Origin of the sequence: Pseudoalteromonas sp. NZS100 (assembly GCF_015864815.1) — a bacterium.
Taxonomy (GTDB): Bacteria; Pseudomonadota; Gammaproteobacteria; order Enterobacterales; family Alteromonadaceae; genus Pseudoalteromonas; species Pseudoalteromonas distincta.
On sequence record NZ_JADYWM010000011.1, the window covers coordinates 1 to 115343 of the forward strand.

Annotated in this window: 94 protein-coding genes (1 of these 94 running past the window's edge); 37 read left to right on the forward strand and 57 right to left on the reverse strand. The window is 40.3% G+C overall.

Going from position 1 to position 115343, the window contains the following annotated elements; genetic code table 11:
- Positions 1–964: 964 nt before the first annotated feature.
- Complete coding sequence (locus tag I6E69_RS12385; protein WP_002961723.1) at positions 965–1822, reverse strand: tetratricopeptide repeat protein; 858 nt, start codon at positions 1820–1822, stop codon at positions 965–967.
- A 111-nt stretch (positions 1823–1933) separates the two neighbouring features.
- Here I6E69_RS12385 and I6E69_RS12390 point away from each other — a divergent pair, with 111 nt between their 5' ends.
- Positions 1934–3244 carry a M20 family metallopeptidase gene (locus I6E69_RS12390; protein ID WP_197121353.1) on the forward strand — a complete coding sequence of 437 codons (1311 nt, stop codon included), beginning with the start codon at positions 1934–1936 and terminating at the stop codon, positions 3242–3244.
- Positions 3245–3311: 67 nt separating this feature from the next.
- Here the strand turns inward: I6E69_RS12390 and I6E69_RS12395 are convergent, their stop codons facing one another.
- From I6E69_RS12395 to pomA, 4 genes are all read right to left on the reverse strand, one after another.
- On the reverse strand, positions 3312–5252 hold the full coding sequence (locus I6E69_RS12395) for a DNA topoisomerase III (protein ID WP_197121354.1): 1941 nt from the start codon (positions 5250–5252) through the stop codon (positions 3312–3314).
- Between the two features lie 42 nt (positions 5253–5294).
- A complete protein-coding gene (locus tag I6E69_RS12400) occupies positions 5295–5810 on the reverse strand; it encodes a hypothetical protein (RefSeq protein WP_197121355.1) in 516 nt (171 codons plus the stop codon).
- A gap of 204 nt (positions 5811–6014) precedes the next feature.
- On the reverse strand, positions 6015–6935 hold the full coding sequence (locus tag I6E69_RS12405; protein ID WP_024597196.1) for a flagellar motor protein MotB: 921 nt from the start codon (positions 6933–6935) through the stop codon (positions 6015–6017).
- A 2-nt stretch (positions 6936–6937) separates the two neighbouring features.
- On the reverse strand, positions 6938–7705 hold the full coding sequence (gene pomA, locus I6E69_RS12410; protein ID WP_024597197.1) for a flagellar motor protein PomA: 768 nt from the start codon (positions 7703–7705) through the stop codon (positions 6938–6940).
- A gap of 321 nt (positions 7706–8026) precedes the next feature.
- Here pomA and I6E69_RS12415 point away from each other — a divergent pair, with 321 nt between their 5' ends.
- From I6E69_RS12415 to dxs, 3 genes are all read left to right on the forward strand, one after another.
- A complete protein-coding gene (locus I6E69_RS12415) occupies positions 8027–8269 on the forward strand; it encodes an exodeoxyribonuclease VII small subunit (RefSeq protein ID WP_002961738.1) in 243 nt (80 codons plus the stop codon).
- Between the two features lie 2 nt (positions 8270–8271).
- Positions 8272–9159: a (2E,6E)-farnesyl diphosphate synthase gene (gene ispA / locus I6E69_RS12420; RefSeq protein WP_039490432.1), complete on the forward strand. Its 888-nt coding sequence runs from the start codon at positions 8272–8274 to the stop codon at positions 9157–9159.
- Between the two features lie 105 nt (positions 9160–9264).
- Complete coding sequence (gene dxs / locus I6E69_RS12425; RefSeq protein WP_197121356.1) at positions 9265–11127, forward strand: 1-deoxy-D-xylulose-5-phosphate synthase; 1863 nt, start codon at positions 9265–9267, stop codon at positions 11125–11127.
- 73 nt (positions 11128–11200) lie between these two features.
- Here dxs and I6E69_RS12430 read toward each other — a convergent pair whose 3' ends face one another.
- From I6E69_RS12430 to I6E69_RS12495, 14 genes are all read right to left on the reverse strand, one after another.
- Positions 11201–14287, reverse strand: coding sequence for a ligand-binding sensor domain-containing diguanylate cyclase (locus I6E69_RS12430; RefSeq protein WP_002961745.1), 3087 nt, complete (start codon positions 14285–14287; stop codon positions 11201–11203).
- Between the two features lie 37 nt (positions 14288–14324).
- Complete coding sequence (locus I6E69_RS12435; protein WP_182196916.1) at positions 14325–14810, reverse strand: phosphatidylglycerophosphatase A; 486 nt, start codon at positions 14808–14810, stop codon at positions 14325–14327.
- The gene (gene thiL, locus I6E69_RS12440) at positions 14807–15781 is read right to left on the reverse strand and encodes a thiamine-phosphate kinase (RefSeq protein ID WP_197121357.1); all 975 of its coding nucleotides are present in this window, start codon (positions 15779–15781) and stop codon (positions 14807–14809) included. Before thiL ends, I6E69_RS12435 begins: the two co-directional genes overlap by 4 nt.
- Positions 15782–15827: 46 nt before the next feature.
- A complete protein-coding gene (gene nusB / locus I6E69_RS12445; protein ID WP_002961751.1) occupies positions 15828–16238 on the reverse strand; it encodes a transcription antitermination factor NusB in 411 nt (136 codons plus the stop codon).
- Between the two features lie 15 nt (positions 16239–16253).
- Positions 16254–16718: a 6,7-dimethyl-8-ribityllumazine synthase gene (ribE, locus tag I6E69_RS12450; protein WP_197121358.1), complete on the reverse strand. Its 465-nt coding sequence runs from the start codon at positions 16716–16718 to the stop codon at positions 16254–16256.
- 100 nt (positions 16719–16818) lie between these two features.
- Positions 16819–17931: a bifunctional 3,4-dihydroxy-2-butanone-4-phosphate synthase/GTP cyclohydrolase II gene (gene ribBA / locus I6E69_RS12455; protein ID WP_197121359.1), complete on the reverse strand. Its 1113-nt coding sequence runs from the start codon at positions 17929–17931 to the stop codon at positions 16819–16821.
- A 29-nt stretch (positions 17932–17960) separates the two neighbouring features.
- The gene (locus I6E69_RS12460) at positions 17961–18614 is read right to left on the reverse strand and encodes a riboflavin synthase (protein ID WP_002961757.1); all 654 of its coding nucleotides are present in this window, start codon (positions 18612–18614) and stop codon (positions 17961–17963) included.
- A gap of 16 nt (positions 18615–18630) precedes the next feature.
- Positions 18631–19764, reverse strand: coding sequence for a bifunctional diaminohydroxyphosphoribosylaminopyrimidine deaminase/5-amino-6-(5-phosphoribosylamino)uracil reductase RibD (gene ribD, locus I6E69_RS12465; protein WP_197121360.1), 1134 nt, complete (start codon positions 19762–19764; stop codon positions 18631–18633).
- Between the two features lie 166 nt (positions 19765–19930).
- Positions 19931–20380 (reverse strand): transcriptional regulator NrdR, encoded by a 450-nt coding sequence (nrdR, locus tag I6E69_RS12470; protein WP_002961761.1) that lies wholly within the window; start codon positions 20378–20380, stop codon positions 19931–19933.
- Between the two features lie 415 nt (positions 20381–20795).
- A complete protein-coding gene (gene glyA / locus I6E69_RS12475; protein WP_002961763.1) occupies positions 20796–22052 on the reverse strand; it encodes a serine hydroxymethyltransferase in 1257 nt (418 codons plus the stop codon).
- Between the two features lie 269 nt (positions 22053–22321).
- Positions 22322–23605: a threonine synthase gene (thrC, locus tag I6E69_RS12480; RefSeq protein ID WP_197121361.1), complete on the reverse strand. Its 1284-nt coding sequence runs from the start codon at positions 23603–23605 to the stop codon at positions 22322–22324.
- 11 nt (positions 23606–23616) lie between these two features.
- A complete protein-coding gene (gene thrB / locus I6E69_RS12485; RefSeq protein WP_138489566.1) occupies positions 23617–24552 on the reverse strand; it encodes a homoserine kinase in 936 nt (311 codons plus the stop codon).
- A gap of 9 nt (positions 24553–24561) precedes the next feature.
- A complete protein-coding gene (gene thrA / locus I6E69_RS12490; protein ID WP_182715566.1) occupies positions 24562–26979 on the reverse strand; it encodes a bifunctional aspartate kinase/homoserine dehydrogenase I in 2418 nt (805 codons plus the stop codon).
- A gap of 228 nt (positions 26980–27207) precedes the next feature.
- Positions 27208–27576 (reverse strand): response regulator, encoded by a 369-nt coding sequence (locus I6E69_RS12495; protein ID WP_024596295.1) that lies wholly within the window; start codon positions 27574–27576, stop codon positions 27208–27210.
- A gap of 355 nt (positions 27577–27931) precedes the next feature.
- Here I6E69_RS12495 and I6E69_RS12500 point away from each other — a divergent pair, with 355 nt between their 5' ends.
- Together I6E69_RS12500 and rdgC are read left to right on the forward strand one after the other, a co-directional pair.
- Positions 27932–29701: a sensor histidine kinase gene (locus tag I6E69_RS12500; protein WP_197121362.1), complete on the forward strand. Its 1770-nt coding sequence runs from the start codon at positions 27932–27934 to the stop codon at positions 29699–29701.
- Positions 29702–30164: 463 nt separating this feature from the next.
- The gene (gene rdgC, locus I6E69_RS12505; protein WP_197121363.1) at positions 30165–31082 is read left to right on the forward strand and encodes a recombination-associated protein RdgC; all 918 of its coding nucleotides are present in this window, start codon (positions 30165–30167) and stop codon (positions 31080–31082) included.
- Positions 31083–31438: 356 nt separating this feature from the next.
- On the opposite strand, the gene I6E69_RS12510 is transcribed toward rdgC, so the two are convergent.
- Positions 31439–31675 carry a YgjV family protein gene (locus I6E69_RS12510; protein ID WP_002962663.1) on the reverse strand — a complete coding sequence of 79 codons (237 nt, stop codon included), beginning with the start codon at positions 31673–31675 and terminating at the stop codon, positions 31439–31441.
- Positions 31676–31962: 287 nt separating this feature from the next.
- Between I6E69_RS12510 and I6E69_RS12515 the strand changes: the two genes are divergently transcribed.
- Positions 31963–32619 (forward strand): Crp/Fnr family transcriptional regulator, encoded by a 657-nt coding sequence (locus I6E69_RS12515; RefSeq protein WP_002962665.1) that lies wholly within the window; start codon positions 31963–31965, stop codon positions 32617–32619.
- A 65-nt stretch (positions 32620–32684) separates the two neighbouring features.
- Here I6E69_RS12515 and I6E69_RS12520 read toward each other — a convergent pair whose 3' ends face one another.
- Both I6E69_RS12520 and pepB read right to left on the reverse strand, forming a co-directional pair.
- Entirely contained in the window at positions 32685–33251 is a 567-nt protein-coding gene (locus I6E69_RS12520) for a phosphoribosyltransferase (RefSeq protein WP_002962666.1), read from the reverse strand.
- A 183-nt stretch (positions 33252–33434) separates the two neighbouring features.
- The gene (gene pepB, locus I6E69_RS12525) at positions 33435–34730 is read right to left on the reverse strand and encodes an aminopeptidase PepB (protein WP_002962668.1); all 1296 of its coding nucleotides are present in this window, start codon (positions 34728–34730) and stop codon (positions 33435–33437) included.
- A gap of 123 nt (positions 34731–34853) precedes the next feature.
- On the opposite strand from pepB, the gene sfsA reads away from it, so the two are divergent.
- From sfsA to I6E69_RS12565, 8 genes are all read left to right on the forward strand, one after another.
- Entirely contained in the window at positions 34854–35573 is a 720-nt protein-coding gene (gene sfsA / locus I6E69_RS12530) for a DNA/RNA nuclease SfsA (protein ID WP_002962670.1), read from the forward strand.
- 307 nt (positions 35574–35880) lie between these two features.
- A complete protein-coding gene (gene dksA, locus I6E69_RS12535) occupies positions 35881–36324 on the forward strand; it encodes an RNA polymerase-binding protein DksA (RefSeq protein ID WP_002962671.1) in 444 nt (147 codons plus the stop codon).
- 20 nt (positions 36325–36344) lie between these two features.
- Positions 36345–37289, forward strand: coding sequence for a tRNA glutamyl-Q(34) synthetase GluQRS (gene gluQRS, locus I6E69_RS12540; RefSeq protein WP_138489569.1), 945 nt, complete (start codon positions 36345–36347; stop codon positions 37287–37289).
- A gap of 78 nt (positions 37290–37367) precedes the next feature.
- Positions 37368–38849: a polynucleotide adenylyltransferase PcnB gene (gene pcnB / locus I6E69_RS12545; protein WP_002962675.1), complete on the forward strand. Its 1482-nt coding sequence runs from the start codon at positions 37368–37370 to the stop codon at positions 38847–38849.
- 4 nt (positions 38850–38853) lie between these two features.
- Positions 38854–39339, forward strand: coding sequence for a 2-amino-4-hydroxy-6-hydroxymethyldihydropteridine diphosphokinase (gene folK, locus I6E69_RS12550; protein WP_002962677.1), 486 nt, complete (start codon positions 38854–38856; stop codon positions 39337–39339).
- A gap of 30 nt (positions 39340–39369) precedes the next feature.
- Positions 39370–40164, forward strand: a complete 795-nt coding sequence (gene panB / locus I6E69_RS12555; protein WP_002962679.1) for a 3-methyl-2-oxobutanoate hydroxymethyltransferase — start codon at positions 39370–39372, stop codon at positions 40162–40164.
- A complete protein-coding gene (panC, locus tag I6E69_RS12560; protein ID WP_138489570.1) occupies positions 40164–41012 on the forward strand; it encodes a pantoate--beta-alanine ligase in 849 nt (282 codons plus the stop codon). Before panB ends, panC begins: the two co-directional genes overlap by 1 nt.
- Positions 41013–41045: 33 nt before the next feature.
- On the forward strand, positions 41046–41282 hold the full coding sequence (locus tag I6E69_RS12565; protein ID WP_002962684.1) for a hypothetical protein: 237 nt from the start codon (positions 41046–41048) through the stop codon (positions 41280–41282).
- A gap of 70 nt (positions 41283–41352) precedes the next feature.
- Here the strand turns inward: I6E69_RS12565 and I6E69_RS12570 are convergent, their stop codons facing one another.
- The 12 genes from I6E69_RS12570 to I6E69_RS12625 form a co-directional block, all read right to left on the reverse strand.
- Positions 41353–42321, reverse strand: a complete 969-nt coding sequence (locus I6E69_RS12570) for a PstS family phosphate ABC transporter substrate-binding protein (RefSeq protein ID WP_002962686.1) — start codon at positions 42319–42321, stop codon at positions 41353–41355.
- A 115-nt stretch (positions 42322–42436) separates the two neighbouring features.
- Positions 42437–43744: a phosphate regulon sensor histidine kinase PhoR gene (gene phoR / locus I6E69_RS12575; RefSeq protein WP_002962688.1), complete on the reverse strand. Its 1308-nt coding sequence runs from the start codon at positions 43742–43744 to the stop codon at positions 42437–42439.
- A gap of 65 nt (positions 43745–43809) precedes the next feature.
- On the reverse strand, positions 43810–44499 hold the full coding sequence (gene phoB, locus I6E69_RS12580; protein ID WP_006791869.1) for a phosphate regulon transcriptional regulator PhoB: 690 nt from the start codon (positions 44497–44499) through the stop codon (positions 43810–43812).
- A 729-nt stretch (positions 44500–45228) separates the two neighbouring features.
- The gene (fba, locus tag I6E69_RS12585) at positions 45229–46293 is read right to left on the reverse strand and encodes a class II fructose-bisphosphate aldolase (protein WP_002961523.1); all 1065 of its coding nucleotides are present in this window, start codon (positions 46291–46293) and stop codon (positions 45229–45231) included.
- 201 nt (positions 46294–46494) lie between these two features.
- Complete coding sequence (locus I6E69_RS12590) at positions 46495–47670, reverse strand: phosphoglycerate kinase (RefSeq protein ID WP_002961525.1); 1176 nt, start codon at positions 47668–47670, stop codon at positions 46495–46497.
- 64 nt (positions 47671–47734) lie between these two features.
- The gene (gene epd, locus I6E69_RS12595) at positions 47735–48751 is read right to left on the reverse strand and encodes an erythrose-4-phosphate dehydrogenase (RefSeq protein WP_007587176.1); all 1017 of its coding nucleotides are present in this window, start codon (positions 48749–48751) and stop codon (positions 47735–47737) included.
- Positions 48752–48929: 178 nt separating this feature from the next.
- Positions 48930–49592, reverse strand: a complete 663-nt coding sequence (locus I6E69_RS12600; protein ID WP_197121364.1) for a peroxiredoxin-like family protein — start codon at positions 49590–49592, stop codon at positions 48930–48932.
- Between the two features lie 79 nt (positions 49593–49671).
- A complete protein-coding gene (locus I6E69_RS12605; RefSeq protein WP_197121365.1) occupies positions 49672–50400 on the reverse strand; it encodes an SIMPL domain-containing protein in 729 nt (242 codons plus the stop codon).
- 127 nt (positions 50401–50527) lie between these two features.
- Complete coding sequence (locus tag I6E69_RS12610) at positions 50528–51151, reverse strand: 3'-5' exonuclease (protein WP_197121366.1); 624 nt, start codon at positions 51149–51151, stop codon at positions 50528–50530.
- 15 nt (positions 51152–51166) lie between these two features.
- Positions 51167–53005 (reverse strand): DUF294 nucleotidyltransferase-like domain-containing protein, encoded by a 1839-nt coding sequence (locus I6E69_RS12615; protein WP_197121367.1) that lies wholly within the window; start codon positions 53003–53005, stop codon positions 51167–51169.
- A 123-nt stretch (positions 53006–53128) separates the two neighbouring features.
- Positions 53129–54853 carry a sodium:solute symporter family protein gene (locus tag I6E69_RS12620; RefSeq protein WP_002961534.1) on the reverse strand — a complete coding sequence of 575 codons (1725 nt, stop codon included), beginning with the start codon at positions 54851–54853 and terminating at the stop codon, positions 53129–53131.
- Positions 54854–54863: 10 nt separating this feature from the next.
- Complete coding sequence (locus tag I6E69_RS12625; RefSeq protein WP_002961535.1) at positions 54864–55127, reverse strand: DUF4212 domain-containing protein; 264 nt, start codon at positions 55125–55127, stop codon at positions 54864–54866.
- A gap of 414 nt (positions 55128–55541) precedes the next feature.
- Between I6E69_RS12625 and I6E69_RS12630 the strand changes: the two genes are divergently transcribed.
- The gene (locus I6E69_RS12630; protein WP_197121368.1) at positions 55542–58982 is read left to right on the forward strand and encodes a PAS-domain containing protein; all 3441 of its coding nucleotides are present in this window, start codon (positions 55542–55544) and stop codon (positions 58980–58982) included.
- Between the two features lie 117 nt (positions 58983–59099).
- Here I6E69_RS12630 and I6E69_RS12635 read toward each other — a convergent pair whose 3' ends face one another.
- From I6E69_RS12635 to I6E69_RS12650, 4 genes are all read right to left on the reverse strand, one after another.
- Positions 59100–61745: a DUF2339 domain-containing protein gene (locus I6E69_RS12635; protein ID WP_197121369.1), complete on the reverse strand. Its 2646-nt coding sequence runs from the start codon at positions 61743–61745 to the stop codon at positions 59100–59102.
- Positions 61746–61870: 125 nt separating this feature from the next.
- A complete protein-coding gene (locus I6E69_RS12640; protein WP_182737247.1) occupies positions 61871–63232 on the reverse strand; it encodes a hypothetical protein in 1362 nt (453 codons plus the stop codon).
- A 163-nt stretch (positions 63233–63395) separates the two neighbouring features.
- Complete coding sequence (locus I6E69_RS12645) at positions 63396–64004, reverse strand: GGDEF domain-containing protein (RefSeq protein ID WP_331459128.1); 609 nt, start codon at positions 64002–64004, stop codon at positions 63396–63398.
- Between the two features lie 393 nt (positions 64005–64397).
- The gene (locus I6E69_RS12650) at positions 64398–64982 is read right to left on the reverse strand and encodes a YqaA family protein (protein WP_149594045.1); all 585 of its coding nucleotides are present in this window, start codon (positions 64980–64982) and stop codon (positions 64398–64400) included.
- Positions 64983–65176: 194 nt separating this feature from the next.
- On the opposite strand from I6E69_RS12650, the gene I6E69_RS12655 reads away from it, so the two are divergent.
- Complete coding sequence (locus tag I6E69_RS12655) at positions 65177–66412, forward strand: TMEM143 family protein (protein WP_002961546.1); 1236 nt, start codon at positions 65177–65179, stop codon at positions 66410–66412.
- A gap of 77 nt (positions 66413–66489) precedes the next feature.
- Here I6E69_RS12655 and I6E69_RS12660 read toward each other — a convergent pair whose 3' ends face one another.
- From I6E69_RS12660 to I6E69_RS12680, 5 genes are all read right to left on the reverse strand, one after another.
- Positions 66490–69627, reverse strand: coding sequence for an efflux RND transporter permease subunit (locus tag I6E69_RS12660; RefSeq protein WP_197121370.1), 3138 nt, complete (start codon positions 69625–69627; stop codon positions 66490–66492).
- Positions 69628–69635: 8 nt separating this feature from the next.
- The gene (locus I6E69_RS12665) at positions 69636–70871 is read right to left on the reverse strand and encodes an efflux RND transporter periplasmic adaptor subunit (RefSeq protein WP_197121371.1); all 1236 of its coding nucleotides are present in this window, start codon (positions 70869–70871) and stop codon (positions 69636–69638) included.
- Positions 70868–72130 (reverse strand): TolC family protein, encoded by a 1263-nt coding sequence (locus I6E69_RS12670; RefSeq protein ID WP_197121372.1) that lies wholly within the window; start codon positions 72128–72130, stop codon positions 70868–70870. The genes I6E69_RS12665 and I6E69_RS12670 overlap by 4 nt, the downstream gene beginning before the upstream one ends.
- A 150-nt stretch (positions 72131–72280) precedes the next feature.
- The gene (locus tag I6E69_RS12675; RefSeq protein WP_039490315.1) at positions 72281–72589 is read right to left on the reverse strand and encodes a hypothetical protein; all 309 of its coding nucleotides are present in this window, start codon (positions 72587–72589) and stop codon (positions 72281–72283) included.
- Positions 72590–72670: 81 nt separating this feature from the next.
- Complete coding sequence (locus tag I6E69_RS12680) at positions 72671–73489, reverse strand: AraC family transcriptional regulator (RefSeq protein WP_197121373.1); 819 nt, start codon at positions 73487–73489, stop codon at positions 72671–72673.
- Positions 73490–73601: 112 nt separating this feature from the next.
- Between I6E69_RS12680 and I6E69_RS12685 the strand changes: the two genes are divergently transcribed.
- Complete coding sequence (locus I6E69_RS12685) at positions 73602–76688, forward strand: beta-galactosidase (protein WP_197121374.1); 3087 nt, start codon at positions 73602–73604, stop codon at positions 76686–76688.
- Between the two features lie 51 nt (positions 76689–76739).
- On the opposite strand, the gene I6E69_RS12690 is transcribed toward I6E69_RS12685, so the two are convergent.
- A complete protein-coding gene (locus tag I6E69_RS12690) occupies positions 76740–77186 on the reverse strand; it encodes a DoxX family protein (protein ID WP_039490309.1) in 447 nt (148 codons plus the stop codon).
- A gap of 217 nt (positions 77187–77403) precedes the next feature.
- Positions 77404–78549: an iron-containing alcohol dehydrogenase gene (locus I6E69_RS12695; RefSeq protein ID WP_197121375.1), complete on the reverse strand. Its 1146-nt coding sequence runs from the start codon at positions 78547–78549 to the stop codon at positions 77404–77406.
- Positions 78550–78734: 185 nt separating this feature from the next.
- On the opposite strand from I6E69_RS12695, the gene I6E69_RS12700 reads away from it, so the two are divergent.
- Positions 78735–79631: an AraC family transcriptional regulator gene (locus tag I6E69_RS12700; RefSeq protein WP_149603158.1), complete on the forward strand. Its 897-nt coding sequence runs from the start codon at positions 78735–78737 to the stop codon at positions 79629–79631.
- Positions 79632–79681: 50 nt separating this feature from the next.
- Here the strand turns inward: I6E69_RS12700 and I6E69_RS12705 are convergent, their stop codons facing one another.
- The gene (locus tag I6E69_RS12705; RefSeq protein ID WP_197121376.1) at positions 79682–80101 is read right to left on the reverse strand and encodes a VOC family protein; all 420 of its coding nucleotides are present in this window, start codon (positions 80099–80101) and stop codon (positions 79682–79684) included.
- A gap of 273 nt (positions 80102–80374) precedes the next feature.
- Here I6E69_RS12705 and I6E69_RS12710 point away from each other — a divergent pair, with 273 nt between their 5' ends.
- Complete coding sequence (locus tag I6E69_RS12710) at positions 80375–80680, forward strand: hypothetical protein (RefSeq protein WP_002962854.1); 306 nt, start codon at positions 80375–80377, stop codon at positions 80678–80680.
- Complete coding sequence (locus I6E69_RS12715; protein WP_197121377.1) at positions 80677–81057, forward strand: hypothetical protein; 381 nt, start codon at positions 80677–80679, stop codon at positions 81055–81057. Before I6E69_RS12710 ends, I6E69_RS12715 begins: the two co-directional genes overlap by 4 nt.
- Before the next feature lies 1 nt (position 81058).
- Here the strand turns inward: I6E69_RS12715 and I6E69_RS12720 are convergent, their stop codons facing one another.
- A complete protein-coding gene (locus I6E69_RS12720) occupies positions 81059–81880 on the reverse strand; it encodes a sterol desaturase family protein (RefSeq protein ID WP_197121378.1) in 822 nt (273 codons plus the stop codon).
- Positions 81877–82323, reverse strand: coding sequence for an SRPBCC family protein (locus tag I6E69_RS12725; RefSeq protein ID WP_197121379.1), 447 nt, complete (start codon positions 82321–82323; stop codon positions 81877–81879). Before I6E69_RS12725 ends, I6E69_RS12720 begins: the two co-directional genes overlap by 4 nt.
- Positions 82324–82420: 97 nt before the next feature.
- Here I6E69_RS12725 and I6E69_RS12730 point away from each other — a divergent pair, with 97 nt between their 5' ends.
- From I6E69_RS12730 to I6E69_RS12740, 3 genes are all read left to right on the forward strand, one after another.
- A complete protein-coding gene (locus I6E69_RS12730) occupies positions 82421–83434 on the forward strand; it encodes an AraC family transcriptional regulator (RefSeq protein WP_193225927.1) in 1014 nt (337 codons plus the stop codon).
- A gap of 92 nt (positions 83435–83526) precedes the next feature.
- Positions 83527–84300, forward strand: coding sequence for an ABC transporter substrate-binding protein (locus tag I6E69_RS12735; RefSeq protein WP_197121380.1), 774 nt, complete (start codon positions 83527–83529; stop codon positions 84298–84300).
- Positions 84301–84656: 356 nt separating this feature from the next.
- A complete protein-coding gene (locus tag I6E69_RS12740) occupies positions 84657–85754 on the forward strand; it encodes a polysaccharide lyase family 7 protein (protein WP_197121381.1) in 1098 nt (365 codons plus the stop codon).
- On the opposite strand, the gene I6E69_RS12745 is transcribed toward I6E69_RS12740, so the two are convergent.
- Entirely contained in the window at positions 85755–86156 is a 402-nt protein-coding gene (locus I6E69_RS12745) for an NUDIX hydrolase (protein ID WP_024589726.1), read from the reverse strand. It abuts the gene before it with no gap.
- A 186-nt stretch (positions 86157–86342) separates the two neighbouring features.
- Between I6E69_RS12745 and I6E69_RS12750 the strand changes: the two genes are divergently transcribed.
- The 3 genes from I6E69_RS12750 (at position 86343) to I6E69_RS12760 (ending at position 90321) form a co-directional block, all read left to right on the forward strand.
- The gene (locus I6E69_RS12750; protein WP_197121382.1) at positions 86343–88226 is read left to right on the forward strand and encodes a propionyl-CoA synthetase; all 1884 of its coding nucleotides are present in this window, start codon (positions 86343–86345) and stop codon (positions 88224–88226) included.
- Between the two features lie 182 nt (positions 88227–88408).
- Entirely contained in the window at positions 88409–89266 is an 858-nt protein-coding gene (locus I6E69_RS12755; protein ID WP_002962866.1) for an MBL fold metallo-hydrolase, read from the forward strand.
- 107 nt (positions 89267–89373) lie between these two features.
- The gene (locus tag I6E69_RS12760; protein ID WP_197121383.1) at positions 89374–90321 is read left to right on the forward strand and encodes an alpha/beta hydrolase; all 948 of its coding nucleotides are present in this window, start codon (positions 89374–89376) and stop codon (positions 90319–90321) included.
- Between the two features lie 254 nt (positions 90322–90575).
- Here the strand turns inward: I6E69_RS12760 and I6E69_RS12765 are convergent, their stop codons facing one another.
- The 5 genes from I6E69_RS12765 to I6E69_RS12785 form a co-directional block, all read right to left on the reverse strand.
- Positions 90576–90788: a hypothetical protein gene (locus I6E69_RS12765; RefSeq protein WP_197121384.1), complete on the reverse strand. Its 213-nt coding sequence runs from the start codon at positions 90786–90788 to the stop codon at positions 90576–90578.
- A gap of 160 nt (positions 90789–90948) precedes the next feature.
- A complete protein-coding gene (locus tag I6E69_RS12770; protein ID WP_024596691.1) occupies positions 90949–91632 on the reverse strand; it encodes a response regulator transcription factor in 684 nt (227 codons plus the stop codon).
- The gene (locus I6E69_RS12775) at positions 91632–94820 is read right to left on the reverse strand and encodes an efflux RND transporter permease subunit (RefSeq protein WP_197121385.1); all 3189 of its coding nucleotides are present in this window, start codon (positions 94818–94820) and stop codon (positions 91632–91634) included. The genes I6E69_RS12770 and I6E69_RS12775 overlap by 1 nt, the downstream gene beginning before the upstream one ends.
- Positions 94820–95965 (reverse strand): efflux RND transporter periplasmic adaptor subunit, encoded by a 1146-nt coding sequence (locus I6E69_RS12780; protein ID WP_197121386.1) that lies wholly within the window; start codon positions 95963–95965, stop codon positions 94820–94822. Before I6E69_RS12780 ends, I6E69_RS12775 begins: the two co-directional genes overlap by 1 nt.
- Entirely contained in the window at positions 95962–97323 is a 1362-nt protein-coding gene (locus I6E69_RS12785; protein ID WP_197121387.1) for a TolC family protein, read from the reverse strand. The genes I6E69_RS12780 and I6E69_RS12785 overlap by 4 nt, the downstream gene beginning before the upstream one ends.
- Positions 97324–97476: 153 nt before the next feature.
- On the opposite strand from I6E69_RS12785, the gene I6E69_RS12790 reads away from it, so the two are divergent.
- The 4 genes from I6E69_RS12790 to I6E69_RS12805 all read left to right on the forward strand — a co-directional run bounded on the left by I6E69_RS12790 (position 97477) and on the right by I6E69_RS12805 (position 104863).
- Positions 97477–98169, forward strand: a complete 693-nt coding sequence (locus I6E69_RS12790; RefSeq protein ID WP_231619784.1) for a hypothetical protein — start codon at positions 97477–97479, stop codon at positions 98167–98169.
- A 194-nt stretch (positions 98170–98363) separates the two neighbouring features.
- The gene (locus I6E69_RS12795) at positions 98364–101108 is read left to right on the forward strand and encodes an Ig-like domain-containing protein (RefSeq protein WP_197121388.1); all 2745 of its coding nucleotides are present in this window, start codon (positions 98364–98366) and stop codon (positions 101106–101108) included.
- 16 nt (positions 101109–101124) lie between these two features.
- Positions 101125–103803, forward strand: a complete 2679-nt coding sequence (locus I6E69_RS12800; protein ID WP_033021759.1) for a TonB-dependent receptor — start codon at positions 101125–101127, stop codon at positions 103801–103803.
- On the forward strand, positions 103796–104863 hold the full coding sequence (locus tag I6E69_RS12805; protein WP_197121389.1) for a cytochrome-c peroxidase: 1068 nt from the start codon (positions 103796–103798) through the stop codon (positions 104861–104863). The genes I6E69_RS12800 and I6E69_RS12805 overlap by 8 nt, the downstream gene beginning before the upstream one ends.
- On the opposite strand, the gene I6E69_RS12810 is transcribed toward I6E69_RS12805, so the two are convergent.
- Entirely contained in the window at positions 104858–105775 is a 918-nt protein-coding gene (locus I6E69_RS12810) for a LysR family transcriptional regulator (RefSeq protein ID WP_008135084.1), read from the reverse strand. The two genes, I6E69_RS12805 and I6E69_RS12810, sit on opposite strands and share 6 nt — an antisense overlap.
- An 80-nt stretch (positions 105776–105855) precedes the next feature.
- On the opposite strand from I6E69_RS12810, the gene I6E69_RS12815 reads away from it, so the two are divergent.
- The 3 genes from I6E69_RS12815 (at position 105856) to I6E69_RS12825 (ending at position 108676) form a co-directional block, all read left to right on the forward strand.
- Positions 105856–106995, forward strand: a complete 1140-nt coding sequence (locus I6E69_RS12815) for an alkene reductase (protein WP_197121390.1) — start codon at positions 105856–105858, stop codon at positions 106993–106995.
- Positions 106996–107240: 245 nt separating this feature from the next.
- The gene (locus tag I6E69_RS12820) at positions 107241–108005 is read left to right on the forward strand and encodes a DUF6515 family protein (protein WP_197121391.1); all 765 of its coding nucleotides are present in this window, start codon (positions 107241–107243) and stop codon (positions 108003–108005) included.
- A 170-nt stretch (positions 108006–108175) separates the two neighbouring features.
- The gene (locus tag I6E69_RS12825; RefSeq protein ID WP_149603171.1) at positions 108176–108676 is read left to right on the forward strand and encodes an RDD family protein; all 501 of its coding nucleotides are present in this window, start codon (positions 108176–108178) and stop codon (positions 108674–108676) included.
- A gap of 80 nt (positions 108677–108756) precedes the next feature.
- On the opposite strand, the gene lptG is transcribed toward I6E69_RS12825, so the two are convergent.
- Together lptG and lptF are read right to left on the reverse strand one after the other, a co-directional pair.
- Positions 108757–109824, reverse strand: coding sequence for an LPS export ABC transporter permease LptG (gene lptG / locus I6E69_RS12830; RefSeq protein WP_024603537.1), 1068 nt, complete (start codon positions 109822–109824; stop codon positions 108757–108759).
- Entirely contained in the window at positions 109821–110933 is a 1113-nt protein-coding gene (gene lptF, locus I6E69_RS12835; protein WP_002962016.1) for an LPS export ABC transporter permease LptF, read from the reverse strand. Before lptF ends, lptG begins: the two co-directional genes overlap by 4 nt.
- A 309-nt stretch (positions 110934–111242) precedes the next feature.
- Here lptF and pepA point away from each other — a divergent pair, with 309 nt between their 5' ends.
- From pepA to I6E69_RS12850, 3 genes are all read left to right on the forward strand, one after another.
- Complete coding sequence (gene pepA / locus I6E69_RS12840) at positions 111243–112754, forward strand: leucyl aminopeptidase (RefSeq protein WP_039490278.1); 1512 nt, start codon at positions 111243–111245, stop codon at positions 112752–112754.
- A 149-nt stretch (positions 112755–112903) separates the two neighbouring features.
- On the forward strand, positions 112904–113350 hold the full coding sequence (locus I6E69_RS12845) for a DNA polymerase III subunit chi (RefSeq protein ID WP_002962020.1): 447 nt from the start codon (positions 112904–112906) through the stop codon (positions 113348–113350).
- Between the two features lie 53 nt (positions 113351–113403).
- Positions 113404–115343 carry the 5' portion of a valine--tRNA ligase gene (locus tag I6E69_RS12850; protein ID WP_002962022.1) on the forward strand. Its footprint extends 916 nt past the window's final position, so only the first 1940 of its 2856 coding nucleotides appear in the window; it begins with the start codon at positions 113404–113406; its stop codon lies beyond the right edge, outside the window.

A 115343-nucleotide genomic window follows, 5' to 3' on the forward strand; every position in this document is an offset into this window, starting at 1 on the left:
TTCAATCTGAGCCATGATCAAACTCTTCAATTAAAAAGTTTTTTGTCTTTCGACAGCTCAATGAATTCTGAATTTTTTAATATCTTTCGATATTGAATTGACTGTGCCGAATAATTACCGAAATAACTACTCTGTTGGTCACTCAGTTTTCAATTGAGACTCTAATTTGTTTGCCTCGCTACCTAAGTAGCTTGGCTGTTAGAACTCAATCTGTACGAGTGCCCACACAGATGATTGCTTTATATTGTTAAAGAACGTTTTGAGTCGCTTTAGCGTCTCAAGGGATGCGAATAATACACCCTTTATTTTTCGAGTCAATACTTTGTTTTAAACTTTCTTTTGGAAGATTTAAAACCGAAGTTTTATTTAACTCTCTGAGTAGTTCGTGCCTCGCTATGCGTTGGCGTTTCCCGTCTCAGTGGGGTCGCATTATAGGGAGCGGCGGATTTTACGCAAGCGTTATTTGCATAAAATAGTAATTAAAATTAAGCCCCAAGCAAGCACACATGATAAGCACAAGTTACCCACAAAATCCTGTTGATAACTCTTGTTTTTACATAGCTAAACCATACTAAAGCTATTAATTAAAACCTTAAAAATGCAAAAAGCACCTTATGTAGGTGCTTCTCAAAAGTAATAGTTATTAGAATCTAGGGTCTGTTTATCTTTCAAGGTTAAATTTGCAGCAGCCTGTTTGGTATTCAGGCAAGGCAGAGCCTATGTTGTGTGGTTACTCCCCATAAATAGGCGATAACGTAGCATTAATGCCAAACAGGCGCTGCCCAAAGGGTTCTTCCTAGGGGCTATTTACTCTTTGTTACTCGGTTTAGACTTATTCTTACATGGATGTAAGCCAGTGGGGTAACGCAGGAGCAGTTACCGAGCCCACTAGGTTACAAATCTCGCGCCGCGATTAACCCCCCCCTAGTTTGAACAAATTTTAATCCGCAAAGAGCAACAGACCCTAGTATAAAATACTATATAATTTGCGACGATACTTAGCTGCGAGTGCGTCGCCATCAGGTAAAGAGGCAATAATGGCTAAAAAGCTTGGTTTTGCTTCGTTGAAGTTCAGATCTTTTTGTAGAACTGTAAACAGTACATCCAATGCTTCTTCTTTTCTGCCTGCTTCATTAAGTAAAATACTGAGCTCTTCTTTTAATTCTAAGTCATTTGGATACTTTTCTACTTGTTGTTGCTTTTCTTTAATCTCTGGTGAGTCTTTTGCTTCAAGCGCGGCTTCGCATTTTGCTTTAATATTATTAAAGTAAGCATCTTGCTCTTGTGCATCTATTGTATTTATAAGTGCTTGCGCTTCATCTACCTTGTGAATTTGAATACATATGTCTGCTAGCACTAACTTGATACGTGCATTACCGCTGTCTATTTCATAAGCTTGCTTTGCATAATTAAATGCAGCATTTAAATCTGACTTTAATAACGCTTGCTTTGCTTGTTCTAACAGTAAGTCTTGTTGCGCAGGTAAATGCTTTGCTAGGGCTTCGCGTATTTGCGCTTCGCTTTGAACACCTGCAAGTAAATCTACTGGTGCGGAGTCTTTTAATAATACAAGCGTAGGCAGTGTTTGCAGACCAACTTGTTGCGCAAGTTGAGAAGCGAGTGCTTGTTCTGTATCGCAATCTAGGTTTGCTACTACTATATAGCTTGCATATTCTGCTGCTACTTTATCTAAAATTGCAGCCTGTCCGATGCAGTCAGGACTTTGAGGAGAGAAAAAGTTAAGCAACACCAATTTTTGTTGTGATGTTTCACCGAGTACTTGTTGAAGGTTTTGCGCATTAATACTAACTATGTTGCTCATTGAATTGATTGCCATATTCGTCTATTTAGGTTTTTATATGGTGGTGAACATAATAATTACAAGTCATATACCTAAATCACTCGGTATACATATTCAACAATAAGGGAAAATATGAAATTAACTTACCTAAGTGCAATACTTTTATTAGCAAGCCCATTAGTACAAGCAAATGGACTCGATTTGAATTTAAGCAAAGCCATGCCAGCTATTGAAAAGTTTTACCTCGACTTACACCAATCCCCAGAGCTCTCTTATCACGAACAAAAAACAGGTAAAAAGATAGCAGATAGATTAACTCAGCTGGGTTTTAAAGTAACAAGTAATGTAGGTGGCTTTGGTGTAGTTGGTATTTATAAAAATGGTGAGGGGCCGACAGTAATGATCCGCACTGATACTGATGGCTTACCTATTATTGAGCAAACAGGAAAATCCTATGCCTCAAAAGTCAAAGTAATAGATGAGCGCGGTGCAAAAGTAGGTGTAATGCACGGCTGTGGCCACGATATCCACATGAGCTCTTTTATTGGAACTGCAGAGCAGTTAATTGCTCATAAAAAACAGTGGCAAGGTACATTAATGATGGTTGCACAGCCTGCAGAAGAAGTAGGTGGGGGTGCTAAAGCGATGTTAAGCGAAGGACTATTTAGTAAATATGCAAAACCTGATCATATAATTGCTTTACATGTAAGCGCTAGCGTCCCCGCTGGTAAGGTATCAATGAAAAATGAATACACGATGGCAAGTGTAGATTCTGTCGATATTACAATTAAAGGTAAAGGTGGTCATGGTGCTTATCCGCATACAACTATAGACCCAGTGGTTATAGCTGCACGCACTGTACTTGCTTTGCAAACAATCACAAGCCGAGAGCTTTCACCGCTTGAGCCTTCTGTTATTACAGTGGGGTCTATTCATGGTGGTTCAAAACATAATGTGATTTCGGATGAAGTAAAACTACAACTCACTCTTAGAAGCTATAACCCCGATGTAAGAAGCGCTCAAATAGCAGCAATAAAACGAATCACCGCAGGTATTGCACAAAGTGCTGGCTTAAATGAATCTAACTACCCTGTAATATATGTACATGAAGATGAATCTATTCCATCTACTTATAATAACCCTGCACAAACAGACATTGTTAGAAACTCTATAGCCAGCGCAATTGGCGATACTAATGTACTTGAAACACAAGCTGTAATGGCGGGTGAAGATTTTGGCCTATACGGACGCACCGATGAAAATATCCCTATTACCCTCTTTTGGCTAGGAGGCGTAAACCAAGCACAATATGCAGATTCAATAAAAACAGGTGAGGTACTCCCTTCTCTACACTCTAGTAAATTTGCGCCAGATTATAAAGTTGCTATTCCTACTGGAATAAAAGCAATGAGTAACGCTGCTGTTGCCTTATTTAATAAGTAACCTGAGTTTAGGTTAAGTAATACCAATTCAACATTAAGCAACATGGTTTAATAAAATAGCTCTGTTGCTAACTAGCAACAGAGCTTTTTTTATAACTCGACTTTTTAAAGGTCGCTTTTCCACCTCGTTTAGCAAAACGTTTTTTAGGTGAGGTTTTTGGTAACTTCGCAAATGCATTGCTATCGCAGTTTGCTGCTAATTGAACAAACCCATTTAGGTCAGCAAGTAAAGGCTGTAAAAATTGCTGATAACTCATTGCCTGCTGTGCAATATCACCTAAGCTCGACTCCCACTTTGCGGTTAAATCAGGACTCGCTAAACCTTGTGGTAATACGCTAATAAGAGCAAGTCCCGTTTCGGTCGCTCTAATTGACTTACCTTCACGTTTTAAAAAACGCCGCTTAAATAGCAACTCGATTATTCCCGCACGTGTTGCCTCCGTACCTAAACCATCAGTGTCTTTTAATACTTTTTTAATTTGTGGATCTTTAACATAACGGCTAATGCCCGTCATCGCAGCCAATAATGTAGCATCGGTAAAATAAGCAGGAGGTGATGTATGCTTTTCGACCACTTCGCCTTGCTCACAAAAAAGAGGCATACCTTTAGTTAAAGGAGGTAGCGAGGCTTCATCTTTTAATTCAGACTTACCCATTAATACCTTAAAGCCCAGGCTTACATCCTGTTTTGCATTTGCTTTAAAAAGCCCACCAGCAATAATTACCTCAGCTTTAGTTTCGTTATATATATAGTCGGGATAAAACTGAATTAAGTAATGACGGCTTATTAATTGATATACCTTTGCTTCGTCACCGCTCAAACTCGCTGACTTTAACTGCTTAGCCGTAGGCACAATGGCATGATGGGCAGCTACTTTTGAATCGTTAAAACATTTACTACGCTTTTTTACATCAGCCCCGTTTACTAATTCACTGCCTTGCCCCCCATTTGCACTTATTGCCTTTAAAATAGCAGATGCTTCTTGATGGTGATCTTTGGGTAAATAACGATTATCTGAGCGTGGGTAAGTAATTAGTTTATGACGTTCGTAAAGTATTTGGCAAATATCCAATACTTTTTGAGCTGGCATACCAAATGCTTTAGCGGCATCTATTTGCAGAGCAGATAAATTATAAGGTAATGGAGCACTTTGCTTTTTTTGTTTTTGGTCGAGTGAAGTAAGCTCAGCACTTTGCCTTGTAATACGTGAAGCAACATTTTCTGCAAGAGCTTTGTTAAGTATTCGCCCTTCTTCATCTTGATGTGGCTCACATGCTTTGCTTGGAACCCACTTAGCTATGAATGGCTGGTTATCTGGAGTAAGTAAATGCGCCAGTACATCGTAAAAAGGCTTAGATACAAAGTGTGCTATTTCGTTATCTCTATTAACAACAAGACCTAAAATAGGGGTTTGTACTCGCCCTACCGAAAGCACATTACCAAACCCTGCTTTTTGCCCAGCTAGTGTGTATGCACGTGTTAAATTCATACCAAATAGCCAATCAGCACGAGAGCGCGCTAAAGCAGATACACTTAGCGGAATAAAATCTCGATTAGAACGCATTGTGCCCAATGATTTCTTTACCGCCGATAAGTTTAAATCACTAATGAGTAAACGTTGCGTACTTTGCTTTTTAGCCTGACTTATTTTAGCTTCTTCTATTACTTGGTCGACCAGAAGCTGGCCTTCACGGTCTGGATCGCCAGCGTGAATAAGTTGCGAGGCTTGTTTAATTAATTTTTTTAAAACAGTGAGCTGTTTGCGAGTTTTGGTTTTGGCTTTTAACTTCCACTGCTCAGGTATTATAGGCAAGTGATCAAACTGCCACTTTTTAAAGCGCTCATCGTAATCATCGGGCTCTGCTTGTTCTAGTAAATGCCCTATACACCACGAGACACAATCTCCGTTGGCGACTTCTATATAGCCATCGTGTTTTTTATGTGGTTTTGGTAACGCATCAGCAATAGCGCGTCCAAGTGAAGGTTTTTCTGCAATGTAGAGTTTCATAGCTTGCTCAGCACTGTTTATATAAACAGTAGTTTAGCACAGCTATTTTAAAGGAGGGGCTTTTTTATGATTATTACCAGTTACTGTCTTATTATTTTTAATTACAATATAAATTAGCGGAAGATAACACACCACTACGGTGAGCGTATTAATTAAAGGTAAAAGCGTTTTATACATTAGCGTGCTATAAGATAAATCCCAAAGGTGGCGATCAAGAACGCGAAGAAGTTGTAAAATTGGTGCCATTATAACAACCAACTGACCTAACACACATTGCCATAAATAAACTTTATCTTTTATCCCAAGATAGGCAATTAAAGCCATCCAAGCTATGTCATTAAACGCCCAGACAAGATATCTATATATATAAATATCTTTATCAAACTCTTTTAAAGAATCGTATATAAGTGCACCAAATAAGAAAAATACACCTGTGACACATACAAATCGTAATGCTAAAAAATCTTTACGCAAATAGAAAACAACAATAGCTGGGATTAAAAATAAAACCCAGCTAAGTTCAAGAAATGTAATTACCTTATCAACCCATAAAGGCATTGTTATTCTTTCGTCTTATCGTCATCTCCGCCAGTACCATTTCCAGGCATATCGCTATACTTATATTTTTTATTCACGGGCATTCCATTACATATGTTAAGGAAATGTACAGTAAGCTAAAATGATGAAATTGCCAAGATGCTTAGGCAATTAAGTACCCTAAATTAAAACAAAAAGTAGTGAGATATAATACCAAGCAATAGCTTAACGTACATCAATAGGCGCTGACTCTTTTGCTTTACCTTGTAATATAGATATTTCTACTCGGCGATTCCTGCGGCGATCTTCATTTGAATCGTTTGGAACAAGTGGACGGGTATCAGCCCGCCCCACTACCATCATGCGGTTTTTATCAAACCCTTGCACCGTTTGCAGCTCGCTTGCTACTGCTACAGCACGCTTTGACGATAAGTCCCAGTTGTTAATATATAACTCATTCGATACCTGAAAATCGTCGGTATGGCCAGATACAGTAATTTCGCCAGGTACATCTTTTAACAGCACACCAATATCTTGAATTATGGGTTTAAACTTAGGTTGTAAAAATGCACTACCCGAAGGAAATGAACCATTCTCTCTAATACGAATAATTATTTGCTGCCCTAAAGATTCAAGCTCAATTGCGCCATCTATTATTTGCTTTTCAAGCTGCTGCGCGATTTTTTTAACGAGCTCGTTAGTTTGTTCCTGATCGGCCGCTGAAGTTGCTTGCTCTGACGATTGCTCTTGAGAAGTACTACGAGATTCGCCACCACGTTTGTCCCCGCGTTGTTCTTGCCTGCCGCCAGCTGAGCTTTCATCTCCAGCCTGAAACTCTAACATTTGTTGAGTCATTTCTACTGTTTGTTGTTGAATAGTTTCTATTGGAGTGGGTTCTGGTTTGCCTGGGGTAAACTCCATAGCAATAACAGAGGTACCTTTAGGGATATCTTTTACTTCAATTTTATTCTGCACACCAAAAGCAAACTTCATAGAGCCCGCAATTTGTTTAAACTTAAGTACATCCATTTCTGAAAACGCAAGCAAGAGTACAAAAAAGCACATTAACAGTGACATTAAATCGGCAAACGTTCCCATCCATGCTGGTAGGCCTGGTGGTGGGCATTTGCACTCTTGATCAGACATAATTACTCCTCGGTATCTACTTTGCGTTTAGATTCAGCTAAGTAATTTTTCAAAATACCTTCGATTACTTTTGGATTTTGGCCATCTTGTATACCTAAAATAGCATCTAAAATTAAACGCTGATTCATAGCCTCTTCGTCTTTACGCAGTTCAAGTTTTACCTGAATAGGAATTGCTACAACATTGGCTAAAAACGCACCATATAAAGTTGTTAAAAGCGCTACCGCCATTGCCGGGCCAATTGCTTTTGGGTCATCCATGTTAGATAACATTGCAACTAAGCCAATTAGAGTACCAATCATTCCCATTGCTGGTGCAATATCGGCTAATGACTTAAATAAGCCTGCGCCCATTTCATGTCGAGTAGTGGTTAAAGAGATGTCTTTTTGAAGTGTGGCGCGAACAACATCTGCGTCATGGCCATCAACAAGCATGTCGACGCCTTTGCGCATAAATGGATTTGGGATTTCAGCTTCTTCGAGTGCTAAAAAGCCCCCTTTACGAGCTGAATCAGCAAGTTCTACTGCTTTTTCAATAAGTTCTTCTGGCGTTTCAATTTTAAACATAAACGCTTTAGCAACAACTTTACCTATCCCCAAAAACTGCGACATGGTGAAATTTGATAAAACAATGAAAAGTGAACCACCAAATACAATTACACTAGAAGGAGCATCGGCAAACATAGCCATTTCACCGCTACTACTCATAAACATAGACATGACAATTAAGCCAATTGCGCCTAGGATCCCGATTATGGTTGCTAAATCCACATTTCCTCCAGAAGTTTCATGCTTAATGGCCTTATCATAAACTTTTATTATTAACTGCTTATCGGCAACATATTGAATTGCTTAAGCCATTTTTATAAATAAACATAAAAAGCAGCCTTTAGCACTATTTTAGATCAAGTTATAAGGGCTACCTAATTATCAATTGATTTATTAAACTAACAGACCGCTATTAAGGCTTTATTAATACACTTGAAATATAATTTAACGTTATAAAGGTAAAAAACCAATATCATCCTTTGACCTAGTTTAGCATTCCCCCTAAAATTGACCCCTAAATTTATTATGTAAGCTGAAATAAAGATGGCGACTAAAAAACCTGAAAACTTAAGTTTCGAACAAGCACTAGAAGAATTATCTACAATCGTTAGTGACATGGAACAAGGTGACTTATCGCTTGAGCAATCGTTAAAGCAATTTGAGCGTGGAATTGCATTAGCAAGTGCTTCATCAGGTAAATTACAGCAAGCAGAACAAAAAGTATCAATTTTGATGGGGAATGGCGAAAAGTCAGTTCTTACGAATTTTGATAATGATATGGAATAGCTGTGAGCATAAATAATTATATCGAACGTGCTCAAAAAGATGTAGTAGCGACCTTACAGCAGCATTTTAAACAGCCTCTCGATACTGAAGAAACGGTAAAGAACGCCACCCAGTATGGATTATTTAATGGCGGTAAAAGATTACGTCCATTTTTAGTTTATGCCACAGGTAAAATGCTCGGTGCAAACCAGCAAGACTTACATGTACTTGCTGCTGCAATTGAGTGTATCCATAGCTATTCGCTAGTTCATGATGATTTGCCTGCTATGGACGATGACGACTTACGCCGTGGCCGCCCTACTTGCCATATAGAATTTGGCGAGGCAAATGCAATTTTAGCTGGTGATGCCCTACAAACACTCGCCTTTGAGCTTATTGCGAATCACAAATTTACATGCTCGTCGCAAACACAAGTAAAAATGATTGCTACGCTTGCCCACGCATCAGGCCTTGAGGGCATGGTAGGCGGACAAGGTCTTGATATAGCAGCAACAGATAAAGTAATTACCGTACAAGAGCTTGAGCGAATACATAAGCTAAAAACCGGAGCTTTAATTAATTGTGCAATTACACTTGGTGCACTGTGCAGTGAAAAGGCAGATCAACAAACCTTAGAAAATTTAAGCATTTTTGGGTATGCTATAGGGCTGGCGTTTCAAGTACACGACGACATTTTAGATGTTGAAGGCGATACGGTTACTTTAGGTAAACCACAAGGCTCCGATATTGCCGCGAATAAAGCGACATATCCGGCGTTATTAGGTATGCTAGGCGCTAAAGAAAAGGCGCAAAATTTAATACAACAAGCCCATGAAGCGTTGGCAAATATAGATGCTGACACAACACTTCTTGCGTCGCTAGCAAATTACCTAATTGAGCGTGACCACTAATTTTTGCTCATACGTATTGCAATTAGCACTGACATTATTACTCAACATTAATTATTCGTAAAAGCTTTGAATGAATTAATGTTAGCGAAGGATATATATAAAACCATGACACTTGATAGTAGCAAGTATCCATTACTTAATTTGGTTGACGAGCCAGCCCAATTGCGTGACTTAGCGCAAGACAAACTCCCTGCATTTAGCAATGAGCTGCGCGATTATTTACTCAACTCAGTATCGCAAAGTAGCGGTCATCTAGCGTCTGGTTTAGGGACGGTTGAACTAACCGTTGCGCTACATTATGTTTATAACACTCCAGACGATCGCCTAGTTTGGGATGTGGGTCACCAAGCTTATCCACATAAAATCCTTACAGGTCGTCGCGACCAAATGCACACTATTCGCCAAAAAGACGGTTTGCACCCTTTTCCTTTTCGCGATGAAAGCCAATACGATACGTTTAGCGTAGGCCATTCAAGCACCTCTATTTCAGCTGCCTTAGGTATGTCTATTGCCGCCCAAAAAGAAGGCAAAGGTCGAAAATCTGTAGCCATTATTGGTGACGGAGCTATCACCGCAGGCATGGCATTTGAAGCGATGAATCATTTAGGTGATGTAAAATCAGACATGCTTATTATTTTAAATGATAACGAAATGTCGATTTCTGAAAATGTTGGCGCATTAACAAATCACTTTGCCCGAATTCTATCAGGTAGCTTTTATACTAACATTCGTGAAGGCAGTAAAAAGTTACTCTCAGGTGTGCCTCCGGTAAAACAACTTGCCAGTAAAATGGAAGAGCACATTAAGGGCATGATGATCCCGGGAACCTTCTTTGAAGAATTAGGCCTAAATTACATAGGCCCAATTGATGGTCACGATGTAAACATGCTTGTAGATACATTACGTAATATGCGTAATTTAAAAGGCCCACAGCTTTTACATATAAAAACGCAAAAAGGTAAGGGCTACAAACCGGCTGAAGCCGATCCTATTGGCTACCATGGTGTACCAAAATTCGATCCAAGCACAACTAGCCTGCCTAAATCTAAACCTAGCGCTGCTACTTTTTCAAAAGTTTTTGGCGATTGGTTATGCGACATGGCAAAGCAAGACAGCAAGTTAATGGCTATTACGCCAGCAATGCGTGAAGGCTCTGGCATGGTACGTTTTTCTAAAGAGTTTCCAGATCAATACTTTGATGTGGCCATTGCAGAGCAGCATGCTGTTACTTTAGCGGCTGGTTTTGCCTGTGAAGGTTTAAAACCTGTTGTTGCTATTTACTCGAGCTTTTTACAACGTGCGTATGACCAATTAATACATGATGTTGCACTGCAAAACTTACCTGTATTATTTGCCATTGACCGCGCTGGTATTGTTGGAGCCGATGGTGAAACTCACCAAGGTGCGTACGATTTAAGCTTTATGCGCTGTATTCCAAATATGGTAATTATGGCACCAAGCGACACCAACGAATGCCGCCAAATGCTATACACCGGTTATAAAGCAAACTGCCCTGTTGCAGTTCGTTACCCTCGAGGTAGCGCAGGTACTGCAGACATTGAAAGCACTATGCAACTGCTTGAAATAGGTAAAGCAGATACAATTAAGAAAGGCAGTAAAATTGCCATTTTATCGTTCGGTACATTACTTGAAAACGCACAGCTTGCAGCTAACGAATTAGATGCAACGCTTGTTAATATGCGTTTTATTAAACCACTTGATACTGCACTTTTAAATGAGCTTGCTACTAGCCACGATACCTTTGTTACGCTTGAAGATAACGCGATTGCTGGCGGTGCCGGCTCTGCAGTTAACGAATACTTGGCAACGCAAAAAGCTGATATTAATATCCTTAACTTAGGTATTCCTGATGAGTTTATTAAACACGGCACGCAAGATGAAATGCACGATGAAATGGGATTAGGCGAGCAAGGAATTTTAAACGCTATTAAGGCGTTTATTAATTAACTTCCTATACATCTAAAGTTGAGCATATTAAAAAAGGAGCCTAGGCTCCTTTTTTAATATCAAATATTGCTCATCAGCGCATCCACACTTTAATATCAGCTAGGCCATTACTTTGTAAAATACCTAACTGTTGATCAACATTAGAGTTTTGTTCAAACTCAAATGCATCGAGCTGATCATCAAACGTAATATTAGCCACGCCATCACCACCGCGTTTTTTAACTTGATGCAGTGCTATATCGGCCAAGTTAATAGAGGTTTCCCAGCTAATTACCTGTCCGCCTAATAAAGGTAATGGATAAAATGACCAACCAATTGATGCCGTGATATTAGTTGTTTTTCCATTTGGTAATTGGAACGAATTAGCCGCTATTACTTTGCAAAGTTCTGAAGCGTAGCTGTCTATTTTATTGCATTTAAAGTCACGTAATAATAATAAAAACTCATCACCACTCCAACGTGCCACATAGTCAGAACCCTGCGTACGCGAATTTAACAATGCAGCCATTTGCTGTAAGCAGCTATCACCTGCAATTGGGCCATACGCATCGTTAATACGGCTGAAGTTATCAAAGTTAATAATTACCAGCACCAGTGACTTACCTTGTGCCTGCAGCGACTGTGAATTACGTTGAAAGTGCTCAATATCTTTAGGGAGTTGATCAAACAAAAAGCGGCGACTACGTAGCCCTGTTAGCTCATCTGAGTGACTCACTAATTTAAGCTGTGAATTCACTTGGCCTAATTTATCATTAGCTTGGCGAAGCTCTAAGGTACGCTCAGTGATTAAGCCCTCTAATGCTTCTTGTTTTCTGCGTTCTTGTGCTCTAAACACCCAAAAAATGAGATAAAAAAGCAAAATAAAACCACTGGTAATTAAAAGCCTAAAGTAAATTGTTTCGTCAAAGCGCTCAGGCACTACAAAACCGTACTCTACATCTTGCGCTTTAGCCCAGTCTTCACCTTGGCGCTTAGCTTCTAATTGAAACAAAAACGAGCCAGGAGGCAAGTTAGTATAAATAGCTTCACGTCGCGTATTTGCATAGCGCCAGTCACTATCTAAGCCACTTAGTTTATATCTAAATTCAATGCTGTTTGGTGCATAGTAATCAATAGCTGTGTAAGTTAGCGTTATATCACGCTCGTCTGTTTCTAATGATGGTTTTTTACCAAGCGCAGCGGTAGTTAAATGACGAAGTGGCGTTGTTATTGTCTCTATTGTTGGCTTTAATGCAAGCACACCAAATAGCTCTACATTTTTAGGTATTTCAACAACACCTTGTAAGCTTGGGTACCAAATAGAATTTCCGGTGTCTGCTACCGCATCATGCCCAAGTCCGCTACAACATTGATTCGCTTTACCATCGAGTTGACGGTCAAAAGATGAAATTACTTCTTCAACTTTTAGGCTTTTTATTTCTGTTTTAAATTGCTCTACAGGCATTCTGTAAACACCTTTCATGGTGCTTACCCAAACATGCTTTAACTTTTCATCATATTCTAGGCTAAATATAGAACCATACGGTAAACCATTAGCTGCATCGAGCTGACGCCATTGCCCTTGCGTACTTCTGTAAAAAAGCCCGTCGTTAAGAGAGCCGATTAAAATACCCACGCCATCTATATGTAGCACGCTAGTAACGTATGCGCTTTCAAGTGTTGTTTGGTCGCCAATTTTTTCAATGCCACGGTCTGTAAAGTAATATGCGCCCTTACTAGTACCAATCACACCAAAGTTTGTTTTATCTAATACGTAGGTAATAAACTTACTACCTAAAAAAGCGTTATAGGCAAAAGGCGTTAAACCAGCATAATTTAATCGATATAAACCGCGTCCGGTACCAATCCAAAAGCCGCCTTTACTAGAGCGACTTATTGCAAATACCGGATTATCGCGAAGTGCTCGACCAGGGACGGTGTAAAGTGTCTTGTTTTCAAAAACAAATAAGCCGCGCCCTGTGGCTATATATAATCGCTCACCATCAAATTGTAGATCATGTACTGACGCGTACCCATATTTACTACTTGGGACTAAATTAATAAAACTTTTATCTAAATCGAAATAACCAATGCCGCTTTTATTCGCAACCCACAGTTTACCATCGGGTGCTTGGCTAATAGCCATAACAGATTCGGTCATGTTTGAAACTGCTGAATGCCTTTCGACTCGCCCTTCATGAGCAAGCCACAAGCCTTCACTAAAGCTTGCTAACCAAACGTTATTTTTATCATCTCTAAAAATATCAGCAAACCATATACTTTGATCAAGTTGGCTAGGCTCTACCCATTGCCACTCACCGGTTTTATCTCTGAACAATAAACGCCCATAGGTCGAAACCCACAAGCCACCATCGGTATCACTCATAAACTTATAAACGGCTGAGTTATTTGCATTAGGTAAAGGAAAAGGTCTTAGCTCGTCATCTAAATCTAAAAAGTATGCACCTAGCTCAGAAGCTATATACAGATTACCATTTAAAAATGATAAATCGTGCACTATGGTTTGCGCTAAGCGCTCTGGTAAAGATATTTTTGCGGTAAGCTCTAAACGTAGTTTAGAAAAATCTGATGAGTTTTTTGTAAGGCGTAATAAATGACGATCATTAACCAGCCAAATGCCTTCAGGAGAGAGTGCCATTTGGCTAACAGAGCCAACTATTTGTGTGATCACAGTAGCATTAACAATAGGTAGAGGACCATTTACTTCAGTGCGTAAATCAACTTGCCCCCTATCTACATAGTATAAGCCGTTGGCCGCAATCCATATGCTACCTTTAGAGTCCTCAAGAATATCTCTCACTGGACCTTTAATATTAAATTCTTGTGCTGCAAATGTGGCTGGGTTAATAACTACCAAGCCACTTTTAGTGCCTACCCATAACAAACCACTAGAATCGACTAAAAGCTTATTAACACCATTACTAGGCAAGAATGGACTATTTTGCGTGTTGTAATTTGTAAATGTTGTACCATCAAAACGGCTTAAACCAAATTGCGTACCAAGCCACATATAGCCTTGCTGATCTTGCACAACACTTTTAAGTGATTGCGACGGTAGGCCATCTTTTATATTCCATTGCTTAACTACGTAATCAGTAATTGAAGCCCAACTTGGCGTCGCGCACAACATAAGTACACAAACCAGTAAAAATCGCATCATATTGCTGCCACCTAGTTAAACAAATCAAATATAAAAATTAAAAGGGCAGTAAACCCACTTTTATTAACGCTTGTAAACATATAAGCGAAAAAATACCCGCAAGTATATCGTCGGCCATTATACCTAAACCGCCATGTACTCGTTTGTCTAGCATACGGATTGGGCCGGGTTTTGCTATATCAAAAAAGCGAAATAACAAAAAACCTACGAGTAATGTTTGCCAGTTAAGTGCTGCGCCAATCATAGTGATGTAATAACCCGCCACTTCATCCCATACAATAGCAGGATGATCGTGCACGCCTAAATCATCAGCCGTTTTACCGCACGCCCATATACCAAATATACTGATCACAACGGCAAATACAATTTGCAGCCATAACGGATAGTACATGGTCATAAAAATGAATGGCAAGGCAGCAAACGTACCAAATGTACCGGGCGCTTTAGGGGCAAGCCCTGTCCCAAAGCCCAGACCAAAAAACTGATGTGGACGCTTTAAATTAAACTTGCGGTTATTGTTCAAACCAGCTCCTTTGCAAAGTGCTCAAAACCCTGCGGTTCAAAATCAAACTTTTCACCGTTGTGTAAAAGCTCAATTTGGCCATCGCCACTTTTAACTTGGCCAATGCATGTTGCATCTACACCATACTGGCGTAGCTTTATTTCTAACATACTTTTATTGCTATCAGGGACCGTAAAAATTAATTCGTAATCATCACCGTAACTGAGAATAAATGGCAGCTGCTGATTAAAATCAAGGCTTGCTTGCATCGCATCTGAAGTTGGAATACTTTCAACATTCACCACTGCACTTACTTGTGACATATCTAGTATATGACTTAAATCAGCGATTAAGCCGTCCGACACATCAATAGCCGATGATGCTAGGCCTCGTAATACCTGCCCTGCAGCAACACGTGGGGTTGGAAAGTCAAAGCGTTTATTTACGTACTTTAAATGTTCTGGATCAATACTTATACCTTGTTTGCGAGACTCAATTGCAAGTCCAGCGTCACCTAGCGGACCCGTAACATAAATCCAATCACCCACTTTTGCGCCACTACGACGAAGTGCAGTACCTTCGGGTACAGTCCCTTTCGCACAAATAGTGATGGTTAATGGGCCCTGAGTTGTATCGCCACCTATAATCTGCACATTAAAATATTCAGCAATTTCATGCATGCCATCAGTAAACTCTTCAATCCACTGTGGGTCAATACTTGGCAAAGTTAACGCAACTGAAACCCAAGTTGGCTCAGCGCCCATGGCCGCTAAATCACTTAAATTAACAGCAAGCGCTCTGTGACCTAATGCACGAGGGGAAATATCATCAAAAAAGTGTACGCCAGCAACAAGAGTGTCTGTTGTAACGGCAAGTTGGCAGTTTTGTGGAACGGTTACTAAAGCGCAATCATCCCCTATACCTAGGTTTACATCACGACGGGTGATACCGCGACCTTTAAAGTAGCGGTTAATTAATTCAAATTCCTTCATACACAAAAAAGCCGGCCTATGCCGGCTCCCCTCTTTAACGGTTTACTTACTTGCGTAAATGCTTAACAGCTTTATCAAGTACACCGTTTACAAATTTATGGCTGTCTTCAGCGCCAAAAATTTTGGCCAGCTCAATACCTTCGTTAATAGCAACTTTATAAGGTACGTCTTCACGGAACTTAAGCTCATAGCTGCTTAAACGTAAAATTGCACGCTCAACCATATCTAAGTCATCAAACGGACGTGTTAAATGTGGTGATACAGCTTCGTCTAGTTGCTTGTAATTTACAGCAACACCCGTCGCTAGATCTTTAAAGTATTCAACATCAATTTTAGTAACGTCTGTTTCGATCAACATTTGTTGTTCGATATCGGCAATTAAATTGCCACTTATTTGCCAAGAATAAACGGCTTGGAGTGCTAAGATACGTGCTTTACGTCTTGCTGCTGGTTTCACAAAAATTCCTTAAACTTAAATTTTATCTAACACATTAACCATTTCAAGCGCGCCTAAAGCAGCTTCGCCGCCTTTATTGCCCATTTTGGTGCCAGCACGCTCAATTGCTTGTTCAATGCTTTCTGTGGTTAATACGCCAAATGCAACCGGGATATCATACTCAAGTGATACTTGCGCAAGACCTTTGTTTGATTCGCCAGCAACTAGGTCAAAGTGTGGTGTACCACCTCTGATCACTACGCCTAATGCGATGATTGCATCATACTCTTTTTTTGCCGCAACGCGTTTAGCCGCTAAAGGTAATTCTACCGCGCCTGGCACATAAATAACGGTAATGTCGTCATCTGATACGCCACCTGTGCGTTTTAGCTCATCAACAGCACCTGCAAAGAGGCTGCTACCAATAAAGTCATTAAAACGAGAAATGACAATGGCAAATTTTTTGCCTGGAGCGTACTTATTACCTTCAATAATTTTCATTTGATAACCCTAAAAATAAGTTCAAGCGGTTGCGATTGCGCAAAAATTGCTGCGCATCATACCATAAAAATAAAATAATAGCCTAGTTTAAGCGTGATGCTTATTGTGGCTCAACGTAATCAACAACTTCTAAATGAAAGCCCGAAAGTGCATGGTACTTTTTAGGGCGACTCATTAATCGCATTTGTTTAATTCCAAGATCGGCAAGTATTTGCGAACCTACGCCAACAGTACGAGATGTACCTTTGAATTTACGTGGCGTAACGCTTTCGCCGGCATCAGCTGCTGCAAATGCTTTCACAGTTGCCTCTAGCTCTTCAGTGCTTTCTTGCTTACCTAAAATAACTAAAGCACCTTCATTTTTAGCAATGTAGGCCATTGCTTCAGAAAGACCCCAGCTACGGTCAGCACTTCTGTCTGAAAGTAGAATATCGTTAAAGGTACTTTGCAAATGTACACGTACATTTGTCGGCTCTTGATCTTTTATATCGCCTTTGAGCAATACGTAATGTAACTGGCCGTCAATTGTGTCTTTGTAAGTAACTAAATCAAATTCACCATGAACAGTTGGTAACTTACATTTTGCTACTCGCTCAATTGTTGTTTCGTTTAAGTTGCGGTATTCGATTAAATCAGCAATGGTGCCAATTTTAATATCGTGCTCTTTCGCAAAAACTTCTAAATCAGGGCGACGTGCCATAGTGCCGTCAGCATTAAGTATTTCAACAATAACAGATGATGCTTCAAGTCCAGCTAAACGCGCTAAATCACAGCCAGCTTCAGTGTGTCCTGCGCGAGTTAATACGCCACCAGGTTGCGCCATAATAGGAAAAATATGTCCAGGCTGAACAATATCACTTGGGACTGCGCCTTTAGCTATAGCCGCTTGCACTGTACGCGCTCTATCTGCTGCTGAAATACCGGTTGTAACACCTTTTGATGCTTCTATCGACATTGTAAAGTTAGTCGAAAATGCTGCACCATTGTTTTTAACCATTAACGGTAAATCAAGTTGCTCGCAACGCTCTTGCGTCATGGTTAAACAAATTAAACCACGGCCATGGGTAGCCATGAAATTAATCGCTTCTGCGCTAATATGCTCAGCAGCTATTATTAAATCGCCTTCATTTTCTCTATCTTCATCATCCATTAAAATAACCATTTTACCGGCTTTAATATCGTCGATGATTTCTTGCGCACTGTGTAAATTCATAAATTTGCTCGTGTAAGTTGTCAGTTTCGTTATTTAATAAAACCCGCTTTAGCGAGTAAGCTCATCGAAATATCAGAGCCCGTTGGTTGCTCTGCACCCTTTATAAGGCGCTCTAAATAACGTGCAATTTGATCGACTTCTAAATTAACTTGGGTACCTACTTTAAAATGAGCAATTGTGGTTTGCTCACTCGTGTGTGGGACAATTGTTAATTTGAATTTATTGCCCTCTACAGCGTTTACTGTCAGGCTTATACCATCAATACATACCGAACCTTTGTACGGAATGTATTTCATTAAATTTTCGTCTGTTGTAAGCCAATATTCTGTTGCTCTGGCGTTTGCTGTAATACTTGTAATTGTTGCGATACCATCAACATGGCCAGACACTAAATGACCGCCTAAACGAGAAACAGGTTGCATGGCTTTTTCAAGATTCACCGTTTGTCCTAAAGCATAGTGAGCAAAACCGGTCAAACTAATCGTCTCATTAGATAAATCCGCACTAAAACCATCAATATGTTTATCAACTACAGTTAAGCAAACACCATTAGTTGCAATGCTGTCACCTAACTTTACGTCTGTCATATCAAGATCAGCACTTTGGATACGAATGGCTAAGTCGCCTTGTTTTTTTTGTAATAAAGCAATTTTGCCTGTGGCTTCTATTATCCCAGTAAACATAGCACTACTCTTTTTATTAAGTGATTTTAATGAGTTTTGACGCGGTGATACGTAAATCGTCACCAATGCGCGCACATTCATTAAATGTTAAATCAACGGTGTTTTGCATACTCGTCAATTCAGGAAAATTAACTAAACTTTTTGCATCATGGCCCATTAGTTTAGGCGCTAAATAAAAAACAAACTCGTCAACTAAATTAAGCTCTGTCATTTTACCAGCAAGTGTTGCGCCAGCTTCAAGCCAAACATTATTAAACTGCAGTTGCCCAAGTTTTTCTAAAACGGCTTGTAAATCAACTTTACCGTTACTTTCACTGACTTCAATATGCTTTACAAAATGCGGCCATTGCAATGATTTATCAACCTTAGTCGTAAATATTATTACATCACTTTGGATTTCAAATAAAGCAAGGTCAGGTGTTAAACGGTTTTGAGAGTCAATTATAACACGCACGGGCTGGCGAAGCGGCAAATCAGTAGGCAGTGTGCAAGGCAGCTCACTTAGTCGCACATTAAGTTTAGCATCATCGACTAACACTGTATCGGCACCGGTTAAAATAGCGCAGCTTTTCGCTCGGTATAATTGTACGTCTTGTCGAGCAGCAGGACTTGTGATCCACTTACTTTGCCCATTTTTAAGCGCTGTTTTACCATCAATACTCGCTGCCATTTTGCAAATCACATAAGGTAAGCCTTGCTCCATACGCTTAAAAAAGCCAACGTTAAGTGCGCGAGCTTGTGATTCGAGTAACCCGTAAGCAACGTCAATACCCGCGTCGCTCAGTATTTTAAGGCCTTTGCCAGCAACTTGTGGATTTGTATCAACCATAGCAGCAATTACTTTTACCACACCGGCAGCTTTTAAGCCTTCGGCGCACGGTGGCGTACGGCCATAATGACTACACGGTTCAAGCGTTACATAAGCCGTTGCACCTTGTGCACTTTTTCCAGCGACAGCCAGTGCATTTACTTCTGCATGACCTTGACCAGCTAATTGATGGAACCCCTCACCAATTATTTGATTATTTTTAACTAAAACACAGCCAACATTAGGGTTAGGTGTGGTAGTAAACCGACCTTTTTTGGCAAGCTCTATGGCGCGTGCCATATATATTTCATCATGTTCAGTAAAAGTAATTTGGTTAAGCATTTATTATACCAATTGCGTTAAATAAGTGGTCCATTATAGCGCTAAGAAGATAGCGCAATAACAAGGCGAAAATTATGACATATAGTTGTTCTATATGAATAATTTTTAACGCAGTGAGTGCGCTATTTAATGCGATAGAATGATCATATTTTTAATAAAATTGGTATTACTCCCCTAAGCGGGCAATTTCTTCGCCAAATTCGCGTATATCTTCAAACGAGCGATAAACAGAGGCAAATCTTACGTACGCTACTTTATCGAGCTTCTTGAGGGCTTCCATAATGCATTCACCAACCAAATGGCTTGAAATTTCTCGCTCGCCTGTAGCACGCAACTGCGATTTTATTATATTCACTACTTCGTCTACTTGCTCTGTGCTCACTGGGCGTTTTTCGAGTGCGCGATTTAAGCCATTTAATAATTTATCTTCGTTAAATGGTTCGCGGCTGCCGTCTTGTTTAATAACACGAGGCATAACCAGTTCAGCGCCTTCAAATGTAGTAAAGCGCTCATGGCAGTCGTTGCACTCACGGCGCCTGCGAACTTGATGGCCTCCACCAACAAGGCGTGAGTCAATAACTTTAGTATCTTTTGCGGTACAAAATGGACAATGCATAGCTCGGTACTTCCGTTTTAAAACAAAAAAGGCCGCTATTTAGCGGCCTTTAATCTTAGCAAAAAAATAGGGTCTGTTGACCTTTCAGGATTAAATTTGTTCTATCTAGGGGCGATTTAATCGCGGCGCGAGGTTTGTAACCTAGTGGGCTAAGTAAAAACCGAGCAAAGCTTCCGCGTCCTGCTCACGCCCCTTACCTACATCCATGTAGGCAACAAAGAGTAAATCGCCCCTAGGACGAACCCGAGGGCAGTGCATGTTTAGCATTTATACTGCGTTATCGCCTATTTGTGTGGAGTAACCACACTACATAGACTCTGCCTTGCCTAAAAACCAAACATACTACTGCAAATTAAACCTCGAAAGATAAACAGGCCCCTAGCCTATGTGATCTAAATTACTGCTGCTTATGCAATTAAGCGTAAACAGGTAATTTTGCACAAATTGCTTTTACTTTTTCTTTAACTTGCGCCTGTACAGATTCATCAGTGATGTTATCTAGTACGTCACAAATCCAGCCAGCAAGCTCTTTTGATTCTTCTTCTTTGAAACCACGACGAGTGATTGCAGGAGAACCAATACGCAAACCAGATGTTACAAACGGAGAACGTGGATCGTTTGGCACTGAGTTTTTATTAACTGTGATGTTAGCGTTACCAAGGGCTGCATCTGCATCTTTACCAGTGATATCTTTATCGATTAAATCGAGTAGGAATAAGTGGTTTTCAGTTTTGTCAGATACAATTTTGTAGCCGCGCTCTTGCATTACAGCAACCATTGCTTTTGCGTTTTTAACAACTTGTGTTTGGTATACTTTAAATTCTGGTTGAAGCGCTTCTTTAAATGCCACTGCTTTTGCTGCAATAACATGACATAAAGGACCACCTTGGCCACCAGGGAAAACTGCGCTGTTAAGCTTTTTATAGATTGCTTCGTCGCCACATGCAGAGATAATTAAACCACCACGAGGACCAGCAAGTGTTTTATGTGTAGTTGTAGTTACAACATGTGCATGAGGAACTGGGCTTGGGTAAACGCCTGCCGCAATTAAACCTGCAACGTGAGCCATATCAACAAACAGGTAAGCACCTACTTTGTCAGCAATTTCACGGAATTTAGCCCAATCAACAATACCTGAGTACGCTGAGAAACCACCAATAATCATTTTTGGTTTATGCTCAAGTGCTAGTGCTTCAACCTGTGCGTAATCAATTTCGCCCGTTGTTTCATCTAGTCCGTATTGAATTGCATTGTAAAGCTTACCAGAGAAGCTTACGTGTGATCCGTGAGTTAAGTGACCACCATGAGCTAAGCTCATACCAAGTACAGTGTCGCCTGCTTCTAATAGCGCTAGAAAAACAGCAGCATTAGCTTGCGAACCAGCATGTGGTTGTACGTTTGCGTAGTCAGAACCAAATAACTCGTTAGCACGGTCAATTGCTAATTGCTCAACAACATCAACGTGCTCACAACCGCCATAATAACGTTTGCCAGGGTAACCTTCTGCGTATTTATTTGTAAGCTGTGAACCCTGCGCTTCTAGTACGCGTGGGCTACAGTAGTTTTCTGAAGCGATTAGTTCAATGTGCTCTTCTTGGCGAGCAGTTTCTTTGTTTATCGCGTCAAATAACTCTGGATCAAAATCCGAAATATTCATGCTACGTTCTAACATTGGGGTCTCCTAGGGCAACGTGTATGGTGTTTTTTAGAGGCTTTATTGTACGCTTTAAACGACTCTTTGCCTACGCTCTTAAGTTGAGGATATTTAAACAGGGATTGAAACTATTTCACAGACTTTTTAAGATGATATTTTCTTATAAAACCATAACGATTTTAAATGAATGCTATTTCCTACATTTAATTAGTAAATGCAACTCACTAGATTTAAGAGCCTAAAGTTATAAAAAAAGGCGGCTTAACCGCCTTTTTGAATTAATTAACTTAGCCAAGTTTAGCAAGTATTTCTGTACGTAATGCGTCGTAATCGGCCTTTATATCGCTTGCTAGGCATGGTTTTGCTAGTGCGTCGCTAAGTGGTTTTGGCATACCTAATTCAATATTTAAAATACCCTCTACGCTTTCTTTAAACTTAGCAGGGTGAGCTGTGGCTAAAAAGATACCCGCTGCACCAGGCGCTCGATTTTCAACAAGACCTTGGTACGCAATAGCAGTGTGAGGCTCTGCAACATAACCCGTTTGTTGAATTTTTTTCATCACCGATTGCGTGTCTTCCTCGTTTACGCTAGTTGAATAAAAGTTATCGTAGCTAAACCAGTTATTATCTAACATTGTTTGCACACGCGGCCAGTTGTTTGGCTTACTTACATCCATTGCATTTGAAAGCGACTCAAGTGTTGCGTTTGGCGTCCAGGTTTTATCAAGCATAAAGCGCGGCACAGTATCATTTTGGTTGGTTGTTGCACTTAATTTACCTACAGGTAAGCCAATAACCGCACCAATCATTGCAGCACATACATTACCAAAGTTGCCACTTGGCACTGATATATGCGCTGTTGCGCGTTTTTCTTTTGGTAGTTGTGCAATGGCCTCAAAGTAATAACAAACCTGAGCAACTAAACGGCTAATATTAATTGAATTAGCAGAATTAAGCCCAAGTGTTGATTTAACTTCTTCATCTAAAAAGGCATTTTTAACCAACTCTTGGCAATCATCAAAACTGCCATCAACTGCGTAACAATGAATATTGTTACCTAACGTAGTAAATAGCTTTTGCTGAGCAAGTGAAATTTTGCCTTTAGGATATAAGATGACAACATCGATATTCGGCTTGTTATAAAAAGCATGTGCAACGGCTGCACCAGTATCGCCCGATGTTGCGGTTAAAATAGTTACTTTTTCATCTTTATTAAATTGCGCTAAACACTCAGCCATAAAGCGACCACCAAAGTCTTTAAACGCAAGCGTAGGACCATGAAACAACTCTAAGCAGTATGTATTCTCTTCAACTTCCACCAGCTTAACTGGAAAGTTAAATGCATTTTCAACCATTTGTGCCACAGTGTCGCTTGGCAGCTCATCACCAATTAGGTGAGATAATATTTTGCCACTGCGTGTAACAAAGTCCATATCAAGTAAAGCATCAACATCGGACAGTGGGGCAAGGGATTCAGGGAAAAACACACCTTGATTACGACCCAAACCTGTTTTTACGGCTTCAACGAACGACACTTTTTGTGAGCTATCTTTTAAATTATGTAATTGCATGACTACCTATCCTATAAAACTGTTAATTGACGCGTGCCGTCGTTATCTAATTTACAAATGTGGCAAAAGCCTTGCTCGTTAATGTAATTTGCCTCTAACCACTGCGCGCATTGCTGTGCAGCTTCAAGTGTTTTACATACACTAAACAAGGTGGGTCCTGCGCCCGAAATACTCACTATTTCAGCACCCAGCGCTGGTAAGTTTGCTTTGGCTTCACTAAAACCTTCAATAAGCGGTGCGCGGTAAGGTTCTGCTATTTCATCTTTCATTATGCTTAGCGCATCGTCAAAACGATTCGTTAACAGTAAGCTACTAAATGCCGACAAACGCTGTGCAAACTCAACACTTGCGTGCATGCTCAACTCTTTTGGTAAAACCGAGCGCGCTTTTGCAGTGTTGAGTGAAAAACCAGGGAACGCAGCAACGTAGTACCAATTTTCATCAACAGGCAGTGCAATCGATTTATCAGGGATTAAATCACCTGTTAATTGCAAACCACCTAGATAGCATGGCGTGATGTTGTCGTAATGACGACCACCGCTCACTACAGCTTCAAAGTCAGCCATAAGCTCAATAAGCTCAACCTGACTTAAGTTAGTTTGTGCAAACTTATCAAGGGCAGCAAAGGTAGCCACGACCGAGCATGCGCTAGAACCAAGTCCAGATCCAATTGGTAAATTCTTTTTAAGCTCGAGCTTTACGCTTGGCATATCAGGCGCAACATGCGCTCTAAAATGTACTAAACACTGGTACGCTAAGTTTTCATTCGCATCACTTGGTAACTTGTGAGCGTAGTCGCCAGTGCAAATAAATTCGTCACTTGGTGCTGCACTTACAACGGCTACATCGCCTAATAAACTACCATCAATTGGCGCAAGCGCTGCGCCAAGTGCATCAAAACCCACTGCAAAATTACCAATAGACGCCGGGGCATATACTTCAATCATAACGAGCTCCTAGCGCGATAGTGTTTTTAAAATATCAGCAAATACACCCGCTGCTGTTACTTCAGAGCCGGCACCATAACCACGAATTACAAACGGACGTGGCTGGTAGTATTGGCTTAAAATAGCCAGCGCGTTTTCGCCATCGCGAATTACATTAAGCGCATGTTTTTCATCAACAGCCTCAATACCTACTTTACAGTGACCTTCTTTAATTGTACCTACATAACGAAGTACCTTACCTTCGCTCGCAGCACTTTGAATGCGGTCATTAAAATCAGCATCTAGGCTTGGTAGTTTTGCCATAAACTCATCAACGCTATCACCTTGTGCAAAACCTTGTGGTAATACTGACTCAACTTCGATATCGCTTAGCTCCAACTTCATACCGGCTTCGCGAGCAATGATCAGTAACTTACGTGCTACATCGGTACCCGATAAATCATCACGAGGATCTGGCTCAGTAAAACCGCTTTCTTTGGCTTTAATAGTTGCCTCAGAAAGTGATAAACCATCTTGAAGTGCGCCAAACATATACGAAAGTGAGCCTGATAAAATACCGCTAAACTCTAGTAACTCATCACCGGCACCAAATAATGACTGCAAGTTATCGATTACTGGTAAACCTGCACCAACGTTAGTTTCGTATAAAAATTTACGATTATTCTTTTGCGTAGCAGCTATTAAATCTTGGTAATACGTGTATGAGCTTGTTGTCGCTTTTTTATTAGCTGCAACCACATGAAAACCTGCATTTAAAAAGTCTACATACTGCGCAGCAAGTGCATCTGAAGATGTACAATCTACTAATACCGGATTCACTAAGTGGTTTTGCTTAACAAATTGCTCTACTAATTTTAAATCAAATGCTTGCTCAGATGAGGCCAATTTTTGCTGCCAATCACTAAAAGCGATGCCTTCGTTATCAAGGTGTAATTGACGAGAGTTAGCAACACCATACAAGTTAAGTTTAATATTACGCTTTTCAAGCCAAGCTTGCTGACGTTCAAGCTGATTAATAAGCTCTTGCCCTACTAAGCCACAACCTAGTAAAAACACATCAATTGACGGCACATGCGTGAAAAAATTTTCATGGCATATTTTTACAGCGTCATTACATAACTCACCATCAATTACCGCAGAAATAGCACTTTCTGTAGAATCCTGTGCAATTGCCACAATATTTACTTGCGCTTGTGCAAGCGATGCAAAAAACTTAGCCGCTAAGCCACGGTGTGCGCGCATGTTGTCGCCCACTAAAGTAACAATGGCTAAATTACGTTGTACTTGTACAGGCTCAATAAGCCCTGCTTGTAATTCAAGCTCAAATGCAGTTTGTAGCGCATCTAGTGCAAGTGCTAGGTCTGTTTCGTGCACACAAAAACTAATACTAAATTCACATGATGATTGCGTGATCAATACAATTGATACGTTATCGTGAGCAAGCGCGTTAAATACCTTAGACGCCATGCCTACTTTACCTTTCATGCCTGGGCCTGAAACAGTTAACATTGCAAGGTCTTGTAAGCTAGAAAGCGCTTTTACGGGCTCATCAGATGAATAATCGTTACCAATTAATGAGCCTTGTGCGTCTGGGTTATGCGTATTTTTAATTTCACATGGCACGCCTGCTTTAGCACACGGTAAAATTGTTTTTGGGTGAAGTACTTTTGCACCAAAGTAAGAAAGCTCCATCGCTTCTTTATAAGATAAAAAATCGACTTTAGTGGCTTTTTTAATATAACGAGGATCAGCGCTATATACGCCATCAACGTCAGTCCAAATTTGGCAAATCTCAGCTTCTAAACATGCCGCAGCAATAGCTGCTGAGTAATCTGAACCATTACGGCCAAGCGTTGTAAGCTCACCTTTATCATTACTCGCCGTAAAACCAGGCATAATATAAATAGTTGCAGGGTTTTCTTTAAGCACAGCTTGAAAGCGAGCTTTACTTGCCACTAAATCAGCTTCTGCATCAATGTAGCCACCAGTTGAAGCAATACAGCTTGTTGCTTCTAAGTACCTTGCATCTTGTGAGCTCAATAAAGCCTGCATTAAAGAAACGCTAACGCGCTCTCCAAAGCTAATTACAAATGCGCGAACTTGATCAGGGCAACACTGTATAAGCGACACGCCATCTAATTTATTTTTAAGTTCCCTTAGGTCTGGCCAGCTTGTAACTACTACGCCGCTTTTTTCAACGTCAGCTTTTAAGCCTTCACAACGACTCGCTAATGCTTGCCATTGCTGCGAAAAATCTAAGCCTTGCTCTGCAGCACTTGCAAGTGCAACTAGCGAATCGGTCATTCCACCTGGAGCAGAAAGCACCAATAACATTTCATCTTTTAATTGTGCTTTAACTAACTGAGCTACCTGTTGTAAGCATGCATAATCGGCAAGTGAAGACCCACCAAATTTTAAAACTCGCATTGTTTATGTTCCTCATCCCATAAAACGAAAAAAGGCCTGTGTTCTAAGTGAACACAGGCCTTTAAATTTGTTGCACCGACCTATGCCACTATCCAGTAAGAATGATGGTTGTAATAATAATGGTCAGTACGCGATTAATTGTTTTCATATGTTAAGACTGCCTTAACAAAGGCTATGCTGTCAACCCTAAATTAAAAGATAAAACAGCCTTTTTTAACATGAAAAAACCTAATGAATGCCAAATTTATGCAATATTTCATTCAAGCTTGATTTATTAATAGGTTTATCAATAAAATCAATTGCGCCAAGTTGGGCGACTCGTTGCTTCATTTTTTCCTGTATATCAGCAGAAATAACCAACACAAAGCACTCTATTTTTTCTGTTTTTATAGTTTCAAGTACTTGTATACCATCAACCTCTGGCATGGTGAGGTCTAGGCACAGTAAATCAAAGTTTTGTGCTCTTAAAAGATCGAGGGCGTTTGCTCCATTTATAGCTTGTTGTATATCTGCGTCTATACACTCATTTAAACACCGCACGACTTGTTTACGAGCAACAGCAGAATCATCACAGACTAATATAGAAAATTTCATCATGTTTACTACTACACAACCATCAAAGTTATTAAAAGACCATCTTTCTTTGCACTCAGGACACTTTAACACGCATCTAAATACTTAGCGCATTAATAATTCAATGCAATGATAAATATAGAATTAACTCATTTAAATATGATTAACGAAACTAAATTCTAATCAAACTTACAAAACTTAACGTCTAACAAATTTACTAATTCATAGCTGAGTTTAATTACATTAATACTACATACCAACTTAATTAGATTTATCTTATTAAATTTTAACTTTTTTATTTATTTTTAGAGGTTTATTGACTAACTTTTAAATTACAATAGTAACGTTACAAAAATAACAAAGGATGAACAAGTCACTCATGTTACAAAAAAGCCTTTCTAAGAAGCTACTGACAAGCGTTTTATCCGTTTATTTTTTGCTTACCTTCGTAGTGACTTGCGGACAGGTGCTTGCTGAATATCTCAATACTAAAGACTATATACGTGATGAATTAAGTACATTACAAAAAACCTTTAGTCGTAGCTTAACACGTGCAATTTGGGAGCTTAATACCAAGCAAACAATTACAACAGCAGAAGGTTTACTCGCCATTCCCATGATTGAAGGGATTATTGTTCGAGATGACAGCGGCGAAATTATTTCACAGTTAGGGCGCTCGCTCGACATACATAAGCTATATAACCAACAGTTAGTACAAGAAGAAGCTATTTTAGAAGACGCGAAATCCGGTCTGTTTGGTTACACCTTTCCACTTATTTTTGAATTTTCTGGCCGTGCTACCCAAGTGGGCGACGTTACCTTGTTCTCTAGCCGAGAAGTTGTTTTCAGCCGAATTATGGTATCAATCTACTTTTTGATTGGTAATGCGATGATTAAAACCACCTTTTTAATTATTTTATTTTTAATGGCATTTAGAAAGCTTCTTACAGATCCCTTAGCTGAGCTTACTGAGCAACTAGAAAACCTAGAATTAGATGAGCTAGAAGGACAGCACATAGAAATAGAAACAGAGGAGCATAACGAACTAAAAGTAATGGAGCAGTCGTTTAACAAACTAATAGATAAAGTGGTTCAGTACAGAAAAGAGCTTGAGCACACCCAAAAAGAACTCATTATTAGTAACGAAAAGCTCGATCATCACAACATACAACTAGAGCAAGACGTAGCCCGTAAAACATCAAACTTAAGCCAAGCAATGATGGAATTACAACAGCAAAAATACGAACTTGAAAAGCAAAAAATTGTGCTCACTGAAGAAATAGATTTACGCCGCAGCACAGAGCAAGAGCTAATTACAAAACAAACTGAATCTCAGCGTTATATAGAAGAGTTAAGCCTTGCACAGGAACGTTTATTGGGCACAGAGAAGATGGCCGCACTAGGCGGACTTGTGGCGGGTATTACACATGATATAAACACCCCTATTGGTATAGGTGTAACGGCAATATCGTTTTTGCAAGAACGCTTGAATAAACTCGAAATTGCTTACAGTGAAAAAACACTTTCACCAAAAGCACTAGAAGAATTTATTAACGAAGCAAAACAAAGTACAAGCTTGTTAACCACTAACTTAGATAGAGCCTCAGAGCTTATTGCTAGCTTTAAGCAAATAGCGGTCGATCAGGCCAGTGAAGCTGTAAGAACTATTAACTTTAAAGATTACACTAACGAAGTAATACGCTCACTGCATCCAAAACTAAAAAAGACATCCCATACAATAAAATTAGAATGCCCTGATGATTTAGTTTTAAATTTACCGGCAGGCGCCATCAGCCAAATTTTTACTAACTTAATTATGAATTCACTCATTCATGGCTTTGAAGGTAAAAGCAACGGTGTGATGGATATCAAAATAAGCGCAGATGACACTAACTTAACAATTGATTACAAAGATGACGGTAACGGAGTTATCAGTGAGCAATTGAAAAAATTGTTTGACCCATTCTTTACGACTAAACGCGATGAGGGCGGAAGCGGATTAGGTACCCATATAATGTTTAATTTAGTTAAACAAACTCTTAGTGGATCTATTGATGCAACGAGTGAACCTGGTAAAGGTCTGCGTTACTATATTCAATTTCCAAAGAACATGGCTAAGCCAATGCCTATTTTTGATAAATATGAATAAAAAAAAGTATATGCATTAAATTATTAGGGCGTGTTGATCTTTGGTGGTTGAATTTGCAGCGACATGTTTGGTTTTTAGGCAAGGCAGAGCCTATGTAGTGTGGTTATTCCCCATAAATATTTGATAACGCAGCATAAATACCAAACATGCGCTGCCCTTTGAGCTCGATCTAGGGACGATTAACTCTTTGTTGCCTACATGGATGTAGGTAAGGGGCGTGAGCAGGACGCGGAAGCTTTGCTCGGTTTTTACTTATTCTTACATGGATGTAAGCCTGTAGGGTAACGCAGGAGCAGTTACCGAGCCCACTAGGTTACAAACCTCGCGCTGCGATTTAATCTTCCTTGGATTGAACAAATTTCAATCCATAAAGTTCAACACGCCCTAGTAACAAATCAGTCATTTCGAGATGCTGTTTTTATTGCTATGATTGGACAAATTTTTCAAATGGATCAATTCCCCTATGTGGTTTAGTAACCTTATTTGTTACCGCTTTAAGCAAGACGTTTCATACACCCAAGAAGATTTTGATAAAGCATTAGAGCAAGATTTATTTCGCCCATGTACTGGTCAAGAGCTTGCAACATTTGGTTGGACGAAAGCGTTTGGAAAGCATGGCGAAACACTATCGCATTTTTCTCAAAAAAGTATTTTAGTTTGCGCAAAACGTGAAGAAAAAGTACTCCCAGCTTCTGTTATCAACGAACTAGTTGCTGAGAAAATTGATCAGATAGAAGCCGAAGAAAACCGCCCTGTTAAAAAGAAAGAAAAAGACGAATTAAAAGAAAACACTCTTCATACTCTTCTACCCCAGGCATTTAAAAAGTCGAGCTTACAATTTGCCTTTATTGACCAAGAAAATGGCTGGGTGGTTGTAAATAGTGGCAGCTTTAATAAAGCTGAAGAGCTACTGGCACTACTTCGTAAATCGTTAGGAACGCTCCCAGTTGTACCTGCGTTTGCTAACTACGACCTAGATGTATTCTTAACTGATTGGTTAACTAACTTTAGTACACCAGAAGGCTTTGCTATTGGCTCTGACGCTGAGCTTGAAGAAGCTGACGACAGCGGTGCACAAGTAAAACTAAAAGGCCATGATCTGGCATGTGATGAGGTTAAATCGCACTTAGAAAGTGGTAAACGCGTAACTAAACTGGCACTTGATTGGCAAGAACGCCTCAAGTTTATGCTGCAAAACGATGGCTCTATCAAGCGTTTAAGCTACTCTGAAACTCTAAAAGAAGAGAACGCAGATATTCCTAAAGAAGATATGGCTTTAAAACTTGATGCTGACTTTATTTTAGCTTCAGAGGAAATAAAGCAATTACTTGAAGAACTAACTGCTGGCTTAGGTGACGTTGAAGATTTAGAAAAAGCGTAAATACCACAACCTACATAAATATTTAAGCGCTTTGAAGCATTAAATAGATTCATATATAAGCAGGTTGGTATAACAGATAAAAAATCCGATAGCAGTTTACTGCTATCGGATTTTTTAATGGAATTTTTAGAAGCGCTTATTTATATATTTGTTATCCGCGAACAGAATTTAGCTAACGTTCGGCGTATTAAAACCTAAGGTAATCATCTTTCAAGTAAGAGATTACAGCAAGGTTCAAAGGAAAGTTATGTAGAGTGATATGAGATTATCTGTATTCACTTCAAGCCTGAATGCACAAAAAACTGAAGTTTTGATTTTAATTGAAATCATTAACTTATTTGTGCAGATAACTTATTTTAGCTTTTAGCGTCTTCAACCTTAGGTTGGCGATATATTTTTATAATGTGGTATAAATTTACAAGCGACAATAAGCCGTTGGTAAAAATAACAGGTACTGCGCCAATGGCAACACCGTATGCAGTAAATACAATACAACCAAACATGTTGTACCAACGCAGTTTTACTACATCTGTCATTGTTAACGATGCAACCAATAAAGCTGATGCAATATAGCCTAAATATTCCCAACTCAATTGTTCTCTCCTAGCCTTTAGGTTAGCATTACATGTACTGCTAACTTATGGCACTTATAAGTATTGCAAAGTTACAACAAAATAAAAAAGCTAACTTGCTTAAAAACCTGAAAAAGTTTGCCGGAAAATACCAGCAAATTCTTAAATCATTACACGGGAAATGAAGGTAAAATAATACTATTAGCAAAGCTAATAATATTAGTAGCAAGTTAGCGTAAATTCTTAGTGTCTTAATGCTAACGTCATTAAGATGTAATAAATAGGACAAATGTCCGAAGAGCACATTGATGTTTCAATACCATTTTTCTAGTTACCTTGTTGATCAGCTTTTAACCTTTGCCGGTAGTAGCTATCAACAATCAAAAAAAGAAGTTCTGATCCATCAAGATCAGCCTTTAAGCAAGCTTGTGCTTGTACGCAGTGGCACTGTGTCGTTTAGTTACGACGTAGGTAATGGACGACGCCTGCTGTTAGGACAATTGGATTGTAACAACACCCTTATTGGTGAAATAGAAGCGCTAAATAATAATCCGTGTATTTATACGGTAACGTGCTTTAGCGATGTAACTTATAATCTTATTGAATTAAGACATTGGCGTGCTCTGTTGCTGGAAAAACCAGAACTGAGTTTATACACCGCACAAACTATTGCGGCTAAATTTCAGGAAAACCAAAAAATCAATTTAGATAAGCTACTACTACCATTGAGCTACAACATAGCCAAAGATTGCTTACTAAGAGCCGAGAACAACAACCCTACGCTACTTAGAGCCTATCCAACTGTAAATGCTGAAGCCGAACGCTTTGCTACCACTGAGCGAGCTTACAGACGTGTTGTTACAGAACTTGTCGAAAAAGGCTTGGTACTTAGAAGTAACGATGGCTTACAAGCAGTCGATATACCAAAGCTAAGTGAATACGTAGATAGCTTTGCTCAACTTTAAGTTATTTAAAATTTACCCATAAAAAAAGGCCTTAACGGCCTTTTTTTATTTATACAAATTACTGATTACTTCTCTAGCAAAATGTCATGAATTTTCACAAGATCAGATTTACCTGCAATAATTTCATCCGGTGTTAAACCCGATAGTTCATGCGGGAACACTAACCACTCTTCAGACTCATGAATATAATAATCTGGAACAGTGTCTACTTTTGAGTTTTTTGGCTTGTAGTACGGACATGCAATACGAATATCACGTGGCAAGTTTAAGCGCATAAGCTCTGAAAGCTTTTCTTTTAATGCAACAATGCTACGACCAGAGTCAAATACATCATCAACAATTAATAATGAGTCGCCAGCATTTGCGTTCTCAACAATGTAATGCAAACCGTGGACTTTAATTTCTTTAGATTGTTTACCAATACCGTAATAAGACGATGTACGTACTGCAATGTGGTCAGTCTCAATGCCTTTATAATCGTAATATTCTTGAACAGCAATACCGATCGGTGCACCACCTCGCCAAATACCAATAATAAAATCAGGACGAAAGCCATCTTGGTATACTTGTGCCGCTACGCGGAACGAATCTTCAAGCAGCTGTTGAGCTGTGATGTAGCACTTATCTGACATAATTAGAAACCCCAGTGGTGGATATAAGATTTGAGCGCAGCTTAGAGTTAAGCAAAAATTAAACTCAAACAGGTATTGGCGACGGATTTTACCGCAAATGAAATAAAATTGCTTGCCTGTAAATTAAAAAATAGGCACCCAAGGGTGCCTATTTTTAGTGTAAAAAGCATAATTTAGTAAATATTATGCTTTTTCTTGTAGGGTACGAGCAACCGTACGCATACCTTGAGTTGTTGCGCCCGCTGCCCATTGGCTTGTACTGCCCATGTTAAAAGCAGCAGCTAAATCTATGTGCACCCAGCCTTTGCCATCGTTTGGCACAAAGCGTGATAAAAAGCCTGCAGCATTCGATGCACCGCCGTAACCGCCACCCTTTTGTGCACGGCTATTTGCCGTATCAGCATAAGGAGATGGGCAGTTTTGTTGATGCCATTTTTCAAGAGGAAGTGGCCAAGCAGCTTCCATTTCTTGAGATGCAAAACTTTCAACTTCACGTGCAAGTTCTTTATCAAGTGCAAATAATGCATTGTACTCTTGGCCAACAGCAACAAGCGCTGCTCCAGTTAGTGTTGCTGCATCAATGATAAGTGGAGCGCCAGTCTCTCCTGCTGCCATTAAGCCATCAGCAAGTACTAAGCGACCTTCAGCATCCGTGTTTACAATTTCAACTGTTGTGCCATTTTTATAAGTAAGAATGTCACCTAATTTGTATGCATGACCCGAAATTAAGTTCTCAGCACAACATAAAAACAGCTTAATACGTTTTTCAATACCACGGTTAATAGCCAATGCTAAACCTGCTGTTACTGTTGCAGCGCCGCCCATGTCGCACTTCATACCAAGCATACCTTCGCTTGATTTAATTGAGTAACCACCTGAGTCAAACGTAATACCTTTACCTACAAGCGCAGCACTTACTGGTGCATTTTCGTCGCCTGTTGGGTTGTAATCAAGCTCAAGCAATACTGGTGGGCGAACACTACCGCGACCAACTGCATGAATACCAATCCACTGTTGTTCTAGTAACGCATCACCTTTAATAATTTGGTAACTTACGTGTTCAGGCGCTAATGATTGAATAAACTCAGCTGCTTTTTCAGCTAGGCTTTCTGGGTAAATGTCATCGGCAGTACCGTTAACCATTTCACGTGCCCAAATTGCTGACGTTTTTAAGTGAGCAAGTTCTTTAATATCTGATTGTGCGTTATCAACAAACTCAACACCGTTTAATGATTTTGGTGTTACAAAGCCTTGGTAAAAAGCCCACTGGCTTTCTGTACACCAAGTATCACCTGCTAATTCAACATTTTTAACGCCTTGGCTTGCAATAGTACGGCCTGCTTTTTGAACATTTTTTAATGTGTCTTGCTCAGATAAATGAACAGTTGCACCACGCTCGTTAAAAGACAATGACGCATTATCGCCCCAATGACTCGCTGCTGCTTGTTCGCTTAGTTGAACAACAAATTTTTCACTCATGTTAGAATTCCCTTGCACTTAAATGTGCCACCGAGTTTACTATAGAGCGCTTAAGTTCCCAACAGCTTGAGATAAATAACATAAATCACACTGCTGAGCAGTGTTTACGCTTTGGAAGTTATTATGAAGTACACGCCAGCGCTGCAACCAGCCATATTATTAAAGCGCTACAAACGCTTTTTAGCTGATTTACAATTAAGTGATGGCAGCGAATTTACCGCCCACTGTGCAAATACAGGTAAAATGACGGGATGCGCTGAGCCAGGCTTTACTGCTTTTTATTCAACAAGCGATAACGCAAAACGAAAATACCCGCATTCATTAGAACTTACGCAAAATAACTTATCGCAGCTTATTTGTGTAAATACAGCGGTGGCTAATAAAGTAGTAGAAGAAGCAATAAACAATAATGTGATAAGCGAGCTACTCGACTACAGTCAATTGCAAAGCGAAGTGAAGTACGGCAGCGAAAACAGTCGTATCGACTTTTTACTCACAGACGAAAATAAGCCCGATTGCTATGTAGAAGTTAAATCAGTCACATTATTAAGCGAAGATGCACCACAAAGCGGGCAAGGCTACTTTCCTGATGCGCAAACACTGCGTGGACAAAAGCATATTCGCGAACTAATAGAAATGATCGAACAAGGCCACCGAGCAGTATTACTGTTCGCTGTTTTGCATGAAGGAATAAATACCGTAAGTGCAGCTGCGCATATTGATAAAAAATACGCCACGTTATTAAACCAAGCAATAATAGCCGGTGTTGAAGTATTAGCATACAAAGCCAAAATTTCAGCTAATGGAGTCTTACTTCATAAAAGAATAGCATTTATAGAATAGTGTAATAAACCAAGGGATTGAACTAAGCGTAATTTACAAAGCACCCTAATTATAGAAAGTGGTAAAAAGTGAATTATAAAAATTAACTTGTTTTTAAAGCTTTTGCCCATATAACAAGGCAAGTTTTAGAAAGCGAATATGTGAATTAATTAAAAGTGTAAATAAACTATTAATACACTTTTTACTCAGTAAGCATGGTTGAAGCTAATTCGATTAATTAAAAATAAATTTGCCTAGGGTATAAGATTCTGTTATTTATACCGCCGGCTAATGCTGAGGCATTAAATTAAGGATTTAGGAGAGAGTTATGCCAGACCAAAAGAAACATGGTTTATTGGCTCAAGCCGGTTTAGAACCATACCAAGAAAAACCAGGCGAAGAGTACATGAATGATGCACAACGTGCTCATTTTAGAGCAATTTTAGAGACTTGGCGTAACGATTTACGTAACGAAGTTGATCGTACTAAATCGCACATGCAAGACGAAGCTGCTAACTTTCCTGACCCAGTTGACCGCGCTGCACAAGAAGAAGAATTCTCTTTAGAACTTCGTACTCGTGACCGCGAACGTAAATTAATCAAAAAAATTGAAAAAACAATTAATTTGATTAAAGAAGATGATTTTGGCTTTTGTGAGTCTTGTGGCATCGAAATTGGCATACGTCGCTTAGAAGCACGTCCTACTGCCGATTTATGCGTAGACTGTAAAACACTTGCAGAAATCAAAGAAAAGCAATCTGGACGCGGCTAATTAAAACTTATTAGTTAGTTATGTCTCCTACAGCCGTTACTGCGCCTATGCGTAAATATCGCGGTCGTTTTGCGCCGTCTCCTTCTGGGCCATTACATTTTGGCTCACTTGTAGCGGCTGTGGGTAGCTACCTAGATGCAAAAGCTAATCAAGGAAAATGGTTAGTTCGTATAGAAGACATTGACACTACGCGCGTGGTTAAAAACGCCGACTCCGATATTCTAAATACCTTACAAGCCTACGCCCTTTATTGGGATGAACCTGTTGTATACCAAACGCAGCGTCTGTCTTTATATCAAGATATTACCCACTCACTTTTAGAGCAAAACCTTGTTTATGGTTGCACCTGTACTCGAAAGCAAATAAAAGCCATTGGTGGTATTTATCAGGGGCATTGCAAAGCACTTAATCATCATACTCAATCCGGCGCACTTCGTTTAGTTCAGCAACATCCAACGACCCAATTTAGTGATTTAATTCAAGGTGATATATCGGTAAATAGTGCATTATCCCACGAAGATTACTTAATTAAACGCAGTGACGGTTTATTTGCATATCAACTTGTTGTGGTCGTCGATGATATCGATCAAAGGATAAATCGAATCGTAAGAGGCGCAGATTTAATTGAACCAACAGCTCGGCAAATTAGTTTGTTTAAACAACTCGACAGCCCTGTACCTGAATTTGCTCATTTACCTTTAGCGGTTGCCAAACCCGGTTTTAAACTGTCTAAACAAAATTATGCCCCCGCCATTTGTAAACAAAATCCAAAGCCTGCTTTACTTAGCGCTTTTGAATTTTTAGGGCTACCTGTTATAGCTGATTTAAGCGACTTAAATATAGAACAATTAATCGATTGGGGAATTAAAAACTTTAGCTTAAAACAGGTCCCCCAAGTATCCGAAATACAAATTTCTCAACATCCACATAGCCAGAAAGTCCAATTTACACATTTAAGTAAATAAAATAGCTAAAAACGGCTTAATTTCAACACATCAACTTAATTTTTAAACCCTGCTGGTATATGATAGCCGCCTAAATATATGCTAATTACGTCAAACAGCTTGTACTGGGTTATAACCGCCCTATTTGCTGTAACTTTTGATTGCGATGCAGAGTCAATCACACCTTCTAGGAGACAGACTATTATTTCCAAGCTTTTTCAATTTTGCCGACAAATAATCGGCCCGAATACCAGTGCCGAAAGCGCTTCTGTAAGCAGTGAACCTATTGTTGTCACTCGTGGTGAGCATGGTATTTCTCGCAAACAATTTAGCCCAAATGCAATCAAAGTATTATACCGCTTAAAAGACGGTGGCTACGATGCCTACCTTGTTGGTGGTTGTATTCGCGATATATTGTTAGGCCAACAGCCAAAAGATTTTGACGTAGTTACTAATGCAACTCCAGATCAGGTAAAAAAACTATTTAGAAACTGTCGCCTGATAGGTCGTCGCTTTCGTCTAGCACACATTGTATTTGGCCGTGAAATTATCGAAGTGGCAACAATGCGTGGCCACCACGAAGCGCAAGAAGACAAAAATCAAATAAGCCAATCAAGCAATGAAGGTCAATTACTTCGTGACAACGTATTTGGCAGTATTGAAGAAGACGCAGAGCGCCGCGACTTTTCAATCAACGCACTTTATTACTCAATTAAAGATTTTAGTATTCACGATTACGCCAACGGCTTAGCGGCAATTAAAGCTAAACAAATCGAGCTTATTGGCGATCCTGAAACGCGTTACCGCGAAGACCCTGTTCGTATGTTACGTGCAGTACGTTTTGCCACTAAGCTTGATATGAGCATTGCGCCTAAAAGTGAAAAGCCAATTAGCGAGCTTGCAAGCTTGCTTGATAACATTCCGCCAGCTCGTTTATTTGAAGAAATTCTTAAACTGTTTTTAAACGGCAAGGCCGAAGCTAACTTTTTAATGCTGCGTAAATACGGCTTATTCCGCTCACTTTTTCCTGAACTTGATAAAATTTTAGATAAAAACCCAAGTGGCTTAGAGCACACGCTTATTCAGCAAATGTTTCAAAATACCGACAAGCGTATTAATGCCGATAAAAAAGTAACACCGGCGTTTATTTTTGCTGCCCTACTTTGGTTCCCACTGCTTGAGCGCACTAAAAAAATTCAAAGCCAAGAGCAATTATCTGAATACGATGCTTTCGCACAAGCAATGAATAAAGTACTAAGCGATAATTCACAGCATATAGCTGTTCCTAAGCGCTTTACTTTAGGTGCTCGCGATATTTGGCATATACAGCACCGCTTAGATAAACGTGCTGGCCAACGTGCATACAGGCTAACGCAACAACCTCGCTTTAAAGCCGCTTACGACTTTTTATTATTACGCGTAGATGCAGGCGAAACTCAGCATACAGAGCTTGCTCAGTGGTGGACACAATACTTAAGTAAAGATATAAACGGCCAAAAAGAGATGGTTAAAAGCTTAGGTCATCAAGGTGGTCCTAAGCCGCGAAAGCGCCGTCGTCCTACTAAAAAGCCAACTGAGTAATAACATGCATTGTGTTTATTTGGGTTTAGGTGCCAACCTAAACTCACCAAAAGAGCAGCTTGATAACGCGATAATTGCGCTTAAAAAGCTGCCTAATTGTGAATTTGTAAACGTATCGCATTACTATGCAAGTAAGCCTATGGGCCCACAAGATCAACCAGACTATATCAATGCCGTAGCCTGTATTAAAACGACCCTTGATCCAGAGCAATTACTTGATTTAACACAAAGTATTGAGCTTGAGCATGGTCGAGTAAGAAAAGCTGAGCGTTGGGGTCCACGCACACTTGATATCGATACCCTATTATTTGATGATCAAATTATAAATACGGCGCGCTTAACCGTGCCTCATTATGGTTTGAGTGATCGCGAGTTTGTGGTTTATCCACTATTAGAGCTTGCACCTGAACTTATTTTACCTAGCGGCATTGCATTAAAAACCATTGCAAATAACTTACCGCTCAACGACTTACAACAATTACCTCTGTAATTAACCTAGGCTTTTGCCTGCGAGGATATTATGTCTAAAATAACCGTTTCTACTTTAAATAAAATGAAAGCAGAAAATAACAAAATTACTGCATTAACAGCCTACGACGCTAGTTTTGCAAAGTTATTTCATGATAACGGCGTTGAAGTTATTTTAGTGGGCGACTCATTGGGCATGGTACTACAAGGCGGCGATGACACCCTTGGCGTAACAAATCAAGATATTGCATATCATACCCGCTGTGTACGCGCAGGTAGCCGTGAATTATTTGTAATTGCTGACTTACCTTTTATGACCTACTCAAGCGTTAGTGATACCTGTAAAAATGCAGCTGAGCTTATGCGCGCTGGCGCAAACATGATTAAACTTGAAGGCGGAGAGTGGCTTTACGAGAGCATTAAAGCACTCACTCAACAAGGTATCCCAGTTTGCGGGCATTTAGGCCTTACACCACAGTCAGTTCATGTATTTGGTGGCTTTAAAATACAAGGTCGCGAAGAAGATAAAGCACAAAAAATGATTGATGACGCGAAAGCACTTGAAGCCGCTGGCGCGCAATTATTAGTACTTGAGTGTATTCCAAGTGCCCTGGCAAAACGCATTACAGACGCTCTAAGTATCCCAACTATTGGTATTGGTGCAGGCAGCTTAACTGACGGCCAAATACTGGTAATGCATGACCTGGTTGGTATTTCGGCAGGTTACATTCCTAAATTTTCTAAAAACTTTTTGCTCGAAACAGGCAATATGCCTGCAGCCGTTCAAAAGTATTGTACAGATGTTAAAAGTGGCGCATTTCCAAGCGCTGAACATGAGTTTAAATAATGCAATCAATAACTGAAATCAGATCGTTACGTAGTCAAATTAAAGCATGGCGCCAAGCAGGTCTTAGCGTGGCGCTTGTGCCAACAATGGGCAACTTGCACCGTGGGCATTTTTCGCTAGTAGAAAAAGCAAAAAACTTGGCCGACAAAGTCGTTGTAAGTATTTTTGTAAACCCAATGCAATTTGGTGCTAACGAAGATTTAGATAACTATCCTCGTACGCTAAACGAAGACAAACAAGGCCTTGCTGAACTAGGCACTGATATTGTATTTACCCCAAGTGTAGAAACAATCTATCCTAATGGACTGGGTGCACAAAGTTTTGTAGATGTGCCTGACATTTCATTAGGCTATTGCGGCGGCTCACGTCCAGGTCACTTTAGAGGTGTTGCAACAATCGTGACTAAGTTATTTAACTTAGTGCAACCAGATTACGCCTGCTTTGGTGAAAAAGATTTTCAGCAACTGCAAGTAATCAAAACTATGGCACGCGACTTATCAATTCCGGTTGAAGTTATTGGTGTACCTACAATGCGAGAAGTTTCTGGCCTTGCTATGAGCTCACGTAATGGTTACTTATCTGATGATCAAAAAGCGACTGCAACCGTATTGTTTAAAGCCCTTAATACGTGCGCTGAGCAACTTAAAAGTGGCGAGAAAGACTTTGTAAAACTTGAAAGCTTAGCTAAACAAAGTTTAGAGCAAGCAGGCCTAAAACCAGACTATTTTGAGATTGCTCAACGAGATACATTAAAAACTGCTACAATCGAAGATACTCAATTTGTTATTTTAGCCGCAGCCTATTTTGGTGGTGTTAGATTAATCGACAATATCCAAGTCGAAATTTAATATTATTGCGACTCCATTTTAAGGATAAGAAGCATGCACTCTTTAATAAAAACAAGCGTAGTCGCCCTTACTTTTGCACTATTAGCAGGTTGTCAAAACCAAGTTGAAAACCCTGAAATGAATCAGTGTGCTCAACAAAACTACCAGTGTGAAAGTAGTTGTGAACAGCAAACAACTGCTGAGGGCTTAAAGCAACAAGTATGCTCTGGAAAATGTGTTGAGAGCTATAATCAATGTAAAGCACAAGCCGAAAAATTAGGTAATATTTAATTCCTTAAAGTTTTTAGTTTTAGTCACAAAAAAACCGCTCAATGAGCGGTTTTTTATTGCTTATAGTTTATTAATTTAAACCAAGCTTCTTAAGTTCTGTCTCTACTAGCTTTGCAGAAAGTGGTACATAACCATCTTTTTCTACAATTTGCTGACCATCTTTTGAAAGTACCATTTTTAAGAATTGCGCTTCCATTGGAGACAACGGCTTGTTTGGGTGCTTATTCACATAAAGGTATAAAAAGCGAGATAATGGATATTTACCTTGTGCAACGTTATCAAGTGTTGCATCAACAAAGTTATCGCCTTTTTTAGCTAGCGGTACTGTACGTACGCCCGATGTTTTATAACCTATACCTGAGTAACCAATTGCATTTAATGAAGATGAAATTGACTGTACTACTGATGCAGAACCCGGTTGCTCATTTACGTTATTACGGAAATCACCTTTACACAGTGCTTTCTTTTTAAAGTAACCATACGTACCTGATACTGAGTTGCGTCCGTAAAGTTGCACATCTTTAGCTGCCCAATCACCTGTTAGACCAACATCGCTCCAACGGTTAACTTGCTCTGGTGCGCCACATTTACGAGTAGATGAAAAGATAGCATCTACTTGGTCAATACGAAGACCTTCAATTGGGTTATCTTTATGTACAAATACAGCAAGTGCATCAATAGCTACGCGAACTTCTGTTGGCTTGTAACCGTAACGTTTTTCGAACGCTTCGATTTCTTTAGATTTCATTTTACGGCTCATTGGACCTAGGTTAGCTGTACCTTCGGTAAGTGCCGGTGGAGCAGTAGAAGAACCTGCTGCTTGAATCTGAATATTTACATTTGGGTAAATACGTTTGTACTCTTCAGCCCAAAACGTCATCATGTTGGCTAAAGTGTCAGAACCTACTGATGAAAAGTTGCCTGAAACACCACTAATTTTTTGATACTCAGGAATATTTTGGTCTAGAGCAACTGCTTGTGCAGATACGAAAGTTGTAACAGCCACACCCATTGCGGCAACTAAGTTTTTAAATTTCATGTAGAGTTCTCCGGTTTGTTCGTTCCATTTTCTAACTGCTGCCCACTCTAAAGTGAGTACATGACAGTTACATTACTCTTAAATGACACTTTTATGACTTGACCTATTAGCTTAATTATTTAGTCAGCGAAACTATCTTATCTATTGAAAACTCAAAAGAAAAACACGATCCTTTGTTAACTTCACTACGAATATTTAATTTACTATCATGGCGAGTTAACACATGTTTTGTTATAGCGAGCCCTAAGCCTGAGCCACCTGTTGTTCTACTGCGAGCTTTGTCAACACGATAAAAACGCTCAGTTAATCGGTTAATATGCTCAGGCGCAATACCATCACCATTATCGGTAACACTAAAACACGCTTTATTGTTTTTGCGCTGCCAGCATACTTCTACTTTACCGCCTGGTTTTGTGTAATGAATCGCGTTGAATACTAAATTAGAAAACGCACTACGCAGTTCATCCTCAGAGCCTTTAATATCAAGGGTTTTATCAATATCAAAAATAAGTTCGTGGCCTTTGTCCTGATTAATTGAGTTTGCTTCAGTGTGAATATAACCAAGTAATTGCGGTACATTTATAGCTTTATCATTGTCTTGGCGACGAGCACCTTCAATACGCGAAAGCGATAGTAATTGGCTGACTAAGCTATCCATGCGCTTGCATTGTTCAAGCATAGTATTTTGCGCTTTGTTCCACATTGCTGGCGGCGGCATCATGTCGCCATCCATCATCTCAAGATACCCTGTAACCACTGTAAGCGGTGTACGTAGTTCATGCGACACATTGGCTACAAAGTCTTTACGCATCTGTTCTAGCTGTTTTAAGCGCGTTACATCACGTACCACAACCATAAGTTGCGTACTTGCATATGGCATTACCCTAAACTCAAGCACCTGCTCAATACTGTGACCGTTATCCAGCTCAAGCGCATCGTCAAATTCGCCTTTGTGCATGTATTTAGCAAACTTAGGTTCGCGAATTAAATTATCAAGGCGCTGACCATGATCCGTAGGCCACTGCAAACCAAGCACTTTAAGGGCTAATTGATTACACCACACAATACTTAAATCGTTTTGTAATACCACTACCGCATCAGGTACCGCTTCAGCCCCATCGCGAAAGCGACGAATTAAATCTGCAAGCTCATTACGTTTTTTACGATTACGGTGCTGGAGATGATAAATACCTTCAAACACTTGCTCCCATGCCCCCTCACCCTCTGGCGGATTAAAGCTGCGTTGATTAAGTAGCCAATCGCTCAAACGATAAAGTTGATGGTAGTGCCAAATAAGGAGAGAAAAAGATCCTAAAAATAAAAGCAAAAATGGCGCGCCAACCAGCACACCAATTAATAGTAAGGGTAAAAAATAGATAAACAGGCGTTTAACTAACGCCTGTTTATTAACAACTCGATACATACACTCACTTTACCTTAGAGTAGTAATACATGCGTATTTTACACATTAGCTAAGCTTTAAGCTGATCACAGCTTACTTGAAAAACGATACCCAGCGCCACGTACTGTTTGCACCAAACGGTCATGTCCAAGTGGGCCAATTGCTTTACGCAGGCGACGAATGTGCACATCAACCGTGCGATCTTCTACGTAAACGTTAGTTCCCCACACATGATCAAGCAGTTGTTCACGGCTATAAACACGTTCTGGGTGAGTCATAAAAAAGTGCAGTAATCTAAATTCGGTTGGCCCCATATCAAGCTCGTTACCTTCTGAGGTAACACGATGCGAAATAGGGTCTAAACGCAGGCCATGTACTTCAATAGCTTCTTCTAATGAGGTTGGCGATACACGGCGAATAACCGCTTTAATACGTGCCATAAGCTCTTTAGGAGAAAACGGCTTAGTGACGTAATCATCTGCACCTACTTCAAGGCCGCGTACTTTGTCTTCTTCTTCGCCGCGAGCTGTAAGCATAATAATTGGGATTTGGCGGGTGTGTTCGTTTTGCTTAAACTTTTTAGCAATTTGAATACCGCTTCCACCTGGTAACATCCAATCAAGTAAAACCATATCTGGGTAAGGTTCAACCATAGCTGCAATAGCAGAGTCGTAATCTTCTGCTTCAATTGCTTGAAATCCATTTTGCTCTAAAACAAAAACCAACATCTCCCTGATAGGAGCTTCGTCATCTACGACTAGTACTTTACGTGACATTCCAATTTATCTCTTACGCTATCGAATTAGTTTTCATTATTATGACTAAGTATGACATTTTTATGAAAGTGTAACGTGTAAATTAAAATGGTGGTAAAAAAAACACAAATTAGTGACAAAAAACCTCATTAACGTCATATTTTTAAAACCTTTTTAATATTTAACGTAATAAAAAGAGATTTACGATAAATTTATGTAATAGCTAACTTTTTGAAATTATCTTTTTTGTATCGCTATTTAAACCACTAAACAATATTAAACTAGCTGGGATCATTGTTTTACTAACCAAGACATTTTGACAGATCGATCGTTTAAAAGTAGCTTTAAAGCCATTTTAAAATCAACAAACCCGCCTGTGTAACAAACAATACGTTCAAAAATAGATCTAAATTTTACTAAGCCCCAAATAAAGGATCAGATTTTTACCAAGCCGATCCCCCCTCAGATCAGAGTTGTACCTAGTCAAAGCAATAAGTTGTTGATTGTTTGTACAAATAAATAACGATCAAATTATCTCAGAGCCCAAAATAGCATTAAAGTGTATTTGGCTTAGTAAAGTAATGATCCGAAAAAGGCTGTGTTAGTAAATGCATGATCCCAAAATTCCGCGTTGGTAATGCAGTGATCTGATCAAAAAACCGTAATCTGTAATATAAAAAGGGCTGACATTAAAAAAGCCAGCAACAAAGTTACTGGCTTAGTAATAATGATCAATTATAAATTGATCTATTATCTAATTTTAGGGTCTAGTTCGCCGCTTAAGTATTTAAGGTGCATTTCATCAAGTGAAATTGGCTTAATTTTACTAGCCTGGCCAGAAGTACCAAACGAGTTATAGCGTGCAACGCAAATCTCTGTCATTGCTTTTGTAGCTTCAGCTAGGTATTTACGTGGATCGAAGTTAGATGGGTTAAGCGCCATATGACGACGAATTGCACCGGTAGATGCTAAACGTAAATCGGTATCAATATTTACCTTACGAACACCAAACTTAATGCCTTCAACAATCTGCTCAACTGGCACACCATAAGTTTCTGGAATTTCGCCACCGTACTGATTAATAATTTCTAACCACTCTTGTGGAACTGAAGATGAACCATGCATCACTAAGTGCGTGTTAGGAATACGAGCATGAATCGCTTTAATGCGATCAATCGCTAAAATGTCATCTGTTGGTGGGCGAGTAAATTTATAAGCACCGTGTGAAGTACCGCAAGCAATTGCAAGTGCATCAACGTGGGTTTTATTTACAAAATCAGCCGCTTCTTCAGGGTCTGTTAGCATTTGATCAGTTGTTAATAACCCTTCTGCACCAACGCCATCTTCTTCGCCAGCTTCACCTGTTTCAAGTGAACCAAGTACACCTAGCTCGCCTTCAACAGATACGCCACAGGCATGCGCCATAGCAACTGTTTCGCGCGTTACTTCTACATTGTATTCGTAGCTTGAAGGGGTTTTGCCGTCGCTCATTAATGAGCCATCCATCATTACTGATGAAAAACCAAGCTGAATTGAACGCTGACATACACCTGGCGATGTGCCGTGATCTTGATGCATTACAACTGGGATATGTGGCCATTCTTCAACGGCTGCTAAAATCATATGACGAATAAATGGAGCACCAGCATAAGCACGTGCACCCGCTGATCCCTGAACGATTACTGGGCTGTTTGTTTTGTCAGCCGCTTCCATTATTGCGCGCATTTGCTCTTGATTGTTAACATTAAAAGCAGGTACGCCGTAACCATGCTCTGCTGCATGATCTAAAAGTTGTCGCATACTGATTAAAGCCATTGGGTATTCTCCAATTTATCGACAGTAGTTCCCTACCATCTAGTTTGAACGGATGTGTTAGTTTGGCGTTATAACAACGCCACGAAAAACCACTGCTTTGCAGTAATATTCCGTCTAAATTAACGACTAAATTAGGGTGAGAGGTATTTAGTAATTAATTGTCGGTGAGGGCTATTACCCCCTCACCTTACGCCACTAAAATTACTTAGCGCGCGACTCTAGCATTTCAACTGCAGGAAGTTTTTTGCCTTCTAAAAACTCTAAGAACGCACCACCACCAGTAGAAATATAAGATACTTTATCGGCAATGCCGTATTTATCAATTGCGGCTAAGGTATCACCACCACCGGCGATTGAAAACGCATTTGAGTTAGCAATTGCTTGTGCAATAGCACGAGTACCATTACCAAACTGGTCAAACTCGAACACGCCAACTGGGCCATTCCATACAACAGTGCCTGCATTTGCAATAATTTTTGCAAGCTTGCTCGCTGTATCAGGGCCAATATCAAAAATCATATCATTGCTTGTTACTTCGCTTACATCTTTAAGCGTAGCTACAGCAGATTCAGAAAACTCATTACCAACCACTACGTCAGTCGGTACCGGAATTTCACCATTATTAGCAATCGCTGCTGCACATAAACGATTCGCTTCATCCATTAAATCAGGTTCGTAAAGCGACTTACCAACTGGGCTACCTGATGCAGCAATAAAGGTATTTGCAATACCGCCGCCGGTAACTAATTGGTCAACAATTTTAGAAAGTGAATCTAAAACGGTTAGCTTAGTAGATACTTTAGAACCACCAACAATCGCGACTAATGGACGTGCTGGATTATCAAGTGCTTTGCCTAACGCTTCAAGCTCAGCCGATAACAATGGACCTGCACATGCCACATCAGCAAATAAGCCAACGCCATGGGTAGACGCTTGTGCACGGTGAGCCGTACCAAATGCATCCATTACATATACATCACACAGTGCTGCTAGTTGCTTAGATAGCGCTTCGTCGTTTTTCTTCTCGCCTTTGTTAAAGCGCACATTTTCAAAAACAACCACTTCGTTATCAGCAATATCAACACCGTTTAAGTAATCTTTTTCTAAACGTACAGTTTGCTCTAGGGCATCGTTTAAGTAATCAGCTACAGGTGCAAGCGAAAACGCTTCATCGTATTCCCCTTCCGTAGGACGGCCAAGGTGTGACATAACCATTACTTTAGCGCCTTTCTCAAGGGCTAGTTTAATAGTAGGTAGTGCTGCACGAATACGCGCATCTGACGTCACTTTACCTGCTTTAACTGGTACATTTAAATCTTCACGAATTAATACGCGTTTGCCGTTTAAATCTAAATCTGCCATTTTTATGACCGACATGAACATCTCCTTAGTTAACGATACTGAACCTGAAAAATACGTTTAAAATTATTATATTAATAAATTACTTATTCACTGCCATCATAGCACGCGCTGTGTCGAGCATACGATTAGCAAAACCCCATTCGTTATCACACCATACTAATAACTTTATCAGTCGTTTGTGGCTGACACGTGTTTGTGTGCCATCAATAATACAAGAATGTGGGTCGTGATTAAAATCAACCGATACAAGCGGCTCTTCGGTATAACTTAAAATACCTTCTAAGCGGTCTTTTGCTTGTGCTTTAAGTGCATTATTTACTGCATTTAAATCTACATCGGTATTAACCGTTACACTTAAATCCATTGCCGTGACATTTATAGTCGGTACACGTACAGCTATGGCTTCAAAACGGCCTTTAAATTTAGGTAAAATACGGTCTATACCACGGGCGAGCTTTGTATCAACTGGAATAATTGATTGGCTTGCAGCGCGAGTACGGCGTAAATCATGATGATAACCATCAATCACTTGTTGATCGTTCATCGACGCATGAATTGTTGTAATAGCGCCCGACTCAATACCAAATGCATCATCTAATACTTTAATAACCGGCACAACACAGTTAGTTGTACACGAGCCGTTAGACACAATTGTGTGTTCGTTTTTAAGCTCATCGTCGTTAATGCCATACACAATCGTAGCATCAACATCGTTATCGGCCGGATGCGAAAACAACACCTTTTTAGCGCCTGCGGTAATATGTAACTGCGCATGTTCACGCGAGTGATAAACACCCGTACATTCAAGTACAACGTCTACATCGAGCGTTTGCCAAGGTAATTCAATTGGGTTTTCTTCACAAAAAAGTGCAATGGTATCGCCTGCAACACTAATGGTGTCTTCACCAAGTTTTACAGGAAAAGAAAAACGACCGTGGGATGTGTCGTATTTTAATAAATGAGCAATAGCTTCAGGATCAGCAAGTTCGTTAATCGCAACAATTTTTATATCGTCGCTCAAACCAGACTCGTATAACGCGCGGACAATATTTCGACCAATACGACCAAAACCATTAATTGCAAGTTTGATTGCCATGAAATATAAAATCCACTCTTTTAGCGTGCAGATAAAGGCAATACGCCTTTTAGATGTATGTATTGTAATCGACCTTGCATCTGATTATAAGAGGGAAGCATTAGAAACTTTAAATTAAGGTTAAAGAGCTTAGGCATTGCAAGCTCTTCGAGGGTTCTGACTTTTTAAATTAAGTTTTTTATACTAAATTTTTCAAAGCGTTAATTATATCTTCTGGCTCAGAACGAGTACGATAATCAACATCAACATAACGCCAAGTCACTTTACCTTGTTTATCTAAAACAAAGGTGGCAGGGATCGGTAAAACACTACTATTGCCATTGTTAACCGACTCTAAATCTAGGCCTCGGTCTACTCGCATATGCTCGAGTAAAAATGTGGGCACTTGCCATGCTACGCCGTAGCTTGCTGCTACATCGGCATTTTGATCACTCAGCACTAAAAAATCCATGTTACTTATATCGCTTTCGTTCATTGAGCCATCGGGTACTTGCGGGCTAATAGCCACCAATTGTGCGCCTAATGCGTGAATTTCAGGTAAACGTGCTTGAAGCGCTTTGAGCTGTAAATTACAGTACGGACACCAACTTCCACGATAAAAAGTAACAACCATAGGCCCTTTAGCAAGTAACTCAGTTAACTGCACCGATTGACCATGCTGATTTGGTAACTCAAAACTTGGTGCGATTTGGTTTAAATCAAGTGCATTAGCACCTTGTTGAAACGCTTTTGCTTGTGCAATCGTTTCATCAACACCTTTCATAAAATCAGGATTACCTTTACGCCCTGCTGCTATTTTTGCCTTAGTTTGTGCTTTTAACGTGTTATTTTTATCGCTCATAATATGGCTACCTTCAAATTAATCAAAAACTTAAAACCAGCCTACATTATGAAAATGTATTTGAAATGAAAATTTTAACTTATTCATTTACCTCTAAATCAAACACCACGTTTATTGATGATTTAAAGCTTACCGTTTGTTGTAGATAATTTTTGCGAGCTTTAGGAAATGAATCGCTTATTGGATTTACTCTATCTATTTTTTTAACCGCTGCACCAAAACCACTGTAAACGCTTTTTTGAGTTGAGCTAATAGTGCGTACTTCACCCATTTTTGTACCAAAGGAGTTAGCAAGCATATTTGCTTTTTCTTTTGCGTTATTAAGTGCTTGTTGTGTAGCTTGTGCTTGTAACAGCTCAGCTTTTGAAGATAAAAACTCAGTATTTTGAATCGCATTTACTTTTAAATTCAATAAAAAATCACTTAAATCATTCACTCTTTCAATATTTTTTAGTGTTACTTCAAAGGTCCTTATAGCTGCGTATTCAGCGGGAGCCTGATGCCCTGTTTCAATGTAATCCATACCCGTTTTTTCAACTTTAACACTTGAGGCGACTACATCATCGGCAGTTATTTCAAATTGACTTAGTCCGTCAATTAGTAAATTAACTTTATTATCAAGATCGTTCTTAGCTGCTAAAGGTTCGTTTTTAATACTTATAATTTGAAATAGTATTTTAGCTATATCAGGAATGGCAAGCACCTCTGCAGTCCCTTGAACCGAAATTTGACGGCTTGTAGGCAAGCTTGAATTAGCAAAAGTGATGAGTGGGAATAAGGTTAAGAAAATAGTAGTGATGAGTTTCATGTTCGTTCCTTGAAGTAATTAGTAAATAATGATTACGTAACTGTACCTATAGTTATACGGATAACAATAAAAGTAAACTGCTCTTTATTGTAGGTGGGAGTTTATCTCGCGCGGCATAAAGCCCCGCCTACACCAACTCGCCTACTTTTAACTCTTTGCCACGGCTTATTTGATGGCACTGGGCTAGCAGTAACTCTGCGGTGGCTTGTGCATCGGTCAGTGCATGATGGCAATGATAGCTTGGTAACTCATAACGTGTGCGGCAAGCATTAAGGGTTAAATCATCTTGTTTTATTTCAGTTGAATGATGGAGTAAGCGCTTTTGCTCAATATGCAGTGTGTCGAGTATCAGTTTAGGCCGTATAGTTATATTGGCATTTTTAAGCGCTGTTTTTAAAAAGCCCCAATCGAGCATGGCATTATGAAACACTAAAATACAGTCGCTAAAATGGTTACTTAATTGCATTAATATACTGTTTAGGCTTAGCCCCTTTGCTATAGCATCATCGCTAATCCCATGAAAAACAGGACTTTGCTCAAGGTTTTTTACGTCTTTATTTATAAGGTGCTGCGACTCGCTCATTTTTATACATTGGTTATCTATTATCACCCACGCTACCGATACAATTTCGTGCTGTTTTGCATCAAGGCCAGTGAGCTCTAAATCAATCACCAAATAACGTTGTTGTAAGGCATTTTTGCCTAGTAATTTACGGCGCTTTAAATACCGAGTGAGCAGCTTTTTTACCATGTTAGTAATCCATCATTATAAACTGCCGCGAGCAAACTTAAACGCGGCGGCTTGCTGCGCTTGTTTAACAAGGTAAAACGCTTCTTTTAGTTGATGGCGCTCTAGTGAGTTTAATTTATTAGGATTAATACAATTACTCGGTAAGCCCTCTTCGTTTATTTGTGTACTCAAGCGCAACTGCGTTAAGAACCGCCAGCAGTCTTTTAGGTTGTATATATCTTCTTTGCTGATCAGTTTATGTTTTAGTAGTGCGTCCAACCGCTCTTGCGTGTTGGCGCGCCTAATACCCGCTTTTAAAGCGTATAACCGCACTATGTCATTTATAATTACGACACCGCGTTTTTTTAAATCTATGTATTTATTATTTTGATCTGTTTTTTCGGTTTTAAATTTATTAAATAAACCAATTGGCACGCTGTTGCTACTTATGTCGGTTGCCATTGCGGCATAGAATAAGTCGTTACGCGATATACGAATTAGTTGCTCGCAAAAAGCTGTGTATAAAGCGTTTGAACCTTCAATAAATCGCAGGTCAAAAAATATCTTACAGTTAAGCATTGCATTGGGTGTGGGGCTTTTTATCCATTTAAAAAAGCGCTCGCTCCAGTCGTTTACGCTCATACGGCACTCATCACTGCTTGCCATAATATTACCTGGGCAACGCCTAATGCCGCACTCAACTAAATTCTCGCATACAAACTCCCCCATACTTTTAAAGTAAGCGTGTTGCTCGGTGGTTAAGTCGTTAGGGAGTAATAAGCCGTTATCTTGATCTGAATGCAGGGTTTGTTCTTCGCGTGCTTGCGAGCCAAAGCAAATAAAACTAAAGCTGGTTGGCGCTGCGCCATGCTCTTCTTGAAATAAGTGAATCAGGCGCGATGTAAGCGCATCGGTTAAACCACTGAGTAATTTACCAATTAGCGATATGTCGTCAATGTTGTACGAAAAACCACGCAAAAGTTCGGGAATTTCTTTAGCGTAGCGTTTTAAATCAGTAACAGTATGCGCTTTATATATGCGCCCAATAAGCTGTACGGGGTCGCTTTTTTGTTGGCGTAGTAAATCGGTGCTGGTTATCATCCCTATCGGGTTATGGTTTTCGTCAAGCACGGGCAAATGGTGAATATTGTATTTAAGCATTAAGTGTAGCGCCGAAAACACCCGGTTATTTTCAAATATAAACTTAGGTTTGGCGGTCATAATACTGCTTACTGCGTCTTGTGGATCTACCTCGTCGGCAAGTACTCGGTTGCGTAAATCGCGGTCGGTCACCACCCCTACTAAGTGCGCGTGCTGCGTTATCATTATTGACGACACACCATGCTCTTTCATTTTTTTAGCGCTTTGCCTAATACTTGCATCGGGCGTAAGCGTAATTGCTGTGCGCGTCATCAGCTCTGATATTTTACGTTCCGACCAGCTATCGTTTTTACTTTTATAATGCGATGACAACAACCGGTTAGCATGAGCGCGTACAAAGTATTGCTCAAACGATTTATATTCTCTGCGTAAAAAATCAAAGTGCGTTTGAGAGAGCATATACACTATGCCCTCTTTTTGTACTTCTAATCTATTTTGAATTGCCTCACCGGTTAACAGCGACGGAAAACCAAAATAGTCACCTTGCGCTAAGCGCGTAACAACATCGCCCTTGCCATCAACTAGGTCGTACAAACCAGAGCGAATTAAAAATAGTTTAGGGTTTTCACTTTGTAACCACTGAGTTTGGTTTTCGCGGGTAAGGTAAATAATATCAAGATGATTTACAAAATATTCGTATGCGCTGCTATCAAGCATAGTAAAAGGCGCTTGCAAACAAACGTATTGGGCTATCTCTTGTTGTTCTACACTCATTGTATTCGCTCTTTAAATGGTGATGTACCAATCTAATGTACTTATTTATTAAACAAATAAAAAGCCCGACTAAAGTCGGGCTTTTGGTGCTTTATATTTTTTTACTATATCTGTAAATGTTGCCTAGTGATCGTGCGCTTCAGCTGACCCTTTAGGGTTACGAATACCTTCTACCATTTCTTGAATTTCAATAGGTGTAGCTTGAGTAAATTTAAGAACAACTGCAGCTACTACAAAGTTAATAATCATACCAATTAAGCCAATACCTTCAGGCGAAATACCTAAAAACCAATGTTCAGGGTTGTTAAGCTCAGGGCTTACAAACTTGAAGAAGATAATATAAGCAGCGGTAAAGCCAATACCCGTTACCATACCTGCAATTGCGCCCTCTCGGTTCATTGTTTTAGAGAATATACCCATAATAATTGCTGGGAAGAAACTCGCTGCCGCCAAGCCGAATGCAAATGCCACTACCGATGCCACAAATCCAGGCGGGTTAATACCAAAGTACGCGGAGATAACAATAGCGACCATGGCTGCCAACCTCGCTGCAAGTAACTCTTGCTTGTCGGTAATATCGGGCTTGAGGGTTCGCTTGAGTAAATCGTGCGAAACGGAGGTCGAAATAACCAGTAGTAAACCTGCTGTTGTAGACAATGCAGCGGCAATACCACCGGCAGCTACAAGTGCAATTACCCATGCTGGTAAATTAGCAATTTCTGGATTTGCTAATACCATAATGTCGCGGTCTACATTTACTTCGTTAGCACTGTTCGGATCGGTGATTTTACCCGCCGTGTAGAACATTTTGCCATCGCCGTTTTTATCATCAAATGTAATTAAACCTGTGCGTTCCCAGTTTTTAATCCATCCTGGTGCTTCTGCGTAAGCTGTACCGCTACCGTCTTTACCATTAATAGTATCAACCATGTTTACACGAGCAAAGGCTGCAACCGCAGGTGCTGTTGTGTAAACAATCGCGATGAACACAAGTGTCCATGCTGCAGAAATACGCGTGTCTTTTACGCGAGGTACAGTGAAAAAGCGTACAATTACATGTGGTAAACCAGCAGTACCTACCATTAACGCACCAGTAATAGCGAATACGTCAATCATGCTCTTAGAGCCTTCGGTATATTGTGCAAAACCAAGCTCAGCACTTAAGCCGTCTAGTTTATCAAGTACGTACACGCCATCGCTGCCAATCAATGTGGCACCAAAACCGGTTTGCGGGAAGAAATGACCCGTCATCATCATCGAGATAAAAATGGCTGGTACAAGGTAGGCAAATACAAGTACACAATACTGCGCTACTTGTGTGTAGGTAATGCCTTTCATGCCGCCAAGTACCGCATAAAAGAATACAATCACCATACCAATGTAAACACCGGTTTCAATTTCTACTTCTAAAAAGCGTGAAAATACCACGCCTACGCCACGCATTTGCCCTGCTATATAAGTGAAACAAATGAATATGGCACAAAAAATAGCAACTAAACGCGCGGTACGTGAATAGTAACGGTCGCCAATAAAGTCTGGCACAGTAAACTTGCCGAATTTACGTAAGTAAGGCGCTAAACACATGGCTAATAGTACATAACCACCTGTCCACCCCATTAAGTAAACACTGCCATCGTAACCTGCAAACGAAATAATACCCGCCATTGAAATAAACGACGCGGCGCTCATCCAATCGGCAGCTGTTGCCATACCATTAGCAAGAGGAGGTACGCCGCCGCCCGCTACATAAAACTCTTTGGTTGAACCCGCTCGGGCCCATATTGCTATGCCGATATAAAGCGCAAAGCTTAAACCAACAATTAAAAACGTGAGTGTTTGAACATCCATTGCTTAGCTCCTATTCGTCTACGCCGTATTTTTTATCTAACGTATTCATTTTGAAAACGTACACAAAAATCAAAGCAACAAAGGTATAAATCGCGCCTTGCTGGGCGAACCAGAAGCCAAGTTTAAACCCAAAAAAACGTACTTCATTAAGTACATCAACCAGTAATATGCCAAAGCCAAAAGACACGACAAACCACACTGCTAACAGTTTAAATAACAGCGAAATGTTTTCTGCCCAATAAGCTTTTGCTTGTTCTTCATCTTTAAAAGCCATTTTTGTTTTCCCCTTTAAGCACCGCAATATCGCGATGAGTGGTTTTTTATCTTCGCTTACCAATTTAGCAACGCTGGTTACATATTGAATTGAGACCATAGTCGTAACAGCCTGTTAACGTTTACGTAAACTGTATTTATCATTCAAGCGTGTTTTATATATTTTTATATTATTTCAATTGCTTAGGCTGTTTTTGTAAGCTGGCTTTATGATTAAATTGATAAGTTGGTCATTAATGCGACATTAGTCTAATGCTCAAGGGTGTTTTATTTTTACTGTCAATATTCAATAAGATATAAATAAAATAAAAGTTTTATTTTAAATTCAACCCTCACACTTAACCCCAGTTCTGGTATTGTGTTAATCCCTCATAGGGATGAGGGACTATTTAAAATAATAAGGTTTAATAACAACATGACTGCCGTACTCATTATTGTTGCTTTAAGTTATATAGGTGTGCTGTTTTGGCTTGCCAATTGGGGCGATAAAACAACCCCTTTGGCAAAGCGTATTAGCCATCACCCATTTGTGTATTCACTCTCACTCGGGATTTACTGTACCTCTTGGACTTATTACGGTTCGGTGGGAACAGCCGCCACCAGCAGTTGGAGTTACTTGCCAATATTATTAGGCCCTGCGTTGCTGTTTTTATTCGGCCAAGGATTTTTACGTAAGCTGGTACTGGTAAGTAAAAAACAAAATATAACGACTATTGCTGACTTTATTTCAGCTCGTTACGGCAAACGTCAAACTACAGCAATAATGGTTACTGTAATCGCATTACTGGCAACCATTCCCTACATTGCACTGCAATTAAAAGCGCTTAGTACAAGCTTTTTACTTTTGCAAAACAGTAATAAAATATCCGGCGATATGCTCGCGCTTTCTGCCACACTAATTATGGCTTTATTTGCTATATTTTTTGGTACTCGCAAAGTTGATGTAACTGAATATCGCTCTGGCTTAATGCTCGCTGTTGCATTTGAATCTATGATCAAACTTATTGCTCTTATTGCCGTTGCGGGGCTTGCAGTATTTACACTTTTTAATTTACCCGAAGCCACCACGAACAAAGTAACTGAGTCTATTTGGGGTCACTGGAGCGATTTTAACTTTTTTAGCTTTAACTTTATTGGTCAGTCTTTAATGGCTGCAGCGGCTATTATATGTTTGCCTCGCCAGTTTCATGTAACCGTGGTCGACAACCAAAACAAACGCCACTTACTTACCGCTCGCTGGGCTTTTCCGCTGTATTTACTACTAACAGCCGCAATGATTTTACCTATTGCGACTGCGGCCATTCATCCTGAAATTGGCAGCGGCTATTCACCCGACAGCTTTGTACTTGCCCTACCGCTAATTAACGACAACGCCTTTTTAACCACCTTTGTATTTATAGGTGGACTATCGGCCGCCACCGCAATGATAGTGGTAGCAACGCTTACATTAAGCACGATGATTTCAAACGATGTGGTACTGCCGTTAATGCTGCGTAGAAAGTTTAAACGTAACTTAATTACCAGCAGTTATAAGTCTCGTATATTACTTGTAAGGCGATTTGCTATTGCAGGCATATTAATTTTGGCCTATTTCTATCAGCAATGGTTTGGCCATAGTAGCGCACTGGCCAGTATGGGCTTGGTGGCGTTTTCACTTGTTACCCAATTGCTGCCCTCTATTGTGGGTGGTTTATATTGGCGAAAAGGTCATGCTTATGGGGTGTATGCGGGTTTGGTAGCAGGCTTTATTTGCTGGATACTATTTTTAATGCTGCCAATACTCGATGCCGGCACAACCCTTGATAGCGAGCTGCAACAAACGCTTATAACGCGTGGAACATTGATAGCTTTGTTTGCCAATATTGGTTGTTATATTAGTTTTTCACTTGGGGCTGAGGAGCGCTTAATTGATAAAATTCAGGCCGCTGCTTTTGTTAACCCTAAAGATCAGGCTATTTTATCAAGGCGCTTAAATAAAGACGTAAAAGCCACCGTTTACGACTTTAAAATACTACTGCAAACATTTCTAGGTATTCAGCGCAGCCAACAAGTATTGGCCCATTACGCACTCGCCCATCATTTAAGCGATAACAACGCACACCCAGAGCCTGAATTTATAGCCTACTGCGAACGCGCATTAACAGGCGTGCTTGGCGCATCGTCAGCGCAAGCATTAATACATACGGTATCGTCAGGTAAGCGTATGGCGTTTGAAGAAGTTGTAAACTTTTTTGACGAAACCACACAAGCGCTGCAATTTAATCAAAATCTGTTATTTACCTCACTCGAAAATTTAAGCCACGGTATTTCAGTTGTTGATAAAGATTTAAAACTCGTTGCATGGAACAAACGCTACAATGAAATGTTTGGCTACCCTGAAGGCTTTTTAGAAGTAGGCCAACCCATAGAAGACATTATTAGATACAACGCTAACCGTGGTGAATGTGGCCCCGGTGAAATAGAACGCCAAGTAGAAAAACGTGTACAGCATTTAAAATATGGCAGCTCGCATCATTTTATTCGCCACCGTCGTAATGGCCAAGTATACGAAATGATTGGTAACCCGCTGCCCGATGGCGGATTTGTTACCAGCTTTTCAGATATTACAAACCACATAAGTACGCAAAATGCGCTTGAAGAAGTAAACATGGATCTTGAAAACCGCATAGAAGCACGTACTCAAGAAGTGCAGACTATTAATAAAGACTTACAAGCTCAAATAGATAGCCGCGTACAAACCGAGCAAGCACTTACTTTAGCTAAACGAGAAGCAGAGCAAGCCAACGACAGTAAAACGCGTTTTTTAGCACTGGCGAGCCACGACATTTTACAGCCGTTAAATGCAGCACGTTTATACCTTGCCGCCATTGACGAAAAACAGCTCGACAGCACTAACCAAAACAGCTTTGAAAAACTAGGCGACAGTCTCGATTCAACCGTGCATTTAATGTCGGCACTGCTTGAAATAGCTAAGCTTGAGCAAGGCGCTATGACCCCTACCCCTCGCCACTTTTATATTGAAGATATTTTAGCCCCACTACAAAGTGAATACGCTATTTTATCAAGTGATAAAGGCCTTAAACTTAGTGTGCGTTCAAACCAGCAAATTGTGCACAGCGATATAACCTATTTGCGCCGAATTATTCAAAACTTGGTCTCTAATGCAGTTAAATACACCGATAATGGCCGTGTATTAATTGCCTGTAGGAACCGAAAGCATAATTTACGAATAGAAGTATGGGATACAGGCCCAGGTATTAGCGAAGTAGAGCAAGCTAAAATATTTAACGACTTTTACCGTGTTGAGTCGGGCGATAACAAAGGCGTAGGCTTAGGCCTAGGTGTGGTAAAACGTATGGCTGACTTACTAAGCTTGCCGCTTGATGTGCATTCTGAGCCAAATAAAGGTAGCCGCTTTAGTATTGAAGTACCTTATGGCGACGAGCAGTTTGTACAACAAAAAAGTACTACAAATAGCTTAATAGAAAACCGTGCAGCAATTAATATTGTTGCCGTAGACGACGACCCTGAAAATTTAGCAGCAATGGCAAGCTTACTTAAAAAGTGGCAAGCTAATTACACCCTTTTTGATAACGTAGATAATGTACTGGCGCACGCTAAGCAAAACGGTGCACCCGATGTTATTTTAATGGACTACCAATTAGGCAATGACTGCGATGGCATAACGCTAATTAAAACCCTGCGCGAAATTTGGCAAAGCCAAGTCCCTGCTATTTTAATTACCGCCGTGCGCGACACCGAGCTTAAACAAGAAACCAAAGCCGCTAATATTCATTATTTAAGTAAGCCAATTAAACCGGGCAAACTAAAGGCACTGCTTAATCACAGTACATAATAAGCTAGTAAAAAGTGATCTAGTTAAAAGTATTCTAGTTAAAAGCTATCAAGTAATAGCGTAAAACAAAAAGCCCAGTATCTTCACTGGGCTTTGCTTTATAAAGTATTCATAAAGTTAAACTGGATTTACTCGGCTTCTAAGCTTTTGGAACAACCAACTTAACCCGACCAACGAAAGCCCTAATCCAATAAACGAAAGCGCTTTAAGTAAGCCTTCCAAGTTAGCCATATCAATTAAAAACACTTTAACAATAACGGCAGCTAGTATCCCTAGGCCTACTTTTTGTATTAATAATTGATTTTTTAAATGACCAAAAATAACAGTACCCGCCCCCAATACTAACCAAATAACAGAGTAACTATAAAGCTCTGCATTGCTCGCCCCTTTTGATAAGTATATGTAAGGACCTTGCCAGTACTGACGAATAAAGCTGTTTATTGCCAATAATATAAAGCCACCTGCAACGGCCAATATAAATGGCGTAGCTTTAGCATTTATTGGTTTTACAAGCTTGGCCAGCCAAAGCGTTAATCCTGCAGGTACTAACCACAATAGTAATAACCAGTTAAATATTGGCAGCTCACCTATGTAAAGTGATTCAAATAATGGGTTGTCGTCAAGCAGTGTTTTAATAGCAAAAAGCCCTGCTAACCCCGCAAGTGCAAAGCCCGCCACTTGGTATAACTTAGCTAAAGTACCGGCAAGTTTTGCTCTGTGTAAATACACGCACCCTAATGCCAGCCAGTTACAGGTAAGGAGTATTTGTTCGTAAAAGTTAAGTGAATCAAATTGCGGATAATGCCCTACTAACTGATAACTTGTTTCGGTAGTAATAAAAAGCGCTAAACAATGAAGAGCTGCACCTTCGAGCCATATTTTAAGTTTTGATGAGTCAAAGCACTTAGCTGCGGCAAAAAATAACGCAATACATATCGGATAAACCACAATACTCCAATGCAAGCCAAATACCGTTAACGCATCGTAGCTTGGTGTCCAAGGCGCAAGCGTTAAGCGCAGTAATAACGCAGCAACCAAGGCTTTTATAGGCCAATGCGGCATAGGCACGCTATAACGTTTAATAAGTACGCTTATAAGTAATACTTGTACAGCAAGAGCAATGGTTAGGCCGCTGTCACTTAGTAGCATGGTAATTGCTAACGTAATATTGGCATTAGCGCCTACCCAATAAGTAAAACGCTGAAATAGCGTTGTATTATGCTGCGCGAGCTTTATTAAAATAGCTGCCACTACAAACAATACAACGGCCCAAAGCGGATACGCTGTACTTAACGCAGAATTAGGAATAAGCGTATATAAAGTAGCTATCATTACAAATACACTAAACGCTCCCGTAATATGAAACGCTAAACGCTTAATCTGTTTTTTACCGTAATAAAGCCCAAAAGCGGTAAGTAACAATCCGAGCAATAAACCCAAACCGTATTCATTTTTGAATACAAAGAGTGCGTCATCAAATAGGTTTGGCGAAAGATGCGTGCGCTGAGCGCCTAATACTAATAGCGTTGAAATAACTAACGTTACGCCCTGCCAAATATCCCAACGGCTATTTTTAAGGACTAAAAACAACACCAATACAATACTTAACACGCCGATTGCTTGCCACTGCATATCAAAGTGACTGATCAACATAGTAAATATTAAGGGCGCTATAAAAGCGAGTAGTAATGCATGATCTGGAAGCACTTTAATTAAGCGTTTTAAACTGTACGGGCGATGTTCAATAACATTCAGTTTTAGACCTAAGCGCGGTATAGCAATTAACCCTACAATACTAAGTAAAGCAAATGCCCCCATTAACCAAACGGTATTAGCTTTAAGTAGCGTAAAACCAACTAAATACCAGCCAATGTGCCCTGCCCATAATAAATACCACAACCAAGCTCGCTGCACTTTATGTGCAACTAACGCAGCCGACAAACTTACAAAACCAACATACATGAATAACGTAAACAAGTTACCGCTGCCTGTATTAACCCATATTGGTACGCTATAAGCGCCAATAATACCCAATACAGCCAATAATGGGCCTAACCTAAGCGCCATAGCACTTGCGCTAATTGCAATAACTGCCAGTGCAAAAAATGCCACGGTAGGGCTAAGCATATCGTAGCTGCTGTAAGCTAAAAGCGTTAAAGCAAAACAGGTAATAAACCCGCCGCTTGCAAGCGCTGCGGGTATGTAATTATTAAAGCCTTCAAATACAATGCGTTTATGGTGTAAATAAGCTGCGGCTGCAATTAAGCTAAGTCCAAATAATCCACCTAAACTCAGCCTCATCACAGGCGATAGTAATCCCGCTTCTAGGCTGTATTTAGCTAAAAATATGCCCCCAAACGCAAGCGCTATTGCGCCTATCCAAGTCATCCAGTTTTGCTCAAACCCTGCGCGTAATTTATTAAATAGTAATTCTATGGCTGATGCTGCAGCTGGTTTGGCTTTTTTAGGAGGCGCTGATAGCTGATTTATTACAGGTGGCGACGCGTTTTGGGACGTTAAGCTTGGCTGTGCTTTATGAGCAATTGGCTCTGATCTTGAAAGCGCTGCCTGAGCCGTAGATGCTTCACTTTGAGGTTCACTTTGCGATATCGATTTATATGTTTGTAGATGTGTTATTTTGGCCCTTAAAACAGCAACTTCTTGTTTTAATCCATTTAACTGCACTAGCGCTATTAAGCCGCAAATAGCACCGGTAACTACAACCAGTATTACTATGACGGCTAACCCAACTAAATCATCCATGGCACACTCTTATCAATTATTATGCCCTGAGTGTACCTAATTATTAATGAGTAGGTAAATTTTGTTCAATAAAAAGCCTAAGTACTTAAAGTGCTTAGGCTTTATGCTACTTAATATGCTTAGGTTTATTCAACACTATCGGTAATAGTGCGCTCTAGGGTCATTTTATAACCTGAGCTTGTTGTTTCATCATGCTCTAAAATCAATATGTAGTTACCCTCTTGTGTAAAGTCCATATCGCTTTGTTGAATAAGCACAATTTGCTGGCCGTTGTCTTCGTAAACAACATAAACCGTGTAAATTTCGTTATCTACAACCTGCTCTTCTTGGTCATACTTATCTAGGCCATCGACTACGTTACTGGTGTCGTCTACCGTTTCGCCGTTAAGTGTAAAGTACACATCTACATCTGAAACCGACTGCCCTGCGTAGCTTTCAATTAGATTTACAACCGATACCGTATGGCTGTAACTGCTTGGTGTTAGATTTTCTTCAACGCTCATCATACGTAAACCGTTATCAACGTCGTTATAAAAAATACCCACCGCACTTTGCTCACGCTCTAGCGTCATTAAAAAGTTATCAGCTAGTTTTGTACCTTCTTCGTCGTACATCGCTACGCTGTAACTATTGGGCGAAAGTTCAACATAATCGGTATAAGAGTCACTAGCGACTGTATTTGTTGTGTTTACAGTTGTACCGCGTGTAGCAGAAAAGCTTACTGGCGAGTAGTCATCAACGGTATTTATAAAACGTAATTGCCCTAGGGCAGATTGATGTTTAAGCTCAGTAACGTAGTTATTATCGGTTACTACATCAAGCGTAATACCGCCTTCTTCTGTTGCATAACTTGGGCGGATCATTGCTACATAACTTGCTTCATCGTATAAATAAACAGATGACGACTCGTACACAACATCACTGCTGCCCGCTTCTGTTATGTAAATAGTGTAATAACCTTCATCAACGCTTTGCAGATCTAACTCACTTAAATATTGAGCCGATGAAAAAAGTGTCGCGCTTTCAAATACGCCATCATCAGTTGCTAAGTAAATATCGTAGTTAGTATCCTCACCTGCAATATTGTAAAACCCTAAGTTAAACTCACCCGTATCGCTTGAGATAGGTACGCTAAGCTCTGTAAATGTAGGCTCATCAAAGTTACCACTCATTACTACTAACTGTGTTTTGTCACCCTTAATAGAAATTTCTTGATCGCTAATTGTTATATAGCTGTCGTTAGCATCTAGATACTCAAAACTTACATCATAAGTGTCTGTGCTGTAGTTATGGCGAGTAGTTACATCAGCAAAATCAGCGCCTGATCGCTCTGTTTCTTCAACAAACAAACGTGTGTATGGGCTATTATAAGAGCCGTTATACAATTGGATGTAACCTGTAGAGCTTGAGCTATCGTCAGAGCCGCAGCCCGACAAAATAGTAATTAGACTTAAGGGTAATGCAGCTTTTAAAAGGGAGTTGGTCATTAAGGTTATTCCTTATTATTAATATCCCCATTATGACCCAAACATTCTATTTTAATTTCATGATTTACAAAGCATTACCCTCACTGACATTTCCTTACGAAAACGTTAAAAAGTGTAGTAAATGTGCAAACAATAAGGACGTGTTTTTATATAATTAAAACGCTTACGGGGCAATTTCAAAACGATCCCGACCACTTTTTTTAGCTAAATATAAAGCTTGATCAGCGCGCTTCATTACTTTATCTAAAGGCTCATTAGGTGTTTGCATTGCAACACCTATACTTACTGTTAGGTGACGAGAGTTTTGAATATTTATGGTGTGCGCAAGGTCAATTAATTGCTGTGAAAAATCACACGCTTGCGTCATATTATTTGTAAGCAAGTAGCCACCAAATTCTTCACCACCGAGGCGAGCAAATTTGTTTTGGTGCGTAAAAGCATTGTCGTATTTAGTTGCTAGTTCTTTAAGCATTACATCACCAACATCATGACCAAACTCATCATTAATTGCTTTAAAGTGGTCTATATCGATAATTAAAATAACGTAAGGTGAGTGTTGAGCATCTTTAGCGTGCTGATAAAAATAACGTCTATTATGTACCTTGGTTAAATCGTCAATAATGAGCTCACGCGCTAATCGGTTATTAATACTTTGTACAAAGCGCATAGTTTTAAATAAACCATAGGAAGTTAAAAGCATGCCGCTGGTTCTGCATAAGTCCTCAAAATAAATACTTATCCAATAAGGTTGCACAACTAACTCATCAAGCACGTCTGCCGTGGTGCCAATACTCCATAGTAATAAACCAAAACTAGAAAAATATATGCTTTTTTAGATAGCTCAGAGCATTGAACCATCCAAAACAGAAATATAATGACAATTAAATTAATAAAATCGGTAGTAAAACCGTACACATTGTTTTGAACTTGTAAGGGAGGAAAGTTAGTTAGGGAGTAGGCTGAAAAAATAGCAATATAGATCAATAAAGCTAAACTTAAAACTTTATTGATCAAAGGCATTTTATAAAAGTTAGAAAGTTTAACGGTAAGTTTTACTGTTTCAATCATATTAATTGCTAGGTTTTTCAGTACTTCATTTGAAAACTATAGCACAATAATAAAAACCATCACGAAGATGAAAACCGTAATCCCCCCAAATTTAAACTTAAACTACGGTACTAAGTCCCCACAATCCCAACACTAAAATAGTTATACCAACCATCGCTTTAGTTTTATGTTTACTAATAATTCGCTCAGCTTCATTACCGGCATAATAAACAATAATAGCCAGGCCAAAGTAACGAATAGAACGCGCAATACCCGAGGCCAATAAAAATAGCCAAATAGAGTACTTAGTCGCACCTGCTGCAAGCATCGCTATTTGAAATGGAATGGGCACAATGCCCAGTGTTATTACAAACCAAAAACCTTGATCTTGCATTTTTTGTTTAACGTTTTCAAATTGCTCAGGGCTCGAAAGTGTATTAATAATCCAATCGCCTACTGCATCAAATAAATAATAACCCAATGCATAACCAAACAATGCACCCACTATGCAGCCTAAGGTCGCCATTAATGCTATAAGCCATAGCTTTTCTCGACGAGCCTGCATAAGAGGCACAAGCACTGCTTCAAGTGGAATAGGAACTATGGTTGACTCTAAAAACGACGCCACTGTAATACCGCTAAGCATATGCTTAGAGTCAATAAAATTACGCGTTTTTTCTTTTAGCTTTTTTTGAATGGCCATAGTAAATCCTTTTCACTTATCAGTAAGAACAAGATTATTCAATGAGCTAATAATTACATATTTAGGTTAATACACGCTGAAAACAGTGTAGTAAATTTATCAGGTCCTACTGCATTAACAAATTAGTAATATCCATAAGAATATTTTATTATGTGTCAATGCAGTTAAATACCTACCAAAGCAGTTAAAAACTTATGCAAAGTGCGCGTTTTATTCCCTTTAGAAAACAAGATATTGTCGATATGTGTAGCGAAGAGCTTAAAAGCAGTACACAAAAAGCATCGTTTAAACAATTTTGTGATTTACTAGCAAGCCTTATTCATTACGATTACCACTCAACACTTGAGTCACTTAAAAACAACTACGCACCGTTTGATCCCAACAGTGACACGCGATCATTAGCTCCAGTATCGGAGGATCAAAAAGCGCAGTGCCAACGAGATTTTGCTAAAGATTTTGCTAAGGTACTTAATGCAGCTAACTTTGAAGTGATCACCAATGAAGACTTACAAGATGCATTAAACGAAGAGTCACTATTTAAAGTGCGCCTTGAAGTTGAATTTGATGACTTTGAAGAAGTGGTTTTTTATCGCCGCGGCGAGTCGCAACTCACTGAAACCATAACCAGCTTTTGGGGCCTTCGTAAAAAACCGCTGCACTTTACTAATTACGACCGAGTAGCCGTGTTTATTCGCTTTAAAGACAGCGCTTATTTTGAAGCTAAAAATAAAATGCCTTTAGGGTTTGAGCCAAGTTCGACCATAGTTAAGCTGTTTCAAAATGTGCCAAAAGCCGATCTCGAAATGCTATTTCCTAATAGCGAAGTACGCATGCGCCCTATTGATAAAGCAATTATTGGCTCATCGGCTTTAATTGGCGGTGCGGTGGTACTTATAACTAAGCTTGGTGCATCAATTTTATTATTGCTTGCTCTGTTTGCTTTTTGGGGTGGCTTTAGAAGTGAAGCTGTCGAAATGACGCAACAACACTTTATTACCTTTGCTATTGGCATGGGAGTATTTGGCAGCTTTATTTTTAAAGAGTGGAGTAAGTTTAAAAACCGTAAAATTAAATTTATGAAAGCGCTTAGCGATAACCTCTACTTTAAAAATCTCGATAACAACGCCGGTGTTTTTCACACCCTTATAGACGCCGCCGAAGAAGAAGATATAAAAGAAGCCCTGCTTGCGTATACGTTTTTACTAAAATCAGAAAACGGCTTAACCGCCCAAACGCTTGATGAACAAATAGAGCATTGGTTTAAAAGCAAATACCAGTGCGATCTTGATTTTGAAATTAGCGATGCTCTTGAAAAGTTGGAGCGTATGCGCTTAGTAACGTGCACTAATGATGTGTATAGCGCAATAAATTTGGAACACGCAAAAACTATTTTGGATGAGCGCTGGGATAACTTGTTTCAATATAATTAACCTGCAAAGTTTACTTAATAACAAAAAGCAGCTGAAATTTCAGCTGCTTTTTACGTTATGTATTGAGCTTCAACTGGCTAAGCTGCTTGATGCCTATTAAACTTTGCATGCACTAATTTATAAAGTGCAGGCAATATTAATAGCGTAAGTAAGGTTGATGAAATAATCCCTCCAACCACAACCGTTGCCAATGGCCTTTGTAGCTCAGCGCCGGTGCCAGTATTTAGCGCCATAGGAATAAATCCTAAACTTGCCACTAAAGCGGTCATGAGTACTGGGCGCAGGCGCGAAAGTGCACCTGTTTGTATCGCATCGATTAAACTGAGCCCATCGGCTCTTAATTGTTTAATAAACGACAGCATAACCACACCATTTAATACCGCTACACCACTTAGCGCTATAAACCCCACGCCTGCCGATATTGATAACGGCATATCGCGTAATAGTAACGCAAGCACACCACCGGTCAGTGCAAGTGGTACGCCGCTAAATATAATTAACGAATCACGAAGTGAATTAAACGCACTGTAAAGCAGGCCAAATATAAGCAATAAAGTAACTGGCACCACCAGCGATAACCGCTTACTTGCCGATTCTAATTGCTCAAATGTGCCGCCGTATTCAATCCAATAACCACTTGGTAAATTAAGATCTGAATTTAAAGCGGCTTGTGCATCACTTACAAAGCTTGCTAAATCACGCCCTTCTACGTTTGCAGTAACAACTACATTACGCTTACCGCTTTCACGGTTTATTTGATTAGGCCCTTTATCAATACTAATATTTGCAACTTCCCCAAGCGGTACAAATGCAAGGTCTGGGTTGGCACTTTTGGGCACCGCCACTGGCAAACGCGCAAGCTGTGATGCATCGCTTGACCAGCGCTCATCTAAACGCACTAATAACGAAAAGCGTTTATCACCTTCGTAAATAAGCCCGGTTTGTACACCGCCTACCGCAGCACTTACACTTTGCTGTATATCGGTTACTGTTAAACCTAACAGCGCCATATGATCGCGAAGCGGCGTTACCGAAAGTGTAGGCAAACCTTGTATTTGCTCAAGGCGTACATCAGTTGCGCCAGTAATGTTTTGCACCAAGGCTGTGGCTTTTTCGCCATACTGTTTTAATGTTGATAAATCATCGCCATAAATACGCACCGCAACGTCGGCGCGCACGCCTGCTATTAACTCGTTAAAACGCATTTCTATAGGTTGCGTAAACTCATAATTATTACCTGGTACTTCATTTACTAAATGGCGAATTTGCTTAACCAGTTCTTCTTTACTTAAAGCAGGATTAGGCCATTGTTCGCGCGGCTTTAGCATTAAAAAGGTATCGGCAACGTTAGGTGGCATAGGATCGTTTGCTACATCTGGAGTGCCAATTTTTGAAAATACTTTTTCAACTTCAGGTATGTCTAAAATTGCTTGCTCTAGCTCTTTTTGCATTTTTACCGATTGTTCAATACCGGTGCCGGTAATGCGCAGTGCGTGCATGGCTATATCGCCTTCATCAAGCTGCGGTAAAAATTCAGCGCCCATATTTTTAACTTTAAAGCCAAGTGCAATTACAAGCACAGCAGCAATGCTTAACATTACCCACGGCAACTTAAGCGATAAACCAAGCAGTGGTTTGTAGCCTTTTTTAATACCGCGCATAACGGCATTTTCGCTCTCGCTTACTTTTCCTCGCACAAATACCGCAATAGCGGCAGGTACAAAGGTAACAGCAAAAATAAGTGCGCCAACTAGTGCGGCTACAACCGTAAATGCCATTGGCTGAAACATTTTTCCCTCAACCCCACTAAGTGCAAACAGCGGCAAATACACCAGCATAATAATTAAAATGCCAAATACCGCAGGACTAAACACTTCTTTAGTAGCGGCGGTTACAACACTTAAACGCTCATTTAATGTAAGTAGCCGGCCATGTTTATGCTGCGCAAGGCCTAATTGCCTTAAACAGTTTTCAACTACTATTACAGCGCCATCAACAATTAAACCAAAGTCGATTGCGCCTAAACTCATTAGGTTACCCGATACGCGATTACCTACCATACCGGTAACGGCAAATAACATGCTAAGCGGAATAACCATTGCCGTAATAAGCGCGCCGGTTACGTTGCCCAGCAATAACAGTAAAATCACCACCACTAATACAGCACCTTCAAATAGGTTGGTTTTTACGGTTTCTATGGTTTTATCAACAAGGGTTGTACGGTCATAAACTGCTTCTACCACAACACCTTTAGGCAAGCTTAGCTGTACGTCTTTGAGTTTATCAGCCATGGCTTTTGCCACTACGCGGCTGTTTTCGCCAATTAGCATCATGGCGGTGCCAAGCACAGTCTCTTTGCCGTTATAAGTAGCAGCGCCGGTTCTGAGCTCTTTACCTAAACGCACATTTGCTACATCTTTAATCCGTACTGGTGCATCATCGCGCTTAGCAACTACGGTATTGGCTATATCATCAATGGTTTTTAATTGCCCTGGTGATCGCACTAAATATTGCCCGTCAAAACGCTCTATAAATCCTGCGCCTTGGTTACTGTTATTTAATTTAAGCGCGGTAATAACATCACTTAGTGTGAGCTTATAAGCCAATAGTTTTTCAGGCATGGGCGCTACTTGATATTGGCGCTCAAAACCCCCTTGGCTGTTTATTTCGGTAACCCCTTTTACTTTTAATAGTTGCGGGCGAATAACCCAATCTTGCAGGGTACGTAAGTCTTCTGCGTTAAATGGCGTGCCATCATCTTTTAATGCACCGTTATTTGCATGCACAGAATAAGTAAAAATCTCCCCTAACCCGCTGGCAATTGGCCCTAAGTTTGGTTCAATATTGGCTGGTAAATCTGATCGAATACTTTGAATGCGCTCTGATATTTGCTGGCGCGCCCAGTAAATATCAGTGCCTTCGTTAAAAATAACGGTAACTTGCGAAAGCCCATAACGCGAAATAGAACGAGTGTAATCAAGCTTTGGTATGCCCGCCATAGCGGTTTCAATTAAATAGGTTATACGCTGCTCTGCTTCAAGCGGGGTAAACCCAGGCGCTTTTGTATTTATTTGTACTTGCACATTAGTTATATCGGGTACGGCATCAACGGCTAAATTTTGTGTGTTGTATACACCAAACCCAGCAAATAAAAGCGTGAGCGCAAGCACCATCATGCGGCGTTTAACCGCAAAAGAAACTATCCAATCAATCATGCTGCCTCCTAGTGTGAGTGGCTTGCGCCGCTTTTTAAAATATCGGCTTTAATTACATAACTGTTTTGCGTTACGTACTCACTATTTGGCGAAAGCCCCTCAAGTACCTCTACCCACTCGCTGTTTTTAGCACCAAGCTTTACAGGGCGTACTTCAAATACATTGCCGCTTTTAATAAACACACTAGGTTTGCCGTTAAATTCCTGCACAGCTGTAGCCTTTACTCGCACTGCAGCATCTACTTTTGCAGTACTAATGTCGCTATTAACATGCATACCAGGACGCCAATGACCATCAGGGTTTGTAAGCTCGATTCGCGCACGCGCAATATGCCCGCCGCTCATCATAGGGGCTATGTAAAACACCTCACCTTGCGCATTTAAATGATGATGTAAATCGTACACTTTTGCGCTTTGTCCTAAGGCGAGCTTTTCAATATTTTCAGGAAAAGCCGAGAGCTCGACCCATACGGTTTCAAGGTTTACTATTTGCATTAATGCGCTATTGGCAAGCTCACCGCGCTTTAAATATTGCTCGGTAATAACGCCTGTAATTGGGCTTTTTATGGTGTAATTTTGCAGTGTTTCGCGGTTGGTTATACTGGCAAGCTTATCGCCTTTTTTAACGTTTTGACCAATGCTTACAAAAATATCGTTAACTAAGCCGGTATAAGGCGCCATTACTTCAACGGTGCCGTGCGCGGTGGGTGCTATAACACCAAATAGAGTATCTGTTAGTTCAACGCTACCTACTTTTGCTATCTCGGTTTTAATTCCTGCGCGTTCAATTGCTTGGGAGCTTAGCGTTGTGCGCCCTTCTTCTTGCTCATAATGATAATTTATTTCAACGCCTTTATAGCGTGCCATTACATCAAGCTTAAACGAGTGCGGCTCGTTTACGCTCACGGTACTTACTAAATAGTCATCTTCAGCTTTAAAACGAATAAGTTGTGGCTCTTCACTTAAACGCTGCACATTTATGGTTACGTCTAACTGATTTATATCCACAGCTTTATCGTTATTAAACCCATATATTCGCAGCTCGGCATTACCTGCAAACTGGGTTAGCTTAAGCTCTAAATCAAGCGCGTTATTGGTTAGTAAAAATCCGCCGTGTGGGCCTTTTTGTGTGTGTTCGTCTTTGTGGCCTTCTTCGTGATGGCTATCAGATGCCATAGCCGTGCTACTTAAAAATGGGAGTGTAAATAATTGCGTTATAAATAATGCGATAAGAGTGTTATTCATGATTGATGAGTCTCAATTAAAGGTTGGCCAGTTAAACGCTCAAGGGTAAGCAGTACTTGATATAGCTCGCTATGGATGTTGATAAGTGCGCGTTTAGAATCAAATAGAGCTTGCTGTGCGTCTAGCAATTGCAATATCGATATTTGCCCTTGTTGATAGCTTTTTAAACTTTGTTTTATAAGCGTTTGTGCTTGTGGAATAACTTGCTGTGTTAATAGCTGTGCCTGCGCAGTTTTACCTTGGTAATACGCATACAAAGTGCGTATTTGCTGGCGTAGCTGAATACGTAATTGCCCTTGTTGCTCATTAAGTAGCGTAAGTTGATGCTTTGCAGCCTCAATATTACCGCTATTAGAATTGCTTAATTGCAGCGGCATTGAAAAAGAAAACACCAACGAGCTGGCATCAGTTTGCTGGTTATATCGCACGCCACCACCCAGGGTTAAATCGCTTTGCCCGCTTGAGTGTTGCAGCGACAAATTAGCCGTTTGCTGCATATATTGCTGTTGTAGCAGTGCAAATTCAGGTGCTGTATTTACCGCATCAAGTAGCGCTGCTTCACTTTTAATAGCAGCTATTTGTGATAAATCGCCAGCATAGTAATCACTCACTTGCGGCTCTTGCCAAAGCTCGGTTAGAGCTAAGCGCGCACGCTCAAATTCGCTATTTAGCATCAGCGTATTTAAATCTACTTGGCTTAATGCATAACGCATGCGGGTTACATCAGCACTTGAGGCTGCACCCGCTTTAGCGCGTTTTTCAATTGCGTTAAGTGCCTGCTTAACGATGTTTTTACGCTCACTATTTAAAGCAATTAACGCCTGAAATTTAAGTATTTGGTAATAGCGCTCAGCGGTGGTTGCTAAAAGTGCTAACCGAGTATTTTTATACTCAATTGTTTGCACTTTTATATTTGCCGTGGCGTAGTTAATGCGGTTTTGGCGTTTATCACCCAGCTCTATTAATTGACTTAAAGCCAGCGTGTACTGCGCCCCCGAAAACGCATGGGAGCCATGGGTTCCTAAAAAGTTTTCAGCTTCAAAACTCAGCTCAGGATTAGGTGAAAGCGCAGCTTGGGTTTTAAGCGCCGTTAATATTTTTTGATGATACGGGTAGCGTTTAAGCTCAGCATTTTGCTGCTCGGTATTTTTAAGCGCTTGCTTTAGCGTTAATACGTTTTGAGGCTCATTTTTTGCCAAAACGCTCATTGCTGGTAATGCGCACAGTAGCGCCACCAGCATAAGTGGTTTTTTATTCATATAGCATGTCCGTTTTTTAACAAACAGAGTTGACTTAATCACTACGCCTATTTTAAAAACAAGCGCAATTAAGCAACCTAAATATGTACATAACTAGCCTTATAGCGCACAGGCGCAGGCAGTTATTTACAAAGTGTTTAAAATTAAAAACTAGCTATAAAAATTTGGTGGCGGAACATCTGGTGGATAGTTTAAACCGCTATAGCACGCAGGCAGTGTAGCTTGGCTTTGCTCAGGGCTTATAGAGTGATTTAGCGTACTGTAGTAACCACAGTGGCAATGCTGATGGGCATGTATTTCAGTAGGTGATTGCGCATCTTCATCGTTTGCATTTGTTTGAGAATGAACATGCGTAACGTGATCAACTTCTTCTTGCAGATGATACGCCGCCGCATCACAGCTAATAAAGCTGTGCACAAGCACTAAAAGTATCACGACTAAAAAGTAGTTTGAGCGCATTACCTACCTAAAAACTCTAAAATGCAATTTAAGAGATCGCACAATACCTTAAATTTATTCAAATGTAGAGAGCCGCTTACGTTATTTTCTAAATTCACTTGGTGATACACCCACTGATTTTTTAAACCGTTTAGAAAAATTAAATATATTAGGATACCCCACGTAAGCGGCAATATGGGCAACAGGCCAGCGGGTATTTAGTAGTAAGCTTTTAGCTCGTTTAATGCGTAAATAAATAAGCTGCTGCATAGGGCTTTTACCAAATTGAGCTTGGCATAACCTATGTAAATGCGGTGCTGAGTAATGCACGTGCTCGCACATAACCTCTATAGTCCAATCAAACTGTAAGCGCTCTTCTACCTCTAAAAACAAGCTGGTTAATCTGTTTTGACCACCTATTTGCGGCTCGCTTTGCAACGTAGTGTTTAAATAATGACTTAAAATAGGCATAACACCTTCGCGCAAAGTAGCGTTACTTTCGCTATATAAAAGCTCCATAGCTAAATGTAATGGCGCTAATTGCTGATTAGTTAATACCTTAGCCTGTGCTAAATTTAAATGTTGCCAACGTTTAGTGTTTGCAAGGTTTAGCCAAATCACATCCCACTTTTCGCTTGCTATTTTAACCTCAAAACTTTGCCTTGCAGGCAATATAGCTAAGCTATTTTCAGTTAATGAGTATTGGTTTTTAACTGTTTTAAGTGTGCCCTGACCAGCCAAAGTATAAAAAAGAGTGTGTTCAAGCGGGTTAGTACGTGCAACACAATAGTCACCCAATAAATTAGAGCAACCTGCCAGCTCTATTTCAAGGTTTGGCATTTGCGAAAGCGTGGTTAAATCAATAAACCGCTCTGTACACTCTGGGCCAATATCGAGTACATCTACAATAGTGTTGTGCATAATTTAAAATGATAGTTTTGGACAAATAAAAGAGAGCTTTAAGCATAACCTCAACGCATTATTTTAGCTATATTTAAGCCACTATAATTGCCATACATGCAATAGGACACGAATGAACTCACTACAGCACATAATTAACCGCCGTGATTGGGAAAACCCAATTTCGGTGCAAGTTAATCAAGTAAAAGCGCACAGCCCACTTAATGGATTTAAAAGCGTTGACCATGCCCGTACTAACACACAATCACAAAAACAAAGTTTAAACGGCCAATGGGATTTTAAATTATTCGATAAACCCGAAGCGGTTGATGAATCACTGCTAAGTGAAACACTAAACAGCGACTGGCAAAATATTACAGTGCCTTCTAACTGGCAATTACACGGCTTTGATAAACCTATTTACTGTAATGTTAAATACCCATTTGCAGTTAACCCGCCATTTGTACCAAGCGATAACCCAACAGGTTGCTACCGCACTGAGTTTACTATTACGGCGGATCAATTAGCGCAACGAAACCATATTATTTTTGAAGGCGTAAACTCGGCGTTTCACCTTTGGTGTAACGGTCAATGGGTGGGTTATTCGCAAGATAGCCGCTTGCCAAGCGAGTTTGATTTAAGCGAACTGTTAGTAGTAGGCACCAACCGTATTGCCGTTATGGTTATTCGCTGGAGCGATGGCAGTTATTTAGAAGATCAGGACATGTGGTGGCTAAGCGGTATTTTTCGCGATGTTAACTTACTTACAAAACCACAAAACCAAATACGTGATGTGTTTATAACCCCCGATTTAGACGCTTGCTATCGCGATGCAACGCTACATATAAAAACTGCGATAAATGCGCCAAATAACTACCAAGTAGCAGTACAGGTTTTTGATAATGAGCAAGCATTGTGTGAGCCACACATACAAAGCACTAACAATAAACGCGTTGATGAAAAAGGCGGCTGGAGCGATGTTGTATTTCAAACAATTGATATACAAAGCCCTAAAAAGTGGACCGCCGAAACCCCATACTTATACCGCTGCGTTGTAAGCCTGCTAGATGAGCAAGGCAACACAGTAGATGTTGAAGCCTATAACATTGGTTTTAGAAAAGTGGAAATGCTTAACGGGCAGCTTTGCTTAAACGGCAAACCGCTACTTATTCGCGGTGTTAACCGCCACGAACACCACCCAGAAAACGGCCACACAGTAAGCACCGCCGACATGATTGAAGATATTAAGCTGATGAAGCAAAATAACTTTAATGCTGTACGTACTGCTCACTATCCTAACCACCCGCGTTTTTACGAGCTGTGCGACGAGCTAGGTTTATACGTAGTGGACGAAGCAAACATAGAAACCCATGGCATGTTCCCAATGGGTAGGCTTGCCAGCGATCCGCAGTGGGCTGGTGCATTTATGTCGCGCTATACACAAATGGTTGAGCGCGATAAAAACCACGCCTCTATTATTATTTGGTCATTAGGTAACGAATGCGGACACGGCGCCAACCACGATGCTATGTACGGATGGTCAAAAAGCTTTGACCCTTCTCGCCCAGTACAATACGAAGGTGGCGGCGCAAATACCACAGCAACCGACATTATTTGCCCTATGTATGCCCGGGTAGATACACATGTTGCCGATGACGCCGTACCAAAATATTCAATAAAAAAATGGCTAAGCCTACCGGGTGAAACGCGCCCGCTTATTTTATGTGAGTACGCCCATGCAATGGGTAACAGCCTAGGTAGCTTTGACGATTACTGGCAAGCATTTAGAGAATATCCTCGCCTACAAGGTGGCTTTATTTGGGATTGGGTAGACCAAGGTTTATCTAAAACTGACGAAAACGGTGAGCATTATTGGGCTTACGGTGGCGATTTTGGTGACGAACTAAATGACCGCCAATTTTGTATAAATGGCTTATTATTCCCAGACCGCACGCCGCACCCTAGCCTGTTTGAAGCTAAATACAGCCAACAGCATTTACAATTTACATTGCGTGAGCAAACTAAAAATCAATACACTATTGATGTATTTAGCGATTACGTATTTAGACACACAGATAACGAAAAGCTGGTTTGGCAGTTAATGCAAAATGGCATCTGTGTTGAGCAAGGCGAGCATGTACTTAATATTGCTCCGCAAAGCACACACACGTTAACAATTAAAACTAAAACAACGTTTGAGCAATGTGCGCAATACCAACTTAATTTAGATGTAGCACTAATTAACGATTGTAGCTTTGCAAGTGCCGAACATGTATTAAACACCGAGCAGTTTAAGCTTATAAATAGTAATAGTTTAAACAGTGAATCATTTACATCAACTACAAAGCAAAGCGCTATAAGTGTTAACGAAACCGACTCTCAACTAAGTATTGAAAACGATAAATTTAAACTTGTTTTTAGCAAGCAATCAGGGCTTATAGAGCAGTGGTTACAAAACGATACTCAGGTTATTAGTAGCCCACTGGTTGATAACTTTTATCGCGCCCCGCTTGATAACGACATAGGCGTAAGCGAAGTAGATAACCTAGACCCTAATGCATGGGAGGCACGTTGGTTACGTGCAGGTATAGGGCAATGGCAGCGCACATGTAGCTCAATTCACGCAGTGCAATCAAGTGTTGATATACGTATTACATGTGTATTTAATTATGAGTTTAATGGCGTGCTACAAGCTCAAACACAGTGGCTATATACACTAAATAATACCGGCAATATTAGCTTAAATATTGATGTGCAACTAAACGATACTCTGCCGCCAATGCCGCGTATAGGGCTAAGTACAACGCTTAACAAGCAAAGCGATACAAAAGTAAACTGGCGTGGTTTAGGGCCTTTTGAAAACTACCCAGATCGCAAAGCCGCAGCACGTTTAGGTTATTACAGCTTGAGTTTAAATGAGCTACATACCCCGTATATTTTCCCAACCGATAACGGCGTGCGTAGTGATTGCCAATTACTGAGTATTAATAATTTAACCGTAACCGGTGCGTTTTTATTTGCCGCCAGTGAGTATTCGCAAAGTATGTTAACGCAAGCGAAACACACTAACGAACTCATTGCTGATGATTGCGTACATGTACACATTGATCATCAACATATGGGGGTTGGTGGCGATGATTCATGGAGCCCAAGTACCCATAAAGAATATTTACTTGAGCAAAAGCAGTACAGTTATTCTTTAACATTATCTGCTGAATAATTTAAACAAAAATAGCGGCCAAATTGGCCGCTATTTTTTAATTAACACACTCTATTTATTAGCGAGCTTTTTAGCTAATACGTTATCAAGAGAAAAGCTTCCCGCTCCTTGAATTGCTAAAACTACAGTTACTACTAGTAAAGTTAATGCGTATTCATAGCCATTGTTTGCCATAAATAAGCCATTACTAATATGTACGCTAAAAATAGCAATCAGCATAGTAAAGCCGGCAACTACAGCAGCTGGGCGAGTTAACAAACCAATTGCTAATGCAATGCCACCAAAAAACTCAGCGCTACCTGCCATCATTGCTAACCAATAGCCAGGCTCTAAACCAATACTCGCCATCCATTGGCCTGTACCTTCAAGCCCGTAACCGCCAAACCAAGCAAATAGCTTTTGTGCACCATGCGCCGCTAAAATAAGGCCAACTGGTACTCGTAAAATTAATGCTGCTACGCCTGCTTTTGAGCTAAGTAATGTGTTTAGTAATTTCATGAGTTTTAGTCCTGTTTAAATTTATTTAATCGTTAGGTTTTTCCTAACCGTTGAGCACAGTTTACTATCATCATTAAAAAACATTAATACGAAATTTATTGGTTAATTAGCAACGCAGTATTTATAATAATCCATAAAAAAACCGCCAACCCAAAGGTTGACGGTTTTTTATTAACGTATTACTTAGTATATTTAAGTAAGCGCTTAGCTTTGAAAATTAAGCAACCGCTTGCTCTAAAATTTCGCGGCTTTCTTTAAGCGTAATAGCTTGGTTTTCACCAAGAGCAACCATGCCGTGAGCATCAAGTTTGCCAATAATATTGTCAATAGCAGCGGCTTTATCATCGCCATGTTCAGTAAGCTGGGTCGCTACGTCAAGGCTGTGGTAAAACGCTTCAATTGCTGCAATTGTTTTCTCTGCTAAGTCTTCAGATTGCTCAAGACCAAATACGTTTTTACCCATTTGCTCAAGCTTTGCTTTTTTAACTGCAAATTGGTTACGTAATAAAGAAGGCTGAACAATAGCAAGTGAACGTGCATGATCAACACCGTAAGCCGCTGTAAGCTCGTGACCAATCATGTGTGTTGCCCAATCTTGCGATACACCAGAACCAATTAAACCATTAAGCGCTTGGTTAGCAGCCCACATAAGGTTTGCACGCCATGCGTCATCTTGGTTTTCAAAGTTATTGCCTAAAGTTTTAAGCGTTCTTAAAAGTGCTTCAGCGTAACCTTCTTGAACTAATGCTGTTTCAGGGAATGTTAGGTACTGCTCACAGGTGTGAACCCATGCATCTACTAAACCATTCACAAGTTGGCGCTGCGGTAATGTTTTCATTACATCAGGGTCCATAATCGCAAATTTAGGAAGTACTTCTGGTGATGCAAACGGTAGTTTTTGCTTCGTTGCTTCTTTGCTCACAACTGAGTTTTGGTTAGATTCAGAACCCGTTGCAGGCAATGTTAATATTGCACCGATTGGTAATGCACTAGTAATAGTATGCTTACCAGTAGGAATATCCCAACCTTCGCCATCATAAACGGCTGATGCGGCAATGTATTTAACGCCGTCGATCACTGAACCGCCGCCTACGCCTAATACGAAGTCGATATCTTGTTCTTTACAAATTTTTACTGCTTGGTCTAGCACTTCAATTGTTGGGTTAGCGCCAACGCCCGAAAACTCAACCCAGTCAAAGCCTTCAAGTGCTGCTGCAACTTGGTCGTACACGCCGTTCTTTTTAATTGAACCGCCGCCGTACACTACAAGTACTTTTTGATCTTTTGCGATCAAATCAGATAGTGCCGCAATTTGTTGCTGACCGAATTGAATAAGAGTTGGATTTACGTAGCTAAATTTCATTATTTTGCTCCTAGGTGACGGTTAAATACTAAATAGAATGCTTAGTTACTAGCTAAGCTAAATTCCAATGAGTGCATATTAGTAGCAAAACAAACATAAAAAAAGCCCAATAACTCGCAAAAGCTTGCCTAAAACTACCAACATTGTTATTTTACGCAAAATACACTCAATTAAAGATGCCTTTTATGCCCACCATAGCCAATATGTTGCAACAATACGCCGAGCATAATCAATTACTCAGCTTTGAAGGCACCATGGAAACTATCATTCCAGGCGTGTATTTTCATCGAGCAACTAAAAGCTCGCCGCGCCAGCCGCTTATATATAACTCAGGTATTATTATTGTTGGGCAAGGTCATAAAATAATTCACTTTCCTGAACATCAAATAAAATACGGCGCAGGCGACTACTTAGTCCTTGGCGTACCGGTCCCATTAGAGTGTGAAGCATTTACTGATAACGACTTACCCGTTATGGGCATTGCCATAGATATAAACCCTGCAATGCTACACAAACTCGTTAATCAAATAATGCAGCATAAGCCTCTTTCAGCGTCATCGTCTTCAGCACAAATTGGCGCAGTACAGTCGGCAACTTTAGATACAGCAATGGAGCTCGTTACTCATCGGTTATTAACTGTTTTAAATGACCCCATTGAGGCTGATATTTTTGGCGAAGATATAGTAAAAGAATTGGTATATCGCGTACTTTGTGGTCCACAAGGACATACTTTAATAGGGCTTGCTATGCATGATGGGCATTATGCACGTATCGCCCGTACGCTCTCAACTATGCACAGTAGTTATGCCAATCAAATTACGGTTGAAGGGTTAGCTGAAGATGTAAACATGAGCGTATCGTCGTTTCATCGTGCTTTTAGGCAAGTTACGTTTGAATCCCCTCTACAGTATTTAAAAAAAGTACGCTTAGCTAAGGCTAAAGAGCTTATAACCACTAGTGGAAGTAAAGCCAACGAAGCTGCATTAAAGGTTGGCTATACCAGCCCATCGCAATTTAGCCGCGAATTTAAACGCCACTTTAATAAAACACCTAGCGAAGTATTAACTCAGCTACATAGCTAGCCCACAAAAAAGCCACTATAAAAGTGGCTTTAAATAGCACGAGTGAAAAACTATACTTTTTTAAATAAAACCTCTGGGTTTACCATGGTTTTCATTTCAAGCACATTGCCATTTGGATCTTCAATAAAAAACGTTTCTTGCTCAAACTCATCACCAATAAAACGGCGGTATGGTTTATCTAAGTATTCAATACCCACATCTTCAATACGCTTTTTTAACCCGTTAAACTCATCTTCAGATAAGTGAATACCAAAGTGAGGTACTGCTACGGCTCCCATATCAACATCATGGCGAACTGTTGGTAAGCGCTCAACGCTTTGGTGTAAAGTAAGTTCATTGCCCCAAAAATCTATATCTACCCAGCGACCTTCTTCACTATTACCCGTTTTACAGCCTAGTACGTCACAATAAAACGCTTTAGCCACTTTTAAATCGCCAGCCGGAATAGCCAGATGCAAACAGTTAGACATAAATAACCCTTGGTTAACACTTTAATACATTAAATTATCGCCATTATACATAATTTGTGATTTATAGAACATTAACAGCAAAGCTATTAAGCATATTTAATCCCTAAAAGTCGTTTAAAAAACACGCTTTTTAAATGTGTAATTACTTATAACATTTATGTGTTAGAGAGTATTAGAAAGCGCAAAAGGATTAGTTTAAAATGCGCCGCTATGATTAAATTCTTACTTTTAAAATTCATTACTTTCTTTTTAGGCTTTGTAGCTTGCTTTGCTATGCACACTACTTTTGCACTGCCTTTAGTAATTTCTGCCGCGCTAACGGGGCTTATTGGCTCTTTTATTCCTTTTCCTGCGCGTTATAAAAACCATCCTTATGCTGCAATTTATGCTGGTAGCTTTGCCGGTATGTGCTCAACCCATTTAATTACCAGTTACTGGGAAATTGCTATTATTTCGCTTATTGGCTCAAGTTTGTATGTGCTTACTATGAATATGTTTACAGGCTTTGGTGGCAAACTTGGCAGTGTCGCTTTTGCAAGCGTGGCACTTTTTGTATTAGCTAAAGGAATCGTACTATGAGTATTGAATACCCATTACTTGTACTGCTTGGTGCTTTTTTAACGTTTTACTTAGCTAAACATAGTCGCTTTGATGGTATAAGAGCATCCTCTTCACTTTCTATTATTGCTTACTTAATTTTTAGCGCATTGAATTTAAACCCCGATTTATACGCGATTATATTTTTTGGCGGTACATTTATTGGCATGAGCGCCCCGCATCGTTTTGGTATTTATACCGTAGCAAGCTCATCTGTTTTGTTTTCAATATTATTTGAATTTCTTGTACCAAAACTTGACGGCTATGGCGGTGCATTGGGTATTAGTGCATTTTTATCTGTCTGCATTTGCCATACTTGCATTTTATTAGGTGCCCCAAGAAGTAAAAAACCACAATAACTTACTTACGTTTAATGCTACTTGTAGGGTAGCCAAATAGCACTCTACATTTAGCTTTTATTCCTGATGCCTTATAAACACTTTTCAATAAATGCTCCCACTGATGAAACGTAATAACGACTGGGTTATTGCTATTAAGCTGCCCTATAATGCCGTATTTACAAGGCTTTGATTTATCTTCTTCTACAAAGGTGCCAAATAACTTATCCCAAATAATAAGTACACCTGCAAAGTTTTTATCAAGGTAGCCTGCATTTATTGCGTGATGAACTCGGTGGTGAGAAGGCGTGTTAAATACTTTTTCAAACCAGCCTAACTTACCCACTATTTGAGTATGTACAAAAAATTGATACGCTAAATTTAATGCAACCACGCTAAATACTGTTAGCGGTTCAAATCCAATTAAAATCATAGGTAGCCAAAACACCCACATACCGGCTACGGGGTACATTAAGCTTTGCCTAAATGCGGTGGTGAAATTCATTTTAGTTGAGCTGTGGTGAACCACATGCGCGGCCCACAGCCAATGAACATGATGCGATGCTTTATGAAACCAATAATACAAAAAATCTTGCAGTAAAAATGCAAATGCAATACTTAACACACTCACTTCAATATCAAACAATCTATAGTCATACAACCAATTAAATAAAGGCATCAACAGCAGTAACGCAATAGCATCTGCGGCTTGGTGCAATAGCGCTAACGCTGTATTTACTAGGCTATCTTTTATGTCGTAATAGCGCTTAAACTTAATAAACTCACAGCAAACAAATATCAAAAATATTGGGCTAAGAGCGAGCAAAATAATTTCTGAGTTCATACTTTACCCGCCAAAAAATAATTATTTAAATTGTTTAACGCTTGGGTTATATCTTTTGTAATAACATATTTAAGTAATGCATTTGGTATCCACCACGGTGCCGAGCAACGTATGCAATAGTTAAGTTCGGTAACTAAAGTATTGATGTCTTTATTTGCAGTGAGGTATATATCGCCTCGATGATTAGCAACTGGCTTATCGCCTACTATCTGGTAACAAATATGATTTTGATCGGCACTGATTATTTGCTCTGAAAAAGTTATTTTACCTATTTTTACTTGCCTAACAGATCCTTTTCCGCCTTTTATTTGCCCTTCGTCTTGTGCTTGTAACAGCGTAAATTTGGCATTAAAAAATCGATGCAACTGTTCATGCTCAAGCAGTGTGCTTATTATTTGCTTTGGCTGTGCATTAAGCGTTTGTTTTATTGTTATGAGTATCATTTTTACAGCAAGAGGTTATTAGGCATTCAACTAGCATATAAAAATTTAACGTGGCAAACTTGCTAATACACGACTATTTTTTAGCTTTAGATGACAAATGCACACATTGGCTGATCATTACTTTTCAAGTATTCTTGATTACTTACAAGCGCAAGGCATTAGTACTAAAACGGCTTTGCACGCTATTAGCTTTGACGAATTTAGTAATCAGCGTACCCATCAATTAGCGCCGCGTATTAGTTTAAATAGTTATAATGCTTTATTAGTTTATGGCAAAAAAACACTTAACGATCCTCTTTTTGGTTTTACCCTAGGTCAGCAAATTCGCACTGCTGACTACGGCGTTTTAGGTTACTTAATTGAATCGAGCGACAACTTAAGCAGTGCCATTAAAGCATTGTTAAGCTACGACAGCTTGGTGGCTGATATTGGTAAAGCCAAGTTTGAAATAAATACTGATACAGCAACTATTCGTTGGATTGCTCATCAAAGTTGTAATGAGCATGTTGTTTTGCGAAACATGACCGCGTGGGTAAGTGTAATTCGCCAGTTAATAAATTTAACCCTTTCGCCAAGTAGTATTAGTTTCACTTATAATTGGTTGCCATCGCAAAGGCGCGCCCTTGAATCATGGTTTAAATGCCCTGTAAAAAGCAGTGCTGAATATAATCAAATTAGCTTTCCGAGCCATTATTTAACGCTGCACTTTAAAACCGATAACGCCATTATTAATTCTACTTTTAAGCAATTGTCAGAGCAGCAACTCTCTAACTTTAAAAGCCAGCAGTGTATTGACGATAAAGTTAATCAGTTACTTACAGCTAAAACTACCTTGCAAAACTGCAACCTAATAGGCATAGCTGATGCGCTTAATTTAACACCCCGAACGCTACAACGACGCTTAAAACAACAAAACTTAACCTTTGCTCAGCTACTTGAAAAAGAACGAAAAAAACGTGCAGATACATTAATAGCCAGCATGCCACTTGCTGATTTATCTAATATTTTAGGATTTAAAGATCAAAGCTCTTTTAATCGAGCTTTTTTACGCTGGCATAAATGCTCGCCATTACAATTTATAAAATACAAAACAGCAAGCACAGCCAAGTAAATGCAAATTATTTACGTTATATAAACATAATATATATATGTTTTAGTTAATACTCTCTACACTAGGTGTATTATTGCTTTAAAAGATTTTTTATGTTTTTGCGTGTTTTATTAAGTGCTTTTGTATTTATTTTATATAGCCCCCTGTGTAACGCCGATTCGGTTACTTTTATAGCTGAAGACCTTCCTCCTTATCACTTTAAAAATCAGCAAGGTGAAGTAAGCGGCGCTTTAGTCGACATTGCCAAAGCAATTGTGAAGCAAACAAACTTAACCGCTAATTTTGAAATAATGCCTATGGCCCGCGTTTTTAAGGAGCATAAAACAAATACCAACGCCATAATGTTGTCTTTATTAAAAACCCCAGAGCGGATTAATAAATATACGTGGTTAGGCGAAGTGTATTTTGCAGATGCTTATTTAATTAGCTTAAAAAGCCATGTAGATGAAGTTGTTCACTTAAATTTTGCTAAAGAGTATAAAGTAGCAACCATTCGTGGCTACCTGAGCGAAGCCTACTTAAAGAAAAAAGGCTTTACCGAAAATAACAATTTAATACTGGTCAGTTACTATAATCAACTTTGGCAAATGCTTTATAAAAACCGGATCGACTTTGTAGTAACTAATACACTTACACTTAATAACGAGCTAAAAAGCCTAGGACTCGATTCTAGCCTAATAACAAAACGAATTCATTTAAGCGATCTTCCCTCTTCACTTAATTTTGCAGCAAGTAATCAACTTAATCCTAAAACAGCTAAAGCACTCTCTGACGCATTAAGTAGTATTAAAGAAAATGGTGAATACCATGCCATTTTAAACAAGTGGCAACTTTCATTACCAAACACGACTAACTTGCAGCACTAACCATAGTTAAAGCCCAACATTAGTTATTGGCAGTGGTTATTTAGTTATTTGCTAAACGCGGCAAAGCAAACTACAAAATTAAAAGTCTCCTCCCCCCAAAAAATAGACTACACCTTAGCGCCAAAATCTACGTTATACATCACTAAATGAATAGCCAAACACATAAAAATACATACCGCAAACACTTCCATAAAAGCCGTTAAAAAACACCCAAACCAAATTGGTATAACAAAAAATCATTTAAAAAATATTTAATTTTACTAATTGGTAAGTTTTAATTGCTAAATTGGTATGTTAGATTGAGGTTGAGCGACGCCTGTACCGCACAATTTTTACTTCATCACACAGAGACAATAATGATAAAAAATACATCCACATTTAAACTTACTGCTTTGGCAGTTATCACACCTCTACTTTTTACGGCTTGTTCAAGTACCCAAAGCACTAATCAGCAAAGCGATGCGCCGGTACCAGCAACAAAGTTTGATTTATCACACTGGAAAATAAATGTACCAGTTGATTTAAACAACGACGGTAAAATTGATGAAATAGATGTAGAAGAAATTCAGACTTACGCACACCCTGATTTTTTCTATCTTGATGATAAAGGCTACATGGTATTCACCTCGCCTAATAAAGCGCTTACAAGTGCTAACTCTACTAATACCCGTAGTGAACTTAGACAAATGATCCGTGGATCAAATACTAAAATTAAAACTAAACACTCTAAAAACAACTTTGCTTTAGCTGTTCACCCGCTATCTGACCGATTTGGTTCTGTTGGTGGAAAAATGGAAGCAACGTTAAAAGTAGATCACGTTGCGCTACGTGCGACTGATCCTGATAAAAAAGCGGCTTACTCGGTTGTTGTAGGGCAAATTCACGCAGGTAAAGATCAGGCACTTATTGATACCAAGCTTGGTTATGGCTGGGGCAATGAGCCACTTAAAATATATTACAAAAAATGGCCAGGGCATAAAACAGGCTCAGTTTTTTGGAACTACGAACGTAACTTACCTAAAACCAATCCTGACCGTACAGATATTACTTACCCTGTTTGGGGTAATACATGGGAAAACCCTAACGAGCCTGGCAGTGCCGGTATTGCACTAGGTGAAGAATTTAGCTACACGGTCAATGTGTATAAAAATGTTATGCACCTTACATTTAGCGCACAAGGCAAAGAAGACGTTAACTACTCTATTAACTTAGGTAATAACGTAGATGCTTATGGCAAAGTGGACGAAAAAGACCATCCACATGGTTACGCTGCAGATTGGCATTACTTTAAAGCTGGCGCTTATAACCAATGTAGTACTAAAAGCGCGAAAGGTATTTGGTACCCAGGTTGTTTAGGTACTGGCGATTGGACTACAGATAAACAAAATGGCGATTACGCTCAAGTAAGCTTTAGTAAACTAGAGTTAAGTCCAGCGACACCGCCAACAAAATAACTAGGCTAGTACAGCCTCAGATAAGTAATTTTTTAGTGATGTAAACAGTGGCGTTGGTAGATTATTAATATCGCACCAGCGCCACTTTAAACATTTATTAGGCTCTTTAAGCTCAGGCTCTCCTCCTTCAAAATCAGCTTTTACATACAGCGTAATATAGTGCTTGTTCTCTGCTGTAAAAATATCATTGGTAAAATCAAGCTTAGTAATTTTACTTACCTTTAAACCTGTTTCTTCAAACACTTCTCGTATTGCACATTGCTCAACACTTTCACCAAACTCTAAATGTCCACCAGGTGTTGCCCATGTATTAGCACCATGCGCGCCAATGCGCTCACCTAGTAAAATTGTGTTTTGATGCTTTATGATAACCGCCACACCAACTCTTACTACGTTACTCATATCGTATTTTCTCTTATTTTTACTGCCTGCCATGCTGAACCACACGCTTTGTATTGTCAATTTTGTATTTTTAAAACCAATGTGTTGATTAACTTTTAACCGACCAAGGTCGAATAGCTTGCTTGCTAAAAAAAGCCTACATTTTGTAAGGTCTCTCACACACAAATTTAGCTTTAGGAGCCTTACATGTCAGGCAAATATAAACAGCAATATAATGCCTTTAAGCAAAACCCAGCCCAATTTTGGCTCGAACAAAGTAAAAATATTCCATGGTATAAAACCCCCACAAAAGCATACACACAAGACGACGATGGGCTTTATCATTGGTTTAGTGACGGGCAATTAAACACTAGTTTTTTAGCGCTAGACCAGCACGTTATTGCCGGATTTGGCGAGCAAACTGCACTGATTTACGACTCTCCAGTCACTAATACAAAGCAAACTTATAGCTACTCACAACTACAACAAGAAGTTGCTAAATTTGCAGGCGTAATACAATCGTTAGGTGTTATAAAAGGCGACCGCGTTGTTATTTATATGCCAATGATCCCACAAGCTGTTATTGGTATGTTGGCGTGCGCTCGTCTTGGTGCTATTCATTCGGTGGTATTTGGTGGGTTTGCTGCACACGAATTAGCTGTACGCATTGATGATGCCAAGCCCAAACTTATACTTAGCGCGTCATGCGGTGTTGAAGTAAATAGCGTTATTGAATACAAACCACTTATTGATAACGCAATAGACTTAGCTGCGCACAAAGTAGAACACTGCGTTATTTATCAGCGCCCACAAGTTACCGCCACTCTTAAGCCTAAACGAGACATAGATTGGACTCAGGCAATGCAAACGGCTGCAAGCGCAGATCCGGTGCCTGTAAATGGTAGCGATCCGCTTTATATTTTATATACCTCAGGCACGACAGGCACACCCAAAGGCGTAGTACGCGAAAATGGCGGTCACGCAGTGGCAATGCAATACAGCATGGCAACCGTTTATGGTATGAAGCCCGGCGACGTATTTTGGGCAGCGTCTGACATTGGCTGGGTAGTTGGGCACTCTTATATAGTTTACGCACCGCTAATGTATCGCTGCGCGACCGTATTATATGAAGGTAAACCCGTTAAAACGCCCGATGCTAGTGCATTTTGGCGCGTGGTTGAAGAGTATAAAGTAAATGCATTATTTAGTGCCCCCACCGCATTTAGAGCAATTAAAAAAGAGGATCCCAATGCTGATGGTTTTAATCAATACGATACCTCAAGCTTAAAACGTTTACTTTTAGCTGGCGAGCGATTAGACCCTCCCACTTACGAGTGGCTTAAAGAAAAAACCAAACTGCCAGTGCTCGATCATTGGTGGCAAACAGAAACCGGCTGGGCTATTGCTTGTAACCCTGTAGGGCTTGAGTACTTAGCAACAAAACCTGGCAGCTCTACCGTGCCAACTCCAGGTTTTGACGTGAGAATATTAGATATGAATGGCAATGAATGCGCAGCTAACGAGCAAGGCGCCGTGGTAATTAAACTGCCACTTCCACCGGGTTGCCTACCAACTATTTGGCAAGATACCCCGCGCTTTAAAGCAAGCTACCTAAATGAATATGAAGGTTATTATTTATCTGGCGATGGTGGTTATATTGATGAAGACGGCTACCTATTTATTATGGGCAGAACCGACGACGTTATAAATGTAGCAGGACATAGGCTTTCTACCGGCGAAATGGAAGAGATAGTAGCCGCGCACCCTGCTGTTGCCGAATGCGCTGTTTTTGGTGTGAACGATCCTCTAAAAGGGCAACTCCCTATGGGAATGATCGTGCTTAAAAATGATTTTATGGGCTCAAGTACCGACGTAGAACAAGCGCTTGTTTTAAGTGTTCGTAATCAGATTGGCGCTATTGCGTGCCTTAAAAATATAGTTAGCGTAGATAGGTTACCTAAAACACGCTCGGGTAAAATACTGCGTAAAAATTTGCGCCAACTGGTTGATGGAGAAGAGCTACAAATACCTTCAACCATAGACGATGCCAGTATCTTTGAAGAAATAAACCAACAACTAACACAAAGATAAACCCAACCAACCTATCTAAAGCCATTTTTATAATGGCTTTTTATTTCATCCTTATATTTGATCCTTTTACTTAAGCTTAAGCTTAAGCTTTAATTTAACCAACAGCTGAAATTTTTTACGGCTTAATGCTTTCTTCTTTTAGTAGCGTTATTAATTTAATCAATTTAAAAAAGGAATGGTGTATGCCCCGCTTGCTACAAAAACTATTAACCACAGCCCTATTGTTTATAGGCTTTGCCACACAAGCCTATGAAATAGAAGACTTAGGGGACGGCTTACACCGCTTTATAGACGACAGACACCGCTCAGTATTTTTAATCACTTCTGAGGGCGCAATTGTTACCGACCCGCTTAATAAAAAAGCCGCCACCTGGTTAAACGAGCAAATTAAAACCCGCTATAACGTACCGGTGAAATATGTAATTTATAGCCATAATCACAGCGATCATATTTACGGCGCCGAGGTATTTAAAAACCCGCACACCACGTTTGTAGCGCATAAACTCGCTGCGCAAGATATTAAAAACACACAAATGAAAACAGTAACGCCCAGCCTTACTTTTGATAACGAGCTACTACTTACCCTTGGTGATTCTACAGTAAAGCTTAACTACCATGGTCCAAACGATGGTCGTGGTTCGGTTAGTATATTATTCGAAAAGCAAAAAACGTTATTTGTAGTTGATTGGATTGTTATTGGCAGAATGCCGTGGCAAAAACTGTGGAGTTACGATATTCAAGGCATGATTAACTCAACTCAAACGGTACTCAAATATGACTTTGATACTTTTGTAGGTGGTCATGCCGATATTGGCAGCAAGGCTGATGTAGCGCGTTACTTAAGTTATTTAGAGCAGCTTTACAGCCAAGTAACCAAGGCTGCGCTTGCAGGGCAAAGCCTAGAGCAAATAAAACAAAACGTTAAGCTCGATGAATTTTCAGATTTAAAGCAATACCAAGCCTGGCTGCCACTTAATATTGAAGGGGTATACGAGCGCCTCATGGAAGAATCCGGCATGGGCTGGCGCAGCGATTTATAAATTGTATGCGTGTGCATTTGTTGCTTGAATACAAATGCATACGTATTCACATTGAATTAACAGTGCAAGCTTGTGATAGTGCACTTTTTGTATGCTAAGGCGCCACCATGAAATTAGTTGCTTTACTGTTTAGCTTATTAATATTTGTAGTACATACCAGCTATGCAAACACGGCCACCGTGCAAGTAAGTAAAGGCCAAATTGAGGTAATCGACAATATAGAATCACAGTTTGTAAAAAACCGCTTTTTAAATGTTTGGCTACCGCCAGGTTACAACAAAAACACCACCTACGACGTGCTCTACATGCAAGATGGCCGCATGTTGTTTGATGCAAATAGCACATGGAACAAGCAAGAATGGCGCGTAGATGAAGTAGCCGGCACATTAATAGAGCAAGGCAAAGTACGCCCATTTATTGTGGTAGGCATTCCAAACGCCGTAGAAAACCGCCACAGCGAATACTACCCACAACAACCGTTTGAGGCCTTAAGCAAGCAAAAGCAAAACGCCCTTTACCAGTTAGAAAAATACCCAGGCCATAAATTATTTGCCTCTAAGGTTTACTCAGATAACTACTCACGCTTTTTAGTTAAAGAAGTTATTCCTTATATTGAGTCTAACTACAACGTAAACAAAGGCGCGCAGCACCGCTATATTGGTGGCTCTAGCATGGGTGGGCTAATATCGTGGTACACACTACTTAATTACCCTAACGAATTTGCCGGCGCTATTTGTATGTCGACCCACTGGCCAGGTATTTTTAGCCACGATAACGAAGTATTTGCCCAGTTTAAAAACTACATTGCCAACAACATCACAAAGCTAAGTAACCAAAAAGTGTATTTTGATTATGGCGATAGCACCTTAGATGCCATGTACCCTAAGTTACAAGCGCAAATTGATGATTTATTTATGGCGCAAAAATACCCAGCAAAACTTTGGCAAAGCCAATACTTCCCGGGGGAAGATCACACCGAAAACGCATGGGCAAAACGCTTACATATTCCGCTTGAGTTTATGTTTAGAAAAACCAAGCAAGCTGCCCCCGAGTAATCATTTATACCAATCGGCTTAATTAAGTGATCTATTTTGAGGATGGAAAAACGTGTTGATAGCTAGGCAAAAAATTCGCTATTTAGTTGTTCTCGGCAATTGCTCCTGCATTGCCTACCTTCTGCATCCATGCAGTTGTAAATGAGAAATTTTTAACGCTGAGAGCGACACGTTTAGCCCCTCAAAATGATTAAGTATTATTGCGGATTGATATTATAAGTAATACGCCCCATCATTAATCATAAAAAAGCGTATTAGCTAAAATCAACCACCACTTCATAACGCCCAGGCATGTCGTTTACTTCGTATACCCAACCGTGTCGTTTTATTATTTTTTCGCTTAACTCCAACCCTAAACCGTAGCCAATATTAGCGGGCTTGTTTGTGTTATTGGTGGCGTGTGGCGTATCAGTTTGTTCGCTGCTATTTACTATAATTACACGGCTACCCTGCTGAGTAATTCGCACTTGCCCTTGTTGCGTATGCTGATACGCATTACGCCATTTAACCCTCGGTCTAAGCCATCAATAAAATAATTAACACTTAAAAACGAAAAACCAATTGCCATTAATGAACTTAAAAGCACCATGGTGGCAAAAAAATACAACCTCAGGCTGGGTCTAATTTTCATGCTTGTGTCCCATTTTTTAATTTTAGCGCAAACCCTACACTGGGTATTGTTTCTAGTACGGCTTGGCAATGCGCTTGCTCTAGCTGTTTACGCAAATGATGAATATGCACTTTTAAGCTATTGCTGTCTGGCTGATCGTCTCCCCATATTGCTTGCATAATTACCTGTCGGGTTACCGGTTTTTGCTGCTCTCGTACAAGCACTTCTAATAACTTAAAAGTAATGGGTGATAACTTTAAACTGTGCGCAGCCACTGTTGCTGTATGCGCGGTTAAATTAAGTGTTAAATTAGCAAAGGTAAGTCGCTTAACCTCTCCACTTTTACGCTTTGCTAATACTTGAACCCGCGCTACTAGCTCTTTCATCGCAAATGGTTTTACTAAATAGTCGTCACTACCGGCTGCAAACCCCTCAAGCTTATTGTCGAGGCTATCGCGCGCTGTCAGCATTAATACAGGTATATCAATGCCTTGCTCACGCAATGATTTACACATGGTTAAACCGTCCATTTTGGGCATGTTTACATCTAATATAATCATTTGATATTGATTACGTTCTATTAAATTTAAACCCATTACGCCATTGCTTGCATGGTCACACTCTATTGACTCAATTTCGAGATAATCAACAATGGTGGTTGCCAAATCTATGTCGTCTTCAACCAGTAGTACGTTTATCATTAAGAGGCTACTTCCTGCGTTTTATTTTTAGCACCTAGCGATATTAGCACAGCATCAATACCGCGTTTAGCATCGGTTTGAATCATCAATAATGCCGGTATAAGTATTAAGGTAATAACCGTGGCAAACAAAATACCGTAGCCAAGTGATGCCGCAGCAGGAATTAAAAACTGTGCCTGCATTGAGGTTTCGCTAAGTAGCGGCACTAAGCCTGCGTACGTCGTAATTGAGGTAAGTAATACCGCACGTAACCGGCTCGTACACGACTCAACTATGGCATCGTGCGTGCTCATGCTCTCTTCTTTTACTAGTTCGTTAAAGCGTGAAACAAGTAATAAGCTGTCGTTTACAACTACTCCACTGAGCGCCAAAATACCATTTAACGACAATATACTAATGGTTAAGTCGTTCCACCAATGTCCTAAAATAGCGCCCACAATGCCAAACGGAATTGCTACCATAATCAACATAGGTTGAATGTACGATTTAAGCGGAATAGCCAGCAACACGTAAATAACTAATAAAGCCGCTACAAACATAGTGCTCATTGAGCTGGTGGTTTCGCTTTGTTGCTCTGCCTCTCCTGCAAAATACACACTTAAGTTAGGAAATTGCTGTGTTAACTCAGGAATTAAGTCGCGCTTTAAGTTAGTAACTAACTCGTTTGGAGCAATCACGTTTTTATCCACTTGGGCGCTTAAATAAATTGCACGTAGTCCATCAATGCGGGTTATTTCATCTTGCTGATATTCACTACTTACTGTGGCTACGTTTACTAAAGGGACAACCGTGCCATCGGGCAGGCGAATACGCGACTGCATTATATCGGCAGGTGTTTTACGAGCATCTTCTGGGTAGCGTACACGTACTTTAACTTCGTCTTTATTACGTTGGTAGCGCTGTACAACTGCACCACCAAAGGCTTGCAGTACTTGCTTTGATAAACTAGCTGTATCCATGCCAAGCGCGCGACCTTGTGCATTTAGGGTAAATTTAAGCTGTGGCTGACCTGGGTTTAAGTTGTCGTCTATTCCCTTAACGCCTGCGGTATTTTGTAAGCGCTCCTTAAATAGTGCGCCCGCCGCCATTACGGTTTCGTCGTCCCACGCTTTAAGCTCAACTTTAAAGTTATCAACCATTTTACGCGTGGCTAATATTTGTAATTTTTTACTGCCCTCAAGGCTACCTGCTACGCGCTGCCACTCTTGAGCAAATTCGCTTGCTGTAAAAGCGCCTTCGTTTAATAGCTCAACGCTTACTTCACCGCTGGTGTCGCTGCTACTAATGACTTGTAGGCTGGTTATTTCGCTTTTGTCAGAGTTCAACTTAGTCATTAAGTTTTGCTCAGCTTGTAATGCACTTTGCTCAAGCGTTAGTAAGTTTGTGTTTGTTTGCCCATAAGCGGCGTCGTTTTGCATAACCAAATCGGCTGTTACGGTATCGCCTGCAATACTTGGGAAAAAACCAACTTTAACTGTGCCTGTCATCGGCATGCCAATAACTAATATAAAAAAGGCGATAAACGCAGCCACTACGGCGTATCTAAAGCGCAGTGAAAATTCAATAACCTTGCAGTAAATGTTTTTACTAAACCAGCTTAAGCCGCTATCAGCACCATGTTGTATTTTTGACCACAGACCTGCTAAGCCTTTTTTAACTTGGCGTTTAGTACTAATGTGGGCTAAATGCGAGGGTAAAATAAGTTTTGATTCAACAACTGAAAGCAGTAAACAAATGGTCACTACAGTGGCAAATTGAGAATAAATTTTACCTAAGTTGCCCGACACATTCGAAAGCGCTACAAACGCAGCCACCGTGGTTAACACCCCAAATATTGTTGGCACAGCAACCTTCATGGTGCCTAAAACTGTATTATTTAATGTATCGCCATGTTTTTTACGTGTGGTGTAAATACTCTCGCCTACAACAACGGCATCGTCTACCACTATGCCCAGCGCCATAATAAAGCCAAAGGTGGTCATTTCGTTTATGGTCAATGCGGTGTAGCCATCGGTCATAAAATAAAGCGTGCCAAAAAATACAAACGGCAAGCCACCAGCCACCCACAGTGCTACACGTACATTTAAAAATATGGCAAGTATTACAAACACCATAATAATACCGGTCACCGCGTTTTTAGTAAGTAGCGATAAACGCTCGGTGATCATGGTGCTTTTGTCGTGCCAGCTTTCAAGCTCTACGTTTTGAGGTAATAAACCGCTTTCGTGCCATTTATCTATTACGCTATTAGCTTGCTTAACAATGGTAGTTATATCGCTGTTATCGCCCATTAAAATTTCAACGCCTACGGCATTTTGTTGGTTATAACGGCTTAATGAGTTGCTATCTTCGGCAAATGAGTCGGTAACTGTTGCTACATCGCCTAACTTAATTTGTGTGCCTGATGCTGTGCTCAACAATACAATATTGGCAAAGTCGCGCTGCCAGTAAGCTTGGTCGGCGGCTTTTAAGCGTATAATTTTGCTGCTATCGCGCAAACTAGTCGAAAGCGGGCTTGATGACTCATTATTTATGACCTCACTTACATCACTAATAGTTAAGCCATACGCTTGTAATTTACCTTCGTCGATTTCTATGGACATCATCGGGTCGAGCACACCCGACTGCGCTACGTCGCTAATGCCTGATTGCGCTAATAAATCGGCTTTAAGTTTTTCGCCCAGATTTTGTAATGTATGGCGATCGGCATCCCCGAAAAGTTGCAGCGTTAATGCATGATCTTGCCTACGGGCTTTATCAATAACAGGTTGCTCAGCATCTGCCGGAAAGTTATTAATAGCGTCAACTTGGTTTTTAACGTCAACAAGTAACTCATCGAGTGAGTAATCAGTACTTTTTTCAATGCTTACATGGCTGCCGCTAGCATCGGATGTAGAGGTAATACGTTTAATACCCGATACGGTTTCGAGCGCTTCTTCTATTTTTAACGCTATTCCTTCTTCGGCTTGCAATGCATCGCCACTGTCGTAAACCACCGATACCGAAATAGTATCTGGCTCTAAACTCGGAAAAGCCTCTTTACGTAAAGTCGTAAGCGACATAATACCCATTACAATCACACTAACTAACAATAAGTTAGCGGCAACAGAGTTATTTGCAAACCAATTAATAATACCGTGCAGCGGGTTATTATTACTGGGTATTTGAGGTGGTTGATGAGGGCTCATTATTGTATCTCCTCAACTATTGGATTTACTTTCATGTCGTTTAAGTAACTAACAAGTGGGCGCGCCACCACTTTTAGATTTTTAGCACTATCTACTGGCGTAATATATACGTAATCCCCACGCTCAAATACTTTATTAGCGTGTGTGCTTACTAAGCTATTTTGATCATTTACGTACCAAATTAAGCCATCTTGAGATACCGCCGAAGCAGGCAGTTTTATTACGTTAGTTAACTGCTTACCGGCAATTTCTACCGCTAAAAATGTACCAGGCAGTAACGGCGTTGTTTGCTCAAACGGTTTATCTAAGGCAACAATTACGCTGCGTTGGCGCGAGCTGTCATCAAGGTGTTGCTCAAAACGTGCAATATAACCGTTCCATTTAGTATTAGTGGTTACATCAGTTAAAATAACCTCGCCTGATTTATTATTTGCTAGGTTTTGCCACTGACTTAATGAAAGCGGTACCGTTATTTCTACTTTGTCAGTGCTGTTTAGCGTGGCAAGCGTATCGCCAATACTCACATAAGTACCTAAATCTATATCGCGCGATAAAATAACAGCGTCAAATGGTGCACTTAACTGGGTGTTATTTACATCACGCTGTGCGGTTTTAAGTGCATATTGTGCTTTATCGAGCGTAGCTTGCGCGGCTTCTAATTGCAGCGTTCTAAATACAAGCGGCGAGCTTGGCGCTTGCGTAACGCCTGAGCGATCCCATTCACGTTTTGCTTGATTACCTAAATCTTGTTCTTCTTGCAGTGCTAGTTTTGCATCAGCCAATGTTGCTTTTGCGCTAGCTAGAGCTTGTAAGTATTCGGTGTCATCAATTTGTGCAAACACCTGCCCTTTAGTTATTAAATTACCGGTCGCAAATTGCTCGCTCATACTGGTTACTTCGCCTTTAACTTGTGCTTTTAAGCTAAGTGACCAATGCGCTTTAACTTCACCATGCCCACTAACATAAGCCTGATAAGTGCTCGGAGCTGCATTAATTACCGATACATTTGGGGCAATAGCTTTAATAGCGGCAGGTTGTGGGCTATTTGCTTGTTCAGCCATTTTTTGACCGTTATACACAATAGCAAGCCCTATACAAACAATAGCAACAAGCGTTACAACAACCGGTGTTGGCGAAATTTTCATGACGATACTCCAAGGCCCAAAGCGAGGCCTAAATCTATGCGGTTAGTTAAAAGGGTGTAGTTTATTTGGCTAAGCTGGGCTTGCAGGTCGTATACTTTTTGCTGCACTGTTAGCAAATCTAAAATATCAACCAAACCTTGTTGATACTTACTTTGATAGTTACTAAAGCTGCGTTGAGCGCTGGTAAGTGCATTGCTAATTTGCAGTTGTTGCTCGGTTAATGATTGCTCCTGCCCGAGTGCATTTTCAACTTCGTTTACCGCACTTAGCAGCGTATCTTGGTACTGCCAAAACGCTTGCTCGGCATTTAATTTTGCAATATCAACTTGCGCACGCAGTGCTCCACCTTCAAATAAAGGGGCACTTAAACTGCCTAATAAACTCCACACTGGGCTGGTTAATAATGCTTGGCTTGGCGTGCTTGCTAAATCACTCAGTGATGCCGAAAGCGAAATACTCGGCAGTAATTCTTTGTACGATACATCAACCAAGTAATGCTTTGCCTGAATGTTGTAATAGGCACTTTGTAAGTCAGGTCGGCGCGCTAAATCTTGCTCTGGTAATGTACTTAATGGCTCAATAACGCTTGGCAGAGTTAATGTATTTGGCAGGTTTTGAAGTTTATCAGTGCCTACAATTAGCATTAAAGCACGCTTTGCTTTTGCTATTTGTTCTTGATAATCGGCAATGGTTGCGCGAGTAGATGCCGTGCTAGTACGGGCGGTATCAAGCGCTTCTAAATCACCTAATCCATATTGGTAGCGCTCTACAATACTTTGCTCATTATTTTGTAAAACAACTAAACGTTGCTGCTCTATATCGAGCAAATTTTGCTGCAAAATAATATTTAAATAAGTACGAATAACACTCGCTACTAATGTGTCTTTAGCACCTTGATAAGTAGCTTGGTTACTGGCAATAGTCATATCTTGCGCGGCTACGTTGTCAGCAATTTTTTGCCATATATCGGCTTCCCAGCTTATACCTACTGATGAGCTATATTGCGTGCCTTCGGTTTCACTGCGCTGCGCGTCAAATCCTGCATCTACACTAAACCACTGACTTGCAGCAGTTACATCACGCTGCGCATAAGCTAATTTTAATGCAACATGCACTTGATTAAACGATGGGTTATTAGTAACAGCTTGCTCAATAAGCGAATCAAGCCCTTCAATATCCACCAAATCGGTAATGTAATTTACGTGCTGTGCGTTACTTTGCGTGTACTGCCAATTTGCATGCTGCTTTAGCGATTGCTCGGTGCTATTACCTGTATAGCTTGGCTGGCTACTACACGCAGCAAGCGTGCAGCTAAGTGCAAGCAATAAAACCGTTGAGCGCTTTTTAAAATAAACCATTTAACTGTGCCTAATTTACATCATTACACACAGTGTATTAGGGCAAGGGTTAAGGATGGGTTAAAAGGGGTTAACTTACTTTAGACAAATTAGTATTTGCCTCATTTAGCCAAATTACGTAGCCTTTGGCAAAAATACTCACTTAAAACTCATATGCATAAATTAATTTTTACCCTTTTTTTAATACTCCCCACGTTATTGCAGGCTCAAGTAACCTTAAGTGATAAAACCATTATATACAGTGGCCAAATCAACAAACAAAATAACAATACGGCGGCTGAGCTTTTAAAAACTAACCCTACAATTAATACATTTACGATTACCAGCGGCGGCGGAAACATAGATTTAGGGATGGACTTAGCCGAGTTAATTTTGGCGCATAAGCTAACAGTAAACATAAAGCAGTTTTGCTTTTCGTCGTGTGCTAATTATGTGTTGCTTGCTGGGCACCCTACTACAATTGAGCCCAATACGATTATTGGCTGGCATGGGGATGCAGCCTCAGCTAAGTGGTTAGATAGTGATATTGATGCCATGGTAAAGCACTTAAAAGAGCCACAAAAAAGCCAAAAGTGGCAGACATTACGCGCCCATTACGATGAGGTAATTGCTAAAGCAAGCTTGCGCGAAAAAGCCTTTTACACAAAGCTAAATGTAAATCACGACCTACTCACAGTAGGGCTAAAACCCAGTTTACGCAGTGCCGCCATAAAGCAACGTGCGCGAGGCTGGACGTATTCACCTAAGGTGCTTAACTATTTTGGAATTAGCAATATTAGCTATAATAATTGGCAACCTCGTTCAGTTAAAAATTTTCCGCTGATTATTATTAGCGACTTAAACTAATAACCATCCCCCTCTTTACTAATCTCATTTTTACTCACAATAAAGCCCTGTTAATAGCAGGGTTTTGTGTTTTAGCTGCCTTAAAAGTGCTTTGTGGATACTCACTATTAATATGACAAATACTTTACACACTTTAAAATCTAATTGATATGCGTTATCATTCGCAACATCATTAACTTTTAATATTAACAATAATGAACAAGCTAATTAAATTTACCCCAATATTATGCGCGCTTGCGTTGGCAGGTTGTGGCGGTGGCTCTGGTAATACTGCTCCACAGTTTTCTCAACCTAATTTAAGTTTTACTGTAAACGAAGACACCACTTTTTCAGGCCAAGTAACAGCCACCGACGATGACGCCTTAAGCTATACGCTTGCCAATGCACCAAGCAATGGCATCATAGCAGTTGAAGCAAACGGTGAATTTACCTACACACCATTTAGTAATTATTTTGGAGTAGACACAGCAACCATTAGCGCAAGCGATGGCAGCTTAACGGCAAATGTAGTGATTCGTTTTAGCGTAGAAAATGTTAATGATGCCCCGCAGCTAATCACTACTAATGTATTTGTTACCTCTTCAACCACCACTCAAGGGGTTATTACTACACAAGACTTAGATGGCGACACCGTAACTATTAGCTTAATAACACCACCGAGTAATGGCGTAATGAGCATAAATAGCACCACGGGTGAATTTACCTATGAGGCTCAATCTCTAAGCAGCATTGATGAGCAATTTGAAATTAGCTACACAGATGGCCTAATAAGCGAGCCGTTAACTGCAATTATTTCACTAAGCCCTTCTTATGTAACTAACGAAGATAAACTTAATTATTACTACAGCTCTAGTCTGTCGCACTTAAAACAAGCAGATGAGCTAAGCGCAAATATTGCCGATGAACTTTCTCGATATGAGGTATACGCAACCCAAGCTGCGGCCTATGCACGTGCAGGTTTTTTAGATACTGCTAACGACTATTTAGCGCTTATAAACGAGCAAACAGCGCGTTCTTCGGCACTAAAAGATGTGGCACAAGCACTCGACGAAATAGGCCAAACAGAACAAGCAAACGATTACCGTGACCAAGCGGTGGCGGCCTACAACCAATACTTAGCTGATAAAGGCTTTGATAACATTGCCTCATCAGACGCATCAGCGCTTTATTCTTTAGTAAAAAGCTATTTAGCTGCTGATCAAGTTTCGCAAGCAAGTAATTTGTTAAATACAATTTCATTATACGCAGAGCAAGTACGCGAAGACGAATACACCTCAAGCTATGGCTACTTTTTAAATGGCGTACGCTTATCAATAGATGACGCCCTACAAAGCTATGCGCAAAGCCTAGATGAAAGCGATTTAACGCAAGCCAAATTGCTTGCTAATAACTACGCGCAACTTGCAGTAAAAACAGGTTACAGGCTAGTACGTAGCGGCGAATACGAAGGCCAACCATACGAGCAATACAAAACGCTACATGGTGCATGGGCTGCGCAATACCTTTATAGAGCTGGCGAATTTGAAGCGGCAAAAGACTATACCAACCAAGTACTTGCCATGTATGGTTCAACGGGTTTTGATAGTAACTACGCATACTCTGCATCGCCTTATAGCGCCGCTACTTTAGATAACTACACTTACCCTATTCAATTTTTAGCAGGCTTAATTGAAGGCCTTTACCAAAGCGACGAAAACCCAGCAATAACGCTATCAGACAGCGAAAACGATATAAACAACGCGCAAGAGCAAGTGTATGGTTTTAATATAGCTAATCGCCTACTTGCCGGTGAAGATATAACGAGTGCCGCAGCTCAAGCTCGCAGCTTTTTTATAGAAAATGGTGATTACAACGAATTTTTTAGAGCGTTAACATCGCTTGATAACGTCCCTGGCACAGGCCTAATTTTAAGTGAAGCTGGCAGAAACGATCTAGCACAGCAAGTATTTACCTATGCTGGCGACTTTATAGCCTCGGATGACTACATAAGCAAAGAATCATCAACCACACTTTTAACCGGTTCCAAGGGCTGTAAATTGTTAGTTGATTTAACTGCGCAAGTCGGTGGCGATACAGCAAATGCCGCTAATAAATGCTTAACCATGCTTAATACGCTTAATGCAGGCGATATACGTACGCTAAGTAATACCTCATCAATTACAGCTCATAATCAAGTAATAGTATCGCTTATTAAAGGCGGCTTAGCGGAGCAAGTAGCCGGTGTACACAATCAACTACTTAGCTATATTGCCCTAGATGAAGATACCGAAGACAGATTTGAAGCGCGCCTAGAAACCTTAGGTTACTTAGTTAATGCAAACCAAGCATCGCTTGCAAGCACCACTTTAAATAATGCGATTACAGAAATAACACCGGTGTTAAATGAGTTAACAAGCGATCAGTTAGAAACTATTTTAGCCGCTGTTAAAGCTGAAGTAATTGGTTTAGAAGAAGCTCAAACAGGTGAATTTTTACGTTATTCTATGCTTTCAAGTATGGGTTCAAACGCAGCGAACATTAGCGACTTCTCAGCAAATTATAGTAATGCAAAAACACAAGCTAGCACGCTTTTAAATACGCTTGAGCCACTTATTTTGGGCTTTGCCGATACAATTATTGCCGACAACATGGAAGACTTAGTTAACAGTTTTACGTTAATTAACGATATTAGCAAAGCACAAAGCTTAATTAGTAACGGGATTAATGGCGAAGCCGATCAGCTTGAGCTTTACATAGGCATGACCAACTTAGTCGCCTCTCGCGATGACTTTAGAGGCATAGCGATAGCAAGCGTAGATACCGACCACGACGGCCTACCTAACTTCTTTTTACCTAACACCAGCGATGAAGACATAGCCTTAGCAGGATTAATTGCCGACCAAGATGCCGATAACGATGGCGTCATTGATAGCGAAGACACTACCCCACTAGGTATTTAACTAAGAGCCGTAATAAATGCAGACACCGACTACCCTCGCGTGTCTGCTTTTGCTTTCTCAGGGTGTATACGCCGCAGAGCAGCAACAGCAGACAGAACCAAAAACAAAGCCATGTAACGACCTTAAAAATGAGCAAAAAGAGCGTTGTGAAGCACTTGAGCACATTGAAGTAAAAGGCCAGTACATAGGCATAGAAGTACCCGAAGTTATTGGGCGCTCTTACTTAAATCGTGACTTTATAAATGCCACACCTAAAGGCAACGGCGATATAAACGAGCTTATTGCATTGCTCCCTGGTGTACAGCTAAGCAACGAGGCTTACTCTATTGGTAGTTTGGCAGAAATCAGCGCACCAGAAATATCTATCTCAGGCGCGCAGCCATGGCAAACTGGCTTTTCGTTAGATGGACTAAACTACAATAACCGCATAGACCCGGGTAGTAGCAGCCGCTTAAGCTCTTCATCAAACGATGTATCGGGCGGCGTGCAAAGCATGAATGTAAACTCCGATGTAGTTGAATCAATCACAGTGTACGACCATAACATTCCGGCTGAGTTTGGTGGCTTTTCGGGTGGCATTGTTGATAGTAAAACCAAAAGCGTATTTGCAAACAACAGCTTTAGTTTTGGCGTGCGGGGGAATCAAAGTAGCTGGGGGAGTTATCATTTTATAGAGGCTGATCAAGACAGTTCACAGCAAAATGTTGACCAAAGTACGCTTGAAGAGCCTAAATACGAAAAAATTAGCTATAACCTGCGTGCTAATAAACAAATTAATAAGCGCCATGGCTTAATGATGAGCATTAATTACTTAACCAGCGACATCAGCGATTTATCGCTAGGGGAAGTAAAAACCCAAAGCAGAACAAACATAAATGCGATTGTGAAGTATGGCTACCGAAATGGCTGGGTAGATGCACTAGATTTAACACTAATGTACTCCCCATACGAAGTTGATAATTTTATAACGGATGCCAAAGACAGTGACTTTCATTTAGAAGGCGGTGCTATTGGCGCCGTTGCGGCATTAACCGAGCATTTTGACTTTGCATCGTGGCACAGTAATCTTAATTTTAGTATGAGTGACAGCAGCCGAGAAGGCCCAGCTCACTTTTATAGCTGGCTACAAGCCAAAGGGAAAGATTGGGGGCAATACGCCGACCAAGGCGATGCGCAAACACGTTACTCTCGCCAAGGGGGATATGGCGCCCTAGATAATACCCAATACACCACCAGCTGGAAAAACACGCTAAATTTCAATTCATTTGAATTTGCAGGAACTGAGCATAATATTAAGGCCGGTATAGAGCTTATTCGCCAAGAAGTAGAACGCGAACGCATACAAAATAGCTACAGCTACGACTCCCCTATTATATGGTCTAGCGCGAGTACGCCACTTAACTGCAGCGGTTACACACTTGATTGCCAAGCACTTCAAACCACTATTTCTATTGATGAGTTAGCAACGCAACTTGGTGGCGAAATTGATTTTAATAATCAAGCGCACATTACTGCCTATACAAATAATGTAACCGCTACAGCGCAGTATTTTAATGGCCGTTTAGTCACCCCAGCCGAATACATTAACGTAACACTTAATCGTGCCTCGTTTTATGTAACCGATAGCATCACATTAGGACAGCTAAACCTAAACTTAGGTATGCGCTACGAATATGATGACTTTTTAGCTAATCATAATATCGCACCACGTATATCGCTCGGTTACGACGTATTTAACGACAACCGCACTATTATTAGCGCAGGCGTTAACCGCTATTACGACTCTGCCATTATTGGTTATAAAGTCAAAGAGCAGCAGCGTTTTTCATATCGAGAATACCGCCCAATTGAAAACGGTTACCTGCAAGGGTGGCTACCTTCTAACTATACTGGCGCGTTTAAGTACCGCTTTGATGATGTAAACACCCCGTACGATGATGAACTCGCATTAGGTATTGCACATTCATTTGAAAAAGCAGGTAACGTATCGCTTAAATATGTAAAACGTAAAAAGCATCAGCAATTTTCTCAGGTTACCGATGAAGAAGCAGGTAGCGATGGCTATAAATATATTCGTATGACCAACGAAGGTGATGGTAGCTCAGAGCGCTATTCTATTTCCTGGAGCGCGCAGTTTGGTAGCCATTCATTATGGGCTAACGCCTCCTACGCTGAAAACAAAGTCTCTAACGATGACTACAATGCCACTGCTGAAAATACCCCCCTTGACGAACTCGTTTACTACGTAAATGCAAGTGGCAGCGGCGAGCTTGTAACGCTTGGACAACTTGATCAAATTCGTACAAACTTTGGCACTCCGATAACCGGTGCGCTAGGTTGGAATGTTGATTGGAGCAATTCATTAAGCACAGGGCTTAACGTAACCTTTAGTGATAGCTACACCAGTGCTGTTAGCACCGGCGCAAGCGAAAGCATAGGCCTTGAACAGAGCTGTGCAAATTGTCCTGCAGAATCAACACTTGTTGATGTATACGAAGAGCAAGAAATACGCGCCAGAACCATGCTAGGCCTTAGCCTGCGCTATAGCCACAACCTAACAAAAACCCAGTCAGTTGAAATAAGAGCAGATATTTCTAACTTGCTGAATGCACGTACTTACACAGTAAACGAAGGCGCATCGGGTATTGAGCCTGGGCGTATGTTTTGGCTAGGAGTTAGCTATAACTATGATTAGGTTATTAAGCATTTTTTTTCTGTGCTCATTTAGCTTAAACGCCACACCAACAAGTAGCCACGATTTACGCTCACTGTATAGCAAAGGCCAAGCAAACTGGCCTGCTATTCAAACCAGTGATGGCAGAAGCGTTGAGCCCATGTCGCTTTTGCCTGTAGCCTCGCCAAAACCTGAGCATGTTGCTTTAGGTGACAAGCTCTTTCATGATGTGCAGCTCTCGCGTAATAATACCGTTAGCTGCGCAACATGCCATGAGCGCGACAAAGGCTTTCATGATGGCCGCACAACCGCAGTGGGAATTGATGGGCAAATAGGCACTCGCAATACCCCTGCTATTTTTGGTATAGATCAGTGGCAAAGCTTTTTTTGGGATGGTCGCGCTAAAACAGCTGAGCAACAAGCACTTATGCCTATTAGCAATCCAATTGAAATGGACTTAGATCCACAAGAAGCCTTAATACGGGTCAATAAAGATAAAAGCTATACGGCATTTAATAAAAGTGCCTTTAATTCAGACACGCTTTCTATGGCACAAATGGCAGAAGCCCTCGTCGCATTTGAGCGAACACTCATTGCACCTAATACTCGCTTTAAATCATTTATTAATGAGGTTCAGAGTAATCCAAAAAAAGCGCTTAGACGTTTATCAGATAATGAATTAAACGGATTACATTTATTTAGAACTAAAGCAAAGTGTATGACTTGCCACAATGGCGCGCTATTAAGTGACAACCAATTTCATGGCACTGGCCTTCATTACTACGGCCGTAGTTTTGAAGATAAAGGCCGGTTTAATTTTACAAATAATCCAAGTGATATAGGGTTATTTAGAACCCCTTCTCTACTTGGTTTAACTGAAACATTTCCTTGGATGCACAATGGACTTTTTGATGATCTACTAGGCATAGTAAATATGTATAACCATGGTGGAGCAAGACCTAAGCCTAGGAAAAACCAATTAAACGATCCACACTTTCCTAAGACGACGAAACTGTTAAAACCATTAAAACTCACCAAGCAAGAGCGTTTAGATCTTGTTGCATTTTTACGGATTTTATAAGTTTTGTAATTGCTCTATCAACCATTTATGAATTGGGCTGTTATTAGTACGTGGATGCCATGCTGCTATCACTTTAAAAGTAGGTGGAAGTGCCTCAACTTCTAGCAGTCTAACTTTACTGTTTGGTAATAATCTTGAAGGGTAAAACGCGAGCATATCAGTAGTATGTAAAATGTCGGGCACCGCTGAAAAACTCGGTACCGACATAACAATATTACGTTTTAGCCCTTGGCTTTCAAACCATTGATCGTGCGATCCGCGTAAATTAGCGCGTGAAGGCGACACCACCAGCTGCGGGTGCGCTGCAATTTCCGGCAGTGTTAAGGGCTCATCTTCAAACTCATTTTTACAGCCTGTAATACACAAGTGCTGCTCTTCTAGCAAAGTGACATACGCTAAGTTGTCAGGTATGAACTCTGGAAAGCTTATCAGTAAATCAAGCTCGCCTGCCGTTATAAGTTGATTAACGTTGTCAGACGCAAAGTCGCGCACTATCAGCTTTAAACCTGGCGCTTCACGGCGGGTAATATTAAATAATTGCGGCAATAAAGCCTGCGTGGCGTAGTCGGTTGCGCTTATGGTAAACACACCTTTATAAGTTTGCGGGCTAAACTGCTCAGGCTCTAGTAACGACTCTAATTGCTTTAAAATATGATTAACAGGCGCCTTTAGCCCTTGCGCTTTAGGAGTAGCAACCATGTTATTGCCTTGGCGAATAAACAAACGATCGTCAAATAAATCTCGTAGCTTTCGTAGTTGCTCACTAATAGCTTGTTGCGTTAACCCCATTTTTTTGGCTACTTGTGAAAGGTTTTGCAGTTCTAATAAGCTACTGAGTACTCTTAACTGCTTTATATCAAGCCGACTAATACCATTCATAATTGTATGCTGTACAAAAAAGTGTTGTTTCAAATTGTATCTTTAAATCTCTATGCTGCCAATGTCGCTTAACCACTATTTAAGCCTTTGTTTGCTTTATAAGAGAATTTAAAATGAAATCAGAATTAATTAACACCGCCCCTTTATTCTCATCAATTGAGCTTGGCCCTTTTACACTTAAAAACCGTATTGTGATGCCTCCTCTTACTCGCTCTCGCAGCACTCAGCCTGGCAATATCCCTAATGAATTAATGGCTGAGTATTACTCGCAGCGCGCATCGGCTGGTTTTATGGTTACTGAAGGCACACAAATAGAACCTCGTGGACAAGGTTACGCTTGGACCCCTGGAATTCACTCGCAAGCACAAATTGAAGGCTGGAAAAAAGTAACACATGCAGTACACGCTAAAGGCGGCGTTATTTTTGCTCAGCTTTGGCATGTAGGGCGCGTATCGCACACCACACTACAACCAAATTCAGGTAAACCGGTTGGCCCTTCAGACATTGCAGCTGACAATGTAAAAGTATTTATTGAAACCGCACCTGGTGAAGGCGCATTGGCTGACCCAAGTGAGCCTCGTGCATTAAGTACTACTGAGGTTGGCGAGCTAGTAAACATGTATGCGCAAGCTGCACGCAATGCTCTAGAAGCTGGCTTTGATGGTGTGGAGCTTCATTGTGCTAACGGCTATTTAGTTAATCAGTTTATTTCTGAGCATACTAATAACCGTGACGATCAATACGGTGGAACGCTTAGTAATCGCCTGCGCTTTTTAAAAGAGATAGTTGAAGCGGTAAGTGACGTTGTAGGCTCTGATCGTTTAGGTGTTCGCTTTGCTCCTTTATTTGAAAGCACAGATGAAACACGAGTGTATTTAGGACTTGTTGAATCAAACCCTCATCACACTTATATCCAGGCCGTTAAAGTGCTCGAGCAAGCAGGTATTGCTTACTTATCGATTGCGGAAGCTGATTGGGATAACGCTCCCGATTTACCACAAGAATTTTATAAAGCAGTCCGAGCTGAATTTTCAGGGCGCATTATTTATGCAGGTAAATACACAGTAGAAAAAGCAGTGCGTATTTTAGGTGAAGGTTACGGTGACTTATTTGCATTTGGTCGCCCATTTATAGCTAACCCTGATTTACCAGAGCGTATAGCAAATAATTGGACGTTTAACGAAGCTGATGCAGCCACTATGTATGGCGGTACTGAAGTAGGTTATAGCGATTATCCTTTTTATCAAAAGTAATTAACCAGCAAAGCCAAGGAAGGCTTAATTACTTATTTCGTATCCATTTTTTGTGATACCACTAATCATTTTGGTGTATTAAAACGTTCCTAAAATCGTCAAAAACTAGAGATTATGTCAAGAACCGTCAGTAAAATGTAAAAAGCTGTAAGCATAACTCCGTTTGCTGTTGTATGTCAGTTAACATTCAGTTTGAGCCGCTAGTATTGAACCCAGTTATGTAAAAACATAAACGAGGCAATACTATGAAACTTACTTTTTTACTACCTGCCCTGCTCGCCATTGGCGCAGTATCAGGCTCTGCGCTTGGAGCACAAAACGAGCGAGAGAATGATAAAAGCTTTAAACGCGATCACGACAAACGTGTTGAATATAAACGCGATGAACGCCGCCATGAAAAAAAGCAGCGTATTGAGCATAAAAAAGAAAAACGAGAAGACCGTAAGCAAGAAAAACGTAAACTTGCTAAGTACAAACAGGAAAAGCGTGAACTACACCGCTACAACCAGCGAAAATATAACTACTTAACAAGCCATCACAATTCAGTCGCTTACAGACAAAATCGATTTATAAACCATTTACCACGCAATAGCGCATCAATCAGATTTAATGGTATTTCGTTTACGTTTAACGACGGCCTTTATTACCGTAAAGCTAAAAGAGGCTACCATGTTGTTAAACCACCTAGAGGCCTGCGTATAAATACGCTTCCAAGAAATTACAGGCATTTTAAACACCATAATACGACTTACTACACTTATCAAAATGTGTACTACATTGCGGATAATGATGGTTATACGGTTGTTGATGAGCCATCAACTCGCCTTAATCAGGCAGTAAAAGTGGGTAATGTGAATGACTATAGCTTGGGCCAAACTTACGATTCATTGCCACAGGCAGCACAGGCCGTAATAATTAACTCGCAGCAGTATTTTAAATACGGCGATATTTATTTTTTACCGCAAATAAGTGGTGACGACATAAAATACCTTGCCATTAAGCTAGGTTAAACTCGCTATAAATTAAAAGGCCTTACTGTAAATAGTAGGGTCTTTTTCATTCCCCTCCGTAGGTAGTAATTTACAGCAATAAAATCAATTCTCTCTAAACATTAACATGTCTTAGTATTTGTAAGCTTTTTTGTTAAACTAGCTCGCATATTAATAGTGAGAGTGTATTTATGTCGGGTGAGTTTCCACGTGCTGGTTTTTGGCGCCGTTTTGCGTCGTTGGTCTACGATACGTTAGCCATTATTGCGTTTGCGATGTTAACTGTAGTGCTGTATTTATTTGCAGTACAGGGGCTTATTTCTCTCGATGTAATTAGCTTAAATGGCGCAGAGGATGTATCTGCATTTATTCAAAATTCAACTCTTCTTTCGGGTATTCGTACCGCTCTTTTAATTATCGTTAGCTTAGTATTTTTTGGCTACTTTTGGACTAAAAGCGGGCAAACCATTGGCATGCGTGCATGGCGTTTAAAAGTACAAACTCTTGAGGGTAATTTAATTAGCTGGCCGCAATCAATTATCCGCAGCGTTAGCGCTTTACTCGGTTTAGGTAATTTGGTGGTGTTAGTCGATTTTAAAAACAAAAAAGCACTGCAAGATTACATATCTAAAACAGAAGTTATTGCACTTACTAAAGAAGAAAACAGACGTATTTATAGTGAGCTTGATTAATACCAGCTTTTCAAAACTGGTAATTAAAAAGCGAAAAGGGTGACCACTGGTCACCCTTTTTAATGCTTTGAATAGGTACTCTATACCCGTTTATTCATCAAATATGTCGCAAAGCCTATAAATATAATACTGGGTAATACCGCCCCTATAATGGCAGGTATTTGGTAAACCATAACTACAGGGCCAAATATTTCATTAGTTAAGTGAAACACAATCCCCGTTACAACACCCATAATAATACGTGCGCCCATAGTAACGGTACGCAGTGGGCCAAATATAAACGAGAGCGCCACCAGCAGCATTACCGCTACAGATACAGGCTGCATAAGCTTACGCCACAGAGCGAGCTCGTAGGTACTGGTGTCTTGTTCGTTTTGCTCTAAGTAAGTTAAATACGACCAAAGCCCAGTAAATGAAAGTGACTCTGGTTTTACCGAAACAACCCCTAACTTTTCAGCGGTCAATTGTGAAGGGTAAAACTCTTCTGGTAGTTGCTCTGTTGTGGTTTTTTCGCTCGTAATAATAACCTTATTTACATCACGAAGTAGCCAGCCTTCTTTTCGGCTCAGTGCATCTTTTGCTTTAGTGATTTGGGTAAGCTCTAACGATTTGTCAAAGTGGTACATGTGTACCCCGTTGAGCCTGCCGTTTTCGTCAACATCTTCAATATTAATAAAATTGCTGCCGTCTTTAGCCCATACACCTTTTTGTGTGTTAAATACATCGCCGCCATGTATTGCTTGGTTACGCATTTCTTTGGCGTGTAATTGCGCTTCAGGTGCACCCCATTCGCCAAGTGCCATCATGCATACAGCCATAAATATGGCCGTTTTCATCACAGAGCCAATTATTTGTAAGCGCGACATACCAGCCGCTTGCATCACTACCAGCTCACTGTTTGAGGCAAGTGCCCCCAAACCCGTTAAGCCACCAATTAGCGCAGCCATCGGAAAAAACACCACTAAATCGCCAGGTATTGTGTAAAGCGTGTAAAGCATTGCGGTCATTAAATCGTAACTGCCACGCCCTACCGACTTTAGCTGGTCGATAAACTTAATTAAGGTGCTAATACCAACAAGTACCAACAATGCAAAGCCGGTAGTTTGTAAAATACTGCGGCCTAAATACCAATCAAGCGTTTTCATCATGAGCCTAACTCCCGCTTAGTTACAACGGCTTTAAGCCAAGCGCCCAACGGTCGCCCTTTTATAATTAATAATCCACCTATAAACAAGGCACTTAGGTGAATCCACCACAAGCCAATTGAAGGCGGAATTTTTCCATCTTCAACTGCAAATTTAGCGGCATTTAGTAAAATAAAATAGCCTAAGTACAAGCTTATAGCAGGCACTAGTTTTGCAAATTTACCTTGGCGAGGATTAACCACACTTAGCGGTACTGCCAGTAAGGTAAGTAGCGGAATTGATAACGGAATAGCGAGTCGCCACTGCCATTGAGCAATAGATTCTGGAGTATTAATGGCGAGTAATTGATTAGTAGGCACAGCCTCTAATTTACGGCGTTGATGCTCTATTTCTTGTTCTCGTATTTGTACGCTGTAACCATCAAATTCTGTTAAGTTAAGTGCAGGCGTTGTGCCATCTGTTTCGTAGCGTTTACCGTCTGTTAGCACGAGCTGTTGCTCACCATTTACGGCTTCAACCACAACACCTTGCTCTGCATATACTAAACGCGCTAGGTTGCCTTTTTCGCTATCGGGTAACTGTGCAACAAATACCTTATTGAGCTCTTTGCCACCCTTTTCAATATTATGAATAAACACCACGGCTTTTTCGTTACCGGTTTCTTGGAACCGCCCAGCTCTGAGTGCAGATAACCCTGCATCGGCTTTGGCTTGCTCTTTTAATTGATACTCTTGCTCGCTTGCCCACGGCGCTATATACATAGTCAGTGCTGCGGCTAATATAGCAAGCCCTACACTTGATATAAGTGTTACGCGCACAACATACCATTCACTTACGCCACAGGCTTTAAGGACGGTCATTTCGCTATCGGCATAAATACGGCTGTAGGCTAAAATAATGCCTAAAAATATACTCAGCGGAAGTATTAGCGAGGCCAGTTGTGGAAGTTTTAGTGCAATCATCGATAGCACTAATTTAGCAGGAATGCTGCCCTCAGAGGCATCACCTAAAATACCAACTAACTTTTGTGACAAAAATATTGTCATCAAAGTTAAAAATACGGCGACCTGCGATTTTAAAACCTCAGCGGTCAAATAACGGAAAATTAGCAATGCTCGCCCCTGTTAAACATGGAATTTCACTACGATAGTGAGAATTGAATAGTTAAATAGCTATTTTACCCAATTAATACCGGCAAATAGGCTATTATTATAAGCCATCAAAATTAATTATCCTACCTAAGTGCACGATATAATGTTGCATTAGTAGCCCTTAAGCATATAAAGTTCAATTACACAGTAAGAGTCTAACAAAATCAGCTAAAATTAAAATTATCCGCACATAAGTTACGTAGATAAGACTAGAAAATACTTTTTTAGCCCCAACTTAGTAACTTAAACGACTCAAAACCAGGAGTAACAATGGAATTTAACGTAAAAAGTGGTAGCCCAGAAAAACAGCGCAGCGCATGTATTGTGGTTGGCGTTTACGAGCCACGTAGGTTATCCCCCATTGGTGAACAACTCGATAAAATTAGTGATGGTTATATCTCTAATTTACTTCGCCGTGGCGATTTAGAAGGTAAGCCAGGCCAAGTTTTATTATTGCATCATGTACCTAATGTATTAAGCGAGCGCATATTGCTTGTTGGTTGTGGTAAAGAGCGTGAGCTTGATGATAAGCAATATAAACAAATCATTTCTAAAACTATTAATACCTTAAACGAAACGGGCTCTATGGAAGCAGTCTGCTTTTTAACAGAGCAACACGTTAAAGGTCGCGACACCTACTGGAAAGTACGTCAGGCAGTTGAGACAACGCAAGACTGCTTATATACGTTTAACCAACTGAAAAGTAAAAAAGTAGACCCTCGTCGTCCACTTCGTAAAATGGTGTTTAATGTACCAACACGACGCGAACTAACTATTGGCGAAAGCGCTATTGAGCATGGTTTAGCCATTGCAGCAGGTAGTAAGCTATGTAAAGACGTAGCTAATATGCCACCAAATATTTGTAACCCTGTGTACTTAGGTGAACAAGCACAAGAGCTGGCAACTGATTTTGACAACATTACTGTTGATCTTATTGGCGAAAAGCAAATGGCAGAACTTGGTATGAATTCTTACCTAGCTGTTGGCCGAGGTAGTGATAACGAATCGATTATGTCGATTATTAACTACAAAGGCGCCGCTGACGACCAAGCCCCGATTGTACTTGTTGGTAAAGGTCTAACGTTTGATTCAGGCGGTATTTCATTAAAACCAGGCGAAGGCATGGACGAAATGAAATACGACATGGGCGGGGCAGCAGGCGTTATTGGCGCAATGCGTGCACTTGCACAAATGCAATTGCCGATTAACGTTATTGGTGTTTTAGCGGGTTGTGAAAACATGCCTGGCTCAAATGCGTATCGCCCAGGTGATATTTTAACAACAATGTCGGGGCAAACAGTTGAAGTATTAAACACCGACGCTGAAGGCCGCTTAGTATTATGTGACGCACTAACATATGTTGAACGCTTTAATCCAGATACGGTTATTGACGTAGCAACGCTAACTGGCGCGTGTATTGTAGCCCTTGGCGCGCATGCTACTGGTTTACTATCAAACCATAACCCACTTGCGCACGATTTATTAAAGGCGTCTGAGCAAAGTGGCGACCGTGCATGGCAGTTACCGTTATGGGATGACTATCAAGATCAACTAGAAAGCCCATTTGCTGACTTTACGAACTTAGGTGGACGCTCTGCGGGTACTATTACTGCGGCATGTTTCTTATCTAAATTTACTAAAAAGTATAATTGGGCACATTTAGATGTTGCCGGTACAGCGTGGCGTAGTGGCGCTAAAAAAGGCGCAACGGGCCGTCCTGTTCCTATGCTTACTCAGTATTTATTAAACCGAGCGGGTGTAAGCGAAGCTACGCACGATTAATAATCTATTTAGCTATTTATAAGGCGCCATTTGGCGCCTTATTTATTTGTGTATTAATTGAAGCAAACTTCGTTATATGGCAAAATCTGCCTCTTAATTTGTGTATATCAATTTGGTATACATTCAATGTCATGGGAAACCCCGATACAATGAACATGAACGCTAAATTTTTCGTTCTAAAGCAACAAGATGAGTCTAAAGCGAAGGCTGACGATCATTTTGCATTGGCAGCTCAAATTGCAGCCGATCAGTATCGAAATGGGCAGCGTGTGTTTATTTGTGTTAACGATAACGAAGCAGCCTGTGCCATTGATGAAATAATTTGGGCATTCGATCCAGATAGTTTTGTGCCACATAATTTACAAGGTGAAGGCCCTAAAGGCGGCGCACCTGTAGAAATTGGTATTACGCCACCTGTTGGCAATCGTAAAGTTTTAATTAACTTGGCTACTCAGTTACCGGATTACATTCGTCGGTTTAACCAAGTTTTTGATTTTGTACCCGTAGAACCAGCTGCTAAGCAAGCAGCCCGCGAGCGTTTTAAAAAGCTACGCCAACTCGGTGCCAATCTCACCACGCAAGATATTAATAGCTAGCCAATCAGGCAAACTAACCAACTAATTTAAGTACTTATTTAAGGTTCTGTGTAATGGATAAAACCTACAATCCGCAAGATATTGAACAGTCTCTATATCAAGACTGGGAACAAAAAGGCTACTTTAAGCCATCTGGCCAAGGCGTACCATATTCAATTATGATCCCGCCGCCAAATGTCACTGGTAGCTTACACATGGGCCACGCCTTCCAAGATACAATAATGGATACCCTAACGCGTTTTAAACGTATGCAAGGTAACAACACATTATGGCAAGTAGGTACTGACCACGCAGGTATTGCAACGCAAATGTTGGTTGAGCGTAAATTGCATGCCGAAGAAGGCAAAACACGCCACGATTTAGGTCGCGAAGATTTTATTAATAAAATCTGGGAATGGAAAAAAGAATCTGGCGGCACTATCACTAAGCAACTTCGTCGCCTTGGCGCATCGGTTGATTGGGATCGTGAACGCTTTACAATGGATGATGGTTTATCTGAAGCTGTTAAAGAAGTGTTTGTACGCCTTCATAAAGAAAACCTAATTTACCGAGGCAAGCGCCTAGTAAACTGGGATCCAAAATTACACACGGCTATTTCTGATCTTGAAGTTGAAAACAAAGACAAACAAGGCCACATGTGGAACTTACGTTACCCACTAGCTGATGGCGTTACAACACAAGACGGAAAAGACTACATAGTAGTAGCAACAACACGTCCTGAAACCATGTTGGGTGACTCAGGTGTTGCAGTAAATCCTGATGATGAGCGCTACACAGATTTAATCGGTAAAGAGATTTTATTACCCATCGTTAATCGTCGTATTAAAATTGTTGCTGACGAACACGCCGATAAAGATAAAGGCACGGGCTGTGTAAAAATAACCCCAGCGCACGACTTTAACGATAACGAAGTGGGCAAGCGTCATCAAATGCCTATGATCAACATTTTCGATAAAGACGCCGCTATTCTTACCCAAGGTGAAACATACACCTTTGACGGTAAAGAGCTTGAGTTTGATGCACCAATACCTGAGCGCTTGCACGGCCTTGATCGTTTTGCAGCACGTAAAGCAATTGTGGCAGAATTTGAAGAACTAGGTTTGCTTGAAAAAATTGAAGACCATGGTTTAACGGTACCTTACGGCGATCGCTCTGGTGTGGTAATTGAGCCACTGCTTACCGACCAATGGTATGTACGTGTTGCACCACTTGCAGAACCTGCAAAAGACGCTGTTAAAAACGGCGATATTCAATTTGTACCTAAGCAATACGAAAACATGTACTTCTCGTGGATGAACGACGTACAAGATTGGTGTATTTCACGCCAGCTTTGGTGGGGTCACCGTATCCCAGCTTGGTACGACAGTGAAGGCAATGTATTTGTTGGTCGCGACGAAGCCGAAGTTCGCCGTGAAAACAACATTGCAGATAACGTAACGTTAAGCCAAGACGAAGACGTACTTGATACGTGGTTCTCGTCAGCACTTTGGACTTTCTCTACACAAGGTTGGCCTGAAAATACCGATGATTTAAAAACCTTCCACCCGTCTGACGTGCTGGTAACTGGTTTTGATATTATTTTCTTCTGGGTTGCGCGCATGATTATGATGACGCTGCACTTTGTAAAAGACGAAAATGGCAAACCACAAGTTCCGTTTAAAACCGTGTATGTAACGGGTCTGATACGTGATGATAATGGCGATAAAATGTCTAAGTCAAAAGGTAACGTTCTTGACCCACTAGACATGATTGACGGCATTGAACTTGAAGACCTAGTACAAAAGCGTACTGGTAACATGATGCAGCCAAAACTTGCCGCTAAAATCGAGAAAGATACGCGAAAAGTATTTGCAGGCGGTATTGAAGCACACGGCACCGACGCCCTTCGCTTTACACTTGCTGCAATGGCATCTACCGGTCGTGATATTAACTGGGACATGAACCGCCTTGAAGGTTACCGTAACTTCTGTAACAAATTATGGAACGCGAGCCG

What these genes read in the sequence shown, in the direction of transcription:
- I6E69_RS12385 (WP_002961723.1), bottom strand. Translation starts at nt 1,822, where the DNA reads ATGAGCAACATAGTTAGTATTAATGCGCAAAACCTTCAACAAGTACTC.
- I6E69_RS12390 (WP_197121353.1), top strand. Translation starts at nt 1,934, where the DNA reads ATGAAATTAACTTACCTAAGTGCAATACTTTTATTAGCAAGCCCATTA.
- I6E69_RS12395 (WP_197121354.1), bottom strand. Translation starts at nt 5,252, where the DNA reads ATGAAACTCTACATTGCAGAAAAACCTTCACTTGGACGCGCTATTGCT.
- I6E69_RS12400 (WP_197121355.1), bottom strand. Translation starts at nt 5,810, where the DNA reads ATGCCTTTATGGGTTGATAAGGTAATTACATTTCTTGAACTTAGCTGG.
- I6E69_RS12405 (WP_024597196.1), bottom strand. Translation starts at nt 6,935, where the DNA reads ATGTCTGATCAAGAGTGCAAATGCCCACCACCAGGCCTACCAGCATGG.
- I6E69_RS12415 (WP_002961738.1), top strand. Translation starts at nt 8,027, where the DNA reads ATGGCGACTAAAAAACCTGAAAACTTAAGTTTCGAACAAGCACTAGAA.
- dxs (WP_197121356.1), top strand. Translation starts at nt 9,265, where the DNA reads ATGACACTTGATAGTAGCAAGTATCCATTACTTAATTTGGTTGACGAG.
- I6E69_RS12430 (WP_002961745.1), bottom strand. Translation starts at nt 14,287, where the DNA reads ATGATGCGATTTTTACTGGTTTGTGTACTTATGTTGTGCGCGACGCCA.
- thiL (WP_197121357.1), bottom strand. Translation starts at nt 15,781, where the DNA reads ATGAAGGAATTTGAATTAATTAACCGCTACTTTAAAGGTCGCGGTATC.
- ribE (WP_197121358.1), bottom strand. Translation starts at nt 16,718, where the DNA reads ATGAAAATTATTGAAGGTAATAAGTACGCTCCAGGCAAAAAATTTGCC.
- ribBA (WP_197121359.1), bottom strand. Translation starts at nt 17,931, where the DNA reads ATGAATTTACACAGTGCGCAAGAAATCATCGACGATATTAAAGCCGGT.
- I6E69_RS12460 (WP_002961757.1), bottom strand. Translation starts at nt 18,614, where the DNA reads ATGTTTACTGGGATAATAGAAGCCACAGGCAAAATTGCTTTATTACAA.
- ribD (WP_197121360.1), bottom strand. Translation starts at nt 19,764, where the DNA reads ATGCTTAACCAAATTACTTTTACTGAACATGATGAAATATATATGGCA.
- nrdR (WP_002961761.1), bottom strand. Translation starts at nt 20,380, where the DNA reads ATGCATTGTCCATTTTGTACCGCAAAAGATACTAAAGTTATTGACTCA.
- glyA (WP_002961763.1), bottom strand. Translation starts at nt 22,052, where the DNA reads ATGTTAGAACGTAGCATGAATATTTCGGATTTTGATCCAGAGTTATTT.
- thrC (WP_197121361.1), bottom strand. Translation starts at nt 23,605, where the DNA reads ATGCAATTACATAATTTAAAAGATAGCTCACAAAAAGTGTCGTTCGTT.
- thrB (WP_138489566.1), bottom strand. Translation starts at nt 24,552, where the DNA reads ATGATTGAAGTATATGCCCCGGCGTCTATTGGTAATTTTGCAGTGGGT.
- thrA (WP_182715566.1), bottom strand. Translation starts at nt 26,979, where the DNA reads ATGCGAGTTTTAAAATTTGGTGGGTCTTCACTTGCCGATTATGCATGC.
- I6E69_RS12495 (WP_024596295.1), bottom strand. Translation starts at nt 27,576, where the DNA reads ATGATGAAATTTTCTATATTAGTCTGTGATGATTCTGCTGTTGCTCGT.
- I6E69_RS12500 (WP_197121362.1), top strand. Translation starts at nt 27,932, where the DNA reads ATGTTACAAAAAAGCCTTTCTAAGAAGCTACTGACAAGCGTTTTATCC.
- rdgC (WP_197121363.1), top strand. Translation starts at nt 30,165, where the DNA reads ATGTGGTTTAGTAACCTTATTTGTTACCGCTTTAAGCAAGACGTTTCA.
- I6E69_RS12515 (WP_002962665.1), top strand. Translation starts at nt 31,963, where the DNA reads ATGTTTCAATACCATTTTTCTAGTTACCTTGTTGATCAGCTTTTAACC.
- I6E69_RS12520 (WP_002962666.1), bottom strand. Translation starts at nt 33,251, where the DNA reads ATGTCAGATAAGTGCTACATCACAGCTCAACAGCTGCTTGAAGATTCG.
- pepB (WP_002962668.1), bottom strand. Translation starts at nt 34,730, where the DNA reads ATGAGTGAAAAATTTGTTGTTCAACTAAGCGAACAAGCAGCAGCGAGT.
- sfsA (WP_002962670.1), top strand. Translation starts at nt 34,854, where the DNA reads ATGAAGTACACGCCAGCGCTGCAACCAGCCATATTATTAAAGCGCTAC.
- dksA (WP_002962671.1), top strand. Translation starts at nt 35,881, where the DNA reads ATGCCAGACCAAAAGAAACATGGTTTATTGGCTCAAGCCGGTTTAGAA.
- gluQRS (WP_138489569.1), top strand. Translation starts at nt 36,345, where the DNA reads ATGTCTCCTACAGCCGTTACTGCGCCTATGCGTAAATATCGCGGTCGT.
- pcnB (WP_002962675.1), top strand. Translation starts at nt 37,368, where the DNA reads ATGCTAATTACGTCAAACAGCTTGTACTGGGTTATAACCGCCCTATTT.
- folK (WP_002962677.1), top strand. Translation starts at nt 38,854, where the DNA reads ATGCATTGTGTTTATTTGGGTTTAGGTGCCAACCTAAACTCACCAAAA.
- panB (WP_002962679.1), top strand. Translation starts at nt 39,370, where the DNA reads ATGTCTAAAATAACCGTTTCTACTTTAAATAAAATGAAAGCAGAAAAT.
- panC (WP_138489570.1), top strand. Translation starts at nt 40,164, where the DNA reads ATGCAATCAATAACTGAAATCAGATCGTTACGTAGTCAAATTAAAGCA.
- I6E69_RS12565 (WP_002962684.1), top strand. Translation starts at nt 41,046, where the DNA reads ATGCACTCTTTAATAAAAACAAGCGTAGTCGCCCTTACTTTTGCACTA.
- I6E69_RS12570 (WP_002962686.1), bottom strand. Translation starts at nt 42,321, where the DNA reads ATGAAATTTAAAAACTTAGTTGCCGCAATGGGTGTGGCTGTTACAACT.
- phoR (WP_002962688.1), bottom strand. Translation starts at nt 43,744, where the DNA reads ATGTATCGAGTTGTTAATAAACAGGCGTTAGTTAAACGCCTGTTTATC.
- phoB (WP_006791869.1), bottom strand. Translation starts at nt 44,499, where the DNA reads ATGTCACGTAAAGTACTAGTCGTAGATGACGAAGCTCCTATCAGGGAG.
- fba (WP_002961523.1), bottom strand. Translation starts at nt 46,293, where the DNA reads ATGGCTTTAATCAGTATGCGACAACTTTTAGATCATGCAGCAGAGCAT.
- I6E69_RS12590 (WP_002961525.1), bottom strand. Translation starts at nt 47,670, where the DNA reads ATGTCGGTCATAAAAATGGCAGATTTAGATTTAAACGGCAAACGCGTA.
- epd (WP_007587176.1), bottom strand. Translation starts at nt 48,751, where the DNA reads ATGGCAATCAAACTTGCAATTAATGGTTTTGGTCGTATTGGTCGAAAT.
- I6E69_RS12600 (WP_197121364.1), bottom strand. Translation starts at nt 49,592, where the DNA reads ATGAGCGATAAAAATAACACGTTAAAAGCACAAACTAAGGCAAAAATA.
- I6E69_RS12605 (WP_197121365.1), bottom strand. Translation starts at nt 50,400, where the DNA reads ATGAAACTCATCACTACTATTTTCTTAACCTTATTCCCACTCATCACT.
- I6E69_RS12610 (WP_197121366.1), bottom strand. Translation starts at nt 51,151, where the DNA reads ATGGTAAAAAAGCTGCTCACTCGGTATTTAAAGCGCCGTAAATTACTA.
- I6E69_RS12615 (WP_197121367.1), bottom strand. Translation starts at nt 53,005, where the DNA reads ATGAGTGTAGAACAACAAGAGATAGCCCAATACGTTTGTTTGCAAGCG.
- I6E69_RS12620 (WP_002961534.1), bottom strand. Translation starts at nt 54,853, where the DNA reads ATGGATGTTCAAACACTCACGTTTTTAATTGTTGGTTTAAGCTTTGCG.
- I6E69_RS12625 (WP_002961535.1), bottom strand. Translation starts at nt 55,127, where the DNA reads ATGGCTTTTAAAGATGAAGAACAAGCAAAAGCTTATTGGGCAGAAAAC.
- I6E69_RS12630 (WP_197121368.1), top strand. Translation starts at nt 55,542, where the DNA reads ATGACTGCCGTACTCATTATTGTTGCTTTAAGTTATATAGGTGTGCTG.
- I6E69_RS12635 (WP_197121369.1), bottom strand. Translation starts at nt 61,745, where the DNA reads ATGGATGATTTAGTTGGGTTAGCCGTCATAGTAATACTGGTTGTAGTT.
- I6E69_RS12640 (WP_182737247.1), bottom strand. Translation starts at nt 63,232, where the DNA reads ATGACCAACTCCCTTTTAAAAGCTGCATTACCCTTAAGTCTAATTACT.
- I6E69_RS12650 (WP_149594045.1), bottom strand. Translation starts at nt 64,982, where the DNA reads ATGGCCATTCAAAAAAAGCTAAAAGAAAAAACGCGTAATTTTATTGAC.
- I6E69_RS12655 (WP_002961546.1), top strand. Translation starts at nt 65,177, where the DNA reads ATGCAAAGTGCGCGTTTTATTCCCTTTAGAAAACAAGATATTGTCGAT.
- I6E69_RS12660 (WP_197121370.1), bottom strand. Translation starts at nt 69,627, where the DNA reads ATGATTGATTGGATAGTTTCTTTTGCGGTTAAACGCCGCATGATGGTG.
- I6E69_RS12665 (WP_197121371.1), bottom strand. Translation starts at nt 70,871, where the DNA reads ATGAATAACACTCTTATCGCATTATTTATAACGCAATTATTTACACTC.
- I6E69_RS12670 (WP_197121372.1), bottom strand. Translation starts at nt 72,130, where the DNA reads ATGAATAAAAAACCACTTATGCTGGTGGCGCTACTGTGCGCATTACCA.
- I6E69_RS12675 (WP_039490315.1), bottom strand. Translation starts at nt 72,589, where the DNA reads ATGCGCTCAAACTACTTTTTAGTCGTGATACTTTTAGTGCTTGTGCAC.
- I6E69_RS12680 (WP_197121373.1), bottom strand. Translation starts at nt 73,489, where the DNA reads ATGCACAACACTATTGTAGATGTACTCGATATTGGCCCAGAGTGTACA.
- I6E69_RS12685 (WP_197121374.1), top strand. Translation starts at nt 73,602, where the DNA reads ATGAACTCACTACAGCACATAATTAACCGCCGTGATTGGGAAAACCCA.
- I6E69_RS12690 (WP_039490309.1), bottom strand. Translation starts at nt 77,186, where the DNA reads ATGAAATTACTAAACACATTACTTAGCTCAAAAGCAGGCGTAGCAGCA.
- I6E69_RS12695 (WP_197121375.1), bottom strand. Translation starts at nt 78,549, where the DNA reads ATGAAATTTAGCTACGTAAATCCAACTCTTATTCAATTCGGTCAGCAA.
- I6E69_RS12700 (WP_149603158.1), top strand. Translation starts at nt 78,735, where the DNA reads ATGCCCACCATAGCCAATATGTTGCAACAATACGCCGAGCATAATCAA.
- I6E69_RS12705 (WP_197121376.1), bottom strand. Translation starts at nt 80,101, where the DNA reads ATGTCTAACTGTTTGCATCTGGCTATTCCGGCTGGCGATTTAAAAGTG.
- I6E69_RS12710 (WP_002962854.1), top strand. Translation starts at nt 80,375, where the DNA reads ATGCACACTACTTTTGCACTGCCTTTAGTAATTTCTGCCGCGCTAACG.
- I6E69_RS12715 (WP_197121377.1), top strand. Translation starts at nt 80,677, where the DNA reads ATGAGTATTGAATACCCATTACTTGTACTGCTTGGTGCTTTTTTAACG.
- I6E69_RS12720 (WP_197121378.1), bottom strand. Translation starts at nt 81,880, where the DNA reads ATGAACTCAGAAATTATTTTGCTCGCTCTTAGCCCAATATTTTTGATA.
- I6E69_RS12725 (WP_197121379.1), bottom strand. Translation starts at nt 82,323, where the DNA reads ATGATACTCATAACAATAAAACAAACGCTTAATGCACAGCCAAAGCAA.
- I6E69_RS12730 (WP_193225927.1), top strand. Translation starts at nt 82,421, where the DNA reads ATGCACACATTGGCTGATCATTACTTTTCAAGTATTCTTGATTACTTA.
- I6E69_RS12735 (WP_197121380.1), top strand. Translation starts at nt 83,527, where the DNA reads ATGTTTTTGCGTGTTTTATTAAGTGCTTTTGTATTTATTTTATATAGC.
- I6E69_RS12740 (WP_197121381.1), top strand. Translation starts at nt 84,657, where the DNA reads ATGATAAAAAATACATCCACATTTAAACTTACTGCTTTGGCAGTTATC.
- I6E69_RS12745 (WP_024589726.1), bottom strand. Translation starts at nt 86,156, where the DNA reads ATGAGTAACGTAGTAAGAGTTGGTGTGGCGGTTATCATAAAGCATCAA.
- I6E69_RS12750 (WP_197121382.1), top strand. Translation starts at nt 86,343, where the DNA reads ATGTCAGGCAAATATAAACAGCAATATAATGCCTTTAAGCAAAACCCA.
- I6E69_RS12755 (WP_002962866.1), top strand. Translation starts at nt 88,409, where the DNA reads ATGCCCCGCTTGCTACAAAAACTATTAACCACAGCCCTATTGTTTATA.
- I6E69_RS12760 (WP_197121383.1), top strand. Translation starts at nt 89,374, where the DNA reads ATGAAATTAGTTGCTTTACTGTTTAGCTTATTAATATTTGTAGTACAT.
- I6E69_RS12770 (WP_024596691.1), bottom strand. Translation starts at nt 91,632, where the DNA reads ATGATAAACGTACTACTGGTTGAAGACGACATAGATTTGGCAACCACC.
- I6E69_RS12775 (WP_197121385.1), bottom strand. Translation starts at nt 94,820, where the DNA reads ATGAGCCCTCATCAACCACCTCAAATACCCAGTAATAATAACCCGCTG.
- I6E69_RS12780 (WP_197121386.1), bottom strand. Translation starts at nt 95,965, where the DNA reads ATGAAAATTTCGCCAACACCGGTTGTTGTAACGCTTGTTGCTATTGTT.
- I6E69_RS12785 (WP_197121387.1), bottom strand. Translation starts at nt 97,323, where the DNA reads ATGGTTTATTTTAAAAAGCGCTCAACGGTTTTATTGCTTGCACTTAGC.
- I6E69_RS12790 (WP_231619784.1), top strand. Translation starts at nt 97,477, where the DNA reads ATGCATAAATTAATTTTTACCCTTTTTTTAATACTCCCCACGTTATTG.
- I6E69_RS12795 (WP_197121388.1), top strand. Translation starts at nt 98,364, where the DNA reads ATGAACAAGCTAATTAAATTTACCCCAATATTATGCGCGCTTGCGTTG.
- I6E69_RS12800 (WP_033021759.1), top strand. Translation starts at nt 101,125, where the DNA reads ATGCAGACACCGACTACCCTCGCGTGTCTGCTTTTGCTTTCTCAGGGT.
- I6E69_RS12805 (WP_197121389.1), top strand. Translation starts at nt 103,796, where the DNA reads ATGATTAGGTTATTAAGCATTTTTTTTCTGTGCTCATTTAGCTTAAAC.
- I6E69_RS12815 (WP_197121390.1), top strand. Translation starts at nt 105,856, where the DNA reads ATGAAATCAGAATTAATTAACACCGCCCCTTTATTCTCATCAATTGAG.
- I6E69_RS12820 (WP_197121391.1), top strand. Translation starts at nt 107,241, where the DNA reads ATGAAACTTACTTTTTTACTACCTGCCCTGCTCGCCATTGGCGCAGTA.
- I6E69_RS12825 (WP_149603171.1), top strand. Translation starts at nt 108,176, where the DNA reads ATGTCGGGTGAGTTTCCACGTGCTGGTTTTTGGCGCCGTTTTGCGTCG.
- lptG (WP_024603537.1), bottom strand. Translation starts at nt 109,824, where the DNA reads ATGATGAAAACGCTTGATTGGTATTTAGGCCGCAGTATTTTACAAACT.
- pepA (WP_039490278.1), top strand. Translation starts at nt 111,243, where the DNA reads ATGGAATTTAACGTAAAAAGTGGTAGCCCAGAAAAACAGCGCAGCGCA.
- I6E69_RS12845 (WP_002962020.1), top strand. Translation starts at nt 112,904, where the DNA reads ATGAACATGAACGCTAAATTTTTCGTTCTAAAGCAACAAGATGAGTCT.